Origin of the sequence: Paraburkholderia nemoris (assembly GCF_905221015.1) — a bacterium.
In the GTDB taxonomy this organism is placed as follows: Bacteria; Pseudomonadota; Gammaproteobacteria; order Burkholderiales; family Burkholderiaceae; genus Paraburkholderia; species Paraburkholderia nemoris.
This window is the reverse complement of the sequence record NZ_CAJNBO010000001.1, coordinates 172,386-287,728: the sequence shown is the minus strand read 5'-3', so window position 1 is coordinate 287,728 and position 115,343 is coordinate 172,386. Positions and strand designations below refer to the sequence as shown.

The following is a 115,343-nucleotide window of genomic DNA, read 5'->3' as shown; positions in this document are numbered from 1 at the left end:
CAATCCGGCAGCAGGCGGACCAGCCGGCCCGCCGCCACGTCGTCAGCGATCGAAAAATCCGTCAGCAATCCGAAGCCACCGCCCGCGAGCGTCGCCGCACGGGCTGAATCGGCCGTATTCACCAGCAGAACATTCTCGCAGCGCACGCTTTGTTTTGCGCCTTTCGCCCGCTGCAACTCAAGCGTCAGCGGATGCTGCAAGACAGACAGCGCGACATGAGGCATGGGCGCGAGCGCAGCCGGCGTCTTCGGCTTACCCCACGTATCGATGAATTCCGGACTCGCGACGATCCATTTGACGAAACCACCGAGCTTCACGGCGCGGTAGCCCGAGTCGGCCAGTTGCCCCAGACGGATGGCCACGTCGATGCCTTCCGCGATCAGATCGACATAGTGGTCGTTGCAGACCAGTTCGATGTCGAGTTCCGGATACATACGGCGCATCTCCACCAGCGCGGGCGTCACCACCAACGCCCCATAGTCGATCGGCGCATTCACGCGCAACGTGCCGCGCAATGGCGCCGATTCTCCGGACACAGCCGATAGCGCTTCCTCCGCCGCCTGCAAGATCTTGCAACTTGCCTCGTAGAAGGCACGCCCGCTTTCGGTCACGCTGAGCCGCCGCGTCGTTCGGACCAGCAGACCCGCGCCGATTTCGCGCTCGAGCCGCTGCAGATGCGTGCTGACCATGGTTTTCGTCAGGCCGAGACGCGCCGCGGCGGCGGTAAACGAACCCGCTTCCACCACGGCAACGAAAATCGCAAGGCGGTTCAGATTGACATCTTTTAGATCTGCCATTCGCCGATTGTCCATCTTTGATTGATTATGTTTTCTAGCTTAGCAGGCTTCTGCGCGGCGCCGCGAGCCAGTACGCTTACTGCATTCCAGTCGACGGTTATCGACTTTCCCCGCCCCAGGAGCTTTTAATGTCTGCCGCCAAACCCGCCCAGCCGATCCGCCTGCACACCACGCTCCTCTCCGGGCACGGACACCGCGTCAAGTTGTTCCTGACGTTACTCGATCTGCCTTTTGAAGTGATCGAGCTGAACATGGCTGCCGGCGACAATCGTCGTCCGGAATACCTGAAGCTAAATCCGTTCGGCCAGGTGCCGACGATCGAAGACGGCGAGACGGTGCTGTTCGATTCCAACGCCATCCTCGTCTACCTGGCAAAACGCTATGGCGATCCGTCATGGGTGCCGGAAGACGCGCTCGGCGCCGCCACCGTGCAACGCTGGCTCTCGCTCGCGGCCGGACAAATCGCTTACGGACCGTGCGCGGCCCGGCTGGTCACCGTATTCGGTGCGCCGCTCAATCTCGACACTGCGCAGAAGATCGCACTCAAGCTGTTCGACGTGCTCGACGCGGAGCTTGCCGGCAAGAATTTCGCTGCGGGAGACCACGTGAGCATCGCCGACATCGCCGCCCATACGTACATCGCCCATGCGCCGGAAGGCGGCGTCTCGCTCGAGCCGTACCCGAATATCCGGGCGTGGCTCCGCCGTGTCGAAGCGCTGCCACGCTTCATCGCGATGCCTGCGACGAAGGCTGGACTGCTCGCCGCCTAACCAGAGAAATGCGTACGCCCTAACGGGCAGAGGCCGATATGTCCCAGCATTCTTCCAGCGCGCCGCGCGGTTGGGACGCTGCCGAGTCGCCGTTTCACGCCGCCGAACTCCTCGTACAGCAACATGCCGGAGTGGACAAAGAGGCGGAATCGATCGGCCGTCGCGGCATCCGTCGCTATTTGCCGGATCAGCATCGGCAGTTTTACGCCGAACAGCCATTCATGGTGTTCGGCGGGCTCGACGCAGACGGCCAGCCATGGGCAACCCTGCGCGCGGCGGAAGCGGGCTTTGTATCCTCCCCTGCCCCGCGTACTTTGCGGATCGACGGTGGCGTTTTGCCGGGCGATCCGCTGGCTGGGTACTGGCAGCCCGGCATGATGATCGGTGGCCTGGGGCTGCAGGCGCAGACCCGCCGGCGCAATCGCGTCAACGGCGTGGTGTCGTCGGTAGATGGCGATACGGTTACGCTCGAGGTCATGCAAAGCTTCGGCAACTGCGCGAAATATATTCAAAGCCGTACGCCGACCTTCGTTGCGCGTGGCGAAACCGTCACGCGGACACCCGTTGAAAGATCGACCCAACTCAACGACGCGGACCGCGCATTGCTGGCCAACGCGGATACTTTTTTTATCGCCAGCGCCAACGTCAGTGAAGATGCGGGCCCGGCCCGTGGCGCCGATGTTTCGCATCGCGGCGGCATGCCGGGCTTCGTGCGCGTTGACGACGCGACCACGCTGACAACGCCCGATTTCAGCGGTAACCGCTTCTTCAACACACTGGGCAATCTGCTCCACGACCCGCGTGCCGGCCTGCTTTTCGTAGACTTCGTGAGCGGTGACATGCTGTACGTCGCGGCCCTTGCCGAGATCGTGTGGGACGGTCCGGAGCTGGCCAAGTTTCCATTGGCCGAGCGGTTGGTGCGTTTTCGTATTACCGAAGTGCGGCGTAGCCGCCAGGCGTTACCGTTTCGTTGGTCGGAAGTCGGCTATGCGCCGCAGTTCGTGACGCCGGCTTCACGGCCTGCTCCGCTGTCTGCTTCGCCACTCGCTTCAACGCCCGAATCGCCGTGGAAGAAGCTCAGGATCGCCGCCGTGCACGAAGAAACGCCCATGATCCGCTCGTTCTATTTTGAATCGGCGGACGGCTCGCCGTTGCCGGCGTACGAGCCTGGGCAATACTTGCCGATCCGCGTGCCGGTCGACGGCCTCGACAAGCCGCTGACGCGCACCTATACGCTGTCCGACGCGAGCAACCGGCGGCAGTACCGGATCACGGTGAAGCGCGACGGAGTCGGCTCTAGCTGGCTGCATGACCGCTTCGCCGCCGGCATGCAGGTCGAAGCGATGGCACCGCGTGGCGCATTCACCTACGACTCAGCCAGCCCGCGCCCTGCCGTGTTCATTTCGGCAGGCATCGGCATCACACCGATGATCACGATGTTGCATCACGCGATTGCCGCGCGCGAGCCGAATAGTCCGCCCAAGCCGCTGTATTTTTTCCATGGCGCGCGACGCGACGGCGACCGGCCGTTCAGCGCGCACCTGCAGGAACTCGCGTCGTGCCATCCGACGGTCTCGATGCACCTGTTCGACAGCGCCGCCGATCCAGCCACCCACACGTCTTCCGGCACCTTGCCCGGTCGCGTGAGCCTAGCTGAAATCAAACGCGCGCTGCCCTTCGACGACTACGACTTCTATCTGTGCGGCCCCGAGTCGTTCATGCGTGAACTGTATGAAGGATTGCGCGCGCTCAACGTCGCCGATAACAGAATCCGCTTTGAGGCGTTTGGACCGGCAACCGTCAAATGCACGCCGGCACTCCCACCGGCGGTGGCGGAAAACGCTCAAAGCTCGCGCCCCGCAAACGTTCCGGCAAGCGCTGACGCAGGCATACCCGTGACGTTCGCGCGATCGCAGCGCACGGTTCAATGGCTGGCGAAGAACGGCACGCTTCTCGACCTCGCCGAGGCATCCGGGATCGCCGCGCCGTCGAGCTGCCGCTCCGGGATGTGCGGCACATGCTCCACGCGCGTGTTGAACGGGCGAGTCGCCTACGAAGAACCCACGGACGCCTCCATCGAGGAAGGCCATGCCCTCATCTGCATGGGGCGGCCGGTCTCCGACGACGTGGCCGCAACGGACGGACTGACGCTGGAACTCTGAATGACGGGCCCGCCGTCCTGGCGCAAAATCGGACTACGCATGCGGCCACTCAAGCGACAATTATTTCCGACCAGTAAGATGGAACGGAGGCCCGGCATTTTCACAGCAAATGCCGGTTTTCCCACATACCGAAAGCTTACGGCCAGTCATCCTGATGACTCAGGCGTGCGGCGGGAGGTTGTCATGTCGGTATATGTCGATGAAGGATTCAGGCCCTGTGTCACGGAATGCGCAACCGTCGCCTTCCGCGTCTGTTATGACGATCGGGTACAGGTCTTCGAGGTCAGCGCCGAGGCGTTGATGACCTATTGCGGGGCCGCGAGCAAGCGGCGCGCGGATTTGCTCGTCGCGTTCGAAGACTCGCAACTGGAAATATTGAAGGTGGTGGAGTGCAAGTGGCCGTTCAAACAGACCGAGCCCGTGCGGCTGGGGCTCGACGAATTCCGAATGGTCAGACACTAGATATGCCAGAATCGCGTCCATGACCTGGATCGCCGCCCTGCCGATGTACAACGTGACGCCCGCGCTTGCCACTGTGTGGCGCGAGTGGCTGGACGACGTCCTGCGCATGGTGAGCCCGGCCTGCCGCATCGTCGAGCCCGACGAAGAATTGCATGGCTTCTGGCGGCGCCCTAACGTACTGCTCTCGCAAACCTGCGGCTATCCGTTGGTGCATGGCTTGAACGAGCAGGTTCAGGTAATCGCCACGCCGCAATTCGATGCGCCGGGCTGCGCGGGCGCGGATTATTCGAGCGTACTGGTCACGCGAGCGGAGTCACAGTTCGATTCGCTCGCGGCGTGCCGCGGCGCGCGTGCCGCCTACAATCAGGACGATTCGAACAGCGGCATGAATGTGTTTCGCCACGCGGTGGCGCCGCTTGCGGGCAAAGGCGCGTTTTTCAGCGCGGTTCTGCGCACCGGCTCGCATCTCGGATCATTACGGGCCGTGGTCGACAATCGCGCGGACGTCGCCGCCATCGACTGCGTGACGTTCGCGTTTGTCTGCGATGAATTGCCGGAACTGGCGCAAAAGGTTCGGCAAATCGGCTTGACGGCGGCATCGCCGGGCTTGCCTTTGATTGCCTCCAACAACGTGCCGTCCGCGACGATCGAGACGCTGCGGGAGGCACTCAACGAAGCGCACCGTGCCCAGCCCGAACGTGCCAAACGCCTGCGCTTGAAGGGCTTTTCCGCGTTGCCGCTCACCGACTACGAACGGATCGAGCAACTCGAAAACGAAGCGCGCGCCGCCGGCTACGCGCGCCTCGTTTAAGCACGGCCGTTACCGTTAGCCTACGTCCAGCACCAGAAGCTGCGCGCCATCGGCGACCTGATCGCCAACCGCATACAGCACTTCCGTTACGGTACCTGACGCCGGCGCACCAATGGTGTGCTCCATCTTCATCGCTTCCATCACGATCAGCGGCGTGCCCTTCTCCACCACCGTGCCCGGTTCGACCAGCACGGCGATCACCTTGCCCGGCATCGGCGCGGTCAAGCGGCCTTCACCGCCTTCAGCATCCGCGGCATGGGCGAGCAGGTTCTGCCACTCGAACGCCAGCGCCTCGCCGAGGCAGAACACGTGGAACGTATCGCCGTCGATGAAAACGCGCCCGGTGACCCGCGCGTCGCCGATCGTCGCGCGGTATTCATGCTGACCTGTGCCTTCCGACCAGGTGAAGCCTTCTCGCACACCGTCGTGTTCGAGCGTTTGCGTGGCGCCGTCGCGAGCGAACGTGGCCGTGAAAACGCTTTCGTTTTCGACGTCACGCCAGCCGAGCGTCTGGGTGTAGCCACTGTTCAGGCGCCAGTGCGATAGTGCATCCCACGGCGACGCGCCGTGCGCCGTGCCGCCTTCACGCGTCAACAACGCGGCGCAAGCGAGCGCCAGGGCTTCCTTGAAGGGCTTTTTCACGGGCGCGAACAAGGCATCGTGATGACGCTCGATCAAACCCGTATCGAGATCGCCCGTCGCAAACGGTTCGCTCGTGACAATGCGTTGCAGGAACTCGACGTTGGTGTGCGGACCGACCACTTCGCAGGCACGCAGCGCACGATTCATGCGCGCGAGCGCCTCTTCACGCGTCGCGCCGTGGACGATCAGCTTGGCAATCATCGGATCGTAGAACGGCGTGATGGCGTCGCCTTCGCGCACGCCGCTGTCGATGCGCACCGGCGCTTTGCGGTCCGGGTCGCCGAGGGTGAACTCGACGCCTTCAGGCATGCGCAAATGCTTGAGCGTGCCCGTCGACGGCAGGAAGCCGCGTGCTGGATGCTCGGCGTAAATACGCGCTTCGATCGCGTGGCCGTCGATTTTCAGTTGCTCCTGCGAGAGCGGCAGCGGTTCATCGGCGGCGACGCGCAGTTGCCATTCCACCAGATCCTGCCCCGTCACCATTTCCGTGACCGGATGCTCGACCTGCAGGCGCGTGTTCATCTCCATGAAGTAGAAGTCGCCCGTGCTGGTCATGATGAACTCGACCGTGCCCGCGCCCACGTAATTCACCGCGCGCGCGGCGGCCACGGCCGCTTCGCCCATCTCGCGTTTGACTTCCGCCGACAAGCCCGGTGCCGGCGCTTCTTCCAGCACCTTCTGGTGACGCCGTTGCACCGAGCAATCGCGGTCGAACAGATACACCGCGCCGCCGTGACGGTCCGCGAACACCTGCACTTCCACGTGACGCGGCCGCGTCAGATACTTTTCGATCAGCACGCGGTCATTGCCGAAACTGCTGGCCGCTTCGCGTTTGCACGACGCCAATGCCGCCGCGAAGTCTTCCGTACGCTCGACCACGCGCATGCCTTTGCCGCCGCCACCCGCGCTCGCCTTCAGCAAGACCGGATAACCGATGGCATCGGCTTCGCGATGCAGCAACTCAGGATCCTGATCGTCGCCGTGATAGCCCGGCACCAACGGCACGGCGGCCGCATGCATCAGCGCCTTCGCGGCAGCCTTCGAGCCCATGGCGGCGATCGCTTCGACCGGCGGTCCGATGAAGACGATGCCGGCCGCTTCGCAGGCATGCGCAAAGTCTTCGTTTTCCGAAAGGAAGCCGTAGCCCGGATGCACTGCCTGTGCGCCGGTCGCACGCGCGGCTTCGATGATGCGCTCGACCCGCAGATAGCTTTCCGCGGCGGTCGATCCGCCGATATGGACCGCCTCGTCGCATGCGGCGACGTGTTTTGCGTTGGCGTCCGCATCGGAATACACGGCCACACTCGCGATACCGAGCCGCTTGCAGGTCGCGGCGACGCGGCACGCAATCTCGCCTCGGTTGGCAATCAGGATCTTGTTGAACATGAGGTGTCTCGGTGAATGTCCCGCTCGGGCTGTTGTTCTGATGAGGGCTGACGAGCACCTCGGAATGTCTGCTTGAATGTCTGCCTATTTGCGCTTCAGTTGCGCCAGGAAGGCGTGCGTTTTTCGAGGAACGACGCGACACCTTCGCGGCCTTCCGCACCGGCTCGCGTGCGCGCAATGCGCGCCGCCGTGTCTTCGATCAGCGCCGCGTTCAACTCACGGCCGGCGATATCCTGCACGAGCTGCTTGCAGGCACGCACCGCTTGCGGACCGTTTGCGCAAAGCGTCTCGGCGATCTGCTGCACGGTAGCGTCGAGTTGTTCCGCGCTCACTGCTTCGCTAACCAGGCCGAGGCGAAACGCGGTCGCGCAATCGAACTGCTCAGCGGTCGTGAAGTAGCGGCGCGACGCCTGCTCGCCCAGCGCGCGGATCACGTACGGCGCGATGGTCGCCGGGATCAGGCCGAGACGCGCTTCCGACAGGCAAAAACGCGCGCTCTCCACCGCAACGACGATATCGCACGCCGAGATCAGGCCCATGCCGCCCGCGTAGGCGTCGCCGTTCACCCGTGCGATCACCGGTTTGCTGCAGCGATAGATCGACGACAGCATGTTTGCCAGCAGCATTGCGTCGGCACGGTTCTCGTCGTCCGAGTAGCCGGCCATCTTCTTCATCCAGTTCAGGTCGGCGCCCGCGCAGAATGCCTTGCCGTTCGCGGCGAGCACCACCGCGCGCACATCGTCGCGCGCGTTCAGGGCCGTGAAAACCGAGGTGATTTCGGCGATCATCGTTTCGTTGAACGCATTGCGCACGTCAGGCCGATTCAGCGTGACCGTGGCGACCTGGCCGGCGAAAGCGACATTCAGCGTTTCGTATTGCATCTTACAGCTCCTTCGCGTTGCGCTCTGTCACATTCTGAACACGCCGAAACGCGTGTCTTCGATCGGTGCGTTCATCGTCGCCGAGAGGCCGAGGCCAAGCACATCGCGCGTTTGCGCCGGGTCGATCACGCCGTCGTCCCACAGACGGGCGCTGGCGTAGTACGGGTGGCCCTGATGCTCGTATTGGTCGCGGATCGGTTGTTTGAACGCCTCTTCTTCTTCGGCGCTCCACGAACCGCCCTTGCCTTCGATGCCGTCGCGCTTGACCGTAGCCAGCACCGAGGCCGCCTGCTCGCCGCCCATCACCGAGATGCGCGCGTTCGGCCACATCCACAGGAAGCGCGGCGAATACGCACGGCCGCACATGCCATAGTTGCCCGCCCCGAACGAACCGCCGATGATCACCGTGAACTTCGGCACCTTCGCCGTGGCCACGGCCGTCACCATCTTCGCGCCGTTGCGCGCGATGCCTTCGTTTTCGTACTTGCGGCCCACCATGAAGCCCGTGATGTTCTGCAGGAACACCAGCGGAATCTTGCGCTGGCAGCACAGTTCGATGAAGTGCGCGCCCTTGAGCGCCGACTCCGAAAACAGAATGCCGTTGTTCGCGATGATGCCGACCGGATGCCCCCAGATATGAGCAAAGCCGCACACGAGCGTGGTGCCGTAACGGGCCTTGAATTCGTCGAAGGCGGAATCGTCAACGATACGCGCGATCACCTCGCGAATATCGAAGGGCTTGCGCGTATCGACGGGAATCACCCCGTACATGCTCTTCACGTCATAGCGCGGCGGCTTCGGCTCCTGCAACGCCACCGGCACCTGCTTCGTGCGATTCAGATTGCCGACGATACTGCGTGCAATGCCCAGCGCATGCGCATCGTTCTGCGCGAGATGATCGACCACGCCCGACAGACGCGTATGCACGTCGCCGCCGCCGAGGTCTTCCGCGCTCACCACCTCGCCGGTTGCGGCTTTGACGAGCGGCGGGCCGCCCAGAAAAATCGTCCCCTGATTCTTGACGATGATCGATTCATCGCTCATGGCCGGCACGTAGGCGCCGCCTGCCGTGCACGAACCCATCACGACGGCGATCTGCGGAATGCCTGCCGCGGACAGATTTGCCTGGTTGAAGAAGATGCGGCCGAAGTGATCGCGATCGGGGAACACGTCGTCCTGGTTCGGCAGATTCGCCCCGCCCGAGTCGACCAGGTAGACACACGGCAGATGATTTTCGGCAGCGATTTCCTGCGCCCGTACGTGCTTTTTCACGGTGACGGGATAGTAGGTGCCGCCTTTGACCGTTGCGTCATTGCAGACGATCACGCACTCCTGCCCCGCAATGCGGCCAATGCCCGTGATGACGCCCGCGCCCGGCGCATCGTTGTGATACATGCCGTAGGCCGCAAGTTGTGAGAACTCGAGAAACGGCGTGCCCGGATCGAGCAGTTTCTCAATGCGATCACGTGGCAGCAGCTTGCCGCGGCCCGTGTGTTTGTCGCGCGCCGCCTGCCCGCCGCCCAGCGCGAGTTTCTCGACCTTGGCGCGAAGATCGGCGACCAGCGCTTCGAGCGCCGCCGCATTGGTGCGGAAGTCGTCCGAGCGCGGATTCAGTTTTGATTCGATGATCGGCATTGCGTGGCTTCTCCTTTTCGCCGCTTTTCGTAGGCTGCAGTGACGCGCCGGGTCGTGCGCTGTAGTGCGCCGGGATCCCGCCGTAACCCGTCAAGCAGCGCGATGCGCAGTGCTGCGACTCACGCCGTTTCAGCGAACAGTTCGCGGCCGATCAGCATGCGGCGGATTTCGCTCGTGCCCGCGCCGATTTCATAGAGCTTCGCATCGCGCCACAGACGGCCGACCGGATACTCGTTGATATAGCCATTGCCGCCGAGAATCTGGATCGCCTCGCCGGCCATCCACGTCGCTTTTTCAGCGGTGTAGAGAATCACGCCCGCGCAGTCCTTACGCACCTGGCGCACGTGTTCCTTGCCAAGCGTATCGAGTTGACGGCCCACTGCGTAGAGATACGCGCGGCACGCTTGCAGCGTGGTGTACAGATCGGCGACCTTGCCTTGAATCAGTTGGAATTCGCCGATCGGCTGGCCGAATTGCTTGCGGTCGTGGATATACGGCACGACTGCGTCCATGACTGCGACCATGATGCCGGTCGGGCCGCCAGCTAGAACGGCGCGTTCGTAGTCGAGGCCGCTCATCAGCACCTTCGCGCCGCCGTTCAACTGGCCGAGGATATTTTCTTCCGGCACTTCGACGTCCTGGAACACCAGTTCGCCGGTATGCGAACCACGCATGCCGAGCTTGTCGAGTTTTTGCGCGACCGAGAAACCCTTCATGCCCTTCTCGACGATAAACGCGGTAATGCCCCGCGAATTCGCTTCGGGATCGGTTTTGGCATAGACCACCAGCGTGTCGCAATCCGGGCCGTTGGTGATCCACATTTTCGTGCCGTTCAGCACATAGTGATCGCCCTTCTTCTCCGCGCGCAGCTTCATGCTGACGACGTCCGAACCCGCGTTCGGTTCGCTCATGGCGAGAGCGCCGATGTGTTCGCCGGAGACCAGCTTGGGCAGATATTTTTCCTTCTGCGCTGCCGTGCCGTTGCGATGAATCTGGTTGACGCACAGATTCGAGTGCGCGCCGTACGAGAGACCCACCGATGCCGACGCGCGCGAGATTTCTTCCATCGCGATCATGTGCGCCGTGTAGCCCATATTCGCGCCGCCGTACTCCTCCGAGACCGTCATGCCGAGCACGCCCAGGTCGCCGAATTTTCGCCACAGGTCCATGGGGAACTGATCCGTGCGATCGATTTCCGCGGCACGCGGGGCGATTTCTTTGGCAGCGAATCCGGCGATGCTGTCGCGCAGCATTTCGATTTCTTCGCCGAGCGGGAATTGCAAACCGGGCAGGTTGCTCATTGCAGTGTCTCCAGAGTTCGTTGGCGGACCGGGTTGCCTGGGTAGGCACCGGCCCGTCTGAGTGCGGCTCAGCGGACGGCGGCGGCCTTATGGGCCGCCATTACCGCCCCGCACGAGGCGCGAAACGTTCAAGGCGCATTTCACGCCAGATTTACGTAAGCGTCAAGTGGTATTTTTGAGTATCACTCAGAAACCGGTTGGCATGTGTCTGGAGCCGCTATACAGTGATGGGAAGGGTGTCACCGAGGCGATTGGCCTTACAAATCTGAACTGGACTCATATGACGGTTGCCATGAAGGCTGAGTTACCTGCCTCGCGCCGCCAGCCGGCCGGGCGCAAGTCTCAGCAGCGCGTGAGGGAGATCTTGCAGGCGGGGCGCGACGTGTTCTCCGAGAAGGGCTACGAGCGCGCGACGACGGCGGAGATTGCGCAGCGCCTGGGGATTTCCGAGGCGACGGTATTCAGTTATTTCCGCGGCAAGCGCGAGTTATGCGCGCGGGTGATTGGCGACTGGTACGACGAGATCATTGAAGCGATCGAGTCGGGGTTGCCGCGTGACGGCAGTGTGCGGCAGCAGTTTGCTTTTATTGTGCGGACGCATTTGCGGTTGATGCTGGTGAATGGCACGGACCTGTGTGCATTGGTGTTGTCGGAGGGCCGGGCCCGGCATCATGAGTTGAGTGAGGCGCTGACTGAATTGCAGCGGCGGTATACGGCGCCATTGATGCGGGTGCTGGCGCAGGGCCAGGAGACGGGGCAGATTCGGGCTGATATGCCGTTGAGGTTATTGCGGTCGATGGTGTTTGGGCCGATGGAACATGTGCTGTGGGACGCTACGCTGGCTAATCGGCATATTGATATTGACGCTACCGCGGGGCAGTTAATCGATGTGTTGTGGGCGGCTTTGATGCCGCCGGATTTGGAGGTTAGTGCTTTGCAGCAGTTTAGGGCTGAAGTTGGGGAGGCTAACCGGAGGTTTGAAGAGGCGATGCGGGCGCCTCGCGGCGGGTAGTGGTTTTGGTTTTTGGGTTTTTGTCTGCGCGACGCTTGCTGTCAGTGTTCTTAGGGCTTTGGCCTTTCCTTGCATTGTTGGTGGTCTATTAGCGTTGCCCCTGTGCGGGGCGGCACTTACTTCTCTTTGCCGCCGCAAAGAGAAGTAAGCAAGAGAAAGCGGCTAGAAGCCCCTGCTAAGCGGGCACCGCAGCCCGCAACGGGTAGTGGTGCATCTGGAATCTGTGTTCTCTCACATTCGGCGTTAGTGACAAGGGAGTCATACTTCCGGCGGCGCTGCGCGCGCCGAAGAGCCGTTCATAAAACCGATCGCTACGTTTTGGCGCTCGTGTCTCGCCATCAAACCGTGCCCTCATCATTGCCCCACCATCGCCACCACCGCCATCGCCATCGCCATCGCCATCGCCACTGCCACTGCCACTGCCACTGCCACTGCCACTGCGATTGCGATTGCGATTGCGATTGCGATTGCGATTGTGATTGGAATGGCACCGGCACCGTGCGCCGTGCGCCGTGACCGTGATTGCGGGGCAACGCCATATCATTTGAGGGCGGGTTCCCGCGTGAGTGCGGGGATGCGTCGCCGAGGCGAAGCCGACGGCCCCACAAACCAAAACCGAAGCCGGTGGTTTCCCCTGCAGACCCGTCCGCGACGCACGCAGTGCGGAGTGGGAGCTGATGAGTCCTTTGTCACTAACGTGGAACGCGAAAGGACACGGATTCCAGTCGCACCACTACCCGTAGCAGACCACGGTGCCCACTTAGCAGGGGCTTCTAGCCGCTTTCTCTTGCTTACTTCTCTTTGCGGCGGCAAAGAGAAGTAAGTGCCGCCCCGCACAGGGGCAACGCTAATAGACCACTAACAATTCAAGGAAAGGCACGAAAGCCAGAACAAGGAAACGCACAAAAACCAGAACACAGACAAAAAGCGCCGCGAAGGCAAAAACCAAAAAATGCGCTACCCTACCTCTCCCGGCGAAGCCACCATTCAAGAGGCTCAAATAATGCCCTCCCCGAAACCCGGCAAAATCCGAATCGGCATAGGCGGCTGGACCTATGCCCCCTGGCGAGGCACCTTCTACCCGTCAGACCTGACACAAAACCGCGAGCTAGAACACGCGAGCCAAAACCTCTCATCGATAGAAATCAACGGCACCTTCTACGGCTTGCAAAAACCCGCAAGCTACGAAAAGTGGTTTCAGGAAACCCCCGAAGATTTCGTCTTCTCGCTAAAAGCCCCCCGCTACGCAACAAACCGAAAAGTCCTGGCGGACGCCAACGAAACCATCGAACGTTTCTTCGCCAGCGGCGTGCTACTGCTAAAACAAAAACTAGGCCCGATCAACTGGCAATTCGCGACCACCAAAAAGTTCGACCCGGAAGACTTCGAAGCCTTCCTGAAACTGCTGCCCGCCAGCATCGAAGGGCAAAAACTACGGCACGCCATCGAAGTCCGTAACGACACCTTCAAGACCCCCGAATTCATCGCGCTAGCCAGAAAGTACAAAGTCGCCATCGTGCTGGCAGCCGACAGCGACTACCCGCAAATCGCCGACATCACCGCGCCATTCGTCTACGCCCGCATCATGGGCACCAGCGACAAGGAAGCCAAAGGGTATTCGACCAAAGCCCTCGACGCCTGGGTCGAACGCGCCCGCCAACTCGCCACAGGCACGACACCGGACGACCTCGAAACATCCGCCGCAGCCCCCGCAAAAACCACGGCGCGCGACGTCTATCTCTACGTCATCAGCGGCTTCAAGGAACGCAATCCGGCCGCCGCCATGGCGCTGATCAAGCGCCTCGAATAACCGTCATCCGCCTCACACGCGTGAGTGTCATAATCCCGGCAGCGAATCAACGCATCGACACTCACCCATCAAGCGGTGAGGCCACCCCAACATCCAAGGTCCGGGAGACTATTTTGAGCGCCATCGACAATCCTTTGCACGATCAGGAAGTCGGCTCGGCCGACGCCACCCAGGACACCACGCGCATCGACGACGTTCGTATCGGCGCAGTACGTCCGCTGATTTCCCCCGCCCTGCTGCAGGACGAATTGCCTGTGCCGCCGTCGGTGCAGACGCTCGTCGAGAAAACCCGCGCGGAAATCGCCGATATTCTGCACGGCCGTGACGACCGGCTCGTGCTGATCGTCGGCCCATGTTCGATTCACGACCACGACCAGGCCATCGAATACGCCCGCAAGCTCAAGGTCGCGGCGCAGACCTACAAGGACGATCTGCTGATCGTCATGCGGGTGTACTTCGAGAAGCCGCGCACAACGGTAGGCTGGAAAGGCTATATCAACGACCCGCGTCTCGATGGCAGCTTCCGCATCAACGAGGGCTTACGTCTCGCACGGCAACTGCTGCTCGACATCAACGGTCTCGGCTTGCCCACGGCCACCGAATTTCTCGACTTGCTCAGCCCGCAATACATCGCGGATCTGGTCGCGTGGGGGGCGATCGGCGCGCGCACGACGGAGAGCCAGAGTCATCGGCAGCTTGCGTCCGGACTGAGTTGCCCGATCGGCTTCAAGAACGGTACGGACGGCGGCGTGCAGATCGCCGCGGACGCTATCGTCGCGGCGCACGCAAGCCATGCGTTCATGGGTATGACCAAGATGGGTATGGCGGCGATCTTCGAGACGCGTGGCAATGACGACGCGCACGTGATCTTGCGCGGCGGCAAGAAGGGTCCGAATTACGACAGCGCGTCCGTCGACGCAACCTGCGCAGTGCTCAAGTCGGCAGGCCTGCGCGAGCAGGTCATGATCGACTGCTCACATGCGAACTCAGGCAAATCGCATTTGCGTCAGCTGGAGGTGGTGCAGGATCTGGCGCAACAACTCTCGCAGCGCGAGCGCCGTATTCTCGGCGTCATGCTCGAAAGTCATCTGGAGGAAGGTCGTCAGGATCTGAAGACCGGTGTGCCGCTGCGTTACGGCGTATCGATTACGGACGCCTGCGTAAGCTGGGCGCAAACCGAACCGGCGCTCGAGACGCTGGCCGAAGCGACCCGGAAACGACGCGCGGGCTGAAACCCGCCGATGCGGCCTGCACGATCTCGCGCATCCAGTCACCGTTCGATGAACATCACGATGACATCACTAAAAGCTGGAACGCGAGCGTGCACGACGCAAATCTGAAGCAAAACAGCATCATAAGCACCACACGCGCCGCACCAACCACCGATAGAACACCTTCACCGGTGTTGGGCAGCGCGTGTTTCCTCACGCCCGATGCATCGGGCACCGCGCACTAAAACAGCGCACGTGGATGCTCCAGCGCGAGGCGCGTTGCATTACGACGCGTTGACGGCTTCCTTGAATGCCTTGCCGGCGGTGAACTTCACCGTCTTGGCTGCGGCGATCTGGATCTCTGCACCGGTCGACGGATTGCGACCCACGCGTGCTGCGCGCGCGCCGGTCGAGAAAGAACCGAAACCGACCAGTTGCACCGTATCACCACCCACCACGGCTTTGGTCACCGCTTCGACGATAGCGTCGATGGTTTGGCCGGTGGCCGCTTTGCTTTCGCCCGTCGCTGCGGCGACTGCATCAATCAGTTCCTGTTTGTTCATAGCACTTCCCGTATGGTAATCATGGAACCGGCGCCACATCTGTTGCGCCGGGACCGACACACTAACGCATAGGCGCGCATTCGCGCAAACCTTGGATGTAAGCCTTGTATCGCCCGCCCAGCGGCAATTTGACGTTTTTTTGTCCCAAAGTGCTATAAGAATCGCGCGCTTACGCATTTCTCCCGCTTGACGGCTCTCTTCGGCGTATCACAATCCGTTGCAATTTCAGTGATTTAGCGGCGGCAAATCGGCAGCCGTCATGCTTTTTTACGATGTTATGAGGGATCGCAAAAATTGACGATTCAGCACCGCGCTACGCCTAGCAATAAAAATCCGGGAAGAATAAAACAATGAAAATTCGCCATATTGCAACATGCGTGGCGCTCGCCGCATGGCCTTGCGCGAGCGCGGCAACCTGCAATATCGCCTGGGCGATGCGGGTCGGCGCGGTGCTCTAGCGCGAAAAATCACGTACGGCCCGCTCGCGGAACAGGCTGCACTGCGGTAAAACAGAGACGTCATACAACGTCTCCTTGCCGCAAACAGCGAACCTTGCACCAGCTTACGCGGCACAAATGACTCATCAGCGACTCGCTCGCAGGGTGTATTTACCGCTCTTGCAACACGCGCGATTTTTTTCCGCAGAGAATTCTCTCAAGGTCTCACCGACGTTGCCGATATACAAAGCTGCGTGTGCGGCGCAAACGTTACAGGGACGGGAATGGTTCGGTTAGCCAGATTGAGGGAAGCGCTATCGGTCGCGGAAGGCGACCCGGAACTCGTGCGCTCGCAACTCCAGGCATTCGGCCGCCAGATACCGCTGCTTTATTTCATCCTGATCGTCAACACGATGGCCGTGGCCGTCACGCATCTGGGATCGGCGCCGGCCTGGTTGTCCATCTACTTCCCCGGGGCGCTCTGCGCGCTGTGCATCATCCGTTGCGCGCGCTGGTGGCGCGTCCGGCACCAGGTTCTGACGCACGACAAGGCCGTGCCCGAACTACGCAAGCTGATCTGGCTCGCGGGCATCTTCGCCGTCGCCTTCAGCACCTGGTCGCTCCTGCTGTTTCCCTACGGCTCCGCCTATGAGCAGGCCCAGGTCGCGTTTTACATGGCGACGACCCTGGTCGGCTGCGTGTTCTGCCTGATGCATCTGCGGGCGGCCGCCCTGCTTCTGCTATCGATCGTCATCCTGATCTTTTCGACGTTCATGGTCTCCACGCGCTCGCCTGTCTTCATCGCGATGGCCATCGACATGACGCTGGTCGGCGTCGCACTCGCCTTCATCATCGAGCTGTATTACCGGACCTTTGCCGGCGTGGTGCATGCGCAGCGCGAATTGGAGGTGAGCCAGCAGAAAACGCAAAAGCTCAGCGACGACAACTTCAGGCTCGCAAGCATCGACAGCCTGACCGACCTGCCCAACCGGCGCAGCTTCTTTGCCTCGTTGCGCGCGCTATCGGAACAGACGCCCGCCGCCGGTGGCGGCTTCAATGTCGGCTTGATCGATCTCGACGGCTTCAAACAGGTCAACGATATCTACGGACATGCGAGCGGCGACCTCGTGCTGCAGGAAGTCGGCATGCGTTTGCTGGCGCTCGCGGAACCTGGCATCTTCTTCGCGCGCCTGGGCGGCGACGAATTCGGCGTGCTGGCCCAGCACAAACTGCCGAACGAGACGCTCGTCGAGTTGGGAGAGCGCATCTGCGAAGCGCTCGGCCAGCCCTATCGGGTGGCCGGCAATGTTGCCGAACTGACGGGAACGATCGGCTGGGCTGCGTTTCCTGAAGCGGGCACGACAGTCCAGCAGGTTTTCGAACGCGCCGACGCCGCCTTGTACGTCGGCAAGGAAAGCCGCCGTGGCACGCCGGTGATCTTCTCGACGGAACACGAGACGCGGATCCGGCGCTCGAGTCTCGTCGCCCAGGAACTCCGCCATGCGGACCTGGAGTCCGAACTGTTCCTCGAGTTTCAACCGATCTACGATGTGCTCACGCAACGCACCATCGGCATGGAGGCACTCGGGCGATGGCACAACGCGCGGCTAGGCGCAGTCAGGCCAGAGGAATTCATTCGGATTGCCGAGCGTACCGACCTGATTCTGCGCGTCACTGAAGTGCTGCTGCGCAAAGCACTCGATGAAGCATCGCGCTGGCCGGCCGATCTCTATCTGTCGTTCAATCTCTCCGCGATCGATATTTCGACTTCGCCGCGCGCTCGCCGGCTGGTCGATATCGTGCTGGCCAGCGGCGTGCCCGCGCATCACGTCAACTTCGAGATCACGGAAACCGCGGTCACGCGCGATTTCGAGCAGGCTCACTGCTCTCTCACGATGATCAAGCAAGCCGGCTGCCGTGTTTCGCTCGACGATTTCGGCACCGGTTATTCGAGCCTCAGCTACGTGCATCGTCTGCCCTTCGATACGATCAAGATCGACCGCAGCTTCATGACCGACGTGGATTCCAATAGCGCGTCGAAGAAGATCGTCAAGTCGGTGCTCGATCTGTGCAGAAACCTCGGACTCGAATGCATCGTCGAAGGACTCGAGACGTCGTCGCAAGCCGACGTCGTCAAGGCGCTGGGCGCTCGGGCGCTACAGGGCTATCTGTTCGGCAGGCCGATGCGGGCAAGCGCCGTCCCGGCCTATTTGCAGACCATGCTCGGGCAGAGTGACGTCGTCGAGACGTAGCCTCATCCCCTGCCTCGTGCGAATCAGCCCTGCCGGCCCACCGCACACCTGCATGAAACCGCACGGCTAACGCGGCACAGTGTCGTACTCCAACTCCGGATACCAGTCGCTGCCGCGGCCGCCGGGTGTCATGTCGAGCACGGTCCAGATCGGCATCACATCGGGAGCGCCGCGTGGATCCTGACCCGGGTCCGCTGTCGACGGCCCCATCTCCTCGGCCCAGAAGTGCCGCACCGTACCGCCTGAACGCGTGAACACGTTGAAGGCGGGATTGTCGCCGCCATCCGGAACTTCAGCGGCGTAGTCGCGGTTGAACGTGTTGCCGCCCGACGAATACAGCCGCAGATGCCGCCAGCCGCGCTCTTTCTTGAAGGCCGCCAGCTTGTCGATCGGCGAGCGGCCGATCACCGCAAAGGCCACGCGTTGCAATATGTCGGGCATTTCGCCGTCGTAAGCGCTCAGGAGCGAGGTGCACATCGAACAGGGGCGCTCGCGCTGCGGACCGAACATCCAGTTGTAGGTCACGAGCGTGTCATGCGCGCCGAACATTTCGGAAAGCGTCACCGGGCCCGCTTCGCCCTCGAAGAGATAGTCCTGCGGCACGATACCGCCGGGCGGCAGCGCGCGGCGCTGCGCGGCAACGCGTTCGATATGACGGCGCAATTCGATTTCCTCGGCCAGCAAGTCGTTGCGCGCGCTGCGATATTCGGCGCTCTCACCCGGAAAGCGGGCGGGCGATTCGGCCAGCAGCCGGGCCGGTTTCAAGGCTTGTGCAGATGGGTCTACGTCATTCATCAGCCACCTCCTGTTGCGGTAACAAGGATTAAGGGCGCGATAGCCACGGCACGGCATGACGCGACGCTGCCGCGAGCGCATGTTTTGCCCTTATATAGCCACGACGAACGGCGTGGCGGCGAATCGACAACGTCAGCGAATTATTTTGCGCCGCCTACGCAGCGGCAATCGAAACCTCATTGCAAGGTATCCTTTCCCGAAACAGCATGCGCGCGCCGGCGCACTTTTGCACCGTCACGGCGCCCGCCGCGCCGCCTTTGAGGATGCCCCATGCCGCTTCGTCTGCCCCCGCTGCCCGCGCTCCGTTTTTTCGAAGCGGCCGGCAGGCATCAGAGTTTCAAGCTCGCCGCCGCGGAACTGAACGTCACGCCGAGTGCGATTAGCCACGGTATCGTCGGCCTCGAACAATCGCTGGGCGTCGAACTGTTCGTGCGCGAGCCGCGCGGAATTTCGCTGACGACGGCGGGCGCCGACTATCTGTCGTACGTATCCGAAGCGTTTTCGCTGATCGCGATCGGCACACAACGCCTGCCGAACCACCGTGCGAATCGCCCAATTGCGCTGAGTTGCGCGCCTACGCTCGCCTCGCGGTGGTTGTTGCCGCGCCTCGCCGCCTTTCGCGCACGCTGGCCGGCTGCGAACGTCACCGTCGATACCTCGCACCGTCAGGTCGGCTTTCCCGTCGACGGTTTCGATTTCGCCATTCGCCTGAGCCGCGCCCCGGTCGCGGGGACCGCGTGGACGCGTCTGTTCGGCGAACGCCTGGTGCCGGTGTGCAGCCCCGCGTACGTGCATAAGCTGCGCGACGCGCATGGCAACATCGATCTGCGTCACGCGACGTTCATTCACGTGAACTCGGCGAGCGAAGACTGGCAGGCGTGGTTCGACGGGGTCGCCATCGACGGGGGCGCCATCGACGGCATCGACCTGAACGACGGCTTGCGCGTCGACACGATCCAGCTCGCTTTTGAAGCCGCGAGCATGGGCCTCGGCGTCGCGCTCGGCAGACGGCCGCTGGTCGACCGCGATCTCGCAAGCGGTGCACTCGTCGAGGCCAGTCCACAGACGATCGCATCCTCCACGGCGTATTGGCTGGTGAGCGCGCAAAACACGGATAGCGCGGAGACTCGCCCGGAACTCGCCGACTTCAAACGGTGGCTGCTGAGCGAAGCTGAACCGTTCGCCAATCCATCCGATGCTGCCGATGCGGAATCGCGCCGCGCCAACCACTAAACGCTGCACGCCCCCGTCTGGACAGGTGAGCCGCACTCACCCGTCGTCAAAATCTTTTCTTTTGCCGCTTCTGACGCTCGCTGCGACCATGGTGTCCAAGGAGATCAGAAACCATGTCCACGACAAATAGCAAACGCCTCGCCATCCCCTTGAGTCAAACGACGCTCGTGATCATCGCCGGCGCGCTGATTCTGAGCGCCGCCATGGGCATCCGGCAGACTTTCGGTCTCTTCATCGGACCGTTCTCGTTCGACCGCGGCCTGCCCGTCACGCTGATCGCATTCGCCATCGCGCTGCACAACCTGGTGTGGGGTTTCGCGCAACCGTTCGCGGGCGCGGCAGCGGACCGCTATGGCTCGGCGCCGGTGGTCGCGTTCGGCGCGACGACGTTTGCCGCGGGCCTGGGCGTTGCGGCGGTCGCGCCGTCGGGTCCGCTGCTGATCGTCGGCATGGGTTTGCTGGTCGGCATCGGCGTAAGTTGCACGACATTCGGCGTGGTGTTGCCGGCAGTCGGCCGCATCGCGTCTCCGGAAAAACGCAGCATGGCGATGGGTCTCGTCAGCGCAGGCGGCTCGGCAGGACAGGTCCTAATGATCCCGCTCGTGCAGAGCATTCGGCTCAGCTCAGGCATCGCCACCTCGCTCTTCGTGCTGGCCTTCCTGATGCTGCTGATCGCGCCGCTCGGCATGGTGCTCGACCGGCGCGCGAATGTCGGCATTCAGGTTCAGGAGCCGCCCGCTGCGCCGCTTCGCAAGGTGTTCGCTCAGGCGATCCGGCATCGGGGATATCGACTCCTGACGCTCGGCTTCTTCACCTGTGGATTTCAGCTCGCGTTCATCGCCACCCATCTTCCTGAATATCTGACGCTCTGCCATATGCCTATCGGGCTGGGCGCCACCGCGCTCGCGCTGATCGGCCTGTTCAACATGGCGGGCAGTTGGGGATGCGGATGGCTGGGCGGCCGGTTCCGCCAGCACCACGTGCTCGGCTGGCTTTACCTCATCCGGAGCGTGACGATCGGCGCCTTCTTTCTGCTGCCGAAGACCTCCGCTTCGGTCGTGATTTTCGCGGCGGTGATGGGACTAACCTGGCTCGGGACCGTGCCGCTGACGAGCGGACTCGTGGCGAAAGTGTTCGGCATACGGCACCTCGGCAGCCTCTTTGGCGTCTGCTTTCTGAGCCACCAGATCGGCTCGTTTCTGGGCGCATGGCTAGGCGGCCTGGTGTTCGATCTGACCGGATCGTATTCGCTGCTGTGGGAAGCGACGGTCGTCGCCGGACTCGTTGCCGCGATGCTGCACTTCCCGATCGACGACAAGGCCGTCAGCACGCCCACAATCCGGTCCGAGCCGGCGGCTGCGTGAGGGTTCGGGTGAGAGCGAGCCTGCGAGAGCATGTATCCGCGCGCGCCGCGAGCCCGCTACTCGCTGCTCCGATGCTATTTTCGCGGCGCGTCCGCCGCCGCTTTCGGCACACGGCCCATCAGATAGAACTCGTCGTTCGGCCGCATTGAAATGACGTTGGCCATCCGGTTCGACAAACCGAAAAATGCGGTGATGGCCGCGATATCCCACACGTCTTCATCCGAAAAGCCGTGCTTACGCAGCGTCTGAAAATCGGCATCGTCGACCGTGCCGGATTCGCGGCAGACCTTCAGCGCAAAATCGAGCATCGCCTTCTGACGCGCCGTGATATCCGCCTTGCGATGGTTGACGGCCACCTGATCCGCAAGCAAGGGCGCCTTTTCGTAGATGCGCAGAATCGCGCCGTGCGCGACCACGCAATACAGACACTGATTCACCGCGCTCGTGGCGACGACGATCATCTCGCGCTCGCCTTTGGTGAGGCCACCCTCTTTCAGCATCAACGCGTCGTGGTACGCAAAAAACGCACGGAATTCATCCGGCCGGTGCGCCAGCGTCAGGAATACGTTCGGGACAAAACCGGCTTTCTCCTGCACTTCGAGGATCCGGGCGCGGATGTCGTCCGGCCACGCGCCAGGCTCAGGCACGGGATAGCGGCTGATCGGCTGAAGGTTTGCCATGTTGTGTCTCCGTTGTATCTGTATGTGCACGACGATTGTAACGAACTTCGGCTCGCTGCCGTCCCGGTCAATCTGGCCTTTTGCTCCGCGCTGGGCAGCGACAGGGACAGGCTGCACAGGGGCACCGCAGCACGGTCAATCGCTCCATGCCCTTGCATTTTTTCAGGTACTCAGCCCGCCCCGCAGCGCCATGTCACCAACCTGTGCTTAAATCCGAAGTTCGTGCTGCTGCGTTCGTGCCGCCGGCCAGTTGAACGAGCCATGCAGCCGGCCGCTGTCCGGCAGGAACCGGCCCTGCATAACATGCTCGCGACGCACACCTGCCAGGCACGGGCTGTTCCAAATCCCTTCATCGCATCAAGAGGAGCGTGGTTGTGTGGCATTTTCCGGTTGCTATTCCACCCTCTCTGGGCGTGTGGGCCGTGTTCATGAGCGTGCTCGTCACGCAACTCGGCTTACCGATTCCGGCGGCGCCGATGCTGATCCTCGGCGGCACCATGGCCGCCATGGGCCAGACCACTTATGCCAGCGTCATTGGAGCCGCCGTCTGCGCCACGCTGCTGGCCGACTCGCTTTGGTTCTTCACCGGACGAACCTACGGCCGCCGCTTGCTGAATCAGCTAGTGCGCTTCTCACTCTCGCTCGACACCACCGTCCGTGTCGCACGCAATACCTATGAACGGTACGGCGCACCGATTCTGACCGTCGCCAAATTCCTGCCGGGGCTCGGCTTGATCTCGGCGCCGCTGCTCGGCACCACGCCAATCAACGTCGGCGTGTTTCTGCTGTGGGATTTTGTCGGCGCGATGCTGTGGGCCAGCGTATGGGTGATCGGCGGCGCCGCGCTTGACGATCAGATCGTGCAGCTCGTTCTGCTCGTGCGCAATCACGGCGGCACGATTTTCGACGCGTTCGCAGCGATCTTCCTTGCCGTGCTCGTCTATCGCTATGTGCGCCGGTGGCAGTTTCGCCGCTGGCTCGCGCATATCCGTATCTCGCCGGACCAGCTCGACGAACTGATGAAGTCCAATGAGCCGCCGTTGATCCTCGATGCCCGGCCGCACAGCATCCGCGCGAAAGAATCGCACCGGATTGCGGGCGCGCAGTTGCTGGATCTCGATTCGCCCGAGCCGCTGCATCCCGACTTGCTGAAGCGGCCGATTGTCGTCTACTGCGTCTGTCCTAACGAAGCGACGGCCAAGCGGATCGTCAATCAACTGCATCGCAAGAATATCCATCACGTCCGCGCGCTCAAGGGCGGCCTCGACGCGTGGGAAAAACGTGGTTATCCGGTCGAGCCGCTGCCGCCCGACTTCGAGACGGCTATGGCCCATATGGCGGAAGACGAGGGCAACGAAGGCGAATACACCGTACGGGCGCGATTGGCGAAGTGACGGCAGGCGCTTGAACCCCGCCCGCCCGAGCATAATGAGCCGGCGATAAAAAACCGCTTGCGCATCATCTTCAATGTGTGCACTATGCATATATGCACGTTGCACACATTGAGGTATCGCTATGACGCAGCGCACAGAAAACCTGCTTGGCGTGCTCGCCCTGCTGGTCATGGACGAGATGAACGCGCAGCCTACCGTGGCCGCGCTCGCGGGCCCCACTGCCCGCGCCATGCTCAACGCGGTCGGTCAATATCCCGATTCATCCATTGAAGTATTACGCGAGGCGGTCGATCTTTCGCATCCGGCCGCGGTCCGCGCCGTTGCGGGTCTGGTGGACGCCGGTCTCATCGAAAAGAAATCCGGCACGGATAAACGTTCCGTCGCGCTTGCCTTGACCGCTTCCGGCAAGCGTGAAGCCAAACGCCTCCAAACGGCACGCGACCAGATGCTCCAGCGCATCGTCGGACAGCTCGACGAGCGCGAACGCGGGGTGCTCGAAAGCCTGCTGATCAAGATCCTTTGGAGCGAGACCCGCGATCCGGCGCACGCCATGCAACTGTGCCGCCTTTGCGACGACGGCCCCTGCCTGAAAGCCGGCTGCCCGGTCGAATGCCGCGAACAGGGTCTGCCCATGCCTGCGCGGAGCGGCACATGAATACCGTCGCGCCGGTGCGCTGGCCGGCAATCGCCGCGCTGACCACGGTCTCGGCGCTCTCGCAGATCGGCCAGTTCGGCATCGGCTTCATGGTGCTGCCGGTGTGGCTCGCGCAGCGTGGCCTCGACGCACCGCGCGCCGGCCTCTTCTCCGCTTCGCAATGGACCGGCATGCTGATCGGCTTGTTGATCGCGCCGTGGCTGATGGAGCGGATCGGTGCGAAGCGCACGGTATCGCTCGGTCTCGCCGCCACGGTACTTGCGTTCGCAACGATGAACGCGCTGTGGTGGCCATTGTGGCTCGTGCCCGGTCTGTTGACCGGGCTCGGCATCGGGTTGCGCTGGATCGCCAATGAAACGTGGCTCTATCGGCTTGTGCCGGCCGAATCGAGCGGACGTGTAGTGGGCGTGCACGAAGCGCTGATTGCCAGCGCCGGCGTCATCGGCCCCGCCCTGGCGGTATGGTGCGCAGTCGACGGACGCATTACGTTCGCGGCCGGCGCGGCCTTCACGTTTGCGGCAGCCCTTCCCCTGTGGCTGACCGCGTCGGACGACAAGCCCTCTGCTGTCAAACCAGCACGGCCTGCGCGAACAGACAGCGCCGCGAAAAGCCTCCCTATCGGTCCGATGGTCAGCCTCGGCATGGTGGTCGTCGCGGCAGGCGGCATCGGCGATGGCGCGCTCTATGGCCTCTTCCCGCTCTTTGCCGACGCCCACGGCCTCAACACCACACAGACCGCCACGCTACTCACGCTATTCGGTGTCGGCGGCATGGTGCTGCAATTTCCGGTCGGCTGGTTTGCGGATCGCGCGGGCCTGGCGGCCACGGTGATTGTCTGCGCCGCGCTCAGCACGCTGGCGATCTGCGGTTTCGCGCTCGCCGCGCCCGCCTCATGGCTTGCCGGCGCGAGCGCTTTGCTGCTCGGCGGCATGAACAGCGCGTACATCACACTCGGCATGGTCGCGGCGGCGTGCAGCGACAAGGCCGCGCTCACGCGCAACATGCGGCTGGTGTCGCTCACCTTCACCGCGAGTTCGATCGTGGGGCCGCTCATTGCCGGGTTCGCGATGAAAGCACGCGGTAGCGATATGCTGCTGTGGCAACTGGCGATCATGAGCGGCGCGCTCGTTGTCTACACACTTGGCTTGCGCGAAGGCCGGCGTCAGCCCGATCGATCGTCGTCGATGGGCTAACGCCTGCATTGCGCCGCTTGCGCTTCAAGACGATTGAATGCGCCTAGCGTGCAGCGACCTTCTTCTGCCGCCAAAGACACAACAGATCGCACGCGATATGCGCGGCGGCAATCGCCGTGATCTCGCTCTGGTCATAAGCGGGCGCCACCTCCACCACATCCGCGCCCACCAGGTTCAACGCACCCAGTCCGCGCACGATGGCCAGACCCTGTGCCGACGACAAACCGCCCGCCACCGGCGTACCCGTGCCCGGCGCGAACGCCGGATCGAGACAGTCGATATCGAAGGTCAGATACGCCGGCCGCTCGCCGACAATCGACGTGATCCGCTCCACCGCTGCTCGCGTGCCATGTTCATGGACCCAGGCGGCGTCGAGGATGTTGATCCCCATGAAGTCGTCGTTCCACGTGCGAATGCCGACCTGCACCGAAGTCTTCGGATCGATCAAGCCGTCTTTCACCGCCTTGTAGAACATCGAACCGTGATTCAGGCTGTCCGGGCTATCGTCGGCCCAGGTATCGCAGTGAGCGTCGAAATGGATCAGCGAAAGCGGCTTGCCGTACTTCTCCGCATGCGCGATCAGCAGCGGATACGTAATGTAGTGATCGCCGCCGAGCGTCAGCATTTTCGCGTCCGAACGCAGGATCGTGCGCGCATGCTCGACGATCGATTCCTTGATCGTCATGGGATTGTGCGCGTCGAACCAGCAGTCGCCGTAATCGGTCACGGCGAGATCGTCGAACGGATTGAAGCCCCACGGATACGGATGCAATTCCGACAATTGCACGCTCGCCGCGCGCACCGCCGCCGGGCCGAGACGTGCGCCCGAGCGGAACGTGGTGGCGAGATCGAGCGGCACGCCGGAGACCACGACGTCGACGCCGTCGAGTTCGCGGGTGTACTTGCGGCGCATGAACGACAACACACCCGCATAGGTGTTTTCGATCGACGAGCCATAAAGCGACGGGCGACGGATCGCGCCGTCGCCATAAACGAGTTCAGTCATGGGATGACCTGATACCTAAACATGCCGGAGCCGCACGCGGGGCTTCCAGGTAATGCGTGCAACGTCCGGCCTCGGATTCATTGGGAACGCGACGGCGTTTCTTTCAAACGCCGCCGCGCTGGCTTGCGAATCCTTTAGCGCAGCCGAACGAGCGTGGACTTCAGCTCGGTGTACTTCTCCAACGCGTGCAACGACTTGTCACGGCCGTTGCCCGATTGTTTGTAGCCGCCGAACGGGAAATTCATGTCCCCGCCTTCGTCGTAGCAATTGACCCATACCGTACCGGCGCGCAGCTTGCGCGACACTTCATGCGCGGTGGTGAGGTTCGAGGTCCAGACAGCGGCGGCAAGACCATATTCGCTGTCGTTAGCGATCCTGATCGCCTCTTCAACCGTGTCGAACGTAATCACCGACAACACCGGCCCGAAGATTTCCTCGCGCGCAACCTTCGCACCGGAAGCCGGAATCTCGAAGATGGTCGGCTCGATATAGAAGCCGCCGGTCTCCTGCTTGACGCGCGAACCACCCAGCAGCAGCTTCGCCTCGGCGCGGCCTGCTTCGATATAACCGAGCACGCGTTCGAGTTGCACGTTATCGACGATCGCGCCCATCGAGGTTTGCGGATCGAGCGGATTGCCCGGTGTATAGCTGCGCGCGGCGGCAATCAGCTTGTCGAGGAACACGTCCTTGATGTCTTTGTGCACGAGCAGGCGCGAACCCGCGGTGCACATTTCGCCCATGTTGTAGAAGATCGCACCCGCCGCCGCGTTCGCCGCGCGGTCGAGGTCGGGGCAATCGGGCATCACGATGTTCGGCGACTTGCCGCCGAGTTCGAGCCACACGCGCTTCAGGTTCGATTGACCGGCGTATTGCATGATCAGCTTGCCGACGTTGGTCGAACCGGTGAAGGCGAGACAGTCCACGTCCTGATGCAGCGCCAGCAGCTTGCCCGGTTCGCCCGCGCCGGGTACGACGTTGAACACGCCAGCGGGGATGCCCGCATCCAGCGCGAGTTGAGCGAGGCGAATCGCGGTGAGCGGCGACTTCTCCGAAGGCTTCAAAACCACGCTGTTACCCGCGGCCAAAGCCGGGCCGAACTTCCACGATGCCATCAGGATCGGGAAATTCCACGGCACGACTGCCGCAACGACACCGATCGGCTCACGCGTGACGAGGCCCACCAGATGATGATCGGCCGGCGCGACTTCGCCGCCGACCTTGTCGATCGCTTCAGCGAACCACTCGACGCAATAGGCGGCACCCGGCACGTCCACCGAGGTGGTGTCGGCGATCGGCTTGCCGGCATCCAGCGTTTCGAGCAGCGCGAGTTCGTCCATATGCTCGCGGATCGACGCGGCCCAGCGCAAAAGGATCGCCTTGCGCTTGCGAGGGTTGAGGCCGGACCACACACCGGAATCGAACGCACGGCGTGCGGCTGCCACGGCGGCGTCGACATCCGCCGCACCGCTGTCGGCCACTTTGGCAAGCAGCTTGCCGTCGATCGGGCTCAGGCAGTCGAACGTGCGGCCGCCTGCGGCGTCACGGTACTCACCGTCGATAAACGCACGGCCTTCGATCGAAAGCGTAGCGGCTTTGTCTTGCCAGAAAGCGAGAGATTTCTTGTCCATCAGGATGCCTCAATGTTATGCGCTCGACGCACGCCGGCTCCGACTTCAAGCGGCCTGGAACTGCGTCGCGGCGCGTTGGCGCGGAGTCTTTAGAACGTGGGCGGCGAATTGGCCGACACGATCTCGCAGAGATGCTCCGCGCTGGGATTGCGAAAACGATGCGGTAGACGGCTTTCGAAGTAATAGCTGTCACCGGGGTCGAGCAGCCACGTCACGCCGTCTACTGTCAGTTCGATCTGACCGCTGACCACCACCCCGCCCTCGTGCCCCTCGTGCTCCAGCATTTCCGGCCCGGTATCCGAGAGCGGCTGATAGACCTCACGCAGAATGCCCATGTTGCGGTCTTTGACACTGGAGCCCGCGAGATAGAACTCGATCGACTCATTGCCGAGATTCGGCATGTCGGCGCGGCGCGACACGACCGAGCGTTCCACCTCCACTTCAAAAGTGAAGAACTCGGCAAGACTCATCGGTATGCACTCAAGCAGTTTCTTCAGCGATCCAACCGACGGACTCACCCGGTTCTGTTCGATCAGCGAGATCGTGCCGTTGGTCACCCCCGCCCGTTTCGCCAGCTCGCGCTGGGACAGACCATTCTTCTTACGGATGTACTGCAGGCGGGTCGCAACTTCTATGGACATCGCTAGGTTCTCTGACATGGGAGACGATCGGGCGCGTGGACTCGGGCAACGTGTGCCCGCGAGTGTTGAATATTCTAATCACTTTAATCGTTGCGCCGCTGGGGAAAACCCTGAAAGGATTCCGAAATATGATTTGCGCAACGAATGTTCCCACTGACCCGGATTCCAGGGACACCCTCGGGAAAGCCCTGATAAATCTTTTATAAAAATGATTTGACGGCATTATTGGCTCGTATACGATGGTTCTCAGGCGATCGTCATGCCGACGTCACGAAACACGAACGTGTGTTTTTGACGCAGCGAACCCAGTTCGCAACGGTCAGAGACGGTCATCCCAGCGTCATGTTTCTTTAAACGCCCTGTGCGTTTTTCGAGCAAGCGTTCAATACTTTCAACGTCGCTAGTCGAGTGTAATCGTGAGAGTCCGAGGCCCTTTGGTGAGATGGAATCGAAGTCAGGCGAGTTGTCCTCGCGCTGACGGCGCCATCGCCGACGGCAGCAACGGCAGCCTTGCGTTCCGCCGCTTCCTGTCCGTCTTCACGATCCTGTCCCGCCGTTCAGTTCGACGTCACAACTCCATCTCCGCGCGCGCCTTCATTGCTGTGCGCACGGACGAAGTCGCCTCGCTGCTGCCGTAGCGCCTCCCCCTTTTCCGTCGTTCGATTCGTCCGTTTGCGTGAACGCGCTCTCTCGAGCCATGCGTTTGTGCGTGTGCGGTGCCGTCTGCCGCTTATGCGCTTCATGCGGATCAGATCAGTTGCGCACCGCAACGGGCCGAATCGAACGACACATCTAATTACCACGCGCGGCGCGTCCCGCTGACGACGACCGCCCGCACTACCCGGTGGCCTGACGCCTTGCGTCCGGCTGCGGAATGTTGCCGCGCCGTGTTTAACGTTGTTCATGCCGCGTCCCGCGGGGAACATACACGTCTATCTGATATGCGAAACAAACCCCTTGTCGGCATCAGCGCCGACAGAACGATGATGGGAGTCCACCCGTCGCACGTCACCGGCGAGAAGTACATCGCCGCGATCGTGGACGGCTCGCAGGCGCTGGCCATGTTGCTGCCGGCGCTCGGCGAGCGTCAGTCCACCGAGGACGTGCTGGCTACGGTCGACGGCTTACTGTTCACCGGCAGCTATTCGAATGTCGAGCCGCACCGCTACGGCGGCCATCCCAGCGCGCCGGGCACGCTGCACGACGCTGCACGCGATGCGACGACGCTGCCGCTGCTGCGCGCCGCGATCGCCGCAGGCGTGCCGGTGCTGGCGGTATGCCGGGGCTTTCAGGAAATGAACGTGGTGTTCGGCGGGACGTTGCATCAAAGCGTTCACGCGGTGGCCGGGTTGAACGACCATCGCGAGAACAAGGAAGACGACCTCGACGTGCAATACGCACCGTCGCATTCGATCACGCTGACGCAGGGCGGCTTGTTGCAGCGCCTCGCGGGCGGCACGAATGAAGCGCGTGTGAATTCATTGCACGGTCAGGGCGTCGAGCGGCTGGGCGTGGGTCTGGTGGCAGAAGCCACCGCGCCGGACGGGTTGATCGAAGCGATGAGCGTGAAAGATGCGCGTGCCTTCGCGCTGGGTGTGCAGTGGCACCCGGAATGGAAGCATGCCAACGACGCGCTTTCCACCGCGATCTTCCGTGCCTTCGGCGAAGCCTGCCGCGATCGAATGCGCACCAAGGCCGGCTATGGCGCGGCATCCGCCGCTGCCACGCATGCCTGAGCCGGTCGCGCACCAAAACTGAGAGAATAACCATGCATGAAATCGACGACTTCCTGAAGAAGAACCGCGTCACCGAAATCGAAGCGATCATTCCGGATATGGCCGGGATCGCACGCGGCAAGATCATTCCGCGCAGCAAGTTCGAATCCGGCGAATCCATGCGCTTGCCGCAGGCGGTGATGATCCAGACCGTCACAGGGGACTATCCGGAAGACGGCACGCTCACCGGCGTCACCGACCCGGACATGGTCTGCGTTCCCGACGCCAGCACCATCCGCATGATCCCGTGGGCCGTCGATCCGACCGCCCAGGTGATCCACGATTGCGTTCACTTCGACGGCACGCCCGTCGCGATCTCGCCGCGCCGTGTGCTGCGCCGCGTGCTCGAACTGTACAAGGCCAAAGGCTGGAAGCCGGTCATCGCGCCCGAGCTCGAGTTCTACCTGGTCGACATGAACAAAGACCCGGATCTGCCGCTGCAACCGCCGATCGGCCGTACGGGCCGTCCGGAGACCGGCCGTCAGGCGTACTCGATCGAAGCCGTCAACGAATTCGATCCGCTGTTTGAAGACATCTATGAATACTGCGAAGTGCAGGAACTGGAAGTCGACACGCTGATTCACGAAGTCGGCGCCGCGCAGATGGAAATCAACTTCATGCACGGCGATCCGCTGAAACTCGCCGACAGCGTGTTCCTGTTCAAGCGCACGGTGCGTGAGGCCGCGCTGCGTCACAAGATGTACGCGACTTTCATGGCCAAGCCGATGGAAGGCGAACCGGGCTCAGCGATGCACATGCACCAGAGCCTCGTGGACGAAGAAACCGGCCACAACCTGTTCACCGGTCCGGACGGCAAGCCCACGTCGCTTTTCACGGGCTATATCGCGGGCCTGCAGAAATACACGCCAGCGCTGATGCCGATTTTCGCGCCGTACATCAACTCGTATCGCCGCTTGTCGCGCTTCATGGCTGCGCCGATCAACGTGGCTTGGGGTTACGACAACCGCACCGTGGGTTTCCGCATTCCGCATTCGGGCCCGGCTGCGCGCCGCATCGAAAACCGCATTCCGGGCGTGGACTGCAACCCGTATCTGGCGATTGCCGCAACGCTCGCCGCCGGCTATCTCGGCATGACGCAGAATCTGGAGCCGACCGAGCCGCTGCTCAGCGACGGTTACGAACTGCCCTACCAGTTGCCGCGCAATCTGGAAGAGGGGTTGACGCTGATGGGCGCGTGCGAACCGATGGCCGAGATTCTCGGCGAGAAATTCGTCAAGGCCTACCTCGCACTGAAAGAAACCGAATATGAAGCGTTTTTCCGCGTGATCAGTTCGTGGGAACGCCGGCATTTGCTGCTGCACGTCTAAGATCTATTTCAACGACGTCGCCCGCAAACGCAAAAAATTGGAGGCAGTATGAGCTACAGAACAGAAGAAGTCGCTTACGTGCAGCCGGCACAACCCGCTGGCGCAGCACAAGCCGCACAACAGCAACGCAGCACCGCCGAATACCGCGCGCTCGACGCCGCGCACCACATCCATCCGTTTTCGGATATGGGTTCGCTCAATCGCAGCGGCAGCCGCGTGATCGTCAAGGCACAGGGCGTGTACCTGTGGGATTCGGATGGCAACAAGATCATCGACGGCATGGCCGGTTTGTGGTGCGTGAACGTCGGGTATGGCCGCAAGGAACTGGCCGACGCAGCGTATCGCCAGATGCAGGAACTGCCCTTCTACAACACCTTCTTCAAGACGACACACCCGCCGGTGATCGAACTGTCGGCCCTGCTCGCAGAGCTGGCGCCGGAACCGTTCAACCACTTCTTCTATTGCAACAGCGGCTCGGAAGGCAACGACACCGTGCTGCGCATCGTTCACCAATACTGGGCGACGCAAGGCAAGCACTCGAAGAAGTTCGTCATCTCGCGCAAAAACGGCTATCACGGTTCGACGATCGCGGGCGGCACGCTGGGCGGCATGGGCTACATGCACGAACAGATGCCCTCGAAGGTCGAGAACATCGTGCATATCGACCAGCCGTATTTCTTCGGCGAAGCAGAAGGCAATCTGACGCCGGAAGAATTCGCTCTGGCCCGCGCGCAGCAACTGGAAGCAAAGATTCTCGAAATCGGCGCGGACAACGTGGCCGCGTTTATCGGTGAGCCTTTCCAGGGCGCGGGCGGCGTGATTTTCCCGGCTTCAACGTATTGGCCGGAAATCCAGCGCATCTGCCGCAAGTACGACATCCTGCTGGTCGCCGACGAAGTGATCGGCGGTTTCGGCCGGACCGGCGAATGGTTCGCGCATCAGCACTTCGGTTTCGAGCCGGATCTGATCACGCTGGCCAAGGGCCTGACGAGCGGCTATGTGCCGATGGGCGCGGTCGGTCTGCACGATCGCGTCGCCAAGGCGATCATCGAAAATGGCGACTTCAATCACGGCCTCACCTACTCCGGCCACCCGGTGGCCGCGGCAGTAGCGGTAGCCAATCTGAAGCTGCTGCGCGACGACAAGATCGTCGAGCGCGTCAAGACCGACACGGGTCCGTACTTCCAGAAGAAGCTGCGCGACACCTTTGCCAATCACCCGATCATCGGTGAAATCTCCGGCGCGGGTCTGGTCGCCGGTCTGCAACTCGCAGAAGACCCGAAAGCACGCAAGCGTTTTGCCAATGGTGGAGAAGTCGGCACGATCTGCCGCGACTTCTGCTTCAACGGCAACCTGATCATGCGCGCCACCGGCGACCGGATGCTGCTGTCGCCGCCGCTCGTGATCAACAAGCTGGAAATCGACGAGATCGTTGCGAAGGCCAAATACGCCATCGACGCGACCGCACAACAACTCGGAATTTCGTAACGGCAGTTCGTTCCGGCATGGGCACACCCACGATACGCGCTCATGCCGGTTCTTCACATCAAGGGAAAAAACCATGAGCGTTTGTCATCTTCGTCATGCGGTCGCGGGGGCCGCGCTTCTCGCCTTCACGGGTTTTGCGGCGTTGTCGGTTACGCCGGCCCTTGCGGCCGACACGGAACTGAATGTGTACAACTGGTCGGACTACATCGCGAAGGACACGATTCCAAACTTCGAGAAGCAGGACGGTATCAAGGTCAAGTACGACAACTACGATAGCGACGATACCTTGCAGGCCAAACTGCTCGCAGGCAGCTCCGGTTATGACATCGTGGTGCCGACGTCGAACTACATGGCCAAGCAGATCCAGGCCGGCGTATATCAGAAGCTCGACAAGTCAAAGCTGCCGAATCTGTCGAACCTCGACCCCGTGTTAATGAAGATGATTTCCGACGCCGATCCGGGCAATCAGTACGGTGTGCCCTGGGCTTACGGTACCGACGGTATCGGCTACAACGTGCAAGCCGTGCAGAAGGCACTCGGCGCCAATGCACCGGTGGACAGCTGGGCCCTCGTGTTCGACCCGGCCAATCTGTCGAAGCTGAAAGGCTGCGGCGTGTCGTTCCTCGACCAGGCGGTCGACGTATTCGCCGCGACGCTGCAATACATGCATAAGGACCCGAACAGCACGAACCCCGCCGACTATCAGGCCGCGTTCGAAGTGCTGAAGAAAGTCCGCCCGTATATCACCCAATTTAATTCATCCGGCTACATCAACGACCTCGCTAACAACGACATCTGCGTCGCGGTGGCATGGTCGGGTGACGTCGGCATCGCCAGCCGCCGTACCGCGGAAGCCAAGCGTTCGTATCAGGTGAAATTCTCGAACGTCAAGGAAGGCGGTCTGCTGTGGTTCGACGTGATGGTGATCCCGAAAGATGCACCGCATCCTGAAGCCGCGCTGAAGTGGATCAACTACATCGAAGATCCGAAGGTCAACGCAGCCATTACCAATGAAGTGTTCTACCCGACCGCGAACAAGGCCGCGCGCCAGTTCGTCGTTCCGGGTGTCGCACAGGACACGACCGTTTATCCGGGCGACGAAGTGTTGAGCAAAATGACACTGATGAAACCGATGCCCACCGACATTCTGCGCCTTGAAAATCGACTTTGGGCGCAGCTTAAAACCGGCCATTGATTAAGCCAAACTAAAAAGAATCGATCCCGCGCTCAGGGATCGCTTGAACCCTGAGCGCATGAATGGCAGTAACGGTAGTCAGCCTGCGTGCTTAAGTCCCACCTGTGCGCAGTCCCATGTTTTCCGATCGCAGCGCATCTTGCGAGCCGCTTCCCGCGACTCGTATGGAGACACTTGCGCTCGCGATCCGCAAGGAATGGTTACATCATGAACTCGACGACACAAACAAGCGTAGCCGGCGCCACCCAGATGGCCCGCCCCGCACCGACGACAAAATCGAAATCGGACGAATTCGTTCGCATCGAAAATGTCGTAAAGAAATTCGGCGACAGTACTGCTGTCGACAACGTCAATCTGAGCATTGCGAAGAATGAATTGTTCGCGCTGCTCGGCAGCTCCGGCTGCGGCAAGTCCACGCTCCTGCGCATGCTCGCGGGGCTCGAGTCGGTCACGTCCGGCCGCATTTTCGTCGACGGCGAAGACCTCGCCGCGATGCCGCCGTACAAGCGGCCGGTCAACATGATGTTCCAGTCGTATGCGCTGTTCCCGCACATGAGCGTCGAAGCGAATATCGCGTTCGGCCTCAAGCAGGAAGGCACGCCCAAGAACGAGATCAAGGAGCGTGTTGCCGACGCGCTCAATCTCGTGCAGATGAGCAAATACGCGCAACGCAAGCCGCACCAGCTCTCAGGCGGACAGCAGCAGCGTGTGGCGCTGGCCCGCTCGCTCGTCAAGCGCCCCAAGCTGCTGCTGCTCGACGAGCCGATGTCGGCGCTCGATAAGAAGATCCGTCAGAAGACCCAGCTCGAACTGGTGAACATCATCGAGAAGGTCGACGTGACCTGCGTGATGGTGACGCACGATCAGGAAGAAGCCATGACGATGGCCGGGCGCCTCGCCGTGATGAGCGAAGGCCGCATCGTGCAGATCGGCTCGCCCAGCCAGGTGTACGAATTTCCGAATAGCCGCTTCTCGGCCGAGTTCATCGGCTCGACCAATCTGTTCGAAGGCACCGTGGTCGCGGATGAGCCGGACCATATCTTCGTGGAAAGCGAAGACCTCGAATCGCGCATCTACGTGAGCCACGGCATTACCGGCCCGCTCGGCATGCCGGTGGGCATCTCGGTGCGTCCGGAACGCGTCAAGGTCTCGCTCGACAAGCCCTCGACGCCGCATAACTGGGCACGCGGCGTGGTCTCGGACGTCGCGTACATGGGCAGCTATTCGCTGTATCACGTGCGCCTGCCGAGCGGCAAGACGGTCGTGTCTAATCTCTCCAGCTCGCACCTCATGAGCGAAGGTGCGCCGTCCTATAACGACGACGTGTTCGTCTACTGGTCGCCGGCTAGCGGCGTGGTGCTGACGCAATGAGCAATCCCACTACCTCCCCCGCGGCGCTCGGCGCGCCGTCCGGCAGCCGTTTGCTCGGCTCGCTGAAAAAACGCCTCTCGTTCCTGGTGCCCTCGGGCCGCACGACCGTGATCGGCGTGCCGTTCATGTGGCTCTTCGTGTTCTTCGCGTTGCCGTTCGTGCTGGTGCTGAAAATCAGCTTCGCCGATCTGCGCCTGGGCATTCCACCGTACACGGATCTCGTGACGGTCAAGGACGGCATGGTGCACTTCGCCATGCAGCTCAGCCACTACGCCTTCCTGCTGCAGGACGATCTGTACGTCGCCACGTACATCAGCTCGCTGAAGATGGCCGCAATCTCGACCTTCTTCTGCCTGTTGATCGGCTACCCGATTGCGTACTACATCGCGCGTTCAGAGCCGACCAAGCGCAACCTGCTGATGATGGGCGTGATGCTGCCGTTCTGGACGTCGTTCCTGATCCGCGTCTATGCATGGATCGGCATCCTGAAGGACGACGGCCTGCTCAATCACACGCTGATGGCCATCGGCATGATTCATTCGCCGTTGCGCCTCTACCACACGGATATTGGCGTCTATATCGGCATGGTTTATTCGTATCTGCCGTTCATGGTGATGCCGCTGTATGCGCACCTTGTGAAGATGGATCTGACGCTGCTCGAAGCGGCCTACGACCTCGGTTGCAAACCGTGGACCGCGTTCACGCGCATCACCTTGCCGCTGTCGAAGAACGGCATTATCGCCGGCAGCCTGCTGGTGTTTATTCCGGCGGTCGGCGAGTACGTGATTCCTGAACTGCTGGGCGGCGCCGATACGCTGATGATCGGCCGCGTGATGTGGGATGAATTCTTCAACGATATGGACTGGCCGATGGCATCCGCTGTCACCGTCGCGATGGTTCTACTGCTGCTCGTGCCGATGGCCGTGTTCCAGTACTACCAGGTCAAGGAACTGGAAGGTGCGAAATGATCAAGCCTAATAGAACGCTTTCCAATAGCGTGCTGACGTTCGGATTTCTGTTTCTGTATATCCCGATCATCAGCCTGGTGGTGTATTCGTTCAACGAGTCGAAGCTCGTCACGGTCTGGTCCGGCTTCTCGCTCAAGTGGTATGGCGCCTTGCTGCAAGACGGCGAACTGCTCAGTGCAGCGTGGCTGTCGCTGAAAATCGGTCTGCTGACCGCGTGTGCATCGGTGGTGATCGGTACGTGGGCCGGTTTCGTGCTGGCGCGTTTCGGACGCTTTCGCGGCTTCACGCTGTTCGCCGGCATGATCAACGCGCCGCTCGTGATTCCTGAAGTGATTCAGGGCATCTCGCTGCTGCTGCTGTTCGTCGCGCTCGAACAGATGCTCGGCTGGCCAAAGGGTCGTGGCCTCTTCACGATCTGGATCGGCCACGTGATGCTGTGCGTTTCGTACGTGGCGATCATCGTGCAATCGCGGGTGAAGGAGCTCAACAAGTCGCTCGAAGAAGCCGCACTCGATCTTGGCGCCACGCCCTTCAAGGTGTTCTTCCTGATCACGCTGCCGCTGATCTCGCAGGCTCTGATGTCCGGCTGGCTGCTGTCGTTCACGCTGTCTTTCGACGATCTCGTGCTCTCCGCGTTCCTGTCCGGTCCCGGTTCGACCACGCTGCCGCTCGTCGTGTTCTCGCGTGTTCGTCTTGGCCTGAATCCGGAAATGAACGCACTGGCCACGATCTTCATCACCACGGTGACGATCGGCGTGATCGCTGTGAACCGCTGGATGCAGGTGCGTGAACGCAAGCGTAACCGCGACATGCAGATGGCTTTCGCACTCGCCGAAGCCGCCGACCCTTTGCCGTTAGCACCACAACAAGCCGCCGTACGGAAATCGCTCGATACGGCACGCGCATAAGAAGTCCTTTTGCAATACGACCAATAAGGAGAATTTGCATGAGAAAGAAGCTCATCTGTCTGTTGGTGGCGGGGAGTTTGCCAGGCTTTGCCATGGCAGATGCCACCAGCGACCAGATCAAGGCGCTACAGGCCCAGCTCAACGCACTGCAAAAGGAGGTGAAGCAGTTGCGTTCCGAGGTAGCGTCCAAGCCGAAGGCGGCCGCAGCAGCCACCGCGGCACCGGCTCCGGCTGTGGTGGCGGCACCGGTCGACATCTCCTCGCCGGACTACGGCAAGGCGCAGGCGACGCTGACCAACGACCAGGTCGATTCGATGAAGCAACAGATCGCCAACCAGCAGTTGAAGGTCGACTCGCTGGTGGACGCCGCGAACACGGGGCCGATCGCCGGCTTGTCGGTGACGGGCTATATCGATCCGACCTACATGTATAACCGCGCGCAGAGCAGCTCGTCGTTCCTGTTCGCGAACCATGAAAGTAGCTACAACTACTTCAACAGCACGTTCGGCGATCTGTACTTAGACATCAAGAAGACCTTCGGTGTCGGCCCGATGGCGCCGTCGGCCGAAATCACTTTGATGCCTAACCGCGGTAACGGTATTACGCTGCTGCAAAACGAGCATGGCAATATCGGCAACAACATCCTGAACACGGCGGTCGTCAACGTCCCGTTGACGGCGACCACGACCCTCGTGGCCGGTTTGATTCCGAGCTTCGGCGGTTACGAAGTGCAGCAATCGAACCAGATGCTGACGCTCACGCACAACCTGCTGTATGACTTCTCGGATCCGGGCAGCTACATCGGTATCGGCGCGAACTATGCGACGGGTAACTGGGCGTGGAAGTTCTTCCTCGGCAACGAGCAGTACCGCACGTTCGGCGCGACGACGCAGGTCGGGACCAACGCGCTGGGCGATCCGATCACGACCAGCAACAAGATCCCGACCCTCACGGGACGGGTCGACTACACGTGGTCGAGCGCGCTGGATGTGGGTGGCTCGTTCAACATCGGCCGTCAGACCTTGGCTAGCGCGATCGATAGCAACGGTGTAGTCAGCTATGGCGTAGGCGGCCAGGCGCCGAGCTCGGGCGGTACGTTCTTCTTCACCGAAGCCGACCTGACCTACACCCTCGCCGACGTGCAGTACAACGCCGAACTCGACTACGGCCAGCAGCAGAATGCCGCGTACAACGGTGGCCAGGCACAGTGGTACGGCCTGTCGCTGCTCGCGCACCGCAAGTTCTCGCTGCCGGTGGTAGGCCGTATGGGCGTGACCGCCCGTTACGACCTGCTCGTCGACAGCAAGAATGGCGGCGGCGGTGGTGGCATCGCGTTGAATTCGAACGGCATGGACACTGCTGACGGCTTCGGTATCGGCGCGGACTGCCTCGCCAATTCGAAGGCCAACGGCGGTCTCGGCTTCGAGTGCAAGGGCGCCACCCGTCAGGACGTTTCGCTCGATCTGTTGTTCTACCCGACCCAGCAGATCACGGTCAAGGTGGAATACCGCCACGACTGGGCGAACAAACAGGTGTTCCTGAAGAACGACGGCTCGTACGGCAAGTCCAACGACCTGCTCGCAACGCAGTTCATCTACTCGTTCTAACACGACCCGCCTCATCGCGTGGCCCGGCTTTACCGCGGGCCACGCGCCAAGGCCTCTTCTGCATGCTCTGCCTATGCTCCGATTCTCAAACCAGCCTCACGTCGCCTCGTATTACGCAGCAACCGCTAACGACACCACTCGCCACCCTCCCCTCGAAGAAACGCTTAACGTCGACGTCTGCGTGATCGGCGCCGGACTCACCGGCATCTCGACCGCGTTGAATCTCGCCGAACGCGGTCACTCGGTCGCGGTGCTCGAAGCATCGAAAGTCGGATGGGCCGCGAGCGGCCGCAATGGTGGCCAGTTGATCGGCGGTTTTGCCTGCGATATCGACACATTCGCGAAGTTCATGCCCGCGGATGACGTGAAGCGTGTTTGGGACATGGGGCTCGAAACCCTGGATATCGTCAAGGAACGCGTCGCGAAGCATCAGATCGACTGCGACCTGACCATCGGTTACCTGACCGCGGCGAACAAGCCGCGCGATACGGATGCACTTCAGAAATGGCGCGACGAAGCGCAACGGCGCTTCGGCTACGACCGTTTCAGCTATGTCGACGCCGATGGCGTCGGCAACTATGTTCAATCGCAGCGCTATCTCGGCGGATTGTTCGATGCGGACAGCGGCCATCTGCATCCGTTGAATTACACGCTCGGTCTGGCGCGCGCGGCACGCGAGGCCGGCGTACAGATCTTCGAAGACAGTTGCGTCACCGCGTTGCGCGAGGAAAACGGCCGGCATGTGGCCGAAACCGCGCGTGGCAAGGTCAATGCGCAATTCGTCGTGCTCGCCTGCAATACCTATCTCGGCCAACTCGCGCCGGATCTTGCCAGCAAGATCATGCCGGTGGGCACCTACGTGATCGCCACCGAACCGCTCGACCCCGATCGCGCCGAAGCGCTGATGCCGGCGAAAGCGGCCGTGTGCGATAGCCGCTTCGTGCTGGACTATTTCCGGCCTGCCCCGGACAATCGCTTGCTGTGGGGCGGCAAAGTCAGCTATTCGACGTTCGCGCCACGCAATCTCGGCGAAGCAATGCGCCGCGATATGCTGAAGACCTTCCCGCAACTCGACGATGTCAAAATCGACTATGCGTGGGGCGGTTTCGTCGACATTACGATGAATCGCGCGCCGCATTTCGGCCGGCTATCGCCCACCGTGTATTTTGCGCAGGGTTTCTCCGGCCACGGCGTGAACACCACTGGGCTCGCGGGCAAGCTGATCGCCGAAGCGATCGACGGTCAGGCGTCGCGCTTCGATCTGTTCGACAAGATTCGCCACCGCGACTTCCCCGGCGGCGCTACACTGCGCACCCCTGCCCTCGTGCTTGCGATGGCCTGGTATCGAATGAAGGACCTGCTTTGATGAATGCACCGACTCCCGGCTTCAACACTCTCGACCACCGCGCCGATGCGCTGATCGCCAACTCCTATTACGAGGCGAGCGCCGCGCGGCCGCCAGCCGACGATCCGATGCTCGACGGCACATTGGAGGCCGACGTCTGCGTGATCGGCGCGGGCTTCTCCGGTTTGTCGGTGGCGTTGGAATGCCGGGCGCGCGGATTGTCAGTGGTGGTGCTCGATGCGCATCGTCCCGGTTGGGGCGCGTCGGGCCGCAACGGTGGCCAGACGCTGGTGGGTTTCGCGAAAGACGAGATCATCGAACGGCAACTCGGGCTCGACGGCGCACGCGCCGCGTGGGCGATGTCCGTGGAAGGCGTGGCTCTGGTGCGCGAGCGCATCGAACGCTACGGCATCGATTGCGATTTCACCTCCGGCTATCTGACGGTGGCCACCAAACCGAAGCGTGTACCGGATTTGCGTTCGTGGATGGAATCGGCCTCGCAACGCTGGGGCTATACGAAACTCTCGTGGCTCGATACCGATGAAGTGCGTTCTCGGGTCGCTTCGAAACGTTATCTGGCGGGCGTCTATGACCCGTTTTCCGGTCATCTGCATCCGCTCAAATACTGCCTCGGTCTCGCCGATGCGGCACGTCGTGAAGGCGCGCAGCTGTTCGCGCATTCGCCGGTGATCGAAGTCGTGCGTGATGCACGGCCTGTCGTGCGGACCGCCAATGGCGAGGTACGCTGCCGCTTCGTCGCGGCATGCGGCAATGCCACGATCGGCGACGTGTTACCGGCGCCGGTGGCCGCACGCATTGCGCCGATTGCCTCTTACATTGTCGCCACGGAACCGCTCGGTCAGGCACGCGCCGATGCGTTGATCAAAGGACGTGAGGCGATTTGCGACAACAACTTCTTCCTCGACTACTTCCGTCTTTCGGCTGATCATCGCGTGCTGTTCGGTGGACGCGCGAGTTCGACCGGCGCGTCGCCCGTGCAACTTGGCGAGGAAATCCGCAAGCGCATGATCGACGTGTTCCCGCAGCTAGGCGATGTACGAATCGACTATGCGTGGGGCGGTTTTGTCGACGTAACGCGCAATCGTGCGCCCGATTTCGGCTCGATCGATCCGAACTACTTCTACGTGCAGGGGTTTTCAGGTCACGGCGTGGCGTTGACTGGCATTGCCGGGCGCGTGATTGCTAAAGCGATGGCTGGTGAGACCGCGGCCTTCGATCTGTTCGCGCAACTGCGGCATGCGCGCTTTCCGGGTGGGCCGGCATTGCGCGGGCCGGCGCTGGAACTCGGGATGATGTATCACCGGATTCTGGAGTTGTTTTAGGCAGGCTTTCGGGCGCCGATTGTTGTCCTCTCGCGCCGCCTGAACCCTTTGTATGGGAGATCGTCCAGTGTTCCAACCACGATCATGACGTAGCTTCAGTCGTCATCTGTCAGCAACTTGTCGAGCGGCACTCCGTGCTTGACGAATGGCGAACGGATCACGATGTAACTGAAATACTTCTCGATGCCGAGATTGCGGTCGAGCAGGCGTTCAATCACTTCCTGGTAGTGACCGATGTCCTTGACGACAAACTTGAGCAGGTAGTCGTACCCACCGCTCACCAGGTGACATTCGGTAATTTCGTCGATATCGCGCACGTTCGCCTCGAAACGGACAAAGTCCTCGCGCCGATGGTCATGCAGCATGATTTCCGTGAACACTGACACGATGCTGGTCACTTTCGCGACGTTCACGTGCGCACCGTAGCCCGAAATCACACCGGTTGATTCAAGACGCTTGACGCGCTGCAGGCACGGGCTCGCAGAGAGACCGACGGCGGCCGCGAGATGCGCGTTGGTGATGTTGCCGTTCCTCTGCAATTCGGCGAGGATCTTGATGTCGATCCGGTCGAGTTTTGGTCGGTTGCTCATATCGTTCTGTTCTCGAATCGGCTGGCGAACCGGCTTTCCCGCTAAACGCGGGAAAGCTCCTCGTGATGCGCCTTGACGAACTGCGCCATGCTGGTGAACCTGAAATCGACAGAAGGCTCCGCGAATGTGCGCATCGTCGCGCCGAGCCCGCGCTGCTCGAAGCGCCGATGAATCCAGCATGAACGGATGTCCAACCGGTTGGCCGGCTCATGATCGTGGTACATGCTGTCCGCAACGTGCAGGATTTCGTCCTTACGCACGCCGAGTGTCGACAGCACGTCGAGCATATATTCAAAATTACGGCTCGACGGCTTGTAGCTTCCCACATCCTCAGCCGTGACAACGACGTCAAAGGGCACATGCAGCCTGGCGCGGCTGTATGTGAAATTCTCGTTGTCCACGTTCGATATGATGACCAGCTTGAAGTACTTCTTCAAATACTGCAGCGTACTTGCCGAATCCGGGAACGCAGGCCAATTGCGCACCGAACGACCATAGGCCTCCGCCTGCTCGCGCGTGTAGCTGACGCCCCACTCCTCCGCGAGCCGCTTGTAGACCACCTCGAGCAGCCGGTTGTACGGCATGTCGGGAGTAGCGTTCTGCTGATATGACTCGTGGCGGGCGTGCGCTTCCAGCACCTGGTCGCGCGTCGGTGGCGGGTCAAGCGATGAGACCAATGCCGACAGCCCCGCGACGATGCCCGATTCCCAGTCGATCAGGGTGCCATAGCAGTCGAACGTCAGGGCCTTAAAATCCGTCAGCCGCATGAAGGGCTCCTTAACTGGGGTGTTCCGGCTTGCGCGGAACTCGCCGCGCCCGCACCGGCGCGGCAAATCAAACCGGCACTAAGGCCGGTAAACCTATCGACTACTTACTTCTCCAGCAGCGCTTCCTGGTGAGCCTTCGCGAATTCGGCCATGCTGTTGAAGCGGAAGTTCACGGTGGGTTGCTCACCGGGGTTCATCGTCGCACCGAAACCGGTTTGCGAATGGCGGCGATAGATCCAGCACGATGCAAGCCCGAACGCGTTCGCGGGCTTGTGGTCGTGGAACAGACTCTCGGCGGTGTGGAGGATCTTCTCCTTCCGGATGCCGCGCTCACCGAGCTTTTCCAGCATGTACTCGAAATTTCGCGGCGACGGTTTATACGAGCCGACGTCCTCTGCGGTGATGATCGCGTCGAATTCGACCTGAAGCTTCGCGTTGCTGTACGTGAAGCTGTCGTTGTCGATGTTCGACAGGATGACCAGCTTGTAGTGCTTCTTCAGATACTGCAGCGCGTTCGCCGAGTCCGCAAATGCCGGCCAATTGCGTATGGACTTGCCGTAGGCGAGGCACTCCTCGTATGTGAAAGGCACCTGCCATTCCTCGGCGAGTCGCTTGTACACGATCGGCAGCAGTTCCTGGTAACGCTTCGCCGGCGTGTAGGTCTGCTGCGACGACTCATGACGTGCGTGTGCTTCAAGAACCTGATCCCGCGTCAGCGGTGGGTTGACGCGTTCGAGCAGCGGACGTAAGCCCTCGAAAATACCCGTTTCCCAGTCGATGAGCGTGCCGTAGCAATCGAAGGTCAGTGTATCGAAGTCGGTCAGTTTCACAGTAACGCCTCCTGTTGGTTGGTGAGCTAGACATAGTCTATTGGGCATGCCCAGCAACCGTTACTTATGTTGTCCACCGCATCGGCAATCTCTGTTGCTCGTCCGCACACCAACAGCAGAATCTGCTGCTGGCTTCTGCCTGGCATGTTAGCAAACGGCGATCGCTGAATACCTTGCTGCAGGCACCCAAGCAGACGTTATCGCCGTTGCGGCCCAAACATCCGCGACAACGCACGCGCGAGCTCCTTAACTGCGGCATCTGCCGTCGGACGATGCAGCAGCGCGATATCCATAGTCTCGATTGAAGGCAACCCGCTCTTCGACGTCAGCACGGCGTGATCCGCGAGCACCGCGCGCGCGGGCAGCAAACTGATTCCGAGACCATCGGCAACGGCCGCCTGGATTCCGCTCAAACTCGAACTGATAAAGCTCATCCGCCAGCGGCGCCCGAGTCCTTCGATCGCGTTGGTCATGTCGTCACGGTATAACCCGCGCGGCGGAAACGCGACGATCGGAATCGGATCGAGGTGGATTGAAGGGTTCTTCGCACTGTCGATCCACCTCAATTGCTCCGGCCAGCACGCAACCGCCTCGCGGCTATTGCGTCGCTGCTTCACGAGAATCAGATCCAGATCGCCGCGATCGTAGCTATTGCTCAGGTCGCGACTCAATCCGCTGGTCACTTCCAGCTTGACCTGCGGATGCTTGCGGTTGAACGCGGCAAGCATATGGGTTGTTGGCCCGCCGACGAAATCTTCCGGCACGCCCAGCCGGACCGTCAGCCCCACCGTCGCGCCCGACAGCGCTTCAATCATTTCATCGTTGAGAGCAAGCATGCGGCGCGCGTAGGCGAGCAAGGTTTCGCCGGCATCGGTCGGACTCACGTCGCGGCTGCCGCGCTCGAGCAGCTTGTGCCCCGCCATATCCTCGAGACGCCGCACCTTCTGGCTGATGGTGGACTGCGTGGAATGAAGCCGTGCGGAAGCCGCAGTAAAGGTGCCGCAATCGGCCACCATGACGATGGCCTTCAGCAGATCCAGATCGAACAACGGTGTACGCGCTTTGGCGTTGGGTTTCATTGAGCCTCCAATCAGACGCCGCAAAGCCGGATAACGGCATACGTCTAATCAATACTATTCGATTTCGCACTGATATGCATTTGAACATTTAATTTTTGAATATTGGGTGACGTGGATAACATCAAGCGATGTCGAAGCGGTGGCCACTCGACGGCCGATTACTCCGCGTCGACATCAGACAAAAAACTCGAATGTGGGCGCAACGCGGCGCGACGCCGCCGTGCCGGCAGAAAAAAAGCGCCACAACGAGACACATACCCGGAGACAGGCATGCAGCAAACGCAGTTGAAGAAAAGTTGGAAGAAGTCATTCGCGGGCATCGGCGCAGGCATGATGCTCGTGGGCACGGCAGGCGCGCAGTCCAGCGTCACGCTGTACGGAATCGTCGATTCGGGCGTGACCTACACGAACAACCAGCAAGGCCATTCGGCATGGCAGGCCACGGCCGGCAACGAGTCCGGGCCGCGCTGGGGGATGCTCGGAACGGAAGATCTGGGTGGCGGCCTGAAGGCGAACTTTCGGCTGGAAAACGGCTTCAACCTCGAAAACGGCGCGGCCGGCCAGGGCGGCCGGATGTTCGGCCGGCAGGCATGGGTTGGCATGAGCGGCGACAAGCTGGGCGCGCTGACCTTAGGCCGCCAGTACAACACCGTCCAGGACATTCTTGGCTCGATCCAGATCAGCAATACGCTAGTCCAGTATTCGACTCACCCGTTCGACAACGACGACATCAACAATACGTTCCGCACCAACAACGCGGTCAAATACGTCTCGCCGACCATCGCCGGCTTGCAAACGAACCTGATGTACGGCTTTTCGAACGCAACCGGCTTCGCTGCAAACAATAGCTGGAGCGCGGGTGTGTCGTACACGCACGGCCCGCTCAATGCCGGCGCGGCGTACGCGCGTATGAATCAGCCCGCCAGCAGCACGGCAGGCGCGGTCGCATCCGACAATTACTTTGCGTCATCGGCCGCCGTATTCGGCACACATCTCGGCGCCGCGACGCGTCAACAGATCTGGGGCGCGGGCGCAACCTACGCCATCGGGCCCGCCACGCTGGGGCTGCTCTACACGGGCACGGACTTCAACATGGCGGCGGGTGGCGCCCTGCGCTTCGGCAACTACGAGGGCAGCCTGCGCTATGCGCTGACGCCCGCGCTGATCGCGGCCGCCGGTTACACGTACACCCAGGTGTCGCAAGGCGACGCCAGCGGACACTATCACCAGGCCTCGGCCGGTCTCCAGTACCTGTTGTCCAAGCGTACCGACGTGTATGTGAACGGCCTCTATCAGAACGCCTCGTCGCGTATCGGTCATGCGTGGATCGACGGCCTCGCAGCGCCCTCGTCGACGACTTCACAACTGGCGTTCGTCGCCGGCCTGCGTCAGAAGTTCTGACGGCATACGCAAGACACCTCGGGAAGAACCTCATGAAACTTCGCTTTCTGCTGGCCGCGCTGCCATTCATCGGCATCTATTCGGGCGGCTCTCTCGCCGCCGGTACGCCGCTCCTGTTCGGCCTGCCGTTTCTGCTCGTCTGGAATCTGTTCTGGATGGCGGCAACGGCGGTCATTCTCGCCATCATCTATTTCCTCGACACACGCGACGAAGCGGCGCAAGCGGCGGAACAGACGGGAGGTGGGCAATGAACCCGGCACTCGTCATCATCGTTCTGTTTGCCCTCTTCGCGCTGGCAGTCGGCCTGTACGCGCGGCGCGGCAAGACGTTCAGCCTGGAACAATGGGCCGTCGGCGGGCGCGGTTTCGGGTCGCTTCTCACCTTCCTGCTGATGGCGGGTGAGGCGTTCTCGACCTTCTCGTTTCTCGGCGCGAGCGGCTGGACCTACAGCAAGGGCGTGCCGGCGTTCTATATCCTGTCGTACGGCTGCCTCGCGTACGTGTTCGGTTACTGGATGCTGCCCGCCATCTGGCGTTATGCGAAGGAACGCGGCCTCGTGTCGTTCGCCGATTATTTCGCTTCGAAGTACAACAGCCGCGCGATCGGCGTGCTGGTGTCGGTGGTGGCTGTCTTCGCGATGGTGTCGCTGCTGATCATCCAGTTACGCGGTCTCGGCATTATCGTCTCCGAGATGTCGTATGGCCTGATCTCGCAGGAAACGGCCATCTGGATCAGCGCGACGCTGATGGTCCTGTACATGAGCGTCTCCGGCATCCACGGTTCGGCCAGCATTGCGATCTTCAAGGATGTGCTGATCCTCGGCCTCGCGATTTTTCTCGGCACCTATTTGCCGCTGCACTACTTCGGCGGCTTTGGCGAGATGTTCGCGCGCATCGACGCCGTCCATCCGGAACTGCTGCGCATGCCGGAGCACGGTTTCAATCTGAGCTGGTACAACTCGACACTGCTGCTGACATCGCTGGGCTACTACTTGTATCCTCATGGTTTCACCGCCGTCTACGTGGCACGCGATGCGTCGGCGCTGCGCAAGAACACCATGCTGATGCCGATCTACCAGGTGTTGATCGCGTTCCTGTTCCTCGTCGGATTCGCCGCGGTGCTGACCGTGCATGGGCTCGAAGGCGCGCAAACCGATCTCGCGCTGCTGCGGCTCGTGAAGCAGACTTTCCCGTCGTGGTTCGTCGGGATCGTTGGCGGCGCCGGTCTGCTGACGGCATTGGTGCCAGGCTCGCTGATCATGCTCAATGCGTCGACGATGATTGCCCGCAACATCTATCGCGAAGGTTTCGCACCGCAGGCGAGTGACCGGCAAGTCGGGCGCGTCGCACGCATCGCGCTGCCGCTGTTTACGCTGGTTGTCGTCTACTTTGTTCTGCGTGGCGGGTCGAACTTCGTTGCTCTCGCAATCTTCTCGTCGAGCCTCTTGACGCAACTCGTACCCATGCTCGCCTCGAGTTTCCTGAAGCGCCCATTCGGCACCCGGGAAGCAGCGTTCGGCGGCATCTTCGCGGGCGCCATCGTGCTGGCGCTGGCGAACTGGCGCGGCATGACGCTCGCCACTGTTTTCCCGGCCGCGCCGATCGCCTTCACCTCCATCAATACGGGCCTCGTCGCGCTGTTCGCCAATGCCGTGGTGTTCATCGCGATCAGCGCCGCGCAGCGCGCGCTGCGGGGCCGTATCGCCACTTCCGTTGAATCGGCATGACCACTATGACTCGCTCTATTCTTCTTTCCAACGTCCGGTTGGCTGACGGCCAGGCGGTTTCCGTAGCTATCGCCGACGGCCGCATCGCAGCGCTCGGCCCGCATGTCGAAGCACAACCCGGCGTGCTGGCCGAAGACGGTGGCGGCGCATTACTGCTGCCGGGTTTCGTCGAAGGGCACACGCACATCGACAAAAGCCACTGGGGCCGCTCGTGGTATCGCAACGAGGTCGGACCCGCATTAACCGACCGGATCAGCAACGAGCGCGAATGGCGCAAGACGTCGGGGCACGATGCGGCCAGCCAGTCGCTCGCGTTGTCTCGGGCATTCGTGCAGGCAGGCACGACGCGCCTGCGTACCCATGTCGACGTGGATACCGATGCGGGGCTGCGTTATGTCGAAGGCGTGCTCAGCACGCGGCAGACAATGCGCGATGTACTGGACATGCAGATCGTCGCGTTTCCGCAATCGGGGATGTTGATCCGTCCCGGTACGGTCGAACTGCTAGGCAGCGCACTCGCTGCGGGCGCCGATGTTCTCGGCGCGCTCGATCCTGCGTTGATCGACGGCGATCCCGTTGCGTCGTTGAACGCGACCTTCGAGCTGGCGGAACGCTATCGCAAGCCGATCGATATCCATCTGCACGAACCCGGTGAAGTCGGCGCGTTCACGCTGAAACTGCTGCTCGATCGCGTTGCAGCGATGGGCATGCAGGGGCAGATCGTCGTCAGCCACGCATTTTGCCTGGGCGCACTGCCCGAACGTGAACGCGACGCGCTGCTCGAACGGATCTCGTATTTGCGTGTAGCGCTTCTGACCAGCGCGCCGCCGTCTCGTCCCGTTCCGCCGCTGAAAGTTTGCAGGGACAAAGGCATCACGATCTTCGGCGGCAACGATGGCATTCGCGACACCTGGTCGCCATATGGCGTGCCGGACATGCTGGAGCGTGCGATGTTGATCGGCATGCGCTACGACTTGCGGCGCGACGACGATCTCGCGATTGCCTTCGACTGCGTGAGCGACGCTGCCGCTCGCGGTTGCGGTTTCGCCGACTATGGCCTGCATGTCGGTGCACGCGCGGACCTCGTGCTGGTCGATGCCGAGTGCGTCGCGCATGCTGTGGTTGCCCGGCCCAAGCGCAAGCTGGTTATCGCAAACGGACGCATCGTCGCGCGCAACGGCGAGCTGGTCGACGCCGTGTAACCGCGCGTGAGCACTTCACAAGAAAAATTTTCATATGAACGATAAGCAACAGGTCGACATACTCATCGAGCACGGCTGCGTGATCACAATCGATGCCGCGCGCCGCGTCATCGAAGACGGTGCAGTGGCTATCAAGGGGGACCGCATCGTCGCCGTCGGTGAGACAAGCGAGCTTGCGCAGCAATACGAGGCAGACCGCGTAATCGACGCCCGCCGCAAAGCGGTGCTGCCAGGCCTGATCGATGCACACGCCCATGCCGGGCACGCGATGCTCAGAACGATCGGCGGCGCAAACGGCGATGCATGGTCGGCGGCGTGCGAGGCAATCTATACGCGCGCCTCGGACGAAACGTTCTGGGAAATGGAATCGCATCTTGCGGCGCTGGAGCGCCTCAAGGCGGGCGTGACGACGGGTGTATCGCTGCTCGGCGGCGGCGACTCGATCATGCGCGTCGACGACCCCGTGTATGCGCGGCGTCACTGCGACGCGGTGGTCAGAACGGGCACCCGCTCGATCGTCGCGGTCGGTCCGTCGCGGCCACCCGAACCGCGCGCCTACACCCGGCACGGCGCGAATGGCAGCGTGACGCGCGAGGTCGACTTCGCGCAGATGTATGAGGTTTGCAAAGACATCATCGACGCATGCCATGGCGACGCCAACGGCCGCATTCAGATCGCGTTGACGCTGCCCGTCTACGCCCCGCAGCACTATCCCGAGCACGCGGCACACGAACCCAGCGTGCGGCTTCAGGCCGAGCGCTACACAGCGTTGGCCCGCGACCGCAGTCTAAGTCTGACGCAGGACGGCCATCGCGCCGGTTCGCTCGATTTCGCGCATCGCGAGCTGGGACTGCTGAACGCGAAGTCGTTCATGTCGCACGCCATCGATCTCACCGCCGAGGATATCGCGGCGTGTGTCGAGACCGGCGCCTCGATCGTGCACAACCCGAGTGCGATCATGTCGATCATCGGGCGTTGCCCGGTGCCGGAACTCATCGATGCCGGCGTGACGGTGGCGATCGGCTCGGATGGCGCTGCGCCCGATCGCGGTTACGACATGTTCCGCCACATGTGGCAATGCATGCATTACCACCGTCGACATTTTCGTGACCCGGACGTCCTGCCGCACGGCAAGGTGCTCGAAATGGTCACGATCGACGCCGCCAAAGCGTTGTCGCTCGATGACCAACTCGGCTCGCTCGAAGTGGGCAAGCAGGCAGACATCATTCTGGTCGACCTCTTCAAGCCGCACCTCATGCCGATGAATATGCCTGTTCATCGCGTCACCTGCTTCGCGAATGCCGGCGACGTGTGCATGACGATGGTTGGCGGCAAAGTTCTGATGGAGAACTACCGGGTGCTGTCGGTCGACGAAGGGGACATCCTGGAGCGCGTACAGGCGGCTGCGGATCGTGCGTTCGATCGCGCAGGGCTGCGTCATCTGCTGGAAACGCCGTCTACGTTGTGGCGACGTAGTCATTATTGATGGCTGACGCGGCTAGCGCGGCTTGCAGCGACGCAAGCCGCGCCAGACACCGGCTTCGTGCCGGGCAACAACCTCAGCCTCAGCCTCAGCCTCAGCCTGCCGAGCCTAGGCCCACCGTCGTGACCTTGAACAGCAAACGGGACGAATCGCCCCAGAATTGTCCGCTTCGAACAATGGCACGATCTGCCGGTACTGCAGCAACCGCAGCAGCAGCGTTCGGCGCTTTCACGACGACAAACGTCGCCTCATTGCCGACCTTCAATCCGTAGCCGCTTTTCCCCAGCACCGCGGCGCCCGCTTCCGTCGCCATGTGAAGCGCAACGCCCAGTTCTTCATCCGTATAAAAACCGGAGCGATAACCAACAAGCATGGCTCGTTGCAACATGTCACCGTTGCCATATGGCCACCACGCGTCCTGAATGTTGTCATTACCGGTGAACACACGCACTCCGGCTGCGCGCAATTGCAGGATCGGCGGGAACGCTCGGTCGCCTGGCGCATTCGTCATGATCGATACGCCGGCTTCCGCAAGCGCGGCGGCGACACGCTCCACCACCTCGGGTGCGACGTCGCCGAGCCCGTAGGCGTGGCTCACCGACACCCGGCCGTTCAACCCCGATGCACGGGTACGCGCGGCAATGCGGTGCAGTTGATCGATCCCCAACTGCTCCGGCTCATGGAGGTGAATATCGATTTTCACGCCGCGTTTTTCAGCGATGCCGAAGACAATATCGAGCTGGCCATCGGCGTCGCCATCCAACGTTGTCGGATCGATTCCGCCCACCACCTGTGCGCCTTCACGGGCGGCTGCATCGAGCACCTCCGCGGTGCCCGGACACGACACGACGCCCGCCTGCGGGAACGCAACGAGTTCGATATCCACCACGCCACGCCATTTCTCGCGCGCTTCCATCACAGCGTGCAGGTTGGTCAAACCCGTCGTCGCATCGACGTCGACATGGCTGCGCATCGCAATGGTGCCGAACGACGCGGCCTGGCGGATCAGCGCGTCGGCACGCTCGACGATAGGCCCGGCGCTTGCCAGTTCCTGCTTTTCGATAGCGAGACGCTCACGCAGGCTCGTGACATGACGATGAGGACGCCAGCGATCTCCAACAAAGCTTTTATCGAGGTGAATATGTCCGTCGACGAAACCGGGCAACACCAGGTGCCCGGCCAGATCGACGACTTCCGCGCCGTCGATCGCGGGACGTTCCGGACCGATGGCGGCAAAGCGCCCCTCACGCACGGCGAGATTGAGCGGGTTGCCGTCGGCGTCTACGGCATTGACGAATACGCGGTCGAACATGGTTCTGGCCTCTGCAAATCAGGACTCAAGCACTCATCCAGCACGCCCTGATCGGGTTGCGTTCGTTGCGCCGCATGGTCCTGTGGGGAATGGATCGTTGAACCATATCGGACCGCCGACATATCCACAAATTAAATGTTGGAATGGCCTGTATTCATTTTCTGGATAGATCGGCATACTGTGCGGCTTCTGCGGCACTTTGATGGCGCTGACGGCGCCGAACTTCAATATCGTCCCAGCCGCGCTGCCGGAACTGAAAGGCCAGAATGGCCCGATCCGGGCGCCGCGACCGGCTGCTTTACTATTGTCGGTCGTCAATATCATACTGTCGTACCTATTGCATTCCGCTTCTGAGGAGACGCCGATGACTGTCCAACTCACGCCCGAACTCGCGTCCAAATTCGCCAATCTCGCGCTCGCCCACCTCACGCGCGAGTATCCGAACAAGCTGACCCACTCGCTCGCCGGCCCACAAGACGTGCAAGGTCCGCGCGCATTGCATCCGATTTTCTACGGCAGCTACGACTGGCATTCATGCGTGCACGGTTACTGGCTGATCCTGCATCTGCTCGACCGCTTTCCCGATCTGCCTGAAGCAGCGCGCATCGTCGCGGTGGTCGACGAGCATTTCACCGAAGCGAATGTGGCCGGTGAACTGGCGTATCTCGACCTGCCGCACAATCGCGGTTTCGAGCGCCCGTATGGATGGGCATGGCTGCTTGCGCTGAGCGCGCAACTTCATTCGTTGAAGCTCTCGGAGGCCGCGCGCTGGTCCAAGGTCTTTGCGCCGCTTACCGCGACTTTTGTTAGCCGCTTCGAAGAATTTCTGCCGAAAGCGACCTACCCGTTGCGCGTCGGCACGCACTTCAATATGGCATTCGCACTTGCGCTCACGCTAGATTTCGCGCGGCAGACTTCGCGTGAATCGCTGGAGGCGCTGCTGGTAAATACGGCGGAGCGCTGGTTCCTGAACGATGTCGCCTGTCAGGCCTGGGAGCCCGCCGGCGATGAGTTTTTGTCGCCTTCGCTGATGGAAGCGGAATTGATGCGGCGCGTGTTGCCGCCCGCGCAATTCGTCGAATGGTTCAGACGCTTTCTGCCCGATCTCGGCGCGAAAAAACCCGCCACGCTGTTCGAACCGGTCACCGTGACCGACCGTACCGACGGCAAGATCGCCCACCTGGATGGCCTGAATCTGAGCCGCGCATGGTGCCAGCGGTCGCTGGCGCGCGCACTGCCCGCGGGCGACGTGCGCCGGACGGCATTGCTCGATTCGGCCGAGCGGCATCTTCTAAGCGCCCTGCCGCATGTGGCGGGCGACTATATGGGTGAACACTGGCTGGGCACGTTCGCCACGCTCGCGTTGGAAGCGTGAGCAGTAGCCCGACGGGGCCGCATTGAACGCAAAAACGGCGCCGCAAGCGTGAAACGGTTTGGACTCAGCTACCGATTCGCGCCGCGAGCGCCGTTTTCTTTTGCCTGGTGATTCAGGAGCCGCCTCGAGCAGCCCGGCCGCTGAATCCGCCGCCTTAACGCATTACTGGCCCGTCAGCTTTTTAGGCTTCGGCGGCGCCTGAACCTTGTTGTACTGAAACTCGGGCGTCGCCTTCAAGGCATCTTTGGTCGCGCCGGCCAGATAGAAATTCCCGCCGCGAATATCCAGAGCAGCGATCGGCACCGCTACGTCATGCGACGCCACGCCGAGAAATCCACCTGCGGAGACGATAGCAGCAGACAGCGAGCCATCGGGAGCGACCACCAGATCGCGAATCGAACCGATCTTCTCGTTCTGGTCGTTGTAGACGGCCTTGCCGAGAATGCTCTTCTTCACGCTCCAGCCGCTCAGCAGCGCATTGGACTGCTCGACTGTGACGCTCAAGGGTTGCGTGCCGGCGACTTGCGCCTGTGCACCAAAGCTAGTTGCAGCTACCGCGACCACGACAACAAGTTTGCTCAACGTCATATCGCTCACTCCGTTCTTAGTAGACTTGACCGGCGCATGGTTTGCGCCGAAGGAATCGCTGCCGAACGATGATACAGACTACGCGGCGGGTCTGCATCCAGACGTGTCGCGCGAACGAAACGAGCGCCCGTCGCTGCCACGAAAAGGCGGAGGCGCGGCCCAAAGCGCATAACGGTAAAATCGAGCCAGGCGATCACGCCCGTTTAGAGGTGGAAGTTTGACTGAGCTTGAACAGGGTTTCATTTTGACCCGACACTGGCGGGATACCCCCGCCGGCACGGAGGTAGATTTCTGGCTGGCAACAGACGGCGGGCCCCGTCACGTGCGCTTACGTCCTCAGCCGTCAGTAGCCTTCATTCCGGCCGACCACCGCGAGCGTGCGGAAACCATCCTGCGCCGCGAAGCGCCGCTCGATCTGCGCCCGCTCGAACTATGCGACTTCCAGCATCGGCCGGTGATGGGGCTTTACTGCCCGCAGTACCGGCAATTGACGGGGTTCGAAAAACGCCTGAAACAAGGCGGCGTCGATGTCTACGAGGCCGATATCTTCCCGCCCGAGCGGTACATGATGGAACGCTTCATTACCGCGCCGGTGTGGTTCGCCGGCGACGCACAGCATGGCGGCCCGCTTCTGAACGGCGAATTGAAGCCGGCGACGAACTACCGGCCGTCATTGAAACTGGTGTCGCTCGATATCGAAACCAGCGCGCACGCCGAGCTGTATTCGATTGCGCTCGAAGGCTGCGGGCAGCGCCAGGTCTATATGCTGGGGCCACCGAATGGCGATGCGAGCGGCGTCGACTTCGACCTCGAATACTGCGAAACCCGCGCACAGTTGCTCGAAAAACTGAACGTGTGGCTGGAACGGCACGACCCCGACGCGATCATCGGCTGGAACCTCGTGCAGTTCGATTTGCGTGTGCTGCAGCAGCACGCCGAACAATATCGCGTGCCATTGCGGCTAGGCCGCGGCGGCGCGGTCATGGAATGGCGCGAACACGGCCACAAGCAGAACCATTTCTTCGCGGGCGCTGCGGGAAGATTGATCATCGACGGTATCGAAGCGCTGCGCTCCGCCACGTGGACTTTCCCTTCGTTCAGCCTCGAATACGTTTCGCGCACTGTGCTGGGCGAAGGCAAATCCATCGACAATCCGTATCAACGCATGGATGAAATCCAGCGCCGCTTCGATGAGGACAAGCCCGCTCTCGCGCAGTACAACCTGAAAGACTGCGAACTGGTCACGCGCATCTTTGCGAAGACCGAGTTGCTACCGTTTTTGCTGGAGCGCGCGACGGTCACCGGCCTGCCTGCGGACCGAAGCGGCGGATCTGTCGCGGCGTTCACGCATCTGTACATGCCGCGGATGCATCGGCAAGGCTACGTTGCACCGAATCTCGGTGACGTAGCCGGTGCCGCGAGCCCCGGTGGCTTCGTGATGGATTCGCGGCCCGGCCTCTACGACTCGGTCCTGGTGCTCGACTACAAAAGCCTGTACCCGTCGATCATTCGCACCTTTCTGATCGACCCGCTGGGTCTCGTGGAAGGCATGCTCAATCCTGGCGACGATCAATCGGTGCCGGGTTTTCTCGGCGCACGCTTCTCGCGCACCCGCCATTGTTTGCCGTCGATTGTCGGCCAGGTGTGGCAGGGGCGCGAAACCGCCAAGCGCGAGAACAACAAGCCGCTTTCGCAGGCGTTGAAGATCATCATGAACGCCTTTTACGGCGTGCTGGGCTCCACAGGCTGCCGGTTCTTCGACCCACGCCTTGCGTCATCGATCACCATGCGCGGCCATGAAATCATGCACACCACGCGTGAGCTCATTCAGGCGCAAGGCTACGAGGTTATTTACGGCGACACGGATTCGACCTTCGTGTGGTTGAAGCACGCGCACAGTGAGGAAGACGCGAGTCGCATCGGCCAGGCGCTTGTGGAACATATCAACGCGCAGTGGCGTCAGAAACTGCAGGAGCGTTTCGGCCTCGAGAGCGCACTCGAGTTGCAATTCGAGCGGCACTACAAGCGCTTCTTCATGCCGACGATTCGCGGCGCCGAGGAAGGCAGCAAGAAACGCTATGCCGGACTGACTGTCTTGCCGGACGGCAGCGAGGACATCGTCTACAAGGGGCTCGAAACGGTGCGGACCGATTGGACGCCGCTCGCCCAGCAGTTCCAGCAGGAACTCTACGGGCGAATCTTCAGGCAACAGCCGTATCAGGACTATGTGCGCGACTACGTGCGCGATACGCTGGCAGGAAAACTGGACGATCAACTCGTGTACCGCAAGCGGCTGCGCCGCTCGCTCGGCGATTACGAGCGCAACGTTCCGCCCCATGTGCGCGCGGCCCGTGTCGCCGACGAGTTCAACCGGCAACAGGGGCGCCCGCTGCAATACCAGGACGGCGGCTGGATCAGCTATGTGATGACAACCGCCGGACCGGAACCGCTCGAAACGTTGCGCTCGGCGATCGACTACGAACACTATCTGACACGGCAGTTGCAACCGGTCGCCGATGCGATTCTGCCTCTGTTGCGCGATGACTTTACGACCTTGGTGTCGGGACAGAGACAGTTGTTCTGAGAGCAGCGTTGGCAAGCTTCACAGAAACCGCATGACAACTCTGCTTGAACAGCACCGGTCGCATCCTCAGAAGCTCGTGCGCAAGCCAATACGTGCAAGCGTCTGCGACCGGTTGCTCGCCGCGCCGTCCGGTTGCAGCAAGCCGTTGATCCACGCTCGTGTCACTGCCGCATCGCCGCCCGCTCGCTGATACATCGCTTCAATATAGCCAGTGGTGCGCTTCGAGAAACTGTATTGCAGCGCCGTGGTGATCTGCTGCGCCTTGTTGTCCAGCAGCACGTCGTTGCCTTTCATATACGCATAGTCGAGGCCGAGGGTCCATGCCCCGGAGATCGTCCACGCCGCACTGCCCTTGTACACGTCGATCTTCGCGCCGCTCGCCGTATTTTTCGTGTTGGTGTACAGCAGCATGGCGAGCACGCTGCCGAAGTTATAGTGCGCACCGACGCCGAAATTGCGGATACCGTCGTGACCGTCGCCTAGTTGCGGATACTTCACTTCGACGTACGCCGCGCCGATGCCGAACGGACCGTTCGCATAGTTCGCACCGAAGCTCATCGTCGAGTCTTCCGAGAACGAGCCCGGCACGCCACCAAAGCCGTAGAGCGCGCCGAAAGTGAAGCCCGAGATATCCGGGCTGCGATACTTGACCGAGTTCCCCACACGCGTTGCACCCGCCATGCGGTCAAAGTCGAACGAGCCGGTCGGATTGTTCGGCACGCCCAACGCAGTAAACGGCCCCTGACGAAAGTCGTAGATACCGCCGAACAGGAACGCGCCGTCATACAGTCCGAGCGTCAGCGTCTCGAACATGAAGTCATACTGATTGCCGAAGGTCAGCGAGCCGAAGCGGTCGTTCGTGAGTCCCACCAGGGCTGTGCGATTGAAAAGCTGTCCTGCGCCGGGAATCGTCGCGCCGCTGCCCAGGTCGAACTGCGACGTGAGTTCGAAGATCGCCTTATTGCCGCCCCCGAGATCTTCGCTGCCTTTAAAGGTCAGCAGATCCGGCGACAGCACGCCGCTGTCGAACAGCGTCGCGGCGCCGCCATGCTGGTTGTTCACATAGGTAACACCTGCATCGATCACGCCTTGCAGTGTCACGCTGCTTTGCGCGCCTGCGAAACCCGGCGCCATCAACGCGACCGTGCAGCCTGCTATCGAAAAGCGCTTCGACTTCTTCTTCATGCCCGTCTCCTTCAGTCGTTATTGAATATGTTTCGCTGCTCAATTCGAATGGCAACGCGCGTGAGCGCCGCGCCCTGACACGGACCGTCGATGCACTGGCCGTCTTCGAAACGGAACATCGCGCTGTGATGCGCGCACATCAGCAATTCCGCGTCGTAGGCCCAGAACGTGTTTGGCTCGTAGTTCAACGGAATCGAAAAGTGCGGGCAGACGTTGCGATAGGCCCAAGCATCGTCGCCTCGGCGCACCACGACGATGCCTGGGGCGCCGGCTTGCTCAGCGGCAACTTCCAGCGCGCCGCCGTCCGGAATATCGTCGAGCGCGCACAGAAAGCCCGCATGAGGTTCGGGACTCGCCGCTTTCATGACGTGCTCTCCTCACGCGAGTCGTCGACTCATCACGAAGTCGCGCTGCACTTCGAAGAACGGGCTCGGCAAATCCCATTCCTTCGCGGCCGCCGCGCTGTCGTTCGGCACGTAGTCGATTACGAGCGACGGCTTCGCGCCGAATACCGCGTCGGAGTCGACATACGGATCACCGGCGGAATACAGCGCGGTGGTGAGCGTCTCGTAGCCTGACGCCTCGATCAGGAAGTGGATATGCGCGGGCCGCATCGGATGACGTCCGGTCGCGAGCAACATCTGTCCGACCGGGCCATCGGTCGGAATCGGATAGCTGGTCGGTTTGATGGTTCTGAATGCGTACTCGCCGTTCGGTCCGGAACGGAATTTGCCGCGCAGATTGCTCTCGGGCTGATCGGGGTCCTGGCCTTCGTACATGCCGTTATTGGCCGTTTCCCACACCTCGATCAATGCGCCGGACACCGGTGCGCCACGTTCGTCAATGAGACGGCCGTGGATCAGCGTCGGCTCGCCTTCGGTACGCGCGATGTTGGCGCCGAAGGCCTCATCTCTTGCGCCCTCGCGGTAGAACGGGCCGAGCAGGCTGCTCTCGGTCGTGTCGCCGGCTCGTTCGTGATTGATCGCATCGACCATGATCGACAGGCCGAGCGTGTCCGACAGCAGGATGAACTCCTGGCGAATGCCACTGCACTTGTTGCCGGTCGCCGTCAGGAACTCAATGCCGCGGCGCCACTCCTCGCCAGTCAGTTCAACCTCGCTGGCAAATGCATGCAGATGCTTGACCAGCGCGGTCATGATCTGCTTGAGTCGAGGATCGGTGCAGTCGGCAAACGTCCTGAGCACGTTCTGCGTCAAGGGGTGAATGGTTTCGTCGTTCATTGTCGACCTCATGCGCGATGGGGAGCCGACGGCGCTTCGACGGAATCGGTCGATGCATCGTGCGGCGAAGCTTGCTGTGAAGGACCGGCGCCGACGAATACAACGCGGCGTCCCACGGGGAACAATTGCAGTCCGTAGCGGCGCGATACGAAGCCCCACAGCCCTTGCGGAAAGAACATCGTCACGACGATCGCCAGCGCGCCGAGCCCGATCAGATACCAGGTGCCGAAGTCGGAGAGGAACTGGTTGAGCACGAAGAAAATCAGCGCGCCGACAATCGGCCCTTCGAGCGTGCCCAATCCGCCGATCATCACGATGAAAATGCCGAACGCGGTCCAGTTCACCGAAAACGCCGCGTCCGGCGAGATACGCAGGTTGCCGACGAAATACAGGCCACCGGCCAACGCCGTACCGCACGCGGATACCAGATAGACGAGCAAGCGTGCACGCTTCACGTCGACACCCTGACTGCTGGCCGCCACGGCGTTGTCACGCATCGCGGTCAACGCGAGCCCAGCTTTGGAACGCAGAAACAGATACAACAGACCGATCGCCGCCGCGACGATAGCGAGCGAGAGCCATAGCGTCAGCGATTCACGCAGCGCACGCGGCACGTCCTGCAGCGCGGTGAGGCTGGTGCCCGAGCCACCGCCCAGCACCGAGACGTTCGCCACCGTCAACCGGAACACTTCGGCGATCACCCACGTGCCGATCGCGAAGTAGCCGCCTTCGAGACGGAACGCCACCATCGATACGGGAATTGCGATGACCGTTGCGATTGCCGCCGCGATCGGCACAGCAATGAAGGGCGAGATCCCGCAGTAGTTGGCGAGAATCAGCATCCCATAGCCACCGATGCCGAAGAACGCCTGCTGCCCGATCGACACCATCCCGCCATAGCCCGCCAGCAGATTCCACATCAACGCGAACACCAGATACGACGCGAGCTGTACGAAATCGCGCATCGCATCGCGCCCGGCCCACCAAGGCGCGCTCGCCACCGCCAGCGCAACGATCAGCAGCACGATCATCGCCACGCGGCTCGCGCGGGTCGCGCGCCGCACTTCGAAGCCCCCTGCGGGCCGGTTCATATGCATCGTCATAACGAGCCTCTATGCGGTTTTGGGCAGCAAGCCCTGCGGCCGGGCCACCAGCACGCCGAGAAACACCACGTGGCCGAGCCAGATACCCCAGCCGGGATCGAAGTAAAAGCCCACCTGCTGCGCAATTCCGAGCGCCATGCCGCCGACGAAGGTGCCCCAGAACGAGCCCATCCCACCGATGATCACGGCTTCGAACGCGTACAGCAGCAATGCCGGGCCATCGGTCGGCGACACCGCGGTGCGCATCGAATACAGCGCGGCAGCGACTGCGATCAGCACGAACGCGATGCCCATCGCCAGCGCATAGGTGCGGCGATAGGAGACGCCCATCAGTTGCACGATCTCGCGGTCATCCGACGTGGCGCGAAACGCGCGGCCAAGCGGAGTACGGCCGAACAACCACTGCATGGCGAACGCCAAAGCGGTGGTGACGACCAAAGTGACGAGCGGCAAATAGCCCAGCGTGATACCGCCCGCGAGCGTGAGGCTCTTCGATTCGAAGCTGCCGGTTGCGATCGAACGCGGATCGGCGGAGAACACCTGTTGCAATACGTTCTGGATCACGATCGACAAGCCGAACGTGACGATCAGCGAAGGCAGCGGATCGCGGCTGCTCACCCGATTGAGGATCGTGTACTGCACCGCGTAACCCGCGCCGAACGCAATCACGAGCAGCAGCACCAGCGACACGGCGAGTGGCAGATGCGCGTAGTTCGTCAGGGCGAACAGCACGAACACCAGCAGCACGATGAAATCGCCGTGCGCGGTGTTGGTGAGCCGCATCACGCCGAATACGAGCGATTGCCCCATCGCGAAGAGCCCATACAGCGCGCCGAGCAGCACACCCTGGACGACGATATTGATGAACGTGTTCATGCGACCGCTCCAAAATATGCCTGCGTGATAGCCTCATCCGACACCTCGGCCGATACGCCAGCCAGCGACACGCGCCCTTCCTGGAAGCAATAGAAACGCGACGACACGCGGCGAGCCAGTTGCACGTCCTGCTCGACGACGATCGCACTCATGCCGTCAGCGACAATCGCGGGCAACGCCGCATAGATCTCGCGCACGATCACCGGCGCGAGGCCAAGCGAAAGTTCGTCGCACATCAGCAGATCGGGATTGCTCATCAGCGCACGGCCGATCGCGACCATCTGCTGCTGGCCACCCGACAAAGCGGTGGCCGCATGGTGACGACGCTCCCGCAAGGCAGGAAACAGCGAGTAGACGCTTTGCAGATTCCAGCGGCCGGGCCGTTTGGAAAATGCGCCAAGCAGCAGGTTTTCCTCGACGCTCAGGCTTGCAAACAAACGCCGCCCTTCCGGCACCAGCGCAATGCCCTTGCCGACAATGTTCGCCGCAGCAGCGCCGCCAATCGGCTCGCCGCGATACAGGATCTGCCCGGCGGAACGGGGGCGCAGCAGCCCCGCCACTGTTTTCAGAAAGGTCGACTTGCCCGCGCCGTTGGAGCCGATCAGCGCGATGACCTCACCGGGCGCCACCGTCACGTCGATGCCGAACAGCGCCTGGAAGTCGCCGTAAAACGCGCTCAGCGCGCGAGTCTCCAGTAATGCCGACATGGTCATGCCTCCAGTCCGAGGTACACGCGCCGCACTTCGGGGTCGTCCATCACGGCTGCGGGCAGTCCTTCAGCGAGCCGTTTGCCGAAGTTGATGACGAGCAGCCGGTCGGCCACCGCGAGCAAGGCATGCACGACGTGTTCGATCCACACGATCGTCACGCCCGCCTCTTTCACGCGGCGAATCTCGTCGACGAGTTCGTGCGTTTCGGGTTCGGTCAGGCCGCCTGCTATCTCGTCCAGCAGCAACAACTGCGGTCGCGTGGCCAATGCGCGGGCTAGTTCGAGCCGTTTGCGATCCAGCAGGCCCAGCGTGCCGGCCAACTGGTTGGCACGCGCTTTGAGGCCGGTGCGTTCGAGCACGTCCATGCAGACGTCGTAGGCTGCGTGCTCGGCCAGTTCGCCGCCGAAAGTCGCGCCGACCAGCAGGTTTTCGAATACCGTCATGCCGCCAAACGGACGCGGCACCTGATACGAGCGGCCAATCCCCGCCGCGCATCGGCGATGCGGCGGCAAGTGGTTCACGTCCGCGCCGTCGAATTCGACACTGCCTTGATCGGGCCGCACGTCGCCGCTAACGAGGTTGAACAGCGTGGTCTTGCCCGCACCATTCGGACCGAGAATGCCGTACGTCTCGCCGCGTTCGACCGCGAAGCTGATGTTGTCGGTCACCTGCAGCGCGCCATAACGCTTCGACACGCCAGTTAGTCTGAGAACTGGGTTCATCACCGCTCTCCGCTATGCGTTCACGCGATCAACTTGAGCGGGCCGGATAGCGGCACGCTCGGCGCGAGCTGGTTGTTGACGATGGCGAGATCGAAGCGATGCTTCTGCCCCTTCACCCATTGGCCGCCTACCAACGGCGTCTTCGCGACGTTCTTCACCGGTCCGCTGCCCCACGCGACGTGACCGACCAGCGTGTCGAGCTTCGTCGCTGCCACTGCGTCGCGGATCGATTCGTTAGAGTCGATATCTTTCGCGCGCTTTAGCGAATCGACGGCGATTTCGAACAGCGCATGCGCAAAGCCGATCGGCTGCGTCCATTGCTTCGACGTGATGCGCTCGTAGTCGTCCGCGACTTGCCGCGCGCTTTGTCCCGTCAACGACGACTTGAACGGATGCGAAGGCGACCACCACACCTCGGTGGAGAGTCCATCGCCGAGATCGCCGAGCGCTTCGATCGAAGTGGGAAACAGCAGAGCCTTGCCGATCGAAATAACCTTGGGCTTCAGTCCTTGCTGACGCGCCTGCACGAGGAAGTTCTTCGCGTCGGGGGGAATCACGACGCCAGTCACGATCTGCGCATTCGCCTGCTTGAACGACGAAATCTGCGCAGAGAAGTCCTGCGTCATGCTTTGGAAGCGACCCGGGTCCTTCAGCGTGAAGCCCTTTTGTGCGAGCACGGGCGGGAAGCCAAGCTTCGCGTCACCCCAGGCGTTGCCGTCTCCATCGTTCGGGAACAGGCCGCCGACGCTGTGATTGGTCTGCACCGCTTGCCACATGCCGGTGTAGACGGTGATCACGTCCTCGAGTCCCCAGAAGAAGTGATAGGTAAAGCGGAAACCTTTCTTCGGATCGCCCTTTCTGCCGAAGAACCAGGGCTGCCACGGCACCACCGTCGACACGCAGGGCATCTCGTTCAACTCGCACGCATCGCTGACCGGATTCGCAGTCTCGGGCGTACCGGAGACGAGCATGATGTCGACCTTGTCCTTGAGGATCAGATCGTTGGCGACTTCGCCGGCGCGATTGGGGTTCGACTGGCTGTCCTTGACGACGATCGATACCGGATAGGTTTTGCCGCCAATCACGATGCCGTTTTTCAGCGTCGTCTGCATCTGCTGGATCGTGAAGCGGTCGGCCTCACCGAACGGCGCGAGCGGGCCGGTTTGCGGCGATACGTAGCCGATTTTCAGCGTGCGCGGGCCGGCGGCGAAGACGAGCGGCGAGAATGCCGAGGTTGACGCGGCGAGCGCGCCGCCTGCGGCGAGTGTGACGAAGCGGCGGCGCTTCGCATCGAAGGAATATGCGTCCATGGTTGTCTCCTGAATTTTTTTGTATGAGTGGGGGCGTTCGTGCTAATCCGGCCGTCTGCCTTCTAACGCCGCTTCCAGCAGCGCGCGTAGTGGTATTCGTTCGATCGGCCGCGGATTCCAGTACGGATTCTTCAACGCGAGATCGAGCGCGAGGTCGAGATTGCTCGCGCTTAAACCGATGTCTTTCAGCGCGGTAGGCGCGCCGTTGTCGCGTGCGAGATCGAATACGCCTTGCGCGGCGTCGTCGGCATGCAGCGCGTGTGCGATACGCTTCATCGCCCCCGGTGCGGCCTCACGGTTATAGGCGAGCACGTGCGGCAACACGATCGTGTGCGTTTCCGCGTGCGGCAGATTGAACGTGCCGCCGAGCGTATGGCATAGCTTGTGGTGCAGCGCCATGCCGACGCTGCCGAGCACCGCGCCGCACAGCCACGCACCGTAGAGACAGTCACCACGGGCAGCGAGATCGTCCGGTTTCAGCATTACCCGAGGCAAACCTTGGCCGAGCGCACGGATACCCTCTTCCGCCATCAACTCGATGATCGGATTCGTGTCCTGCGCGTAGAGTCCTTCGGCCGCGTGGGCGATTGCGTTGATGCCGCTCGTCAGCGATAACGCGGGCGGCAGCGACGTGGTCAACGACGGGTCGTAGATCACCGTTCTCGGCAATACCCGCAGATCGCGGCCGGTTTTCTTGATGCCGTTCTCGGTGAGGCCGTAAATCGGCGTCATTTCGGAGCCTGCGTACGTGGTCGGAATCGCGATGATCGGCAACGATGTTTCGAGTGCGATCGCCTTGCCGAGTCCGGTCGTCGAACCGCCGCCTATCGCGATCGCGCAATCGGCGCCGACCTGCGTGGCAAAGTCGCGGGCCGCGCGAGCGGTTTCGATCGGGACGTGCATCACGGCTTCGGCGTAGACGCCCGCCGCCCGCGAGCCAAGACTTGCCGCCAGCGCTTCGGCCTGGGCACGCTGCTGTGGCGTGGACAGCACAATCGCGCGCGTGGCGCCGAGCAACCCGATCTCGCGATCGAGCTGGTCGAGACTGCCCGCACCGAAGATCACGCGTGACGCGAGGCCGTTATAGACGAACGATTCCATGGCGGTTCAGCGCGGGTAGTAAGGCGGAATCTGCGCATCCACGTTGACCCAGACCGACTTGGGCTGCGTGTACTCGCGCATCGCTTCGAAACCCATCTCGCGTCCGTAGCCGCTCGCGCCCACACCACCGAACGGTGACGCGGGGCTCACGCGCTTGTAGCAGTTGATCCACACCATACCGGCGCGAATCTCGCGCGCCACGAGATGCGCGCGTTGCAGGTCGCGTGTCCAAAGACCCGCGCCGAGACCGTATTCGGTGCCGTTCGCGATCGCAAGCGCTTCTTCGTCCGTGCGGAATGTGGTGACCGTCATGAACGGACCGAACACTTCTTCCTGCGACACGCGATGCTCCGGCTTCGCTTCGACAATGGTCGGCTCGACATAGCAGCCATTCGCCAGTGCGGCATCATCCGGCGCCTTGCCGCCTGCCAGCACGCGGCCACCCTGTTCGCGTGCGACATCGACGAACGACAGCACCCGGTCGCGGTGCTGACGCGAGGTGAGCGGGCCCATTTCGGTCAGTGGATCGAGCGGATTGCCGATCCGGATCGTGCGGCTCAACGCGGCGAACTTCTCGAGCACTTCGTCAGCGATCGATTCATGCACGATCATCCGCGAACCGGCGATACACGCCTGCCCCTGGTTGTGGAAGATCGCAAACGCGGAGCCTTGCACAACGGCATAGATGTTCGCGTCACCGAACACGATGTTCGCGCCTTTGCCGCCGAGTTCGAGCTGCACCTTCTTCAGATTGCCGCTCGACGCCTGCACGATCTTGCGTCCGATCGCAGTCGAACCGGTGAAGGCAACCTTGCTGATCTCCGGATGCTCGGCGATGTACTGACCCGCCACATGACCGAGACCCGGCAAGATATTGACGACACCCTCCGGAAATCCAACCTCCGCCATCAGTTCGGCGATGGCGAGACTCGAGAGCGGCGTGAGTTCAGCGGGCTTCATGATCACGCAATTGCCTGCCGCAAGCGCCGGCGCCATCTTCCAACTCGTGAACATCAGCGGAAAATTCCACGGCACCACTTGCCCCACAATGCCGACCGGCTCGCGCGTCATGTAGTTCAGAAAACCCTGCTCGACCGGAATTACCGAGCCTTCGAACTTGTCGGCCATGCCGCCGAAATAGCGGAATGTTGCTGCCGTGCGCGGTACATCGAGATTGCGGGTGTCGCGAATCGGGTGCCCGGTATCGAGCGATTCGAGGCGCGCCAGTGCATCGGCGTTTGCTTCGATTGCGTCGGCGAGTTTGAGCAGCAAACGCCCCCGCTCCATCGCGGCGAGATTGCTCCACTTCGGAAACGCCGCCTTCGCTGCCGCCACGGCGCGGTCGACATCGGCGGGTCCGGCCATCGCGACTTCGGCAATCACCGAGTTGTCGTGCGGATTAAGGGAGGCGAGCGTTTCGCCGTTTGCAGCCGGCACGAAGCGGCCGCCGATGAAGAGTTGCGTTTGCATGTCAATCCCGCGCAAGTAAAACTTTGGACGTAACAATCCCCGCGGCGCCAGCGGTCTGGCGCCGTTCGATCGACGATCGGAGGGAATGTCTGAGAGTTAGATCTGGATCGGATACGGCGGCAGTTCACCGCTTTCGTAGCGCTTCGGCAGATCGGGCGTGGCGTTCTCCCACACCAGCAGCATCGAGCGTTTCTGCGAGTAGCCCTTGTGGCGGATATCGGCCGGCATCGCGGCGATATCGCCCGCGTTCATCGTGATGCGGGCACGCGGCTCGCCGCTGTCTTTATCGGCGACGTCCCAGATGATCTGGTCGGACAGTTGCAGGAACCACTCGACGCGGTCGTTGCCATGAAACACCGGCAGCACGAATTCCTCGGTGGTCGGGCAGAACAGGCTCTGCTGGCAGACCGACGTGACCGACGGATTCCACGTCACGTCTGAGCGAGACAGGTACTTGAAGAGGCTGAACGCATGCAACGCGCTCTCAAATCCTGGCTCTGCATGAATCTCGGGTTCATCCTGAACCACATCGGCGAACTGGCGATTGACCGGCAAGTCGTCGCGCAACGGCGAATCGCCTTCGAGGCCGGGCATACGCTTCGTGGCGATCCGCGTGCGCTCGATCGCGGCGATGTTGTCGCCATGTTTCGTACCGAACGCGGAGCCGGTTTCTTCAGGCGCGGCGAACGGATCGAAGCCTTCGTTGACCCAGTCCCTCAGAATCGCCTTGAACGTGGCCATGATGAGCGGCGTGTCGAACCGCTGCATATGATCGACGCCGGCTTCCTTGAAACTCGCGTTGTACGCACCGGCATACATGTCGACCTTGCCGTAGTGATTGCGCGTACCGATCACTTCGTCGAAGTTGACCCAGCCGTAGAAGAAGCCCCACGCCACATCGCGCATCATGGCGCGCAGGAAGTCGTCGGCATGCATCTGGTGCGAGCGGAGCTGGCCTTTCGCGGGCCATTTGACGGTGGCGAAATAAGCGTCGCGGCTGAATTCGAAATCGCCGAGACGGAACGTGCGATAACCGCTCACCGCGTCGGCCTCGCTCGCGGTGACGTTTTGCAGGGTGCTGGCTTTGTCCATGATGGGCTCCAGGAGAGGATCGATCGGGTAGAGGGAATCAGTGGATGCAGATGTCGGCCCACTTCTCGACCGAATAGCGCCCGAGGATCGTCTGCACGAGCAGCACGCCTTTCGTCCTCGCTTCGAAGCGATACGCGGCGCCCGCGGGCAGCAGGGCCTGATGACCGCGACGCAGCCGCACATAACCCATCGACTGGCCCGACGGTTGGCCTTCGAGCCGCACGCTGCCTTCGGTCTGCGCATCGACCAGCGGACCGTCCGACGGCTTGATGAAATAGATGTCGATCTCGCCGTCGAGCACGACCGCGAATTCATCGTGCGACGCAGCAAACCACGGTGACGAACCTTCCGCGCGCAGTGTTTCGATTACGTACTTGAGATTCTTGCCGACGACGACTTTCTCGTAGGGCGCGGCGCGGCTCGCGACGTCGAACACGTTCGACATCGCGTAGTGCTCCGGTTTGCCCTTGATGATTTCGATGGAGCCTTTGCGGAAATTGTCCAGGCTACCGAACCAGGTCTCTTGCATGTCTGCCTCCAGTTGATCTACGAATCCGCGAATGCGTTGCTTGGATCGAAGATTAAGTGGCTGCAGGCGCAACAGCAATGATCTGAGGGTCGGGAAACGCGAACCATGGGTGCTTCAAAATCGCGCCAGGGAAACTACCTGGTGGGGAACCCGCGGGGTTTTCCGATGGTTCGCCGGGGGTTCTCAGTCTTCGGCCAGCTCCTCGCCGACGCTTTTGGTCTCGTCGTCCGCCGGTGAAATGCCGAGCGCCTTGTCCCACTGCGGTTCGCGCAGATAGCGGGCGCGCAGGAAGTCGACGAAAGCCTTGACCTTGGTGGTCGAGCGGTGCGAGGCGGGATAGACCGCCGACAGCCACAGCGGCGGCGCCGCGTACTCCGGCAACACGCGTTCAAGGCGCCGTTCGAGCAGATCGGCCGCGGCGACCATCGTCGGCAAATAGACGACGCCCGCACCGGCCCGCGCGAACTCGAGCAGCAGGTGCACGCTATTGGTTTTGAGCACCGGATTCAGCGCGATTTCGAAGCACTCGTTACCGCGCATCAGCGGCCACTTGTCGCCCCATGGGTAGTACGAATAACGGGCGAAATCGTGCCGCAACAGGTCAAGCGGCGTTTCGATCACCGGCTCTTCCTTCAGATAACCGGGCGCGGCGCACAGCACGCCACGCACGGGAAAGAGACGCCGCTCCACCAGCAGGTTGGAAGCCGGCGGATAGATCTGCAAAGCCAGATCGAAGCCTTCCTGCACCGGATCGATCACCCGGTCGTTGACGGTCACGACGAATTCGACGCGTGGGTAAGCGGCGCGGAATTCGATCAGCGTTTGCGAGAAATGCCCAAGCGCGAAGCCTGGCAAAACGTGGATATTGAGCGTGCCGGCGAGCGCCTGGGGATCGCCGCGCGAGCGTCCGGACAGATCGTGGACCTTGTTGACCAGTTCGGCGCATTCACGGTAGTACGTTTCGCCGAGTTCCGACAGGCGCACTGCCCGCGTTGAACGATGAAAAAGCGGCACGCCGAAATGGTCTTCGAGTTGCTTGACGCGCGAGGTCACCACCGATTTGGCCACGCCCAGCTGGCGCGCGGCACCGGCAAAGCTCTGCGCTTCCGCCGCCCGCACGAACGCTTCCATCGACATGAACAGGTCCATCTTGTCTCCTCCGGTCTCTGTGGCCCGTAGTCTGCCTTGCTTACGGCAAGTGTAGTCTGCTTCGGGATTCTGGACGCGGCAACGGCAACTGGAACTAACGGAGCGTGAAGACAGTGCGGACCTGGCTATCGCTGCTTTCCCAATGCTGGTTCAGATCCGCAAGCGGCACGGCCTCGGTTGCAATCTGAAGTCCTGCAGGTACCGTTGCATCGAGCACTTCTTTTACCGCATGCAGGAGACGAGGCAAAGTCACGCTGCCGATTCCGCTGCCCAACAGGGTGATCGCCGTCGCGCGCAGCACAGCTGCCGGTAAGACGATATCGGCACCGCTAATCGCTCCGATCTGGACAAAGCGGACCGGATAAGCGTCAGCCGATGCTTTTGCGGCAGCGATCAACAACGACCTTGCGCTAGGTCCCCACAGATAATCCAGTACGACGTCCACCCCCTGGCGAAAATGCGATTCGAAGGCGCGGCTCAGGCTGCTTTCATCCTGCTCCAGCGAGATCGTGAAATCGGCACCGGCACGTTTGAGCGATTCGAGGCTGGTCGGATTACGCCCTGTCGCGATGATTCTTCCGGCGCCGAGATGCTTCGCGATCTGCACAGCAAGTCGCCCGGAGGCGCCTGTTGCGCCGTTGACCAGCACCGTCTCGCCTCGCACAAACCTGGCGCGCTCGGTCAGTGCGGCCCAGGACGACATGCCCGGAATCGCGATAGCGGCCGCTGTGACATCGTCAAGCGCAACGGGTAGCGGAATGCAGTTTGCCTCGGGCACGAGGGTGCGTTCCGCCAGCGCGCCGAACGGCGCGTGCGGGGCGAAGAAATAGACACGTTGGCCGTCTTCGAGACGCCCGGTTCCATCGACGCCTGCAACAAACGGGAAGGCACCCGACGCCGAGTAATGCGAGCCCGCGGCCTTGCTGCGGGTAATCCGGCTCAACGCCGAAGCGGTGACGTCGATCAGATGATGGCCAGCCAGCGCATTGGGACGATCGAAGTCTTCGTAAACGGGCGGCTGGCCCGCTCCTTTGACAACTGCAGCTTTCATGAAAATTCCTCGAATAGAAGACTGAACCGGTGCACCAATCAATGTGCGTCGAGCCAATTGCGCAGCGAAACATCACGGATCTCGAGCACCTCGAAGAGTCCTATTGCGCGCAGTGCAGGCAGTCCTTCGACAATGTCCGCCTCGGCATGGGCACGCGCCTCTTCACTGGCGCCTTCATCAGTCCAGATACGCGCACTGGCGAGAAAAGCCGCGACGGTGCCCTTGCGGACCGTCGTGCCGTTGAAGTCGACCTGGTCGACGTGATCGGGAAGAATCTGGTCTGCTCGCATCGCACTGCACTCCGGTCGTTAAAAGAACAAAACCAGTGTAGTCGTGCAAAAGCGGCCCGTCTCCGGTATAAAGGCCATTCCATACGGCGATTCGGCCATGACTTCTTACCTCATTCGTCCCGATCTCGTAACCTCGCCGGAAGGTCCCTATCTCGCCGCGGCGGAGCTGACGCAAAGCGAAGCGCGCGCGACGGCGCCACATAGTCACGCACGCGGACAGCTCATGGGCGCGCTGAGTGGCCTCGTCTCGGTCGGACTCGACAAGCAGCAGTGGGTTGTTCCCGCGATACACGCGATCTGGATTCCGCCGCATTGCGTCCACTCCGTGCGGTCGTATGGCCCGTTCTCAGGGTGGAGCGTGTTTATCGCTGAAGAAAGGTGCGCGCCTTTACCTCGTGAACCTCGCGCGATCAGGACGGCCCCCTTATTGCGAGAAGCCGTGCGGCGCGCCGCGACGTGGCCGGGTATCGAGCTCGACGAGGCGCAGACGCGCATTGCGGACGTCATCGTCGATGAACTGGCCGCAGCGAAAGAGGAATCGCTGGGTCTGCCGAGTCCGGAAGATCCGCGGCTCGTCCGGATCACCGACGCGTTGGCGAGCGATCTTTCGGATAATCGCCGCCTCGAAGAATGGGCCGCGTGGGCCGGCGTCGCGCCACGTACGCTGAGCCGGCGTTTCGTAGCAGAGACCGGCCTGACGTTCGCGCAATGGCGTCAACAGGCCCGCCTGCTTCGAGCGCTCGAGCTCGTCGCGGATAGCCTGCCTGTCACGACGATTGCGCTTGAACTCGGCTACGACAACGTCAGCGCATTTATCGACATGTTCCGGCGTGTGATGGGGACGACGCCAGGGCGATACGCAACGGCTGCGAATCCAGACGATAGGGTCGACATCTGATTCATGAGGGGCGTCCACACCAAATCGCCCTCAACGAACCTTCTTCGCAGACGCCATTCAGCTTTTCAACGCGGCATTAAACACCGGCGCGAGCCCCGTGTTGTCCAGCAAGCTGCTGAATTCACCGAGCCGTTTGTGCAGATACGCCGGCACATCGACATCCGCGTAATCGTAGAAGCCACGCGCATCGCGCAGACCATCGCGGCATTCACGCATGTTGTCGCTGACGATCGCGGCGGGCAGGAAGCGTGGATCGATCGCCCGCGCCAGATAGTGCGACGCATAGTAGAGAATGTCGCAGCCGCCCCAGTCGATAAATTCGAGCAGACCCAGCACGGAAAACCGCAGACCGAAACCGGTACGGATAGCCGTATCAATGTCTTCCGCGCTGGCAACGCCCTCCTCGACCATGCGCGCGGCCTCGTTCATCGCCAGCGCCTGGATGCGCGGCACGATGTATCCCGCCGACGGCGCGCACACCACCGGCACCTTGCCGACCCGGCGCAGCAAGTCGACCACGCGCTCAACGGTCTCTTTCGCCGTGGCATCGCTACGACTGACTTCGACGAGCGGCATCAGGTGAGCCGGGTTGAGCCAATGTGCGTTGAGAAGCCGCCCGGGATGCACGACCACCTGCTGAAGCTCGGTCACAAGAAACGTCGACGTGGTCGATGCAAACAACACGTCTGTCCCACCGTGCTCGCATAGCCAGGCGAACGCGACCTGCTTGGCTTCCATCACTTCCGGCACGGCCTCGAAGACGATCTCGGCTTCGGCAAGCCCTTCCCGCGCGCGCTCACGATCCACGATAGCGATGCGCGCCATCGTCTCCGCAGCCTGCGTGTCGCTGATGCGGCCCAACACCACCAGCGTCTGCAACTGCCGCGCGATCTCGCCACGCGCGGCCGCCGCAAAAGTGCTGCGGGTTGCCGGCTCGCGCTCCTTGAAGTCGATCAGCGTGACGCGCAAGCCGGCATAAGCGAAGGCAAGCGCGATGCCTTGCCCCATCCGCCCCGCACCGAGGATATGAACGTGCTGGATGTCGACGGCCGCGCTCATTGGTCGAAACCCCGTTCGAGCAAGGCCGTCATCGCCTCGCGAGAAAGCGAAGCAAGGCCTAGCCGTTCGAGCGTGCGGCCTTCGCCGTAGAGGTCGCGCTCCGACACCGCGCTCGCCAGATTCAGCAGACCTTCGGCGACGGGCGTCGGCACGCCGGCCCAGCGTCCCGCCGAAACAAGAAATGACAAACCGAGCCGCGTATCTTCGAGCATATAGCGGTGCGTCTTCAGATCGATGTCCTCGCGCCAGTCGCCGCTATCGGTCAGCTTGCCATGCGCACCGCGGCCGTACATCCACTCGTCGCCCTCGCTCGCGTAATGATCGGCGAGCGGAAAATGCGGCGCGCCGTAGCCGAGGGCCTCGCGTACCGCCATACGTTCGGCGTCGAGCACGCTCGTCACGCGGCGGATCGACGGTTGCGTGCCTTCGTTGTGGATGTCCCAGGCGTCGAAGTGCTCGAGCGGTCCGGCGTTCATCATGATCAATGGCGGGTGGATCACCGGCCCCGCGTTCATCAGGGCACCGCTCAACGCGTCCTCGATCGGTTCGACCGACGGATAAGCCGCCTGCAGCACCGGAACCGCCCACGTCGCAAACCGTGCGGGAAAGACGCCGCTCGGCAGGCGCGTGGCGTACGCGCTCACCACCACATTGTCTTCGCCATGTTTGCGTGCGAGGTACGGCAACGTGCCGGTCTCCGCGAAAGCCACCTCGTGCGCGTTGCCCGCCTCGTGCATCGCCTTCGCGAACACATAGCTGCCGAACGTGCCGGGCGGCAGGAACACCACCTGATGGTCGGCGAGAAATGGTGCCAGTTGAGCCGCCAGCGCTTCGTGCGTCGTTGAAGGCAGCGGAATCACGATGAGCGCTGCGCCCTCCACCGCTTCCGCAAGGTCGTCGACGAGACGGATCGCACCCGGCTGCTCGCCGATCGGCACCCGCCGCTCGCCGCGGAAGTCCTTGACCTTGAGCGAGCCGAGTTCGCGCAGCCGCGCCGCGGCGACCGTATCGCGGCGCCACCACGTCACGTTATGGCCTTTTTCCAGCATGTCGATCACGGCCGCATAGCAGCCATGCCCCCCGCCCAGTACGCTGACATTCATCACACTTCTCCTTGTTCGATGATCGTCAGACTACGGGGTCGCCGGCACAAAGACGCTTCACCGCGCGCAAGCCGCATTCAAATCCGGCAACTCAATGAGAACGCCGTCGCGCGTCTGATGAACAATCGCGCTATCCGGGTCGATCCGTTCTTGCGCGAAAAAAATGGCCATCGCATGATGAGCGCGCTGCCCGCTCCCCGCTTCGAGGCCCATGAATGGAAATCGCGATTTCACGCAGAAACCGTAACCGTCTGATCGCATCGCACGCCCGCGAGGATATCGAGCGGGAAGTCTCCCAGGTGCTCTGTCCGCACCGGATGGAAGTCCCGCACCGTGGCCCGCTCAACGCCGAGCTATACGGCGTCGCGCTCCATCAGGCGATGCTCCTCGAACTGCACTACGGCAGCGAAACCCATATCGACGCCGGCGACATCGGCAATCACTACCTGTTTCGCACCACACTCAGCGGCCAATGCGCGCTGGAATCGGGCGGCGAACGTGTTTCGCTGCGGGCCGGGAGCCTGAGCGTGTCATCACCCGCACGTATGAGCCGCATCGTCACGGATCGCGAATGCCGCAACCTGCTCTTGCGGATCGACCGCCAGGCACTCGAGGTCAAGCTTGCTGAGATGTTGAACGACAGCGTCAAACAACCGCTCGTGTTCGATCTCGCTTTCGATAATGCTCACACGGGCACCACGGTTTTTTTGTCGACCCTGCGCTACCTGTGCAATCTGTGCGACCAGTTCGACGAACCCGCGCAGGAACGGATCTTCGGCCGCGATCTCACGCAGTGGCTGATGACTGTTCTGCTCAGCCAGTTGCCGCATTCGTACAGCGCGACGCTGGCCCGTGCCTCCTCTTCGCCACTGCCGGTCCATGTGCGCCGCGCGCGCGACTATATCGACGCCCACCTCGACGAGCCGCTGCGGATGGACGCCCTGGCGCGCGCAGCCGGTGTGTCGACGCGTACGCTGCAGAACGGTTTCAGCCAGTTCCTCAATACGTCGCCCGGGGGCTATATCCGCGAACGGAGGCTCGAAGCCGTGCACCGCGCACTACAGACGCAGTCTGAACGGTCGGTGACCGATATTTTCATCGAGCACGGCGTGCACAGCTTTGGGCATTTCGCCAAGGCGTACGCGCGGCGCTTCGGCTGCCTGCCATCGGCCACCGCGAAGCGCATGGTGCGCAACTGACTCCCATGCAGACCGATCCCGCCAATTCCACTGATCCTGCCGATTCCACTGCTTCCGTCTCGCACGAACATGACCCGTTGTCCTTCGCAGAGACCGCCGGGGCCCCGCGCGTGCGGGACCTCGATCTGAACCTGCTGAAGGCATTTCACGCGGTGTACATCGAGAAAAACGTCGGCCGTGCGGCGTTGCGGCTGGGAATCACGCAGCCTTCCGTGAGTCACGCGCTTGCCCGCCTGCGGCTCGTGTTTCGCGACGCGCTGTTCGTGCGTACGCCCGGCGGTGTCGAAGCGACGCCGCGCGCGCAGCGCCTCGCGATTTCCATCGATCGCGTGCTGGAGATTCTCCAGGACATGCTCGATGAAGGCGCACAGTTCCGCGCGGCCACGTCGCGCCGCGTGTTCCGCCTGCATATGAGCGACTTCGCCGAAGCCGCGTTTCTGCCGACGCTGATGCGCGAACTCGATACGCGAGCGCCCGGTGTGGTGATCGAAACCCATCAGATCGACGACAGCCAGTTCAACGTCGCGCTCGAATCGGGCCGCATCGACTTTGCGCTCGGGCATTTCCCGCATGCGTCGAGCCACTTTCACCATAGCGAACTGCTGCAGGAGCGTTATGTGCTGCTGATGGCGCGGCGCGTGGCGGAGCAGTTCGAACTGCGGGAAGGCTATACGTTGAATGCGAACGTGCCCGCGGGGCTGCACTTCATCGCGGTCACTTCTCACCCGCAATCGGTCGAACTGCTCGAGCGCTATGGGCTCACCTCGCGCGTGCGGATTGCCGTGCCGAACTTCATGGTGGTGCCGGCTATCCTGAGCCGCTGCGATTACGCGCTGATTCTGCCGCGCACCGTTGCGCGCGCGTTCTCCACGCTCGGTGAATCGGCCGTGTTCGAGCTCGAAGATGCGCTCACGTGGCCCGTGAACGCGTACTGGCATCGCCGTTTCGATACCGATCCCGGCCACCGGTGGTTGCGCGGCGTGCTCATGGAACTGTTCCGGATCGGCGCCCGTGAGCCTTTCGACAGCTGGCTCAGCGCGCCGCTCGATCTCAATCCGGAAGGCGTACGTAGCGCCTGAACGCGTCGGGAGAGACCCGCCGGTTCACCAGCGGGTCAGGTGGATCGGCCGCCTAGAAGGCCGTCATGATGCCGGCCACCACCGAGCTCGCGGTCGCACCAGCCTTCGCCACCGACACCCCGCCACCCGCCGCGCCGTTGACCGTGAAGTTCGCGTGCGCGCCGTTGCGGATCATCGCTGCGCCCGTATAGAGCACGGTGCGCTTCGAAAGCGGATAGTCGCAGCGCACGCCAAACGAATCTGCATTGCCTTCGCTGTCGGCCACTTTGCGGTAGTGGCCGTAGCTCAGCAATATCAGCGAACGGCCCACTGGCACGGTGGCGTCGAGTTCGAACAGATCGTTGTGCGGATTCGAACTGGCGGCGTTCACGCTCGTCGTGACGTCCGGCCCGCCGCGATGCCGTAGATAGATGAAAGCCGGTTTGACGAAGCCAAAGTCGTACGAGATTGCCCCAAGCGCGTAATTGCCAGCGGCCGTCGGACTGTTCGCGTTCAGTGCCGCCGCGCTCGCCGGACTGAAGGTCTGCTGCATGTAGTCGGCGTCGATCGACAGACTGCCGTTCACGTAGTTAACCGAGGCGCCATACGTATCGCCCAGCGTCGAAGGAACGTTCGATGCCCCATTCGCTCCGCGCGCGGCGATAGCCCGCACCAGCACGCCGCCCATACGGGGCGAGGAATAGCGTATCGAGTTGTTCACGCGCAGAAAGGCAGGCCCGACGAAGTTATTCGCCGCATTGCCCCATGCAAGGCCGGCGCCGTCACCCGGCAAGCTGTAGGTCACGAACGACGTATGCAGCACCGTGTAATTGACACCCGCCTGCATCGCGCCAAACGGACCCGACAGCCCGACCCACGCTTCGCGTCCGAACAGCGCGCCGTTGTTGCCGAGCGTACCGTTGGTCGAGTTGAAGCCGTTTTCGAGCTTGAAGATCGCGCGATAGCCGCCGCCGAGATCTTCACTGCCCTTCAAACCGAATTGCGTCGCGAAGATATCTCCGCTACCCATGCGCACCACGTGGTTGGGGCCGAAATTCGCGTATTCGATCGACGTGTCGATCCGTCCGTACAAAGTCACGCTCGATTGCGCAAGCGCGGGTGCCGCTGCGAGGCTCAGCAGCGACACGCACCACATCCGTTTGGTCATTCCCTTAGTCCCGGCGAAAGTCTGGTTCTAACTGCCGCGCGGATTTGCCGTCGCGACGCTCGTGTTTTCCGTCTTCTCCAAAGCCTTTCGTTTGATGGAGCGGAAAACGAAGCGAGTCTAGGAACACCAATTTCGAGCGTCGATTAATGCACACATATAACACTTATAGACAGCGCGAATGAGGTGGGCCGCGCACCGTACGACGGCCTCTTGCGCCTTACTGGACAAGCCTTTCCGGCCTCCTCCTGGGGAAAACTTTAGCGGCCCAGGGGAATCTCGCCGTGTGTGCGCAGGCCTTGCGTATATGTTTCAGAAATTTGTTTACATACGCTGCTTCGCAACCTCATTGAAACCTCATCGCAACTTCGTCGAATATCAGGCACAGGAGAACCGGCATGGCCGTATCAACGAGCAATAACCCTGCACGCAGGCGCTATACGTACGAGTGGTACGTGGTCCTGATCTGCATGCTTGCGTATGTGTTTTCCTTCGTCGACCGGCAGGTTCTCGCGCTGATGATCGAGCCGATCAAGAAGGATCTGCATCTAACCGACACGCAGTTCAGCTTGCTGCAAGGCTTCGCGTTTTCGCTCTTCTACGCGGTGATGGGCATGCCGCTCGCCTACCTCGCCGACCGCTTCGCCCGCCCTCGCATCATCGCGATAGGCATTGCGTTATGGAGCCTCGCCACCGCGGCCTGCGGCGTTAGCCAGAACTTCATTCACATGTTCCTTTCCCGCATGAGTGTCGGCGTGGGCGAAGCCGCGCTGTCGCCCGGAACGTATTCGATGCTGAGCGACTACTTTCCGAAGGAGAAACTGGGACGCGCGGTGGGCGTGTACTCGCTGGGTTCATTCATCGGCGGCGGGATGGCATTCCTGATCGGCGGATACGTGATCCATCTGCTCAAGCAGATGACGACGATCAGCGTGCCGCTTCTCGGCGACGTGCGTTCGTGGCAACTCACGTTCTTTATCGTCGGATTGCCGGGCTTTCTCGTTGCTTTGCTGTTTATCCTCACCGTGCGCGATCCGGCGCGTCGAGGACTCGTGCGGGATGGCGCAGGCCAGGCAAAGCGCGTGTCGATGGGCGACTCGCTGCGCTTCATCGGGACGCATGGCAAGACATTCACCTGCCACTACCTCGGCTTCTCGTTCTATGCGATGACGCTGTTCTGCCTGATGAGCTGGACGCCCGCGTTCTATATCCGCCACTTCGGGCTCACGCCGGCTGAAGCCGGGTACACGCTCGGCACGATCCTGCTGGTTGCGAACACTATCGGCGTGTTCTGCGGCGGGTGGCTCAACGACTGGCTCATGAAGAAAGGCCGCACGGACGGCCCGATGCTCGCGGGTTTCATCGGCGCGGTTGGGATGCTGGTGCCAGCTGTTGCTTTCACACAGGTCGATAGTCTGAATGTGTCGCTTGCGCTGCTGGTCGTCGCGATGTTCTTCGCTTCGTTCCCGATGCCTACGTCGACCGCAGCGATGCAGACACTCGCGCCGAATCAGATGCGTGCGCAGATTTCAGCGGTGTTTCTGCTGGTTTCCAATCTCATCGCACTTGGGATCGGAACGACGCTCGTCGCGTTGCTGACCGACAAGGTGTTCGGTTCGCCGAAAGCGGTTGGTGATTCGATGTCGATCGTTAATCTTGTTGCCACGCTGCTGGCTGCAGGGTTGTTGTGGTTGGGGTGCAAGCAGTTCCGGTTGAGCCTTGCGCGTGTGCAGGGGCAAACGGGTTCGACGGCGACGGCCGGCGCACATCACGACGGCGCAGAGGCCGCGCATGCCGGCGGCGTTACGCCGCTCGTGGGACAGTAAGTCTTCGCTGCTTCTGTCTTAATCCATCTCTTTGCGCTATCCGCTGATGGAAGAACCGCCCGCTTTCGAGCGGTTCGGCATTGGACGGCAGGCGGCGAACTAAAGCCGTCCGCCGTCCCGATGGTTAGTGGTGCACGGGAGCTGGCTGTTCGTCCGCGTCATCTTCTTCGTTTGTCGCGGATTTGGCCGACGTTTGTTTGGCCGGGCTGGGGTTCGTGGCTGCCGGTGTTTCCGTCGTCGCTATTTGTGACGCCTCTGCGAGAAGACGCGCTGCACGGCTCGCGGTGATGCGGCTTTGTGGGATGCCCTTTGCATCGAGCGCGATCACCTGGTATAGCTCACGGTCGCACTCAAGTTCGCGATGATATTGCTCTGCGGTGTCGACGAGCAATTCAAGCATGGTCTGCTGGCGCCGTCTTTCATCGCTCGTGATGGCAGGATTCCTACACATTGAGGACGCAAGTGTGATCAATGTGTTGAGTTGGCTCAACTGCCGGTCGCAGAGGGCGAAGGTAGAAAGCGCGAGCTTTTCGTACTGGAGCGCGTCGACTGGCGGGCGTGACACGGGTTGGGATTGTTTTGTAGGTTTGTTGCTCATGGTGCGACCTCCCTGGTACTTCTTTGATCGCCCGACACTCGCTTGCTTGGGGAAGTGGGTGAGCGGGCACGTGGCGGGTTTGGAAGACCGGGATACAAACGAACCGGCGAGCCTTGCGGCTCCCCCACCACGGCCCGCCCATTGGAATATAGACGTGCAGAGGTAGACGCACGACCCGCGCGAGCGGGTGTGCGGTTTGTATCGCAGGCTTCCACACCTGGCCGCCGGGTGTTTCCCAACGGCTTGATGATTATAAATCAAGGCAGCCGCGTAGCGATCAACCAGGCAGGCTAAGTGTTTGCGTTTGGCCGATTGGATGAGGCATCGGCGGCGGTTGGCGGGTTGGCGTGAACTCGGAGACCTTAGAGGACGCGGGCGACTAGTGTGCTGCATCCACTGGGAGAATCCGCCGGGTGTAACGGACGCGCCCCCGCCAAGTTGATCGGCAATTGTCGGCCGAAGCCGACTCACATACGGTCGACTCGTGTTCTGGGTGGTCGTCTGCCCGTTTGGGCCATTAATGAAAATATGATGGCCTCTAAAAAGCTTTTTTACTGGTTGAGTGTCGCATCAACCGTCATTGGATGATTTTTGCGCACTATCCACCCCTTGAGAAGGCGCCGGCGAACGGGGATGTCGTAGATTTTCTCGGCAATGCTGGCAAGAGCAACCACCGTCAGCAGCAAGCCTGCGCCGACCCAGGGTGTAGCGTGGGGTCCGAGGTGCTCGATGTCGCCAAACATAAGCTGGAAAAAGGCGCCAACCGGCACATGCAGCACGTAGACGCCGTAGGAAACCGCTCCAAAAAATAAAAATACCTTACGAACCTTGCGCGACGGTTCAACGGCCGCGGCGACCCAGACCAACACCGGAGATACGAAGAGCGCGATGGAAAAGATGAATACCGTGCGGAAAATATCGGGGATAGGCAGGCAGAAAAGCAATATGAAAGCCGCCACCAGTGCGATTGCAAGGACGTTGCTGGTCTTTCGTCGGGCGGCGCGAAACCGGAACAGGAGAATACCTGTCGAGAAAGAATACGCAATGCGTAGCAATCCGACGTAGCTGCCGGCGAGAATCCATCCGGCGCTTAGAGGCTTGCCATGAATGCCCTTGGCGATCAGCATCACACCAGACGCTGCGACGAGCGTAAGCAGCACTCGGGTGGAAAGATACTTGAAAAACACTGCGTAGCCAGCGTTCGCCAGGAGTTCGAAAAACAGTGACCACGAGGGATAATTCAAGGGGTACAGGACCCTTTCGGCATAGCTGAGCGGATAGAAGATTCGCATCACGAGAGGACATGGGAGCATCAGCAGGCCAAGAGGGAGTGCTGAAGTCACGAGGTGCCAATCCGAACGAGGTAGCCGCCATAGCAGACCCGCGGTTCCGAGTAGTGTTCCGAGCGCATAAAGAGGATATAGCCGGATAAGCCTGAGTCTCATGAACCGAAGCGGACTGATGTCGCCACACGAGAGCTTTTCTTCGTAGGCACTTGCAATAACAAATCCGCTCATTACGAAGAACAGGTCGACCATCAGGTAGCTGTTTTCGACATATACCGGACGAAAGAAGCCAGGAAAATGGTACATGACGACGAGCATCGCCGCCACACCTCGTAGACCGTCCAAGGTCGAGTACTTGTCCGACGTGGTTCGCATGCCCATATGCCCCTTTGCCCGATACACCGTTCAATCGCGAGACAGTGCCCAACATCACTACATAATCCATGCAGCACTCAGCTTCGCCCTGTGCGTGGCTTGAACACCCATTGCAGACCCTCGACCGGGCTGTCGCTCGCCGCATTAGATTGTAGGAAGACTTGACAGAGAGGCTCGGTGGGTTTGCGAACACTTGAGCGCCTTAGTCTTGTCCTTTAACCGCCCTGCCATTGTCGTGACGGAAACGGGCGACCGTCTTGAAGTCGGACATCAATCGCCAGGGTTAACCATTTAGGGTGGGTATTGGTTTGGGCCTCGCGCTCGGACGTCGCGTAACTCCTAACGGCGTCTACGGGCCGCCGCGTTTATGTGGTCTGTGACGCCGCTTCGGTATTCTTAAGGGACGGTCGCACGTCACGAACAGCGCGGGCGTGAGTGTCTGCAAGTGGCCTTGGATTCAACCGGTCGACGCAATACCCTAGGCTGCCTGAGCCGCGCGTTTTCACACGGCCTCGGCCGACGTCGGCCGGGCGTCGAAAAGGAAGAAACGCTCGCCCGATAAAGCCTACGCGGCAGCCGGATCGCTGACGAGGTCGTGTCCATTTTCGAGGCGCCCCGTGAAGCGGCGCAGAAACGCCGGATGGGTATCGACTGTCACCGTGAAGTCGTACCAGTTGCCACTTGCAGATACGGACCACGTGTTGCTCACGCTGCCGGCAGCCGGCACGGAAACCGTCAGGAGACTTTTCTCGGTGCGATAGGCATTCGATCTGACCGTAAACCGGCACGCCACACCGCCTGAATTTCGCATGCTTATGCAGACCGCGTTATTGGTGATGTCGTAGCTCAAATCGATTTCGGGCTCCGCTGTCTTCAGACCCGGCCTTCTGGCGAGATCGCCACGAAAGATTCGCAGGAAGCCGTTCGCACCATGCAGCGCTATCGAATACTTCGTGCCGTTGAGCTGGGATTGGGTCCAGCTGTCGGAGAGTTGCGTGCCGGGGGCGAGCGCGTATCGGCGCGGCGTGCGGGTACCCTGTGTGAGGTCGTAAGCGGAAAACGCTGCGCCTGCTTTCCCGCTGTTGACAAGCAGAAGCGAGAACGTGCCTTTGCTCGCATCCACAACCCCCTTCGCGTGAAACTCATAAGGCAATGCCCGCGAGGGACGTGTGCCGGGCTCCTGTTTCGGCATGGACTGCACTGCTGGAACTGTCGGTGGCGGCAGCGAACTGCATTGCAGATTGGCACTCGCAACGTAGGCGCTCGTATCGGGTAACGCAGGCCAGCTCGAATCCGGATTGTTAAAGTTGAAAGCCGATGTCAGGTCGCCACAAATCGACCTTCGCCATGCGCTGATGTTCCGGCAATGAACCCGGAACCGTCGTTCGATAAACTGAATAATCGATGTGTGATCGAACACTTCCGAACAGACATAACCGCCTCTCGACCACGGCGAGATCACCGTCATGGGCACGCGAAATCCGAGCCCGATAGGCAGACCGTCATAGAGTTCACCATTCGTCGCGACGGTCGTCCTTCCCTCCGCGTCGTCGCCAGGTGGCGTGGGCGGCGGCACGTGATCGAAGAAGCCGCCTTGCTCGTCGTAGTTCAGAAGGAAGACAGTACGCGACCAGACCTCGGGGTTCGCCGCCAGGGCCGCCAGCAACCTCGCGCTCAGGTCCTCACCTGCTTGCGGGTGATAGTTCGCGTGCTCGGACAGCGCCGTCGGTGCGATTAGCCACGACACCTGTGGCAGCTTGCCGGACGCGACATCCGCCGCGAAAGTCTGTGCGATGTCGTCGACCGTCGCCATACCCTTCCGGTACAGCACGCTTGTCGGTTCGGCCGATTTGAAGTTGTGAAATAGCGCGAGAGCGTTGTCGTCGAAATTGTCGGTTTGCTGATAGACGCGCCAACTGACGCCAGCAGCCTCGAGCATTTCGGCGACTGTCTGCCACTTGAATCCCTGGGCCGGCTCCGCGTTGTCCAGTGCCGGTTCAAAGCCCACTGAAAGACCGCTGCTGCCGCTGAACAGGTGCAACCTGTTTGGGTTGGTCTGCGTGAACGTCGACGCATAGTACTGGTCGCAGATCGTGAAGGCGTCGGCGAGCGCATAGTAGAACCGCAAATCGTCGCGCGAAAAGTAACTCATGCCGAGGCCCGGCAGGCGAGCCGTATTCCACCCGTTGCAGAGACCCTTGTTCCACATCGCGATGTCGGTCAGGTAGCTCATCGAGGGCGCTTTCGCGCAGGTCGCGCTGGTGGTCGCCGTGTTCATATGGAATGGCAGGATATAGTTCGTGCTCGTCGGTTGTTTCCAGACCGGATCGCCATTGGGCAATCGGATTGCCATTCGGTCGTTGAAGCCGCGCACGCCGCGAAGCTTGCCGAAGTAGTGGTCGAACGAGCGGTTCTCCTGCGTGAAGATCACGATGTGCTGGACGTCGTCGATCGTGCCAGTCGTTTTTTTCGGCGGAATTGCCAACGCTTCCCGGACCCAAGCCGGAAACAGTGTCGCAGCCATTGATGCGCCGAACGAGCTTGCCGTCATGCGCAAGAAATCACGGCGTGATCCAGCGGGCTCGCTGTTGCTTTCCCCGGCCGGAGATGCCGGCTCCCCCGATAATTTTCGGTGACGTCCCCTATCCATCGCACCACCCGCTTAGTTATTACGCGCCGAGGCCCACGACGGTCCGGCGCTGGGCAGCATCCGCTCCCCGTTTTGCCCTGGGTAACCAGGATCGAGCAGCACTTGACCCGCGATTCTTCAACCGACGCTATAGATCGGGCATCGTGCAAGCCTCTTGAGGCTAACGCCATTATCTTAAGGAAACCTGATGTCACAGCAGCTCGCGAGAAGTCCTCGTTAAGCCTTCAGCTAATGCGCCTGTCGGGAAATATTCTTACAGACAGACTTATTGCTGCTCACCACGCATTCAATGATGAACGCTCATCGCCGGGAACGACCATGCTCTTGCTCAAGCGTCTGATTGCGTTATCGGTTTTTCCGCTGGCCGCATGCGCGCTCGGCCCCTCTGCTTCCGTCGACACCGGGTTCGGCGCCTCGCCGCCCATTGTGGCGCCGCACGAAACGTTGATTTCCATGGTGAACATCGCGCCCGTTCAAGGCCGCCCCACTGGTTTTATGCCCACGACTCCCAGTGGGTTCATGGTTACCGAGTTTGCCAGCGGGTTGGCACATCCGCGCTGGCTATACACGTTGCCGAACGGAGATGTACTGGTCGCGGAAAGTGACGCGCCAGAAGAACACGATGAAGGAAGTGGCCTGTTCGGCTGGATCCGGCGGCAGGTCATGAAGCGCGCGGGGGCTGGCATGCCGAGCCCTGATCGCATCGTGCTTTTACGGGATGAGGACGGTCAATGAGCGGGACGACCTCGGCAACAACCTCGTTCTGGATTACATGACGGCGGTAAGAGACGGCGCCTTCTATGGTTTCCCCTACAGCTATCACGGCCAGCACGGCTCATGGAATCGCAAACCGCGTACGGGATACAAGGTGGTGTTCGTGCCGTTTGTCGATGGGAAGCCGGTTGGACTCCCTGAAGATTTTCTCACCGGTTTCTGACGCCGGATGGTCGCGCGGTAGGACGGCCTGTTGGCGTTGCGTTGGATGCGCGCGGCGGTTTGCTCGTAGCGGACGATGTCGGCAATGTTGTCTGGCGAGTCACGCCTAGTCGCGACATCGCCTCGGTGCACCTCCAATCCACCGGCAAGTGATCTGATCTTGTTTCGGTCGCAAAGGCGCAAGGTCGCGAGGTTGGTTGGACATTTGGGACCGAACACGGATCGCCCAGATTTCCGGGGTAGATTGTCAGATTCCACGCTTGAATCCGCGCATGGCATCACCGCCAGCGACGATTACTGTCTGACAATATCTAAAGCGCGACGCACACATGCCCCCACGCAAAAGCGCATGTCCTTGTCGCCTATGCGCGCAGCTCTGGTCATTGGGTGCCGAAGCATTACTGGCCCTTGATGGGCCGGACCCGGAAGTTCGAAGCGAGGCGGCGAACCAGCACTACTGAGTCGATCCGAATTTCCGTGATCGACCCACTTCCGCCCTTCGAGCTAACGCACCTTCAACGGCCGCTTCCAAGTTACAACGGTCGCTCCTACGCATCCGGGATTTCGATTGTCCCTTCAAGATATTGAACAGCCTGACCAGAGATATACACCCGGTCGTCTTCGACGCGGCAATGAAGTAACCCGCTGCGTCGTGACACCTGCATGGCCACGAGTTCTGACCTACCCAAACGGTCGGACCACAATGGCGCAAGCGCCGCATGAATCGATCCGGTAACGGGATCTTCATCTCCGCCATTGGCAGGCCAAAAGTAGCGGGACACAAAATCATGCTCGTCTCCGCGCGCTGTGACGACGACATCGAGCGGACCAAGTGTCGACAGCAGATTGAGTTCGGGTACGACGGATCGTACCTCTTGTTCCGTTCCGTAGATGGCAACATACGCTTGCTGGTTTATCAGCACTTCTTGAGGCCGTATCGAAAGCCCCAGGATCAAGTTTGCGGGTATTTCGTTCAGTTGTTCGGGTCGGCGCTGTGGGAAGCTCATTTCGATCTGACCGTCATGCGTATGGCAAACGGCAAGCCGACCGACCGCTTTCGCAACAAATTCGATGACTTCCAAACCATCACATCGCTTGAAGATTACATATGCACTCGCCAGAGTGGCATGACCACAAAACGCGATTTCGGTAAGTGGAGAAAACCAGCGGATGTCGAACGCGCCATCGGCATTCTTCACGAAGAATGCCGTTTCGGACAGGTTGTTCTCAGCAGCGATTGCCTGCATCAAACTATCGGGCAACCAGCGTTCAAGTGGCACCACCGCAGCGTAGTTGCCCCTAAATACCTTGTCCGTAAATGCGTCAATCTGATAGATCGGTAGTTTCATGAGATGTACCTGTTCAAAGCGGGAAGTTAGTCAGCGTTTGCGGTGTTATTCGTAGACAACGATATCAGCCCGCTAAGCTGGCTAACATGTACAGATTACGATGCTCGGCACGAAAAGCGACCGTTCACTTGGGCCGACGATACAGCGAACGTATCTGAACACGAAGGTCCGTTGTCTACGGTCTTGCGGACCTTCAACCGCTTGTACGAAACGCTAGCAATTGACCGAAAGTGGCCGGATCACTGACTCATGCAAACGGCGTGGACTGCCCGAATCTCACACGGCCGTGATCGGCAGCACGCGACCCGACGCAGACGTTCGACCCAAATCCAGCCATACGGCAGCTTTACAACGTACAGCGGTCATCTACGCAGTCACATTGTTCGCCGTGGGCGATTCACTCGACCGCCAGGTGCACGCGAGGATCGAGTTCATCCAGACGGTTGACCCCTAGCATGGCCATGTTTCTGGAAATCTCCGCGGTCAACAGACGAATGGCGTGTCCTACGCCTGCCTCGCCAGCGATAGATGCGGCGTAGACGAACGGCCGTCCGACAAACACGGCACGCGCACCCAAAGCGAGCGCCTTCAGGACGTCGCTGCCGCGCCGGATGCCGCCATCGATCATCACGGGAAGATCCGGGCACGCCTCCACGATGGACGGCAGAACCGTGAGCGGGGAAACGGCACCGTCCAGTTGCCTGCCGCCGTGATTGGAGACGATGATCCCATTCGCACCGCAGTTTCGGGCGATACGAGCGTCGGTGGCACTTAGCACACCTTTGATAATCAGCGCTCCATCCCATTGCCGGCGAATAGCCGACAAATGCTGCCAGTCCAGATGTCCGCGATCGGAGAAATCCCGTTCGACTGTCGGCGACAGAATCGGGGCCCCACGCGTCGCGTAGTTGTTCTCGAAATGAGGCATCCCGTGCCGCAAAATCGTCGTCGCGAAAGTGCCGGTGAGCCAGCGAGGATGGCTGAGCCCTTCCCACGTCAGTCTGAGAGAAGGCCGAAGTGGTGTGGAAAACCCAGCTCGTACGTTATTTTCCCGATTTGCAGCCACTGGTGTGTCGACAGTGACGACAAGTGTCTGAAACCCTGCCCGCTTGACCCGTTCGACAAGCGTGGCGATTGCCGCAGGCTCACCCGGCAGATAGGCCTGGAACCAGGCTTGAGGGTATGTCGTCACGACTTCTTCGAGCGGAATCAGCGACGATCCGCTCATGATCATCGGAATGCCGGCAGCCGCGGCTGCTTTCGCCAGAACGAGATCACCCCGGTAAGCCATCAATGCCGCGAGCCCAAGGGGCGCGATCCCAAACGGAGCGTTGAACTGCTGCGAAAGCAGCGTGGTTGCCGTGCTGCGACCTGCGATGTTGATCATCACACGCGGGGCGAAACGATACTTGTCGAACGCGAGACGATTGCCATTCAGCGACGCATTCGTCTCAGCGGCGCCGGCAACATATCCAAACAACGGCCGAGGAAGATGCGCCTTGGCCACCGGTTCAAAATCGTCGAGGCACAGGATGCGCCGCAACCGGCGCGGCACGACCGGCTGCGTAACGTTCCCAACCTTGCTAGGCATGGTCAATGCCCCGTTTCCCGGCAACGCCCACTTCCGCATGCCGCACGCCGACGTCAAGCGGTTCGCGTATCGTTAGCAAAACGATAAAAGTCAGCGCCGATATGGCCGACATGAAGCCAAAAACCGAACTCCAGCCGTAATTGTCCAGCAGGATGCCAGTTATGAAAGGCGTCGCAGCGCCTCCCAGTTGTCCACCCATGTTCACCACGGCGTTGGCCATCGGAAACTTCGCTTTCGAAACCAGCGTCATCGGATAGGCCATGTAGGCCGAATAGCCGACGCTCAACAACATGCCGGTCAGGAAAATCAACATGCCGTACAACAATGGATCAGCCGGGGAATGAATGAGCGCGAACATCATTCCGACGGTGGCGAGCGCCGACAGCATCATCCCGGGCTTGCGGCGTCCCCCAAGCAGGCGATCCGAAAGGAGACCGCCCAGAATATTGCCTACGACCGCGCCGACCCATGGGGCGGCCGCGACGAAACCCATACCCATGATGCTGAATTTCTTCACGGTCAGTAGATAAGTCGGAATCCAGGCCAGAAGCACGCTGGAAATGCCGAGCTGGCAGCAATAGCCCAGTGCGCAACCGTAGATGTCCCACGAGGTGAAGATCTCGCGCGTCGTATCGAGCGTTTTTTCGCGCCGGGCGCGAATGAATTTGTCGAGCCAGGGCATCGGTTTCGCAGCGAAGGCTCGCCGGTTTGCGCCGAGCGCCTCGCCGCTCTCGCTGATGAGTTCCAGTTCCGCCCGGTTCACCGCTCCGCTTTCGGACGGTTTGTCGGCAACCATGAAAACCCATACCACCGACAGGAGGATGCCCGGAATCGCGAAGAGCAGAAATACCTCTTTCCAGCCCCAGGCAGCAATGATCGTGGCGCCAAGAATCGGCGTTAGCACCGGGCCGAACTTCACGGCCGAGAGAAAGATCCCGGCTGCGGTGCCTTTTTCGCGGGCCGGAAACCAGCTGTTGATTGTTGCTGCGATGCCGATCGGCAGCGGTCCCTCGGCGAATCCCAGTGCGATCCGGCAGATTTTCAACGAGAACAACGAGCCGACCATCCCGGTCAATCCGGTTGCAATCGATGTGAGGACCATTGAAATCGAAAAAACCCGCTTTACTCCGAACTTCGATACGAGCCACGCCGAGGGTAGCTGGGCAACCGCATAGGCGATCAGGAAAAGACTGACCAGTGCGCCGGCTTCGGCGTTGTTCATTGAAAATTCTTTTCTCAGGAACGGCAGCGCGACACCAAGGTTGGCGCGATCAGCAGCGGCGATCGTATAAATTACGAAGAACAGCGTCGCGACGATCCACCGATAGCGGGTCGGCTTTAACGACGCAGATGTGACGCTGCTCGTCAATTCCACAGGTTGCTTTTTCATTGTCTCGCTCCATGTGTTTTTATTAGTCGAGGTTGAGTCTGCGGAGCGTCTCTTCGAGCCCCAACAACTCGACGGTCGTCGCACCGCCGCGGATTTGCGCTCGGAACATCGCCTCCTTCTCCTCTCGCGCCCGGCTGCTGCGGATCACGTCTTCGACTTCGTCCTGCCGTACAACCACAACGCCGTCCTGATCGCCGATTACGATGTCACCCGGATTGATCTGCACGTCGCCGATGCAAACCGGCACATTCAGTTTTCCGGGCTGGTTTTTGCCTGTGCCCTTGATGCAGAGACCGCGGCAAAAGACCGGAAAACCCATCTCGATGATCGACCTGGCATCCCGGACCGCGCCGTTGATCACCAAACCAGCGACGCCTTGTCTGACCGCTTGCTCGGTGAAGACATCGCCCCACGGTCCGGCTTCGAGGAAACCCTTCGCGTCGACGACCAGCACATCGCCGGATTTCACTTTCAGCATCGCGTAATGGAGCATCAGGTTGTCCCCCGGCCTTACATCCACGGTCACTGCGCGGCCGGCGACCCTCATGTCGGGATGGATTGGCTTGATTCCGCTATCCAGCGCTCCTCTGGCGCCTTGCGCCTCATAGACCGTCGCGCTGCCGAATTCGCACAGCACTTGAATGGATGCGGTCGATGTCTCCTGACTGCCCATGGCAAACCTCTGAGTTGATTGACACTGTAGTTTTAGATAAAGTTAGAGCGATATCAAATATCATTTTTTGATCTTAGGTTCAAAATTTATGAACTTGCGACAGATCCGCTACTTTTGCACGGTCGTCGAGGCAGGCAGCGCGACGCTGGCCGCCGAGGCACTATTCGTTGCGCCCACCGCGATCAGCATGCAGCTCTCGCAGCTCGAGGAGCATCTGGGTGGCGAGCTGTTCGACCGCTCCCGGCGCCCAATGGAGCTCACTTCGTTGGGCAAATATTTTTATCCGCGGGCGAAAGAGCTGCTGTCCCATGCGGGGCGGCTCGACGACGAGACGAGGGACATTGCAGCGGGCAAGCGCGGATGGCTGGGCATCGGCTTTGTCCGATCGACGACCTTCTCCGTACTCCCCACCGCAGTGAGGAAGTTCCGGCAGTCATGTCCGGAAGTGCACCTCGATCTCGTCGAGGTGCTTTCTGAGTACCAGCCTGAGCAATTACGCGAAGGTCGGATAGATCTAGGCATTGCGCGCTTCCTCGGCCCGATCGTGAAAAGTGCAGACCTGACCTACACGGTGATGCTCGACGAGCCGTCCGTTGCGGTCATCCCGATCGGGCATTCACTAGCAAAGCAGAAGTCCGTGTCGGCAGTGGAACTTACCCAGCTCCCATTTATTTTGTATCCGAAAGATCCTCGCAGCCCGTTCGGGCTTCAAATGCTTACAGCGATTCAGTCAGCGGGAGCCCAGCCGGTCGTCGGTTACGAAGCGATTGAAATCCACACGGCGCTGGCGCTCGTAGGCGCAGGTCTCGGCACCACGCTTGTTGGACGATCCATTGCCAGAAACAATCGTCGGGATGTGAAGTTCGTTCCGGTCAGGGATATTGAGCTCACGACTACGCTGGTTGTGATCACGCGCAACGGCGACGAAAACAAATTGATCTCTTCGTTCCGGCAAGCGCTAACAAAAAGCGGGGCGAAGTAGTTGTCCATCGTGCGAGCCCGAACCCGGAGGATGAAACGTGCGCATGGGCCCGGAGTGACGTCGCACCCTCGCGCTAGCAGCCGTAGCTCGGGAGATCAAGTTCGCGATGGCTCCGTTCGGCGTTGTGTTTCTTACTAGCACTAGTCGCGAGCTTCACCGACTTCGCATCCATGTCGAGTCTCTAACCACGTGTGAATAAAGGAAAGCGGACATCGCGCACATAAACGGATTTGCTTGCCAGAGACGTTCGCCAGCGAGGAGCGTATGGCGACCTCAACCGATGTGCGAAGGTCCACTGCCAGAGGACATCGGTCGTCCGAATGTCCGGGCGAATGTGCGGATCAAAGTCCGGAGTTGGCCGAACCCTGCCCGACGGCCCCCACCACAAGACCAGAATACGCCGCCGCCAATTCGAAACGTCTCCCGTCACGCCCCTGCCCGAGAGCGCGCTCGCGCGCGGCCCGCCGTACTCCGAACCGGCGCAACTACCTCTGCAAGCAATTCCTCGTGCAGCCCCCGCAACACTTCTACAAAAGCTGACGCGAGCCGCTCTCGTGGCCGGTGCGGAGGAAAAAGCAGATAAGTCGGAAAGAGTGTGGCCGGTAGAAATGGGCGAATTGCGATATCAGGTCCGGCGAAGTCCCGCGCGACGATGGGATGCGCAAGCGTCACGCCCATCCCATGCCGAACCATCTCGCAGCACATCGCGGTGTATTGCGCCTCGATCGCGAGGACGCGCTGCACGCCGGCGCGCTGGAACACTTCGTCCATCAGCACGCGCGTGCCATCGCCGTGACACAGCGAGATGAACGACTCACCCTCCAGATCCTCCGGCTTGATGCTGCGCTTTCCCGCCAGCCGATGTTCCGCCGGCATCACGCAAACGGCAGCCACCTTCGACAGCTGCTCGACCTCGCAATCCGACGCCTCGCTGACGTACACCGCCACACCCAGATCGCAAAACTGCGAAGCAGTCCAATGATTGACCGTGCCAGACGTATTCACATGCAGCGATACGGTGACTTCCGGAAATAGCTCGACAAACCGCTTGATCGCGTGCGGCACCAGCGTCATGCCCGCCGATGGCATGGCGGCAATGCGCAAACGGCCGCTGCCGAGATTGCGAATCTGCGCCGCGGCATTGGCCAAACCTTGCAAGCCGACGAATGCGCGTTCGACTTCGCGAAAGAACGCCTCGCCCTCGCTGGTCGGAATCAGCCGCACGCCGCTGCGCTGAAAGAGCTGCAAGCCCGTATCGCGCTCCAGTTGGGCGATCAGCCGACTCACATTCGGCTGCGACGTGAAGAGCGCCTTGGCCGCGGCGGTCATCGACCCCGACACCATCACCGCGCGAAACGCCTCGATGTGCTTGAGATTCATCCGTATTCTCCCTTAGACGACCACCCCTAACCCATATCACTCATGCATAGGTAGGTATTTAATTCGTATTGGACGACATGATTAGGCAGCGTGACACTGCATTCTAACGACGGGCGACCAAGCCCGCCTCCCCACACCGGAACTGGAGATCGTCGTCATGAGAAGAGCGTTGCATCGCCGTCTGTCCGCCCCGTCGCGCGCCGCCATCGCGGCCGTTTCCTTCGCTTCCGCCCTCGCCGCCCCGCTCTTCGCGCAGGCCGAGACCACGCTCTACGTGGCCAACGTCGGCGGCTCGAACGAACAGGTCTACCGGCAAAAGATCATTCCGCCGTTTGAAAAGGCGCATGACGTCAAGATCGTCTACGTCGCGGGGAATTCGAGCGACACGCTCGCCAAGCTCCAGGCGCAGAAAGGCCATCAGCAGATCAACGTGGCGGTGATGGACGACGGCCCCATGTATCAGGCGATGCAATTCAACCTGTGCGCGAAGCTCGACGACGCGCCCGTGATGAAAGACGTCTATCCGCTCGCCAAACTCGGCCCGACCTCGATCGGCGTCGGCATGGTGGCGACCGGAATCGGCTACAACGAAGAGGCGTTCAGGAAAGCCGGCCTGCCGCCGCCCGACTCGTGGAAGGCGCTCACTGACAACCACCTCAAGGGCAAGCTGGGCGTGCCGCCGATCACCAACACCTACGGCCTGCATACGCTCGTGATGCTTGCGCGCCTCTCCGGCGGCGGCGAAAAGAATATCGATCCTGGCTTCGCCGCGATGACGAAGGAAGTCGCGCCGAACGTGCTCTCCTGGGCGCCGACGCCCGGCGAGATGGACGGTCAGATGCAAGCCGGCGACGTGATCCTCGCGCCTTATGGCAGCGGCCGCGCCGTGGCGCTCCAGAACACCGGCTTCCCGCTCAAGTTCATCTACCCGAAGGAAGGCGCGGTCGCGTTGCAGGTGGCGGCATGCGTTGTCGCGGAGAACGCGCAGCCGCAGTTGTCGCAGCAGTTCGTGCAGTACCTGTTGAGCCCGGAAGTGCAGGTGTTGCAGGCGCAAGGCATCGGCATCGGTCCGGTCAACAAGACGGTGAAGCTCACACCTGACATCGCCGCGCGCGTGCCGTATGGACCGGAGCAGGTCTCGAAGCTGACCGCAATGGACTGGGCCACGATCAACCAGCATCGCGCCGAGTGGACGGAGCGCTGGAACCGTTCGGTCGAACGCTGATGTACGTCACAGCCGTCTGTGACCGGTAAGTTCTTCGCGCGGCGCGCGATCTGATGAAGGAGCGAGGCGTATGGCCTTTTTGACTCTGCAAGGCATTTCGAAGCGCTACGGCGATTTCACCGCTATCGAGCAGCTCGATCTGGCCGTCGAACGTGGGGAACTGCTCGCGCTGCTCGGCCCGTCCGGATGCGGCAAGACGACCACCCTGCAGATGGTCGCGGGCTTCGTCACGCCGACCACGGGCCGGATTCTGCTCGATGGCCGCGACATCACCCAGGAACGCCCGGAAAAGCGCGGCATTGGCGTGGTGTTTCAAAGCTACGCGCTGTTTCCTCACATGACAGTCGCCGGCAACGTCGGCTTCGGGCTGGAGATGCGCAAGGTGAAGCGCAAGGAGCGCGACGAGCGCGTGGCCGAAGCGCTCTCGCTCGTGCGCCTCAATGGCCTTGGCCACCGCTATCCGAAGGAACTGTCTGGCGGTCAGCGGCAGCGCGTCGCGATAGCACGGGCCATCGCGATGCAGCCCGAACTCCTGTTGCTCGACGAACCGATGTCGAACCTCGACGCGAAGCTGCGCGAGGAAATGCACATCGAACTGCGCGCCATCCAGAAACGCCTTGGCATCACGACGATTCTCGTCACGCACGATCAGGTGGAGGCGATGACCATGAGCGATCGCATTGCCGTGATGCATCGCGGCGCGATTGCGCAACTGAGCACGCCCTACGACGCGTACGAACGGCCCGCCACGCCGTTCGCCTCCACCTTCCTCGGCCGCACCAACGCGTTTCCCGGCGAAGTGCTGCGCCGCAATCCGCGTTGCGCGGAAGTCGCGGTGGCCGGCACCACGCTGCATGTTCCGCACGAGGGCCGTCAGGTAGATGGATCGGTGAACGTCTATATCCGCCCGGAAAAGGTTCATCTGGCGAATGGCGACGCCCGTGTGCGCGGCCGTATCGCGACGCGGGTCTTCGTCGGCAATCAGTGGCTGCTGGAAGTGGAGACTGAACTCGGCAAGCTGCGCGTGGCGCAGCCGAACCTCGGCGCGCCGCCGCCCGAGGAAGGTCACGAAGTGGGTCTCGCATGGACCGACGACGACCTACGCGTACTCACGCAGGACGATCGGGAGAGCGCTCATGGCCACGCTTGAAGACGGCCGCCCCGGCGCGGCGCCGTGGCTGCTGTCGGGGCCCGCGCTGCTGCTGTTCGTCGGCCTGCTGCTGGTGCCGCTGCTGCTCACGCTGATGCTGTCGTTCCGCGTGTTCAGCGACACGGCCGGCGTCACCTCCGCCTATACGCTCACGAACTACTGGGAAGTGGTCAGCGATCCCTACTACGGCACGATCTTCCTGCGCACTGCCGGTCTCGCGTTCGCCGTCACGCTGCTTTCGATCGTGCTCGGCGTACCGGAGACCATCGTGCTCGCGCGCATGAAGCGTCCATGGCAGTCGTTGTGTCTGTTGATCGTGCTCGGCCCGCTGTTGATTTCCGTGGTGGTGCGCACGCTCGGCTGGCAAATCCTGCTCGGCAATAACGGCGTGCTGAACAATCTGCTTCAGTCGCTGCATATCACGAGCGAACCGATCCGTCTCGTCTTCACGATGACGGGCATGATCATCGCCCTCACTCACGTGCTAGTGCCGTTCATGGTGATGTCGGTATGGGCGACCATGCAGAAGCTCGATCCCCAAGTGGAATGGGCCGGCCGCTCGCTCGGCGGCTCGCCATTCGCGGTGTTCCGCCGCGTGGTGCTGCCGCAGATCATGCCGGGCGTGCTGTCGGGCTCGATCATCGTGTTTGCGCTCTCGGCTTCGGCTTTCGCGACGCCAGCGCTGATCGGCGGACGTCGACTGAAAGTGGTCGCCACCGCCGCTTACGACGAATTCCTCGGCACGCTCAACTGGCCGCTCGGCGCGAGCATCGCCGTGCTGCTGCTGATCGCCAACGTGGCGATCGTGATGGGCTGCAGCCGTCTCGCAGAACGCCGCTTCCGGCATATCTTCGACTGAGCGAGGGAGAGCGAACATGAAACAGAACGGCATTCTCGGGCTCGTGTACAACGCGTTCTTTCTCACCTTCATCATCGCGCCGCTCGCGGCGGTAATGCTCGTGGCCTTCACCGATAAAGGCTATATCTCGATGCCTTTCGATGGCGCGTCGCTACGCTGGTTCCGCGCGATCCTGGAGAACGACGACATGGTCTCGGCATTCTGGCTCTCGGTGCAGCTCGCGTTCGCTTCGGCGACCATCGGCGTGGTTCTCGCGGTGCCCGCCGCGCTTGCCATTGCGCGGTATCGCTTTCCCGGCCGCGCCGCGCTCACGAGCTTCTTTCTCTCACCGATGATGATTCCCGCCGTCGTGCTCGGCATCGCGTTCCTGCGCTTTCTGTCGCTGCTGCATCTGTCGGGATCGTTCCGGTCGCTAGTTTGCGCGCACGTGATCATCGTGCTGCCGTACGCGTTGCGGCTCGCGTTGTCGTCCGCTGTCGGACTGGATCGCGATGCGGAGCGCGCCGCGCTCTCGTGTGGCGCCAGCCGGTTCACCGCGTTTCGCCGCGTGGTGCTGCCGATGATCCGCACCGGCGTGGCGGGCGGCTGGGTGCTCTCGTTCATCCAGAGTTTCGACGAACTCACGATGACCATCTTCGTTGCGACGCCCGGCACCACCACGCTGCCCGTCGCCATGTACAACCAGATCGCGCAGACGATCGATCCGCTGGTCGCTTCGGTGTCGGCGGTGTTGATCGTCGGCACTGTCCTCCTGATGATCCTGCTCGATCGCATGGTTGGACTCGATCGCATTCTGATCGGAGAAGCCCGATGACATTGACAAGCAGCGTCTGCCCCGACGTGCTCGTGCTCGGCGGCGGACTCGTCGGTTCCGCCGTGGCCTACGGACTCGCCCGCGAAGGCGCGCGCGTGACCGTGCTCGACGAGGACGACGGCGGCTTCCGCGCCTCGCGCGGCAACTTCGGCCTCGTCTGGATTCAGGGCAAGGGCTACGGCATGTCGCCCTACGCGCGCTGGTCGCGCAGTTCGGCCACGCGCTGGCCCCTGCTCGCCGAAGCGCTGCTCAAGGAAACCGGCGTGGATGTCGCGTTGCGTCAGCCAGGCGGCTTCCACTTCTGCTTCAACGACGACGAACTCGCCGAACGCGAGAAACGCCTCTCCACGCTGCAAGCCGAACTCGGCGATTACCCGTATCAGATGCTCGATGCCGCCGAAGTCCGCGCGCGCATTCCGCAGATCGGCCCCGATGTGATTGGGGCGAGTTATACGCCGATGGACGGTCACGTGAATCCGCTCAAGCTCCTGCGCGGACTGCACACCGCGATGCAGGCACGTGGCGTACGGCTCGTCTCCGGTGAACGCGCGGAGCGCATCGAACCGCAAGGCGATGGCTTCATCGTGCATGGCACACGCGGCACGTATCGCGCGGCGCGAGTGGTTCTCGCCGCTGGCCTCGGCAATCGCGCGCTCGCGCCATTCGTCGGACTGAATGCGCCGGTCGCGCCCAATCGGGGACAGGTGCTGGTGAGCGAGCGCGTGACGCAGTTTCTCGACTATCCGACGCTCAACGTGCGACAGACCGACGAGGGCTCCGTGCAGTTCGGCGATTCGATGGAGGAAGTCGGCTTCAACGACTTCACCACCACGCACGTGCTGGCCGACATCGCCCGACGCGGCGTGCGCGCATTCCCGCTGTTGCAGCACGTGCGGCTCGTGCGCATGTGGGCCGCATTGCGCGTCTACACCCCCGACGGCTTCCCGATCTACGACCAGTCCGTGAAGCATCCCGGCGCGTTCGTCGTGACGTGTCACAGCGGCGTGACGCTCGCGGCGGCGCACGCGTTGCGCGTGGCGCCGTGGATCATGGGCAGACCGATGCCAGAGGAACTGCCCAATTTTTCCGCGCGCCGCTTCGAGCACGCCCGAGAACTGACTCCCGCTCACTGACCATCGATATGACTTCGCAATCGACCCACACCCTGTTCAAGCCACTAGCGGACGCGCAAGGCACAGCCGCCGCGAACGTCGACATCCTGTTCAACGATCAGCCGCTCACCGTGCCCGGCGGCCGGTCCGTCGCGGCCGCCCTGCTCGCGTCGGGCGTCTCGCGCTTTCGTGCGACGCCCGTGTCCGGCGCACCGCGCGCACCCTTCTGCATGATGGGCGCGTGCTTCGAATGCCTCGTCGAAATAGACGGCGTGCCGAGCCGCCAGAGCTGCATGGTGGAAGTGAAGGCCGGCATGCGGATTCGCTCGCAGGAAGGCGCGCGCGACCTGCCGCCCGTGACTGACGCACCGCTGGAGAACATACATGGCCGCTGATTTCGCTTCTGAAACTGTCGACGTCGTTGTGGTCGGCGCCGGTCCCGCAGGCATGAGCGCGGCGACGCGCACCGCGCGCGCAGGCCTCAAAACCGTATTGATCGACGAACAGGACGCCGTGGGCGGCCAGATCTATCGCGGCATCGGCCGCGCCGACGCGCGTCGGAAGGAAATTCTCGGTCCGGACTACGCAGCGGGTGCCGCCACTGCCGACGCGTTCGTCGCTTCCGGCGCGCGCCACGTGACCAACGCGAGCGTGTGGCAAGTCACGCGCGAGCGCGGCGTCAATTATCTGAAGGACGGCAAGATTGGCAGCTTCGACGCACAGCGCGTGATTCTCGCGAGCGGCGCGTTGGAGCGGCCCTTTCCGATTCCCGGCTGGACGCTGCCCGGGGTGCTGACCGCGGGCGCGGCGCAGATTCTCCTGAAAAGCGCGGGCGAAGTGCCCGCCGCGCCGCCTGTGCTGGCGGGCTGCGGCCCCCTGCTCTATCTGCTGGGCTGGCAATACGTGCGCGCCGGCGTGCCGATTCGCGCGCTGGTCGACACCACGCGTCATGAAGATCGCTGGCGCGCCAAGCGTCATGTGTTTGCGGCGCTGCGCGCGTGGCCGTTCCTCTCCAAAGGCTTGCAACTAATCCGCACGCTGCGCGAAGCCGGCGTGCCGATCTTCGAGGCGGCAGACGATCTGCGTGTGGAAGGGCGCATCGGCACGGATCACGTCGAGCGCGCCGCCGCGCTTCACTTCACGACCCAAAGCACGGCGCATCGCATTGAAGCCGACGTGATCTTGCTGCACCAGGGCGTCGTGCCGAACACGCAATTCACGCAGGCGCTGCGCGCCACGCACCGCTGGGACAACGGGCAACTCTGCTTTACGCCGCAAGTCGATGCGTGGGGCGAACTCGACGTGCCGGGCATCTTCGTGGCGGGCGATTGCGCGGGGATCGGCGGCGCGCAGGCCGCGGCGTTGCAGGGCTCGCTCGCGGGGCTCGCGGCCGCCGCGCAACTGGACGCCATCACCGCCTCGCTTCGCGATACCGAGGCCACTCAGCATCGCCGCGCGCTCGCCGACGTCATGCGCATCCGGCCGTTTCTGGACAGCCTCTATCGTCCGCGCGACATCAACCGCATTCCGCGCGACGAGACCATTGTGTGCCGTTGCGAGGAGGTCACCGCGGGCGAGTTGCGCAAGTTCGTCGAGCTGGGCTGCGTGGGACCGAATCAGGCGAAGTCTTTCGGACGCTGCGGAATGGGACCGTGCCAGGGCCGCATGTGCGGTCTCACGGTGACGGAAGTGATCGCCGAAGCGCGCCGCGTCTCGCCCGCCGAAGTGGGCTATTACCGCATCCGTCCGCCGATCAAGCCGCTCACGCTCGGAGAACTCGCTGGTGAATGACACCACCAACCTTCACGAAGTCGATGTCCTTGTAGTGGGCGGTGGACTGCACGGCACCAGCAGCGCGTTCCACATGGCGCGGCGTGGCGCGAAGGTGATCGTGCTCGAAGCCGACTACGTCGCGCGTCATTCGTCGGGCGTGAACGCGGGCGGCGTGCGCACGCTGGGCCGCCCGTTGCCCGAGATTCCGCTCGCGTTGATGTCGCGCGAAATCTGGTATCGGATGAGCGATCTGCTCTGTGAGGATGGGGGCTTCGTCCCGTCCGGCCAGCTGAAAATTGCCGAAACCGATGACGAACTCGAAGCGTGCCGCCAGCGCGTCGCGTTGCTCGAATCGCATGGATTCACGCACGAGAAAGTGATCGACCGCGAGTCCGTGCTGGAACTCGAGCCAGCGCTTGCGCGGCACGTGACGGGCGGCATCTGGGTGGAGCGCGACGGCTTCGCACTGCCCTATCGGACAACGACTGCCTTCCGGCTCGCCGCGCAAAGACTGGGCGCGCGCTTTCTGGAAGGCACGCCGGTGCGCCGCATCGAACAGCGCGGCACGCGGTGGTTCGCGGTGACATCGCGTGGCACGTTCAGCGCGGAAAAACTGTTGGTCACCGCGGGCGCGTGGTCCGGCGAACTCACGAAGCAGGTGGGTGAACCGGTTCCGGTGCACCCCGAAGGTTTGATGCTGATGGTCACGCATCGTGTCGCGCCCTTCTGTCGCGCGACGCTTGGCGCCACGGGCAGGCCGCTGTCGTTCAAGCAATTCGACAACGGCACGGTGGTGATCGGCGGCAAACTGATCGGTATCGCGGACCTCGCGAATCGTCACGGCGAAGTGGATTTCGCCCGCCTCGTGCGCAGCGCGCGAACCGTGACCGATCTGTTTCCGCACCTGCGCAATCTTGGTGTAAATCGCGCGTGGGCCGGCGTCGAAGCCTTCACCGAGGATGAATTGCCGGTGATCTCCGCGAGCCGCAAGGCGTCGAATCTGTATTACTCGTTTGGCTATTGCGGCAGTGGCTTTCAGTTGGGGCCAGGCTGCGGCAAGCTCGTGTCCGAACTGATACTCGACGGCGCGCCATCGATTCCGCTCGATGCGTTCGCTATCGATCGCTTCGGGCGCGACTCGTCGTTTTCACGCACTGCGCAACTGGTCGCGCACTAATCGCTTTCTTTTTTTGCTCCGTCACGCGCGTTGAGTCGGCGCGCGACGGTTTCGTTCGACTTCAACTGGAGAGATGTTCATGACCGATATCGTTCGTATCGAAACCAATCAGCGTATGAGCCGCGTCGTCAAAGCCGGTGGCCTCGTGTTCGTTGGCGGCCAGACGTCGGCCGATCACGCACCCGACGTGAAGGTTCAGACCGCGAAAGTACTGGAGAAGATCGACGGCTTTCTGGAGAAAGCTGGCATCGACAGGACGCGCCTGGTTTCCGCGCAGGTCTGGCTTTCGGACATTAGCCGCGATTTCGCCGGTATGAACGAAGTATGGGACGCATGGGTTCCACAAGGCTGCGCACCAACACGTGCGACAGTGCAGGCGAAATTGGCCGCGCCCGAGTTGCTTGTCGAGATTGCTGTCGTGGCTCTAGCTTGAGGTGCGCTGTTAGTGCTTCAGGCTGGTTCGGCTCTTCGCTGGTCGACTGGCCTACGGAAATGTTGGAAGCGAATTCCGCAGGCGAGCGCGCCGGTGAGTGCAGCGAGTGGCCGGCTGGCTGCTCAATGCGTTTGTGTGCAGTCGCACCAACTTAGGCGTTGACCGATTGCGGTCGAGGGACGCGTCTAGGCTCGGAAAGAGACATTCGGACGGCAGGCTCGGTCTTGCTTCTGGCTTCCGAAAATCACACCTTCGGATCTTTACTGAGTAGGGAACTGTGGACTCCGTGCGTCGTGCGTCTCCAGGCTTCGTCGGCGCGTTGCTGGGCCGATTTCACGATCCCACGAATGTTAGCGTGGCGCGCGCAGCGGCAAAGTCTACGCGCTCCGGCACACCTTTTAGCGCCACTCAATCGACAACATCCATAGTCCTGACAGGCGATCTATCGACGTTTGTGACAGAGTTCGCGGCCCGCGTAGACGGCAGAAAACAGGCCGACGATGACGGCCGCTACGGCCAACGATTCATCTTGTCGTTCGGAGGGGGACGACGACGTTGCATAAAACCAGAGGCCCGTTCCGATTGCCGTCATGAACATGCCAAAGACGAGCCCCCATACCGGCCCCGCCGTATCGGGGCTTCCTAATCTGTGAGACATTTTCATCGCTATACTCCCCGTCCCGCACCGACATTTCCTGATTGCCGCAGCCTGCGAGTTCCGCATTGGCACAGTCTGAAGGTAGCGTATGCAGCCAAAAAGACGCGATCAACAGGCTAAATTATCATCGAGGTTATTTAGAGTCTTGCGATCAAACGGACAGAGACCCATGAAGGACAGGGCAACTGCCGTACGTGAGCGCGTCAATGGTTCAATCATCGATTTTTGAATGCGAAAACAATGACCAGGACAGCGACAAGTACCGCAAGCCATTTCAGGCTGACGACGAGCGTGCTCAACTTCTCGACAAGCGCGTTCATTGAGGTTGCGTCACCAGCGTTTGTTTGCTGTTGATCCTCGCGTGAACTGTCGCGTTGGCCGAGCGCATCGAAGCTGATTTTTCCGAAGTCGAGAGCGAGATGAACAACGTATCCGCTCGCAATTTCCGGCGATTCCAAAGCACTGCCTTCCTTACTCGGTCTGAGGAACAGGTACGAATCGCCAAGGGAATCAGGAAACACCTGCCCCGACATATAAATGTTCTTCAGGCACAGGCCGACCTTGACCGCAGAAAGCCGGCCAGCCTCAACCCCCTGTATCAGCGCCTTCATGCTGCTTTCCGGCACATGGCAAGACGCCCACCACTGATCCGGTTCCTGCATCTCCCGGTCCGTCGGGTTGTAGCCGAGCCTTGCTGTGCCCAACGGGATGTCCGAAAAAGTCGTACCGAGTTCGTCTTGCCATTCGCGCAGGCCCTGCCGGTCTGCCGCACGGATTTCTCTGCCCGTGAACGAGATCTGAACTTTGCAGGTGCTGTTCCCGTGTTCGCCAATAATTGACAGGCGAACGTCATCAAAGAAAGCAGTCCCACGGACACAGGTAGTAAGGGTGGATCGCGTTTCTCCCTCGGCAGGTTCCAGTTGCTGAACGATCTGGAGATCCTGCAAGGTGAGCCAGAGGGAGCTTGCGGGGTAATACTTCTTTGCGTTGCCATCAGGGCCGACGTATTCTAGCGAGTGGCCACTGCCCTGCTGCACATCGATTCGTCCGGTCTCCTCGCGATAGATCATGCTGACTTTCTTATCGAAGCGCGGATGCGTCGCCGGGTCGATCTGCCCGGCCCTGGTAGACGTCCGGTAGGCCCCGGCTGCGCCATTCAGACTGTCCAGAATATCGGCATGCGGGCGTGCCTCAGCAATGAGCTTGCGCTCGCAATCTGCCGGTGCTGCATGGGTGTCCGATAGCACCTCGCCGAAGCGAGCGACGAGGCGATCGACGAACCGAAGTGCCTTGGGTGCGGTCTCCGACGCCCCGGCTGGAATCCGGTTGGAGGTGGAGTCGAGCAAAGGCGGCCGCTGCGGATCTGCGACTGCCACGGGCGAAGGCAGTAATCGGTTCAACAGGCTCGCATAAAGCGGAAGCATCGGCAGGAATACGCAGGCGAGAGCCACGTTGAAAAACGTATGAAAATCCGCAACCACTCGCGCATTGTCCGGTTCCATAGTGACCATGAAGCGCCCGATTGGTCCGAGTGCTGCAAGTGCCAACGCAACGCCGGCTATCCTTGTGAGCAGGTTCCCGACCGGGAGCCGCTTCAAGACGGGATCGTATGGAGCCGTCCCTGCCAGTACGGGGTTGATTGCGGTGCCGAGGTTCGCGCCCATCACCAGTGCAAAAGCCGTATTGGGCGGGACGACGTTCCGCGCGCAAAGCGAGGTGATGAGCAAGACCGCCGCGACGTTCGAATCTGCGGCCCATGTCAAACCCGCAGCCAGCAGAACATCGACGACCGGTACGGTGGATGCAGCGCCCAGCAGCATGCGAAGGCTTGGGGCATCCTCGTAATCGGTCATCAACTCGAGCAGATGATGTAGCGCAAGCAGCATCAGGCCCAAGCCAATGAACATGCGTCCCAGGTCGTGTGCACGCGTGTTCGATACCTTGCGGAACATCAGCGCGCCTACAAGGATCAGGGCCGGAGAAACGGCGGCCGCGACGTCGAGCGACAGCACCTGCACGATAAACGTTGCGCCGACGTTTGCGCCCAGCATGACGGCAAGCGCGGGCACCAGCCCGACGAGTCCCTCCGCAGCGAAGCTCTCAACCATGAGTCCGGTAGTCGCGCTGCTTTGCAATGCCGCCGTCGCGCCCATTCCGGCCAGGAATGCCCGGAACCGCCCGCCCAGAGACCGGGCGAGAAGGGAGCGAAGACCGGCGCCAAATGCCCGATGCATGCCAGTTTGGACCATCTGCGTGCCCAGCAGCAGCAAAGCAATGGAGCCAGCAAGATCGATCAGCGTGAACGTCGTTATCATGATTCGGACTCCTGGCGTCCAACCGTTCGCCCACGAGACTTCGGCATGTCCCTGCCCCTTGGTCGGCAGAGCGTCACAGCAAATCGACGCTCGTGGCTCGAACCCGGTTTGAGCATGACCGGCACTCACCTACCCCCGCGCGCGGCTGCATGGAGAGTTGCATCAGTAAAAGGTGCCCGACCGCGAGGTGAGCCAGTTTAGCGCGATACCGTGCCGACTGTTAGAGTGGAAAACAACAGTTAATCCCGGATTACCGCGCTCGATACCGCTATGCCTGCTGGTACGGCACCGATGAGATCCGGGTGCGGCATTTCCGACAGGATTTACAATGCCGGGTAATGGTCGCCGGCGAGGCTTGCATTACCGCCGGTTTCGACCGATGGTAAAGAGATCAGCTATGCAGGGAAAGGATGAAAGTCAGAGCGACCGTGGTATGCGTGCGGGAAAACCGGATTCTGCTGGTTGCCAGAGAACGATCAAGATGGGCATTACCAGGCGGGAGAATCCGTCGGGATGAAACGCCCCAGGAAGCCGCGCTACGTGAACTGTCGGAAGAAACGACGCTTGCGGCTATCGAATTGACATACCTCTTCCAATTTACCGGTTTCAACACCTTGCACCACGTCTTTTTCGCCGACGTCGCGCATCATGCAAGCGCAGAGCCCCGCAACGAGATCGCGAAGTGCAGGTGGTTCACCCCGGTCAAGATAGCGACGCTTTCCGCCAGCATTCCTACTCGTGGAATCGTAGAGCTTTTCTTCCGGTATATCCGCACTCTGGAATCGGACGACGTCCAGCGGATTTCGCAGCAGGTGGAACGGGTGAGCCTATGAACCGCACTTATCACCATCACAGATTCGATGTCGAGGTCGCCGTAGAGACTGACTTCAGCTGGCAGGCCGGACGCAGTGGGGGCTATGTCGCGGTCGTGAGAATCTGCAAGGCCGGTGGCGCTCTTGCCGTTTTCTCCCCGTTGCGTTTTGGCGAATCTCAAGGCAAGCCATTTTTCAGCAAAACTGACGCGCTCATGGGCGGCTATAGCGCGGGACGACGGATCGTCGATGATTTGTTCAGTTCATGACACGCGTCCACGCCGTCCCGGAAACGTAGCCTTCCATCTAAGAATGAATCAATGACGAGTGACTGTTGTGGGGCCGATGACCCGTCATTTGTCGGCGCTCCGCGATTGTCTCTTGCTGGCCGCACTGAGCCGGACGGCGACTGGCTAAGGTCGACCTTCTCTGCCGCTCGACGCTCGGCCGTCTCAATGTCTCCTACCAAAGCTGAATCGCCGGTCGAATGACCACGCGCCGACGAGAGCGAACTGCTGCAATTGGCCGTCTATCGTCGCAGACTACCGTGCTCCGTTAAATACTGACGCAGCGCGCAAAGCAGTCGTATAAAGATTTGCTTCGAACGTCACGGCCTTTGACGATGTAGATCACAAACTCGGCCACGTTCGTCGATCGCGACTTCCATCCGACTAGCCAAGGTCTCGGCTGTGCCCCCCGCGCTCGCTGCCTGGCTACCGTGGTTGGGTCCAACAACCACCTCACTCGCAGCACTCGTGAGCTCTAGCCGCGCTGGTCAGTCAAGAGTCTTTCTCGACATAAGCGGAGGAATCTCCACCCAGGTGGGTGCCCGTTTCATTTAGTCCTCGCTGCTCTTTGACGACCCTCCGTTCCAAAACCACCCAGAAGCGAGCATCCCGGCCAGAACGACCAACGCCGCGTTCAAGACCTTCTGGATCGCATTGCCGAATCCAGCTCCCGGCCCGTGCTACGAAACAGCGGACACGCAAGTGCCGATGTGTCCCTGGCATCCGGCTCGCAAAGAGCTGAATTGCGGGTTGAGTCCTGTCTTTTTCGAAGCTTCGCTTCGCCGGGTAGCGGCCTAAGCTTTGTTTCAATGTTCTGCACTGAAACAACGAGAAAACAGCGATGTCCACACGACTTCACCGGGTGTCCCGCACGGTCGGCCTTGCCCTTGCCGCCGTGACATTGGTCATGTCTGGCACGGTGCTAGCCAGACATCCCACCCCGTTCACCTCGTTGTCCGCCGACGATCAGATTTTCATCAAGTTGCATGACGCTGCACGCGACAACGATCCCGCGCGCGCAGCGCACCTGGCAAGCTTGATTCCGAATTATCCGGCGCCGGCTTATCTCAGCTATTTCCAGATCAAGCCGCGTCTGTTCAACGGCGCGGGGCATGCGAATCTCGACGCGCCGGACGCACCGGTGCTGTCATTTCTGCAACGCTACGACGGACAGGCGATTGCCGACCGTCTGCGCAACGACTACCTTCGCGTGCTCGGGGCGCGCCACGACTGGCACGATTTCGATTCGCAATATTCAAAGTTCGTCCTGGACGACGACACGCAGGTGAAGTGCTATGCGCTCGAGTCCCGTGCCACGCGAGGCGAAAATGTGGCCGACGCGGCGCGGGCGCTGCTCGTCGAGCCGAACTGGTACGGTGACGGCTGCGTCGATCTGATCACCGCGCTCGTCCGTAACCAGCAGTTCACTCCGGACGATGGGTGGCAGCTGATTCGCCAGGCCTATGAACAGGGCGCGAGGACGACAGGCGGCAGACTGGTCGATGCGCTGGGCGCGGCGCGCCCGGATCAGCGGCTCCTCGAGCAGGCGACGAACCAGCCACGCCTGTTGCTCGCGAAAGGCATCCAGCTGGACGCAGCGTCCCATCAACTCGCGCTGCTCGCCATCACACAGTTGGCGGTCGGCGATCCGGAGGCCGCCGAGGCCACGTTCACCGTAATCGCACCGTCGCTCACCCTGGCAGAACGGGCTATCGGTTGGGGCACGATCGCCTATCAGGCGGTGCTCAGGCAGCTACCGGGCGCGGTGAACTGGTACCGCCTGTCGGCGAACGCGCCCCTGTCGAGTCAGGCCTACGAGTGGCGCACGCGCAGCGCGCTGCTGGCCGGGGACTGGACAATGGTGCGCTGGTCGATCGAGCAGATGCCGGCCGCGCTGCGCGCACAGCCAGCATGGGTCTACTGGTACGCGCGCGCGTTGAAGCAGAGCAGCGAGGTGGCGGCAGCCGACCAGGAATTCCGAACGATCGCGGGTAACTACACCTTCTATGGCCAGTTGGCCTCCGAGGCGCTCGGCCGGCCGATCGTGATCCCGCCGCAGACCAAGGTGACCGACGAAGAAGTTGAGCGGGCTGGCCGGACACCAGGCTTCGAGCTCGCAGAACGCTTTTACGCGCTGCACCTGCGTACGGAAGGCAACCGTGAGTGGAACTGGCAGCTGCGCGGCATGACTGACCGACAACTGCTCGCAGTCGCCGAGTACGCGCGTCGCATCGAGCTTTATGACCGGGCTGTGAGCACTGCCGACAGGACGCAGACGGAACATGATTTTTCGCTGCGCTACCTGGCGCCATTCCGCACGATTGTCGAGCGCGATACGCGGTCCACCGGGTTCGACGTCGGATGGACGTATGGCCTCATTCGCCAGGAGTCGCGCTTCATTATCAATGCGCGCTCGGAGGTTGGCGCGGGCGGCCTGATGCAGGTGATGCCGAACACCGCTGACATGGTCGCGAGGAAGATCGGGCTCGGTACGATCTCGCGGGCCAGGATGAACGACATCGACACGAACATCCTGCTTGGCACATCCTATCTATCGATGATTTACAACCAGCTTGACCGTTCTGCCGTGCTCGCGACCGCCGGCTACAACGCCGGCCCTGGGCGCCCGCGTAAGTGGCAGGCCAACCTGCCGCGACCGGTGGAAGGCGCGATTTTCGCGGAGACAATTCCGTTTAACGAAACCCGCGACTACGTTAAGAATGTATTGTCGAACACGGTTTACTACGCGGCGCTGTTTGATGGCCACCCGCAATCGCTGACTGAGCGGCTTGGCCAAATTGAGCCCCGATAATATCGTCCGCAACGCTGATCCGCGGATCGCTCGGGTGCAGTAAGTGCGGCTGCATACGCGACACTGTATAACGATCAGTCGCCATGTCTTTCGAGCAGTATTGCCAGATTGTGGAGGGTATCCGCGTTCGGAGTACGACGGCCATTCTCAGATCAAACCGGATAACAGTTGAACGACGGAAACGGTCGTTCGCACTCGAGAGGCATATGTCCGCTTTGGGGTTGTTCAACGGCCAGTCGGATCGCTGCGAATGCGGGGGCCTACCCGTTCAGTCGCTAACTTGACCATCCCTTCGCATGAACGGAGGTCGTCATGGGCTATTTGCCACATGGTGCTCAAACACGCTGAGACAGCGTCGTCACGAAGAACTCAGTTACCAGCCGCACACGGGCTGGTACAAACCTACGCTTTGGCCAGATGAGGCTAACGTCTCTCGCTTCATTCATAAACTGATCGAGCACGGTAACGATGTCTGGATGCTGGAGTTCACCTACCAACGACGCCCGGGAAAACATGCCTATGCCTATACCAGCAAGCACCCCGGAAAGAATCGTCTCCATACTGTTCGAAGAAAGGTTACCGCTCACGGGCACGCTAAATTCTCCTTTTGGGCCGCCAAAAGCCCAATCCGTCACCTCGTTGTAGACAAGACAATTGTGATTGACAAGATCCTCCGGGACCGTGGGCGCCTCGTGTCGAGCAAAATAACGGCGAGACCCAACACATACCAATGAAGTGCCCGTCACCCGTTTCACCACCGCATCCTGATCGTGCACAGGACCGACTCTAATCGCTAAATCGATCCCGTCCGCAAGCAGATCTCGGACGCTGTCCGAAAGACCAAGATCCAACTTGATCTTCGGATGAAGTGCCAACAATTGTGGGATCAGCGGAAGGACATGAAGCCGGCCAAATGTAGAGGGTGCAGCGATCCTGACAAGACCGGAGACTTCCTGCGAGCTGCTGGTTAGCTCCCCGTCCGCTTCGTCCATCTCCTCGAGAAGCGGCTTGATACGGTCATAGTATTTTCGCCCTTGATCGGTCAGCGTCACACTGCGCGTGCTCCTGTTGAAAAGCAGCACACCGAGCCGCTTCTCCAATGCACTGATGGATTTGCTCATTCCAGATTGCGAATCATCAAGCCGGCGCGCGGCAGCGGAAAAACCACCCGCTTCTACAACCGTGATGAAAGCGGTCAATTCATGAAATCGATCCATTCCATTTCCTTGGCGAGCTTGGCGGAGCCCGCATGAACCTTGCCAGGAATCGACTGCGGACCAGCCGGGGGGCAGATCGACCTATTCTTTCAAAGAATGGTACCTATGAAATATTTGCCCATTATCAATCTTAACCGACCAAATTAGTATCGATGCGTGCCCGATCAATCGGTCGAACGACAGCAGAAGCTAGCGTGGCAACACGTTTTTAACCAAACAATGCGTCACAGCCGCCCAAGCCCATCGAGCACCTTGAGACCCCTGTTGGAAGGAACGCCGCTCATCGATTGTTTGGTCGATAAGTTGCGGCGCTTCCTGGATCAACAACGAAACTACCGATCAAATAGGACTAGAGCCATGAGCACCGCAATAAATCATCGAGAACATTCGTCACCGCCCTTACTGAGCCTCTCAGGAAAAAAAGTGGTGGTGGTTGGCGGGAAAACAGGAATTGGCCTTGGAATTGCGCACGCGGCGTATGCAGCGGGTGCGTCCGTGACGGTCGCAAGTCGGCGTATCACCTCGGCGGAGGAACGTCGGGATTCGGCTAATTTCGAACAGGTGACCATGGATATCTGCGATGAGGCAGCGGTGAGAAAGGCCTTTGACAACATAGGACCATTCGACCATCTCGCCGTCACAGCAGGGCCCGATTTGGGGACCTGGGGGACTTTCATGGACGACGATATGCGCGGCGTCCGAAGCTATATAGAAAATAAGTTCCTGGGCAGTTGGGCCTGTGCGCGTTATGCAGCGCCCCACCTGAGAGCCGGCGGCTCGATTACCTTCCTTACCGGTGGCTTGGCAGCGCGACATAAGAGCGGCTTCAGCGCTGTCACCTCTGCGTTTGTCGCGGTGGAAGCCTTATCGGGCTCACTCGCACTCGAACTAGCCCCTACCCGAGTTAACACGATACGTCCCGGCTATGTCGACACAAACTTGTGGCGCGTCATGTCCGATAACGAGCGCGAGGCATTGAGAGCAAAAGTACGTGAGTCCTTTCCGGCGCGACACGCAGGCACAGCAGATGATATTGGACACGCTGCGCTGTTCCTGATGACCAACCCTTATGTAACCGGCACCGTCATCGAGGTATCCGGTGGTGAGAACCTGGTTCCCAGCGTTTTTTAACGAGAAACACAGCTTCTTTAGCTCCGGTCAAGGAAGGTAGCGCAGCGACCGCGGCCGCCCGCATCGAGGCCATGAAACATTAGCTCAACGGCACTATCGATCGATAACGGACAGGGCCGCTTTGCGGATCCGTTTCCTTCAGTCAGGTCATTGCACTAGTTGTGGCCGTTCTCGAATTACCAACGGTCACTTGCCCGTCGTGCGCACTGCGCATCGGCAGGCGCCGGCAACAACGCCCCGACTGTCGGAGGAAGCCTTTGCAAACGAGCGGGCCGGCTGCAGCCGGCCCAGGGTGGTGGTGCTATCGGCTTGCAACGGCCTGAGGATCGGCGGGTTGCCACCCTCCGCCGAGTGCCTTGAATGCAGCGACCGCTGCGCGCGCGGATTCCGTTCGCGCCTGCACCCGCTCGTCGGATGCGCGCAGCAAGTTTTGATCGGCCTGCAGGACCTCGATCAGGCTGACGACACCTTTCTGGTAGGCCGCAAACGAGGCGGCTCGCGCCCGGCCTAGCGAGTTCACACCCTGCGCGAGAACGGCAGCCTGCTCCTCGCGCTTCACGAGCGCAGAGAAAGAATTCTCGACGTCCTCCGTTGCGTGCAATGCGGCAAGCCGGTACGCGGCGAGCATCTCGGCGTCCTGGCCTTTGGCCTCATTGATCTGCGCATTGATGCGGCCGAAATCGAACAGACGCCAGCGCAGCCCCAGCAGACCAGCGGCCTGACTGGCGCCGCTACTGAACAGGTTGCCGCTGGCCACTGAAGTGGCGCTCCCGATCAGTCCACTGAGTGACAGCTTGGGGTAATACTCAGCGACTGCCACGCCGATACGCGCGTTCGATGCAGCAAGGCGACGCTCGGCCACGATCAGATCGGGCCGACGCCTGAGCAACTCGCCAGGCGATCCGGTGCCTGCGATTCGCGGGGCGGCCGGGATATCGACGCCCTCGATGAGTTCCGCCCGATGCGTGCCGGGCTGTGAGCCCAGCATCACATCCAGCGCGTTCATCGCCGCATCCAGCCCCGCCTCGAGGACCGGGATGGACGCCTGAACCTGCGCAAGCGCGCCTTCAGCCTGGCTCACCTGAAGATCGGCCGCCAAGCCTTTCCCATACAGAAGCTTGATGGTCGAGAGCAGATCCTGCTGCGTCTGCAACTGCTTGCGGGCCACCTGCAGACGAGCCTGCAATCCACGGATGGTGATGTAGATGTCGGCGGTCTGTGCTGCCACAGCCAGGCGCGTAGCCACCTCGCCGGCCTCTGAAGCCTGATAGTCGGCAAGTGCCGCTTCCCGCCCGCGACGCAGGCCACCAAACACATCCAGTTCCCAGCTCGCGTTGAAATTGGCCTCGTAGTCGTTGCCGTAGCGATCGAAACCGGGCGTTGAATTCAGGACACGTCCCAGCGGAGTTTCAACCGACTGGTAGACCCGGGCCGCCTGGCCACTAACATTGCCAGAAGGCAGCAGCGCGGCATTCGCCGCGCCAAGTCCTGCACGCGCCTGCACGACGCGAGCGGATGCCTGCGCGAGGTCGAGGTTCTGCTCCAGCGCAAGCGCGACGAATCGCGTCAGTTGCGGATCGCCGAAACCCGTCCACCACGTGACCAGGTCTGCGCTCGCCGCCGCCTGCCGGTGATCCACCGCAGCCTGGCCCTGGAAATGGTCCGGCATGGCAACATCGGGCCGGGCATAGTCGGGGCCGACAGCGCAGGCCGCCGAGAGGCTGGCGACAATGACCGCAGCAAGGAGGTGTTTGGGTAGCATAAGCGTCTTTACGAGATTCTGATTGTGACTACTATACCAAATAGTCACTAGTTGTCCATTCCTGTATGCTATGCCCATGAAAAACACCACCACTTCCTCCGTCCCCGCGCGCGGCCCGGCTGATCACGAGGTTCGGGACCAGATCGTTGCCGCCGCCACCGAGCACTTCAGCCGGTATGGTTACGAGAAAACGACAGTCTCGGACCTTGCCAGGGCGATCGGGTTTTCCAAGGCGTACATCTACAAGTTCTTCGAATCCAAGCAGGCCATTGGCGAGATGATCTGCGTCAACTGCCTGCGCGAAATCGAAAGCGAGGTCCGGACAGCCGTCGCAGAGACCGATCTGCCGCCGGAGAAGCTGCGACGGATCTTCAAGGTCTTTACCGAAGCCAGTCTCAGGCTGTTTTTCCGGGACCGCAAGCTATACGAAATCGCAGCATCGGCCGCCACGGAAAACTGGCAGGCGGTGCAAGCCTATGAGGCACGTGTTCAGAAGCTGCTCCAGGAAATTCTGCAGGAAGGTCGCCAAAGCGGAGACTTCGAACGCAAGACGCCGCTGGACGAAACCGCGATGGCAATCTATCTGGTGCTGCGCCCGTACCTCAACCCGCTACTCCTGCAGTACAACCGCGACACCACCGATGTCGCGCCTGCGCAGCTGTCCAGCCTGGTTCTCCGAAGTCTGTCGCCCTGACGCGATCAATACCGGTGACTATTGACTAATTTAGTCACTAGAACCATAATGAAAGCCGTCATCACTTCATCGATGGGACTTTCATGTTCTCGCGTCGCCTCGCCACCTCCGCACTCGCCTGTGCGCTGCCGCTTGCGCTAGCGGCCTGCGGCGAAAAAGCATCGTCCGATCCACGCACCGAGGTGCCGCTGGTGCGCACGGCCATCGTTCAGAGCGCCGTCCCCGCAGCCCGTTCGTTTACCGGGACTGTCGCGGCTCGCGTGCAGAGCGACCTGGGTTTCCGTGTTTCCGGCAAGGTGCTGGAACGGCTTGTGGATACCGGCCAAACCGTCAAACGCGGCCAGCTGCTGATGCGCCTCGATCCCATCGATCTCAAGCTTGCCGCGCAGGCCCGGCAGGAGGCGGTCACCGCCGCGCGGGCGCGGGCGCAGCAGACCGCGCAGGATGAGGAGCGCTATCGCGACCTGCGCGGCACGGGTGCGATCTCGGCTTCGGCCTACGACCAGGCCAAGGCGGCCGCCGATGCCGCCAGGGCGCAGCTCAGCGCGGCCCAGGCCGACGCCGACGTGGCGCGCAATGCGACGGGCTATGCCGAGTTGGCCGCGGACGGCGATGGCGTCGTGATGGAAACGCTGGCCGAGCCGGGCCAGGTCGTCAGCGCGGGACAGCCCGTGGTGCGCCTGGCCCACGCCGGGCGCCGCGAGGCCGTGATCCAGCTACCGGAAACCCTGCGCCCCGCCATCGGTTCGGTGGCCCATGCGACCCTGTTCGGCAACAGCGACGTCAGCGTGGCAGCCACGCTGCGCCAGCTCTCGGATACGGCGGATCCGCGTACCCGCACCTTCGAAGCTCGTTATGTGTTGCAAGGTGCGCTAGCCGACGCGCCGCTAGGCGCAACCGTCACGATCGAGATACCGGACGCACGCGTGGCGCTCCAGGGCGGCATGCAGGTGCCGATCGGCGCGGTGCTCGATGCGGGCAAAGGACCCGGCGTGTGGATCGCCAACGGCGAGCCGACCAGGGTTGCATGGCAGCCGGTGACGGTCCTTCACCTGGACGACGACAGCGCGCGCGTGTCCGGTGCGTTGAAGCAAGGCGATCGCGTCATTGCGCTCGGCGCCCAGTTGCTGCGCGAAGGCGAGCAGGTCCGCGTGTCCGGCCAGGCCGTCGCGATGGCAAACGAAGGAGCACGTCCGTGAGCGAAGGTCGATTCAATCTGTCGGCGCTCGCCGTGCGCGAGCGTTCCATCACCCTGTTCCTGATCTGCCTGATCTCGCTGGCCGGGCTCCTGTCGTTCTTCAAGCTGGGTCGCGCCGAAGATCCAGCGTTCACAATCAAGGTGATGACCATCGTCACCGTATGGCCGGGGGCCACTGCGCAGGAAATGCACGATCAGGTCGCAGAGAAGATCGAAAAGCGCATGCAGGAGCTGCGCTGGTACGACCGGACCGAAACCTACACACGACCTGGCTTGGCATTCACAACGCTGACGTTGCTCGACAGCACGCCGCCCTCGGAAGTGCAGGAGGAGTTCTACCAGGCCCGGAAAAAAATCGGCGACGAAACGGCCAACCTTCCGGCTGGCGTGATCGGGCCGATGGTCAACGACGAATATGCTGACGTCACGTTTGCGCTCTTCGCACTGAAAGCCAGGGGCGAACCGCAACGGCTGCTCGTGCGCGATGCCGAGACGCTGCGCCAGCGGTTGCTGCACGTGCCGGGCGTGAAGAAGGTCAATATCATCGGCGAGCAGGCCGAACGCATCTACGTCCAGTTCTCGCATGACCGGCTGGCAACGCTCGGTGTCAGTCCGCAGGACGTATTCGCCGCGCTCAATGGCCAGAACGCCCTGACGCCGGCCGGCTCCGTGGAGACCAAAGGTCCAGAGGTGTTCATTCGCCTGGACGGCGCCTTTGACAACCTGCAGAAGATCCGCGACACGCCGGTCGTCGTGCAGGGCCGCACGCTGAAACTGTCGGACATTGCCACCGTCGAGCGCGGTTATGAAGATCCGGCGACATTCATGATCCGCAACAACGGCGAGCCCGCGCTGCTGCTGGGCATCGTGATGCGCGACGGCTGGAACGGGCTCGATCTCGGCAAGGCACTGGACAGCGAGGTCGGCGCAATCAACGCCGGGCTGCCGCTGGGCATGAGCCTGACAAAGGTCACCGATCAGGCCGTCAACATTCATTCGGCGGTCGACGAGTTCATGCTCAAGTTTTTTGTCGCCCTGCTGGTGGTCATGCTCGTGAGCTTCGTGAGCATGGGCTGGCGCGCAGGCCTGGTGGTTGCCGCCGCTGTCCCGTTGACGCTGGCCATCGTGTTCGTGGTTATGGCCGCGACAGGCAAGAACTTCGATCGCATCACGCTGGGATCCCTGATCCTGGCGCTTGGCCTGCTGGTGGACGACGCGATCATCGCTATTGAAATGATGGTGGTGAAAATGGAGGAAGGTTACAGCCGTGTGGCCGCCTCTGCCTATGCCTGGAGCCACACTGCCGCCCCCATGCTGTCGGGCACGCTGGTGACGGCCGTGGGCTTCATGCCCAACGGCTTCGCGCGGTCCACCGCGGGCGAATACACCAGCAATATGTTCTGGGTAGTCGGCATTGCACTGATCGCATCCTGGGTCGTTGCCGTGTTCTTCACGCCCTACCTCGGCGTGAAGATGCTGCCCGACTTCAAAAAGGTCGAAGGTGGGCATGACGCGATCTATGACACGCCGCGCTACAACCGCTTCCGCCAGTTGCTGACGCGCGTGATCGCGCGCAAATGG

Annotated in this window: 99 protein-coding genes and 2 pseudogenes (2 of these 101 cut by a window edge); 54 read left to right on the top strand and 47 right to left on the bottom strand. The window is 61.5% G+C overall.

Annotation, left to right across the window (positions count from 1 at the left end):
- Positions 1–797: the 5' portion of a LysR family transcriptional regulator gene (locus KHO33_RS01295; RefSeq protein ID WP_200561950.1), read on the bottom strand. 118 nt of this gene lie to the left of the window's left edge; only the first 797 of its 915 coding nucleotides appear in the window; the start codon lies at positions 795–797; its stop codon lies beyond the left edge, outside the window.
- 128 nt (positions 798–925) lie between these two features.
- On the opposite strand from KHO33_RS01295, the gene KHO33_RS01290 reads away from it, so the two are divergent.
- From KHO33_RS01290 to KHO33_RS01275, 4 genes are all read left to right on the top strand, one after another.
- Entirely contained in the window at positions 926–1,567 is a 642-nt protein-coding gene (locus tag KHO33_RS01290; RefSeq protein WP_200561952.1) for a glutathione S-transferase family protein, read from the top strand.
- A gap of 38 nt (positions 1,568–1,605) precedes the next feature.
- Positions 1,606–3,729 carry a pyridoxamine 5'-phosphate oxidase family protein gene (locus KHO33_RS01285; RefSeq protein ID WP_200561954.1) on the top strand — a complete coding sequence of 708 codons (2,124 nt, stop codon included), beginning with the start codon at positions 1,606–1,608 and terminating at the stop codon, positions 3,727–3,729.
- 183 nt (positions 3,730–3,912) lie between these two features.
- Positions 3,913–4,191: a DUF1488 family protein gene (locus KHO33_RS01280; RefSeq protein WP_054036067.1), complete on the top strand. Its 279-nt coding sequence runs from the start codon at positions 3,913–3,915 to the stop codon at positions 4,189–4,191.
- Positions 4,192–4,210: 19 nt separating this feature from the next.
- Positions 4,211–5,002 carry a phosphate/phosphite/phosphonate ABC transporter substrate-binding protein gene (locus tag KHO33_RS01275; RefSeq protein WP_054035883.1) on the top strand — a complete coding sequence of 264 codons (792 nt, stop codon included), beginning with the start codon at positions 4,211–4,213 and terminating at the stop codon, positions 5,000–5,002.
- A gap of 15 nt (positions 5,003–5,017) precedes the next feature.
- Here KHO33_RS01275 and KHO33_RS01270 read toward each other — a convergent pair whose 3' ends face one another.
- The 4 genes from KHO33_RS01270 to KHO33_RS01255 form a co-directional block, all read right to left on the bottom strand.
- The gene (locus tag KHO33_RS01270; protein ID WP_200561956.1) at positions 5,018–7,030 is read right to left on the bottom strand and encodes an acetyl/propionyl/methylcrotonyl-CoA carboxylase subunit alpha; all 2,013 of its coding nucleotides are present in this window, start codon (positions 7,028–7,030) and stop codon (positions 5,018–5,020) included.
- Between the two features lie 95 nt (positions 7,031–7,125).
- Positions 7,126–7,911 carry an enoyl-CoA hydratase/isomerase family protein gene (locus KHO33_RS01265; RefSeq protein ID WP_200561958.1) on the bottom strand — a complete coding sequence of 262 codons (786 nt, stop codon included), beginning with the start codon at positions 7,909–7,911 and terminating at the stop codon, positions 7,126–7,128.
- Between the two features lie 27 nt (positions 7,912–7,938).
- Entirely contained in the window at positions 7,939–9,546 is a 1,608-nt protein-coding gene (locus KHO33_RS01260) for a carboxyl transferase domain-containing protein (protein ID WP_200561960.1), read from the bottom strand.
- A gap of 119 nt (positions 9,547–9,665) precedes the next feature.
- On the bottom strand, positions 9,666–10,847 hold the full coding sequence (locus KHO33_RS01255) for an isovaleryl-CoA dehydrogenase (protein ID WP_054035879.1): 1,182 nt from the start codon (positions 10,845–10,847) through the stop codon (positions 9,666–9,668).
- A 280-nt stretch (positions 10,848–11,127) separates the two neighbouring features.
- Between KHO33_RS01255 and KHO33_RS01250 the strand changes: the two genes are divergently transcribed.
- The 3 genes from KHO33_RS01250 to KHO33_RS01240 all read left to right on the top strand — a co-directional run bounded on the left by KHO33_RS01250 (position 11,128) and on the right by KHO33_RS01240 (position 14,901).
- The gene (locus KHO33_RS01250) at positions 11,128–11,859 is read left to right on the top strand and encodes a TetR/AcrR family transcriptional regulator (RefSeq protein ID WP_200561962.1); all 732 of its coding nucleotides are present in this window, start codon (positions 11,128–11,130) and stop codon (positions 11,857–11,859) included.
- 1,003 nt (positions 11,860–12,862) lie between these two features.
- A complete protein-coding gene (locus KHO33_RS01245; RefSeq protein ID WP_200562307.1) occupies positions 12,863–13,669 on the top strand; it encodes a DUF72 domain-containing protein in 807 nt (268 codons plus the stop codon).
- 113 nt (positions 13,670–13,782) lie between these two features.
- A complete protein-coding gene (locus KHO33_RS01240; RefSeq protein ID WP_054042840.1) occupies positions 13,783–14,901 on the top strand; it encodes a 3-deoxy-7-phosphoheptulonate synthase in 1,119 nt (372 codons plus the stop codon).
- A gap of 263 nt (positions 14,902–15,164) precedes the next feature.
- Here the strand turns inward: KHO33_RS01240 and KHO33_RS01235 are convergent, their stop codons facing one another.
- Complete coding sequence (locus KHO33_RS01235) at positions 15,165–15,443, bottom strand: HU family DNA-binding protein (protein ID WP_006049832.1); 279 nt, start codon at positions 15,441–15,443, stop codon at positions 15,165–15,167.
- Positions 15,444–16,164: 721 nt separating this feature from the next.
- On the opposite strand from KHO33_RS01235, the gene KHO33_RS01230 reads away from it, so the two are divergent.
- On the top strand, positions 16,165–18,132 hold the full coding sequence (locus tag KHO33_RS01230) for a putative bifunctional diguanylate cyclase/phosphodiesterase (RefSeq protein WP_200561964.1): 1,968 nt from the start codon (positions 16,165–16,167) through the stop codon (positions 18,130–18,132).
- 66 nt (positions 18,133–18,198) lie between these two features.
- Here KHO33_RS01230 and KHO33_RS01225 read toward each other — a convergent pair whose 3' ends face one another.
- Entirely contained in the window at positions 18,199–18,927 is a 729-nt protein-coding gene (locus KHO33_RS01225) for a DUF899 family protein (protein ID WP_054042836.1), read from the bottom strand.
- Positions 18,928–19,197: 270 nt separating this feature from the next.
- On the opposite strand from KHO33_RS01225, the gene KHO33_RS01220 reads away from it, so the two are divergent.
- Both KHO33_RS01220 and KHO33_RS01215 read left to right on the top strand, forming a co-directional pair.
- Complete coding sequence (locus KHO33_RS01220) at positions 19,198–20,160, top strand: LysR substrate-binding domain-containing protein (protein ID WP_200561966.1); 963 nt, start codon at positions 19,198–19,200, stop codon at positions 20,158–20,160.
- A 113-nt stretch (positions 20,161–20,273) separates the two neighbouring features.
- Positions 20,274–21,524: an MFS transporter gene (locus KHO33_RS01215; RefSeq protein WP_200561968.1), complete on the top strand. Its 1,251-nt coding sequence runs from the start codon at positions 20,274–20,276 to the stop codon at positions 21,522–21,524.
- Between the two features lie 74 nt (positions 21,525–21,598).
- Here the strand turns inward: KHO33_RS01215 and KHO33_RS01210 are convergent, their stop codons facing one another.
- Positions 21,599–22,204, bottom strand: a complete 606-nt coding sequence (locus KHO33_RS01210; protein WP_200561970.1) for a peroxidase-related enzyme — start codon at positions 22,202–22,204, stop codon at positions 21,599–21,601.
- A 374-nt stretch (positions 22,205–22,578) separates the two neighbouring features.
- Here KHO33_RS01210 and KHO33_RS01205 point away from each other — a divergent pair, with 374 nt between their 5' ends.
- From KHO33_RS01205 to KHO33_RS01195, 3 genes are all read left to right on the top strand, one after another.
- Positions 22,579–23,598 carry a VTT domain-containing protein gene (locus KHO33_RS01205; protein WP_200561972.1) on the top strand — a complete coding sequence of 340 codons (1,020 nt, stop codon included), beginning with the start codon at positions 22,579–22,581 and terminating at the stop codon, positions 23,596–23,598.
- 121 nt (positions 23,599–23,719) lie between these two features.
- The gene (locus KHO33_RS01200; RefSeq protein ID WP_200561973.1) at positions 23,720–24,253 is read left to right on the top strand and encodes a MarR family winged helix-turn-helix transcriptional regulator; all 534 of its coding nucleotides are present in this window, start codon (positions 23,720–23,722) and stop codon (positions 24,251–24,253) included.
- Positions 24,250–25,446, top strand: a complete 1,197-nt coding sequence (locus tag KHO33_RS01195; RefSeq protein ID WP_200561975.1) for an MFS transporter — start codon at positions 24,250–24,252, stop codon at positions 25,444–25,446. The genes KHO33_RS01200 and KHO33_RS01195 overlap by 4 nt, the downstream gene beginning before the upstream one ends.
- A gap of 43 nt (positions 25,447–25,489) precedes the next feature.
- Here the strand turns inward: KHO33_RS01195 and speB are convergent, their stop codons facing one another.
- From speB to KHO33_RS01180, 3 genes are all read right to left on the bottom strand, one after another.
- Positions 25,490–26,452 (bottom strand): agmatinase, encoded by a 963-nt coding sequence (gene speB, locus KHO33_RS01190; protein ID WP_200561977.1) that lies wholly within the window; start codon positions 26,450–26,452, stop codon positions 25,490–25,492.
- A 134-nt stretch (positions 26,453–26,586) separates the two neighbouring features.
- Positions 26,587–28,080 (bottom strand): aldehyde dehydrogenase, encoded by a 1,494-nt coding sequence (locus KHO33_RS01185; RefSeq protein ID WP_054042829.1) that lies wholly within the window; start codon positions 28,078–28,080, stop codon positions 26,587–26,589.
- An 89-nt stretch (positions 28,081–28,169) separates the two neighbouring features.
- Entirely contained in the window at positions 28,170–28,721 is a 552-nt protein-coding gene (locus KHO33_RS01180) for a cupin domain-containing protein (protein WP_054042828.1), read from the bottom strand.
- Positions 28,722–29,155: 434 nt separating this feature from the next.
- Between KHO33_RS01180 and KHO33_RS01175 the strand changes: the two genes are divergently transcribed.
- The 11 genes from KHO33_RS01175 to KHO33_RS01125 all read left to right on the top strand — a co-directional run bounded on the left by KHO33_RS01175 (position 29,156) and on the right by KHO33_RS01125 (position 42,049).
- Entirely contained in the window at positions 29,156–29,359 is a 204-nt protein-coding gene (locus KHO33_RS01175; RefSeq protein WP_035516723.1) for a hypothetical protein, read from the top strand.
- Between the two features lie 303 nt (positions 29,360–29,662).
- Entirely contained in the window at positions 29,663–30,457 is a 795-nt protein-coding gene (locus KHO33_RS01170) for a gamma-glutamyl-gamma-aminobutyrate hydrolase family protein (RefSeq protein ID WP_054042827.1), read from the top strand.
- 32 nt (positions 30,458–30,489) lie between these two features.
- Positions 30,490–31,824, top strand: coding sequence for a glutamine synthetase family protein (locus KHO33_RS01165; RefSeq protein ID WP_154565606.1), 1,335 nt, complete (start codon positions 30,490–30,492; stop codon positions 31,822–31,824).
- A 48-nt stretch (positions 31,825–31,872) separates the two neighbouring features.
- Entirely contained in the window at positions 31,873–33,312 is a 1,440-nt protein-coding gene (locus tag KHO33_RS01160; RefSeq protein WP_200561979.1) for an aspartate aminotransferase family protein, read from the top strand.
- A 73-nt stretch (positions 33,313–33,385) separates the two neighbouring features.
- On the top strand, positions 33,386–34,507 hold the full coding sequence (locus KHO33_RS01155; protein WP_093645074.1) for a polyamine ABC transporter substrate-binding protein: 1,122 nt from the start codon (positions 33,386–33,388) through the stop codon (positions 34,505–34,507).
- 207 nt (positions 34,508–34,714) lie between these two features.
- Positions 34,715–35,878: an ABC transporter ATP-binding protein gene (locus KHO33_RS01150; RefSeq protein ID WP_372341852.1), complete on the top strand. Its 1,164-nt coding sequence runs from the start codon at positions 34,715–34,717 to the stop codon at positions 35,876–35,878.
- Positions 35,875–36,846 (top strand): ABC transporter permease subunit, encoded by a 972-nt coding sequence (locus tag KHO33_RS01145; protein ID WP_200561981.1) that lies wholly within the window; start codon positions 35,875–35,877, stop codon positions 36,844–36,846. Before KHO33_RS01150 ends, KHO33_RS01145 begins: the two co-directional genes overlap by 4 nt.
- Positions 36,843–37,754, top strand: a complete 912-nt coding sequence (locus tag KHO33_RS01140; protein WP_054042825.1) for an ABC transporter permease subunit — start codon at positions 36,843–36,845, stop codon at positions 37,752–37,754. The genes KHO33_RS01145 and KHO33_RS01140 overlap by 4 nt, the downstream gene beginning before the upstream one ends.
- A 38-nt stretch (positions 37,755–37,792) precedes the next feature.
- Positions 37,793–39,361, top strand: a complete 1,569-nt coding sequence (locus KHO33_RS01135; protein ID WP_200561982.1) for a DUF3138 family protein — start codon at positions 37,793–37,795, stop codon at positions 39,359–39,361.
- Between the two features lie 73 nt (positions 39,362–39,434).
- Positions 39,435–40,727, top strand: a complete 1,293-nt coding sequence (locus tag KHO33_RS01130) for an NAD(P)/FAD-dependent oxidoreductase (protein WP_200561984.1) — start codon at positions 39,435–39,437, stop codon at positions 40,725–40,727.
- Positions 40,727–42,049 (top strand): NAD(P)/FAD-dependent oxidoreductase, encoded by a 1,323-nt coding sequence (locus KHO33_RS01125; RefSeq protein ID WP_200561986.1) that lies wholly within the window; start codon positions 40,727–40,729, stop codon positions 42,047–42,049. The genes KHO33_RS01130 and KHO33_RS01125 overlap by 1 nt, the downstream gene beginning before the upstream one ends.
- Before the next feature lie 95 nt (positions 42,050–42,144).
- Here KHO33_RS01125 and KHO33_RS01120 read toward each other — a convergent pair whose 3' ends face one another.
- The 4 genes from KHO33_RS01120 to KHO33_RS01105 all read right to left on the bottom strand — a co-directional run bounded on the left by KHO33_RS01120 (position 42,145) and on the right by KHO33_RS01105 (position 45,315).
- A complete protein-coding gene (locus tag KHO33_RS01120; protein WP_054042820.1) occupies positions 42,145–42,639 on the bottom strand; it encodes an Lrp/AsnC family transcriptional regulator in 495 nt (164 codons plus the stop codon).
- Between the two features lie 41 nt (positions 42,640–42,680).
- The gene (locus KHO33_RS01115) at positions 42,681–43,406 is read right to left on the bottom strand and encodes a haloacid dehalogenase type II (protein ID WP_200561988.1); all 726 of its coding nucleotides are present in this window, start codon (positions 43,404–43,406) and stop codon (positions 42,681–42,683) included.
- A gap of 104 nt (positions 43,407–43,510) precedes the next feature.
- Positions 43,511–44,236, bottom strand: coding sequence for a haloacid dehalogenase type II (locus KHO33_RS01110; protein ID WP_200561990.1), 726 nt, complete (start codon positions 44,234–44,236; stop codon positions 43,511–43,513).
- Between the two features lie 197 nt (positions 44,237–44,433).
- Positions 44,434–45,315 carry a LysR family transcriptional regulator gene (locus KHO33_RS01105; RefSeq protein WP_093645091.1) on the bottom strand — a complete coding sequence of 294 codons (882 nt, stop codon included), beginning with the start codon at positions 45,313–45,315 and terminating at the stop codon, positions 44,434–44,436.
- A gap of 270 nt (positions 45,316–45,585) precedes the next feature.
- Between KHO33_RS01105 and KHO33_RS01100 the strand changes: the two genes are divergently transcribed.
- The 5 genes from KHO33_RS01100 to KHO33_RS01080 are packed head-to-tail and all read left to right on the top strand — an operon-like array spanning position 45,586 to position 51,130.
- Entirely contained in the window at positions 45,586–46,716 is a 1,131-nt protein-coding gene (locus tag KHO33_RS01100; protein WP_200561992.1) for a porin, read from the top strand.
- A gap of 32 nt (positions 46,717–46,748) precedes the next feature.
- Positions 46,749–46,967, top strand: a complete 219-nt coding sequence (locus KHO33_RS01095) for a DUF3311 domain-containing protein (protein ID WP_200561994.1) — start codon at positions 46,749–46,751, stop codon at positions 46,965–46,967.
- Positions 46,964–48,442, top strand: a complete 1,479-nt coding sequence (locus tag KHO33_RS01090) for a sodium:solute symporter family protein (RefSeq protein WP_054042815.1) — start codon at positions 46,964–46,966, stop codon at positions 48,440–48,442. The genes KHO33_RS01095 and KHO33_RS01090 overlap by 4 nt, the downstream gene beginning before the upstream one ends.
- A 5-nt stretch (positions 48,443–48,447) precedes the next feature.
- Positions 48,448–49,644: an amidohydrolase family protein gene (locus tag KHO33_RS01085; protein WP_054042841.1), complete on the top strand. Its 1,197-nt coding sequence runs from the start codon at positions 48,448–48,450 to the stop codon at positions 49,642–49,644.
- A gap of 34 nt (positions 49,645–49,678) precedes the next feature.
- Complete coding sequence (locus tag KHO33_RS01080) at positions 49,679–51,130, top strand: amidohydrolase family protein (protein WP_200561996.1); 1,452 nt, start codon at positions 49,679–49,681, stop codon at positions 51,128–51,130.
- A gap of 91 nt (positions 51,131–51,221) precedes the next feature.
- Here KHO33_RS01080 and KHO33_RS01075 read toward each other — a convergent pair whose 3' ends face one another.
- A complete protein-coding gene (locus KHO33_RS01075; protein WP_200561998.1) occupies positions 51,222–52,439 on the bottom strand; it encodes an amidohydrolase family protein in 1,218 nt (405 codons plus the stop codon).
- A gap of 169 nt (positions 52,440–52,608) precedes the next feature.
- On the opposite strand from KHO33_RS01075, the pseudogene KHO33_RS42880 reads away from it, so the two are divergent.
- Positions 52,609–52,767, top strand: a pseudogene (locus KHO33_RS42880) (5-oxoproline transporter, DUF979 family subunit); the annotation flags it as partial.
- Positions 52,768–52,803: 36 nt separating this feature from the next.
- Positions 52,804–53,814, top strand: coding sequence for a DUF2891 domain-containing protein (locus tag KHO33_RS01065; RefSeq protein WP_200562309.1), 1,011 nt, complete (start codon positions 52,804–52,806; stop codon positions 53,812–53,814).
- A gap of 162 nt (positions 53,815–53,976) precedes the next feature.
- On the opposite strand, the gene KHO33_RS01060 is transcribed toward KHO33_RS01065, so the two are convergent.
- Positions 53,977–54,402: a PRC-barrel domain-containing protein gene (locus tag KHO33_RS01060; protein WP_054041262.1), complete on the bottom strand. Its 426-nt coding sequence runs from the start codon at positions 54,400–54,402 to the stop codon at positions 53,977–53,979.
- 217 nt (positions 54,403–54,619) lie between these two features.
- Here KHO33_RS01060 and KHO33_RS01055 point away from each other — a divergent pair, with 217 nt between their 5' ends.
- On the top strand, positions 54,620–56,986 hold the full coding sequence (locus KHO33_RS01055) for a DNA polymerase II (RefSeq protein ID WP_200562001.1): 2,367 nt from the start codon (positions 54,620–54,622) through the stop codon (positions 56,984–56,986).
- Positions 56,987–57,052: 66 nt separating this feature from the next.
- Here KHO33_RS01055 and KHO33_RS01050 read toward each other — a convergent pair whose 3' ends face one another.
- From KHO33_RS01050 to KHO33_RS00980, 15 genes are all read right to left on the bottom strand, one after another.
- The gene (locus tag KHO33_RS01050) at positions 57,053–58,171 is read right to left on the bottom strand and encodes a porin (protein WP_200562003.1); all 1,119 of its coding nucleotides are present in this window, start codon (positions 58,169–58,171) and stop codon (positions 57,053–57,055) included.
- A gap of 11 nt (positions 58,172–58,182) precedes the next feature.
- Complete coding sequence (locus KHO33_RS01045) at positions 58,183–58,536, bottom strand: Rieske (2Fe-2S) protein (protein ID WP_200562005.1); 354 nt, start codon at positions 58,534–58,536, stop codon at positions 58,183–58,185.
- Positions 58,537–58,548: 12 nt separating this feature from the next.
- Entirely contained in the window at positions 58,549–59,412 is an 864-nt protein-coding gene (locus KHO33_RS01040; protein WP_234476986.1) for an intradiol ring-cleavage dioxygenase, read from the bottom strand.
- An 8-nt stretch (positions 59,413–59,420) separates the two neighbouring features.
- The gene (locus tag KHO33_RS01035) at positions 59,421–60,515 is read right to left on the bottom strand and encodes a branched-chain amino acid ABC transporter permease (RefSeq protein WP_234476985.1); all 1,095 of its coding nucleotides are present in this window, start codon (positions 60,513–60,515) and stop codon (positions 59,421–59,423) included.
- 9 nt (positions 60,516–60,524) lie between these two features.
- A complete protein-coding gene (locus KHO33_RS01030; RefSeq protein WP_054041271.1) occupies positions 60,525–61,391 on the bottom strand; it encodes a branched-chain amino acid ABC transporter permease in 867 nt (288 codons plus the stop codon).
- Positions 61,388–62,098, bottom strand: a complete 711-nt coding sequence (locus KHO33_RS01025) for an ABC transporter ATP-binding protein (protein ID WP_200562009.1) — start codon at positions 62,096–62,098, stop codon at positions 61,388–61,390. The genes KHO33_RS01030 and KHO33_RS01025 overlap by 4 nt, the downstream gene beginning before the upstream one ends.
- A 2-nt stretch (positions 62,099–62,100) precedes the next feature.
- Positions 62,101–62,823, bottom strand: a complete 723-nt coding sequence (locus KHO33_RS01020) for an ABC transporter ATP-binding protein (RefSeq protein ID WP_054041279.1) — start codon at positions 62,821–62,823, stop codon at positions 62,101–62,103.
- 20 nt (positions 62,824–62,843) lie between these two features.
- Complete coding sequence (locus KHO33_RS01015; RefSeq protein WP_200562011.1) at positions 62,844–64,133, bottom strand: ABC transporter substrate-binding protein; 1,290 nt, start codon at positions 64,131–64,133, stop codon at positions 62,844–62,846.
- A gap of 42 nt (positions 64,134–64,175) precedes the next feature.
- Positions 64,176–65,234, bottom strand: a complete 1,059-nt coding sequence (locus tag KHO33_RS01010) for a maleylacetate reductase (protein ID WP_200562013.1) — start codon at positions 65,232–65,234, stop codon at positions 64,176–64,178.
- A 6-nt stretch (positions 65,235–65,240) separates the two neighbouring features.
- Positions 65,241–66,704 carry an aldehyde dehydrogenase family protein gene (locus KHO33_RS01005; RefSeq protein WP_200562014.1) on the bottom strand — a complete coding sequence of 488 codons (1,464 nt, stop codon included), beginning with the start codon at positions 66,702–66,704 and terminating at the stop codon, positions 65,241–65,243.
- Positions 66,705–66,800: 96 nt separating this feature from the next.
- Complete coding sequence (locus KHO33_RS01000) at positions 66,801–67,796, bottom strand: hydroxyquinol 1,2-dioxygenase (protein WP_200562016.1); 996 nt, start codon at positions 67,794–67,796, stop codon at positions 66,801–66,803.
- Positions 67,797–67,833: 37 nt separating this feature from the next.
- Positions 67,834–68,325, bottom strand: coding sequence for a cupin domain-containing protein (locus KHO33_RS00995; protein WP_054041289.1), 492 nt, complete (start codon positions 68,323–68,325; stop codon positions 67,834–67,836).
- A gap of 183 nt (positions 68,326–68,508) precedes the next feature.
- On the bottom strand, positions 68,509–69,474 hold the full coding sequence (locus tag KHO33_RS00990; protein ID WP_200562018.1) for a LysR family transcriptional regulator: 966 nt from the start codon (positions 69,472–69,474) through the stop codon (positions 68,509–68,511).
- Between the two features lie 94 nt (positions 69,475–69,568).
- Positions 69,569–70,525, bottom strand: coding sequence for a quinone oxidoreductase family protein (locus KHO33_RS00985; protein ID WP_200562020.1), 957 nt, complete (start codon positions 70,523–70,525; stop codon positions 69,569–69,571).
- Positions 70,526–70,563: 38 nt separating this feature from the next.
- The gene (locus tag KHO33_RS00980) at positions 70,564–70,815 is read right to left on the bottom strand and encodes a hypothetical protein (RefSeq protein ID WP_200562022.1); all 252 of its coding nucleotides are present in this window, start codon (positions 70,813–70,815) and stop codon (positions 70,564–70,566) included.
- Positions 70,816–70,912: 97 nt separating this feature from the next.
- Here KHO33_RS00980 and KHO33_RS00975 point away from each other — a divergent pair, with 97 nt between their 5' ends.
- Complete coding sequence (locus tag KHO33_RS00975; RefSeq protein WP_200562024.1) at positions 70,913–71,713, top strand: AraC family transcriptional regulator; 801 nt, start codon at positions 70,913–70,915, stop codon at positions 71,711–71,713.
- Between the two features lie 57 nt (positions 71,714–71,770).
- Here KHO33_RS00975 and KHO33_RS00970 read toward each other — a convergent pair whose 3' ends face one another.
- From KHO33_RS00970 to KHO33_RS00960, 3 genes are read right to left on the bottom strand one after another with little or no spacing between them, the layout of a single operon-like run.
- Positions 71,771–72,772, bottom strand: coding sequence for a 3-hydroxybutyryl-CoA dehydrogenase (locus tag KHO33_RS00970; protein ID WP_200562025.1), 1,002 nt, complete (start codon positions 72,770–72,772; stop codon positions 71,771–71,773).
- Entirely contained in the window at positions 72,769–73,875 is a 1,107-nt protein-coding gene (locus KHO33_RS00965; protein WP_200562027.1) for an NAD/NADP-dependent octopine/nopaline dehydrogenase family protein, read from the bottom strand. The genes KHO33_RS00970 and KHO33_RS00965 overlap by 4 nt, the downstream gene beginning before the upstream one ends.
- Positions 73,876–73,932: 57 nt before the next feature.
- Positions 73,933–74,088, bottom strand: coding sequence for a hypothetical protein (locus KHO33_RS00960; protein ID WP_200562029.1), 156 nt, complete (start codon positions 74,086–74,088; stop codon positions 73,933–73,935).
- A 2-nt stretch (positions 74,089–74,090) separates the two neighbouring features.
- Here KHO33_RS00960 and KHO33_RS00955 point away from each other — a divergent pair, with 2 nt between their 5' ends.
- Entirely contained in the window at positions 74,091–75,074 is a 984-nt protein-coding gene (locus KHO33_RS00955) for an AraC family transcriptional regulator (protein ID WP_093645137.1), read from the top strand.
- A gap of 5 nt (positions 75,075–75,079) precedes the next feature.
- Positions 75,080–76,153 carry a LysR family transcriptional regulator gene (locus tag KHO33_RS00950; RefSeq protein WP_128576730.1) on the top strand — a complete coding sequence of 358 codons (1,074 nt, stop codon included), beginning with the start codon at positions 75,080–75,082 and terminating at the stop codon, positions 76,151–76,153.
- A gap of 52 nt (positions 76,154–76,205) precedes the next feature.
- On the opposite strand, the gene KHO33_RS00945 is transcribed toward KHO33_RS00950, so the two are convergent.
- A complete protein-coding gene (locus KHO33_RS00945; protein WP_200562031.1) occupies positions 76,206–77,300 on the bottom strand; it encodes a porin in 1,095 nt (364 codons plus the stop codon).
- Positions 77,301–77,695: 395 nt separating this feature from the next.
- Between KHO33_RS00945 and KHO33_RS00940 the strand changes: the two genes are divergently transcribed.
- Entirely contained in the window at positions 77,696–79,123 is a 1,428-nt protein-coding gene (locus KHO33_RS00940; RefSeq protein WP_200562033.1) for a spinster family MFS transporter, read from the top strand.
- A 124-nt stretch (positions 79,124–79,247) separates the two neighbouring features.
- Here the strand turns inward: KHO33_RS00940 and KHO33_RS00935 are convergent, their stop codons facing one another.
- The 3 genes from KHO33_RS00935 to KHO33_RS00925 all read right to left on the bottom strand — a co-directional run bounded on the left by KHO33_RS00935 (position 79,248) and on the right by KHO33_RS00925 (position 84,032).
- A complete protein-coding gene (locus tag KHO33_RS00935; RefSeq protein WP_054041303.1) occupies positions 79,248–79,721 on the bottom strand; it encodes a hypothetical protein in 474 nt (157 codons plus the stop codon).
- A 551-nt stretch (positions 79,722–80,272) separates the two neighbouring features.
- Entirely contained in the window at positions 80,273–81,382 is a 1,110-nt protein-coding gene (locus KHO33_RS00930; RefSeq protein WP_200562035.1) for an acyltransferase family protein, read from the bottom strand.
- A 565-nt stretch (positions 81,383–81,947) separates the two neighbouring features.
- Complete coding sequence (locus KHO33_RS00925) at positions 81,948–84,032, bottom strand: phosphocholine-specific phospholipase C (RefSeq protein WP_200562037.1); 2,085 nt, start codon at positions 84,030–84,032, stop codon at positions 81,948–81,950.
- Positions 84,033–84,350: 318 nt separating this feature from the next.
- Here KHO33_RS00925 and KHO33_RS00920 point away from each other — a divergent pair.
- Positions 84,351–85,121: pseudogene (locus KHO33_RS00920) on the top strand (hypothetical protein).
- A 395-nt stretch (positions 85,122–85,516) separates the two neighbouring features.
- Here KHO33_RS00920 and KHO33_RS00915 read toward each other — a convergent pair.
- The 4 genes from KHO33_RS00915 to KHO33_RS00900 all read right to left on the bottom strand — a co-directional run bounded on the left by KHO33_RS00915 (position 85,517) and on the right by KHO33_RS00900 (position 89,971).
- Positions 85,517–86,317, bottom strand: coding sequence for a PhzF family phenazine biosynthesis protein (locus KHO33_RS00915; protein WP_054041312.1), 801 nt, complete (start codon positions 86,315–86,317; stop codon positions 85,517–85,519).
- A gap of 397 nt (positions 86,318–86,714) precedes the next feature.
- Positions 86,715–87,908 (bottom strand): alpha-hydroxy acid oxidase, encoded by a 1,194-nt coding sequence (locus tag KHO33_RS00910; protein ID WP_054041314.1) that lies wholly within the window; start codon positions 87,906–87,908, stop codon positions 86,715–86,717.
- Positions 87,901–89,298 (bottom strand): MFS transporter, encoded by a 1,398-nt coding sequence (locus tag KHO33_RS00905; protein ID WP_054041316.1) that lies wholly within the window; start codon positions 89,296–89,298, stop codon positions 87,901–87,903. The genes KHO33_RS00910 and KHO33_RS00905 overlap by 8 nt, the downstream gene beginning before the upstream one ends.
- Positions 89,299–89,320: 22 nt before the next feature.
- Entirely contained in the window at positions 89,321–89,971 is a 651-nt protein-coding gene (locus tag KHO33_RS00900; protein ID WP_054041318.1) for a 4-carboxy-4-hydroxy-2-oxoadipate aldolase/oxaloacetate decarboxylase, read from the bottom strand.
- 88 nt (positions 89,972–90,059) lie between these two features.
- Here KHO33_RS00900 and KHO33_RS00895 point away from each other — a divergent pair, with 88 nt between their 5' ends.
- Positions 90,060–90,953, top strand: coding sequence for a LysR family transcriptional regulator (locus KHO33_RS00895; RefSeq protein ID WP_200562039.1), 894 nt, complete (start codon positions 90,060–90,062; stop codon positions 90,951–90,953).
- A 426-nt stretch (positions 90,954–91,379) separates the two neighbouring features.
- On the opposite strand, the gene KHO33_RS00890 is transcribed toward KHO33_RS00895, so the two are convergent.
- Positions 91,380–92,333 (bottom strand): LysR substrate-binding domain-containing protein, encoded by a 954-nt coding sequence (locus tag KHO33_RS00890; protein ID WP_054041322.1) that lies wholly within the window; start codon positions 92,331–92,333, stop codon positions 91,380–91,382.
- Between the two features lie 157 nt (positions 92,334–92,490).
- Here KHO33_RS00890 and KHO33_RS00885 point away from each other — a divergent pair, with 157 nt between their 5' ends.
- From KHO33_RS00885 to KHO33_RS00845, 9 genes are all read left to right on the top strand, one after another.
- Entirely contained in the window at positions 92,491–93,558 is a 1,068-nt protein-coding gene (locus KHO33_RS00885) for an ABC transporter substrate-binding protein (protein ID WP_200562041.1), read from the top strand.
- A gap of 70 nt (positions 93,559–93,628) precedes the next feature.
- Positions 93,629–94,708, top strand: a complete 1,080-nt coding sequence (locus tag KHO33_RS00880) for an ABC transporter ATP-binding protein (protein WP_200562043.1) — start codon at positions 93,629–93,631, stop codon at positions 94,706–94,708.
- Positions 94,695–95,567, top strand: coding sequence for an ABC transporter permease (locus KHO33_RS00875; protein WP_200562045.1), 873 nt, complete (start codon positions 94,695–94,697; stop codon positions 95,565–95,567). The genes KHO33_RS00880 and KHO33_RS00875 overlap by 14 nt, the downstream gene beginning before the upstream one ends.
- A gap of 16 nt (positions 95,568–95,583) precedes the next feature.
- Positions 95,584–96,381, top strand: coding sequence for an ABC transporter permease (locus KHO33_RS00870; RefSeq protein ID WP_200562047.1), 798 nt, complete (start codon positions 95,584–95,586; stop codon positions 96,379–96,381).
- Positions 96,378–97,514, top strand: coding sequence for an NAD(P)/FAD-dependent oxidoreductase (locus KHO33_RS00865; RefSeq protein ID WP_200562049.1), 1,137 nt, complete (start codon positions 96,378–96,380; stop codon positions 97,512–97,514). Before KHO33_RS00870 ends, KHO33_RS00865 begins: the two co-directional genes overlap by 4 nt.
- Positions 97,515–97,522: 8 nt before the next feature.
- A complete protein-coding gene (locus KHO33_RS00860; protein WP_093647361.1) occupies positions 97,523–97,888 on the top strand; it encodes a (2Fe-2S)-binding protein in 366 nt (121 codons plus the stop codon).
- A complete protein-coding gene (locus KHO33_RS00855) occupies positions 97,878–99,284 on the top strand; it encodes an NAD(P)/FAD-dependent oxidoreductase (RefSeq protein ID WP_200562051.1) in 1,407 nt (468 codons plus the stop codon). Before KHO33_RS00860 ends, KHO33_RS00855 begins: the two co-directional genes overlap by 11 nt.
- Positions 99,277–100,443 (top strand): NAD(P)/FAD-dependent oxidoreductase, encoded by a 1,167-nt coding sequence (locus KHO33_RS00850; RefSeq protein ID WP_200562053.1) that lies wholly within the window; start codon positions 99,277–99,279, stop codon positions 100,441–100,443. Before KHO33_RS00855 ends, KHO33_RS00850 begins: the two co-directional genes overlap by 8 nt.
- 79 nt (positions 100,444–100,522) lie before the next feature.
- Positions 100,523–100,876: a RidA family protein gene (locus KHO33_RS00845; protein WP_054041348.1), complete on the top strand. Its 354-nt coding sequence runs from the start codon at positions 100,523–100,525 to the stop codon at positions 100,874–100,876.
- Between the two features lie 873 nt (positions 100,877–101,749).
- Here KHO33_RS00845 and KHO33_RS00840 read toward each other — a convergent pair.
- On the bottom strand, positions 101,750–103,849 hold the full coding sequence (locus KHO33_RS00840) for a Na/Pi cotransporter family protein (RefSeq protein WP_200562055.1): 2,100 nt from the start codon (positions 103,847–103,849) through the stop codon (positions 101,750–101,752).
- 410 nt (positions 103,850–104,259) lie between these two features.
- Here KHO33_RS00840 and KHO33_RS00835 point away from each other — a divergent pair, with 410 nt between their 5' ends.
- The 3 genes from KHO33_RS00835 (at position 104,260) to KHO33_RS00825 (ending at position 107,760) form a co-directional block, all read left to right on the top strand.
- Complete coding sequence (locus KHO33_RS00835; RefSeq protein ID WP_200562057.1) at positions 104,260–104,682, top strand: NUDIX hydrolase; 423 nt, start codon at positions 104,260–104,262, stop codon at positions 104,680–104,682.
- A complete protein-coding gene (locus KHO33_RS00830) occupies positions 104,679–104,930 on the top strand; it encodes a hypothetical protein (RefSeq protein ID WP_200562059.1) in 252 nt (83 codons plus the stop codon). Before KHO33_RS00835 ends, KHO33_RS00830 begins: the two co-directional genes overlap by 4 nt.
- 859 nt (positions 104,931–105,789) lie before the next feature.
- Positions 105,790–107,760: a lytic transglycosylase domain-containing protein gene (locus tag KHO33_RS00825; RefSeq protein WP_200562061.1), complete on the top strand. Its 1,971-nt coding sequence runs from the start codon at positions 105,790–105,792 to the stop codon at positions 107,758–107,760.
- A 335-nt stretch (positions 107,761–108,095) separates the two neighbouring features.
- On the opposite strand, the gene KHO33_RS00820 is transcribed toward KHO33_RS00825, so the two are convergent.
- A complete protein-coding gene (locus KHO33_RS00820) occupies positions 108,096–108,977 on the bottom strand; it encodes a LysR family transcriptional regulator (protein ID WP_200562063.1) in 882 nt (293 codons plus the stop codon).
- A gap of 357 nt (positions 108,978–109,334) precedes the next feature.
- Here KHO33_RS00820 and KHO33_RS00815 point away from each other — a divergent pair, with 357 nt between their 5' ends.
- Complete coding sequence (locus KHO33_RS00815) at positions 109,335–110,108, top strand: SDR family oxidoreductase (RefSeq protein WP_200562065.1); 774 nt, start codon at positions 109,335–109,337, stop codon at positions 110,106–110,108.
- Positions 110,109–110,409: 301 nt separating this feature from the next.
- On the opposite strand, the gene KHO33_RS00810 is transcribed toward KHO33_RS00815, so the two are convergent.
- On the bottom strand, positions 110,410–111,870 hold the full coding sequence (locus KHO33_RS00810) for an efflux transporter outer membrane subunit (protein ID WP_200562067.1): 1,461 nt from the start codon (positions 111,868–111,870) through the stop codon (positions 110,410–110,412).
- Positions 111,871–111,946: 76 nt separating this feature from the next.
- Between KHO33_RS00810 and KHO33_RS00805 the strand changes: the two genes are divergently transcribed.
- The 3 genes from KHO33_RS00805 to KHO33_RS00795 form a co-directional block, all read left to right on the top strand.
- The gene (locus KHO33_RS00805) at positions 111,947–112,564 is read left to right on the top strand and encodes a TetR/AcrR family transcriptional regulator (RefSeq protein ID WP_200562069.1); all 618 of its coding nucleotides are present in this window, start codon (positions 111,947–111,949) and stop codon (positions 112,562–112,564) included.
- An 83-nt stretch (positions 112,565–112,647) separates the two neighbouring features.
- Positions 112,648–113,763, top strand: a complete 1,116-nt coding sequence (locus tag KHO33_RS00800) for an efflux RND transporter periplasmic adaptor subunit (RefSeq protein ID WP_200562070.1) — start codon at positions 112,648–112,650, stop codon at positions 113,761–113,763.
- Positions 113,760–115,343, top strand: the 5' portion of a protein-coding gene (locus tag KHO33_RS00795) for an efflux RND transporter permease subunit (RefSeq protein WP_200562072.1). 1,554 nt of this gene lie beyond the right edge of the window; the window shows 1,584 of its 3,138 coding nt (coding positions 1–1,584); it begins with the start codon at positions 113,760–113,762; its stop codon lies off the right edge, out of view. Before KHO33_RS00800 ends, KHO33_RS00795 begins: the two co-directional genes overlap by 4 nt.

Bases quoted from the DNA above. Each gene is read 5' to 3' on its own strand.
- KHO33_RS01235 (WP_006049832.1), bottom strand. From the start codon at position 15,443: ATGAACAAACAGGAACTGATTGATGCAGTCGCCGCAGCGACGGGCGAA.
- KHO33_RS01270 (WP_200561956.1), bottom strand. From the start codon at position 7,030: ATGTTCAACAAGATCCTGATTGCCAACCGAGGCGAGATTGCGTGCCGC.
- KHO33_RS00985 (WP_200562020.1), bottom strand. From the start codon at position 70,525: ATGAAAGCTGCAGTTGTCAAAGGAGCGGGCCAGCCGCCCGTTTACGAA.
- KHO33_RS01060 (WP_054041262.1), bottom strand. From the start codon at position 54,402: ATGACGTTGAGCAAACTTGTTGTCGTGGTCGCGGTAGCTGCAACTAGC.
- KHO33_RS01100 (WP_200561992.1), top strand. From the start codon at position 45,586: ATGCAGCAAACGCAGTTGAAGAAAAGTTGGAAGAAGTCATTCGCGGGC.
- KHO33_RS01080 (WP_200561996.1), top strand. From the start codon at position 49,679: ATGAACGATAAGCAACAGGTCGACATACTCATCGAGCACGGCTGCGTG.
- KHO33_RS00900 (WP_054041318.1), bottom strand. From the start codon at position 89,971: ATGGGCAGTCAGGAGACATCGACCGCATCCATTCAAGTGCTGTGCGAA.
- KHO33_RS01085 (WP_054042841.1), top strand. From the start codon at position 48,448: ATGACTCGCTCTATTCTTCTTTCCAACGTCCGGTTGGCTGACGGCCAG.
- KHO33_RS01225 (WP_054042836.1), bottom strand. From the start codon at position 18,927: ATGAATGACGTAGACCCATCTGCACAAGCCTTGAAACCGGCCCGGCTG.
- KHO33_RS01230 (WP_200561964.1), top strand. From the start codon at position 16,165: ATGGTTCGGTTAGCCAGATTGAGGGAAGCGCTATCGGTCGCGGAAGGC.
- KHO33_RS00865 (WP_200562049.1), top strand. From the start codon at position 96,378: ATGACATTGACAAGCAGCGTCTGCCCCGACGTGCTCGTGCTCGGCGGC.
- KHO33_RS00915 (WP_054041312.1), bottom strand. From the start codon at position 86,317: ATGAAACTACCGATCTATCAGATTGACGCATTTACGGACAAGGTATTT.
- KHO33_RS00980 (WP_200562022.1), bottom strand. From the start codon at position 70,815: ATGCGAGCAGACCAGATTCTTCCCGATCACGTCGACCAGGTCGACTTC.
- KHO33_RS00825 (WP_200562061.1), top strand. From the start codon at position 105,790: ATGTCCACACGACTTCACCGGGTGTCCCGCACGGTCGGCCTTGCCCTT.
- KHO33_RS01095 (WP_200561994.1), top strand. From the start codon at position 46,749: ATGAAACTTCGCTTTCTGCTGGCCGCGCTGCCATTCATCGGCATCTAT.
- KHO33_RS00945 (WP_200562031.1), bottom strand. From the start codon at position 77,300: ATGACCAAACGGATGTGGTGCGTGTCGCTGCTGAGCCTCGCAGCGGCA.
- KHO33_RS01130 (WP_200561984.1), top strand. From the start codon at position 39,435: ATGCTCCGATTCTCAAACCAGCCTCACGTCGCCTCGTATTACGCAGCA.
- KHO33_RS00910 (WP_054041314.1), bottom strand. From the start codon at position 87,908: ATGCCTAGCAAGGTTGGGAACGTTACGCAGCCGGTCGTGCCGCGCCGG.
- KHO33_RS01115 (WP_200561988.1), bottom strand. From the start codon at position 43,406: ATGCGGCTGACGGATTTTAAGGCCCTGACGTTCGACTGCTATGGCACC.
- KHO33_RS01025 (WP_200562009.1), bottom strand. From the start codon at position 62,098: ATGTCGGCATTACTGGAGACTCGCGCGCTGAGCGCGTTTTACGGCGAC.
- KHO33_RS00930 (WP_200562035.1), bottom strand. From the start codon at position 81,382: ATGCGAACCACGTCGGACAAGTACTCGACCTTGGACGGTCTACGAGGT.
- speB (WP_200561977.1), bottom strand. From the start codon at position 26,452: ATGACTGAACTCGTTTATGGCGACGGCGCGATCCGTCGCCCGTCGCTT.
- KHO33_RS01010 (WP_200562013.1), bottom strand. From the start codon at position 65,234: ATGGAATCGTTCGTCTATAACGGCCTCGCGTCACGCGTGATCTTCGGT.
- KHO33_RS00925 (WP_200562037.1), bottom strand. From the start codon at position 84,032: ATGGATAGGGGACGTCACCGAAAATTATCGGGGGAGCCGGCATCTCCG.
- KHO33_RS00975 (WP_200562024.1), top strand. From the start codon at position 70,913: ATGACTTCTTACCTCATTCGTCCCGATCTCGTAACCTCGCCGGAAGGT.
- KHO33_RS01170 (WP_054042827.1), top strand. From the start codon at position 29,663: ATGCGAAACAAACCCCTTGTCGGCATCAGCGCCGACAGAACGATGATG.
- KHO33_RS01195 (WP_200561975.1), top strand. From the start codon at position 24,250: ATGAATACCGTCGCGCCGGTGCGCTGGCCGGCAATCGCCGCGCTGACC.
- KHO33_RS01280 (WP_054036067.1), top strand. From the start codon at position 3,913: ATGTCGGTATATGTCGATGAAGGATTCAGGCCCTGTGTCACGGAATGC.
- KHO33_RS01285 (WP_200561954.1), top strand. From the start codon at position 1,606: ATGTCCCAGCATTCTTCCAGCGCGCCGCGCGGTTGGGACGCTGCCGAG.
- KHO33_RS00940 (WP_200562033.1), top strand. From the start codon at position 77,696: ATGGCCGTATCAACGAGCAATAACCCTGCACGCAGGCGCTATACGTAC.
- KHO33_RS00835 (WP_200562057.1), top strand. From the start codon at position 104,260: ATGAAAGTCAGAGCGACCGTGGTATGCGTGCGGGAAAACCGGATTCTG.
- KHO33_RS00815 (WP_200562065.1), top strand. From the start codon at position 109,335: ATGAGCACCGCAATAAATCATCGAGAACATTCGTCACCGCCCTTACTG.
- KHO33_RS00965 (WP_200562027.1), bottom strand. From the start codon at position 73,875: ATGAATGTCAGCGTACTGGGCGGGGGGCATGGCTGCTATGCGGCCGTG.
- KHO33_RS01150 (WP_372341852.1), top strand. From the start codon at position 34,715: ATGAACTCGACGACACAAACAAGCGTAGCCGGCGCCACCCAGATGGCC.
- KHO33_RS01245 (WP_200562307.1), top strand. From the start codon at position 12,863: ATGCCCTCCCCGAAACCCGGCAAAATCCGAATCGGCATAGGCGGCTGG.
- KHO33_RS00870 (WP_200562047.1), top strand. From the start codon at position 95,584: ATGAAACAGAACGGCATTCTCGGGCTCGTGTACAACGCGTTCTTTCTC.
- KHO33_RS01030 (WP_054041271.1), bottom strand. From the start codon at position 61,391: ATGAACACGTTCATCAATATCGTCGTCCAGGGTGTGCTGCTCGGCGCG.
- KHO33_RS01065 (WP_200562309.1), top strand. From the start codon at position 52,804: ATGACTGTCCAACTCACGCCCGAACTCGCGTCCAAATTCGCCAATCTC.
- KHO33_RS00820 (WP_200562063.1), bottom strand. From the start codon at position 108,977: ATGGATCGATTTCATGAATTGACCGCTTTCATCACGGTTGTAGAAGCG.
- KHO33_RS00800 (WP_200562070.1), top strand. From the start codon at position 112,648: ATGTTCTCGCGTCGCCTCGCCACCTCCGCACTCGCCTGTGCGCTGCCG.
- KHO33_RS01155 (WP_093645074.1), top strand. From the start codon at position 33,386: ATGAGCGTTTGTCATCTTCGTCATGCGGTCGCGGGGGCCGCGCTTCTC.
- KHO33_RS01050 (WP_200562003.1), bottom strand. From the start codon at position 58,171: ATGAAGAAGAAGTCGAAGCGCTTTTCGATAGCAGGCTGCACGGTCGCG.
- KHO33_RS01015 (WP_200562011.1), bottom strand. From the start codon at position 64,133: ATGGACGCATATTCCTTCGATGCGAAGCGCCGCCGCTTCGTCACACTC.
- KHO33_RS00895 (WP_200562039.1), top strand. From the start codon at position 90,060: ATGAACTTGCGACAGATCCGCTACTTTTGCACGGTCGTCGAGGCAGGC.
- KHO33_RS00995 (WP_054041289.1), bottom strand. From the start codon at position 68,325: ATGCAAGAGACCTGGTTCGGTAGCCTGGACAATTTCCGCAAAGGCTCC.
- KHO33_RS00860 (WP_093647361.1), top strand. From the start codon at position 97,523: ATGACTTCGCAATCGACCCACACCCTGTTCAAGCCACTAGCGGACGCG.
- KHO33_RS01220 (WP_200561966.1), top strand. From the start codon at position 19,198: ATGCCGCTTCGTCTGCCCCCGCTGCCCGCGCTCCGTTTTTTCGAAGCG.
- KHO33_RS00855 (WP_200562051.1), top strand. From the start codon at position 97,878: ATGGCCGCTGATTTCGCTTCTGAAACTGTCGACGTCGTTGTGGTCGGC.
- KHO33_RS00990 (WP_200562018.1), bottom strand. From the start codon at position 69,474: ATGGACCTGTTCATGTCGATGGAAGCGTTCGTGCGGGCGGCGGAAGCG.
- KHO33_RS00805 (WP_200562069.1), top strand. From the start codon at position 111,947: ATGAAAAACACCACCACTTCCTCCGTCCCCGCGCGCGGCCCGGCTGAT.
- KHO33_RS00955 (WP_093645137.1), top strand. From the start codon at position 74,091: ATGGAAATCGCGATTTCACGCAGAAACCGTAACCGTCTGATCGCATCG.
- KHO33_RS00935 (WP_054041303.1), bottom strand. From the start codon at position 79,721: ATGAGCAACAAACCTACAAAACAATCCCAACCCGTGTCACGCCCGCCA.
- KHO33_RS01005 (WP_200562014.1), bottom strand. From the start codon at position 66,704: ATGCAAACGCAACTCTTCATCGGCGGCCGCTTCGTGCCGGCTGCAAAC.
- KHO33_RS01210 (WP_200561970.1), bottom strand. From the start codon at position 22,204: ATGGCAAACCTTCAGCCGATCAGCCGCTATCCCGTGCCTGAGCCTGGC.
- KHO33_RS01120 (WP_054042820.1), bottom strand. From the start codon at position 42,639: ATGAGCAACCGACCAAAACTCGACCGGATCGACATCAAGATCCTCGCC.
- KHO33_RS01045 (WP_200562005.1), bottom strand. From the start codon at position 58,536: ATGAAAGCGGCGAGTCCCGAACCTCATGCGGGCTTTCTGTGCGCGCTC.
- KHO33_RS01105 (WP_093645091.1), bottom strand. From the start codon at position 45,315: ATGAAACCCAACGCCAAAGCGCGTACACCGTTGTTCGATCTGGATCTG.
- KHO33_RS01075 (WP_200561998.1), bottom strand. From the start codon at position 52,439: ATGTTCGACCGCGTATTCGTCAATGCCGTAGACGCCGACGGCAACCCG.
- KHO33_RS01200 (WP_200561973.1), top strand. From the start codon at position 23,720: ATGACGCAGCGCACAGAAAACCTGCTTGGCGTGCTCGCCCTGCTGGTC.
- KHO33_RS01035 (WP_234476985.1), bottom strand. From the start codon at position 60,515: ATGACGATGCATATGAACCGGCCCGCAGGGGGCTTCGAAGTGCGGCGC.
- KHO33_RS01165 (WP_154565606.1), top strand. From the start codon at position 30,490: ATGCATGAAATCGACGACTTCCTGAAGAAGAACCGCGTCACCGAAATC.
- KHO33_RS01090 (WP_054042815.1), top strand. From the start codon at position 46,964: ATGAACCCGGCACTCGTCATCATCGTTCTGTTTGCCCTCTTCGCGCTG.
- KHO33_RS01275 (WP_054035883.1), top strand. From the start codon at position 4,211: ATGACCTGGATCGCCGCCCTGCCGATGTACAACGTGACGCCCGCGCTT.
- KHO33_RS01215 (WP_200561968.1), top strand. From the start codon at position 20,274: ATGTCCACGACAAATAGCAAACGCCTCGCCATCCCCTTGAGTCAAACG.
- KHO33_RS00905 (WP_054041316.1), bottom strand. From the start codon at position 89,298: ATGAAAAAGCAACCTGTGGAATTGACGAGCAGCGTCACATCTGCGTCG.
- KHO33_RS01145 (WP_200561981.1), top strand. From the start codon at position 35,875: ATGAGCAATCCCACTACCTCCCCCGCGGCGCTCGGCGCGCCGTCCGGC.
- KHO33_RS01135 (WP_200561982.1), top strand. From the start codon at position 37,793: ATGAGAAAGAAGCTCATCTGTCTGTTGGTGGCGGGGAGTTTGCCAGGC.
- KHO33_RS01160 (WP_200561979.1), top strand. From the start codon at position 31,873: ATGAGCTACAGAACAGAAGAAGTCGCTTACGTGCAGCCGGCACAACCC.
- KHO33_RS00880 (WP_200562043.1), top strand. From the start codon at position 93,629: ATGGCCTTTTTGACTCTGCAAGGCATTTCGAAGCGCTACGGCGATTTC.
- KHO33_RS01125 (WP_200561986.1), top strand. From the start codon at position 40,727: ATGAATGCACCGACTCCCGGCTTCAACACTCTCGACCACCGCGCCGAT.
- KHO33_RS01040 (WP_234476986.1), bottom strand. From the start codon at position 59,412: ATGAACGACGAAACCATTCACCCCTTGACGCAGAACGTGCTCAGGACG.
- KHO33_RS01255 (WP_054035879.1), bottom strand. From the start codon at position 10,847: ATGAGCAACCTGCCCGGTTTGCAATTCCCGCTCGGCGAAGAAATCGAA.
- KHO33_RS01000 (WP_200562016.1), bottom strand. From the start codon at position 67,796: ATGGACAAAGCCAGCACCCTGCAAAACGTCACCGCGAGCGAGGCCGAC.
- KHO33_RS01250 (WP_200561962.1), top strand. From the start codon at position 11,128: ATGACGGTTGCCATGAAGGCTGAGTTACCTGCCTCGCGCCGCCAGCCG.
- KHO33_RS00885 (WP_200562041.1), top strand. From the start codon at position 92,491: ATGAGAAGAGCGTTGCATCGCCGTCTGTCCGCCCCGTCGCGCGCCGCC.
- KHO33_RS00890 (WP_054041322.1), bottom strand. From the start codon at position 92,333: ATGAATCTCAAGCACATCGAGGCGTTTCGCGCGGTGATGGTGTCGGGG.
- KHO33_RS00810 (WP_200562067.1), bottom strand. From the start codon at position 111,870: ATGCTACCCAAACACCTCCTTGCTGCGGTCATTGTCGCCAGCCTCTCG.
- KHO33_RS00960 (WP_200562029.1), bottom strand. From the start codon at position 74,088: ATGGGCCTCGAAGCGGGGAGCGGGCAGCGCGCTCATCATGCGATGGCC.
- KHO33_RS01265 (WP_200561958.1), bottom strand. From the start codon at position 7,911: ATGCAATACGAAACGCTGAATGTCGCTTTCGCCGGCCAGGTCGCCACG.
- KHO33_RS01185 (WP_054042829.1), bottom strand. From the start codon at position 28,080: ATGGACAAGAAATCTCTCGCTTTCTGGCAAGACAAAGCCGCTACGCTT.
- KHO33_RS00950 (WP_128576730.1), top strand. From the start codon at position 75,080: ATGCAGACCGATCCCGCCAATTCCACTGATCCTGCCGATTCCACTGCT.
- KHO33_RS01140 (WP_054042825.1), top strand. From the start codon at position 36,843: ATGATCAAGCCTAATAGAACGCTTTCCAATAGCGTGCTGACGTTCGGA.
- KHO33_RS01020 (WP_054041279.1), bottom strand. From the start codon at position 62,823: ATGAACCCAGTTCTCAGACTAACTGGCGTGTCGAAGCGTTATGGCGCG.
- KHO33_RS00845 (WP_054041348.1), top strand. From the start codon at position 100,523: ATGACCGATATCGTTCGTATCGAAACCAATCAGCGTATGAGCCGCGTC.
- KHO33_RS00840 (WP_200562055.1), bottom strand. From the start codon at position 103,849: ATGATAACGACGTTCACGCTGATCGATCTTGCTGGCTCCATTGCTTTG.
- KHO33_RS01180 (WP_054042828.1), bottom strand. From the start codon at position 28,721: ATGTCCATAGAAGTTGCGACCCGCCTGCAGTACATCCGTAAGAAGAAT.
- KHO33_RS01290 (WP_200561952.1), top strand. From the start codon at position 926: ATGTCTGCCGCCAAACCCGCCCAGCCGATCCGCCTGCACACCACGCTC.
- KHO33_RS01260 (WP_200561960.1), bottom strand. From the start codon at position 9,546: ATGCCGATCATCGAATCAAAACTGAATCCGCGCTCGGACGACTTCCGC.
- KHO33_RS00830 (WP_200562059.1), top strand. From the start codon at position 104,679: ATGAACCGCACTTATCACCATCACAGATTCGATGTCGAGGTCGCCGTA.
- KHO33_RS00875 (WP_200562045.1), top strand. From the start codon at position 94,695: ATGGCCACGCTTGAAGACGGCCGCCCCGGCGCGGCGCCGTGGCTGCTG.
- KHO33_RS00970 (WP_200562025.1), bottom strand. From the start codon at position 72,772: ATGAGCGCGGCCGTCGACATCCAGCACGTTCATATCCTCGGTGCGGGG.